Genomic DNA, 113,715 nt, shown 5'->3' on the forward strand with positions numbered 1-113,715 from the left:
TATCCGCACCTTCGTCCGTGTCTACGAGTTGGGCAGCATGTCCGCCGCGGGCCGCGACCTGCGAATCTCACCGGCGGTCACTTCGGCGCGAATCTCGCAGCTCGAGGAGCATCTCAACGTGCGGCTCTTCCAGCGCACCACGCGCAACCTCGCCCCGACTGAGCAGGGTCGGGCCTTCTACGGGGGAGCGCGCGAAGTGCTCGAGGTGCTGGAGATGGCCGAGGCGCAGGTGGCCCAGCTCACCGACAACCCGAAGGGCTCGCTCTACGTCGCGGCGCCTCTCGGCGTCGGCAGGCGGCTGATCGCGCCCCATGTGCCCGGGTTCCTCAAGGAATACCCGGATGTGCAGATCCGCCTTCGCCTGTCGGATCGCAAGGTGGACCTGACAACCGAGGGGCTCGATCTGGCGTTCTTCCTCGGGACGCCCGAGGACAGCGCGCTGCGGATGCGCAAGATCGCCGATGTGCAGCGCGTGCTCGTCGCCGCGCCCTCCTACACCGCGCGGCGGGGCAACCCGACCTCGGGCGAGGCGCTGATCGCCCACCGCCACGAATGCCTCAACCTGCGCTTTCCCGGCGCCACCGAGTTCCAGTGGCGGCTGCGCACGCCCGAGGGGCCGAAACGCTTCGCCGTCTCCGGACGCTACGAATCCGATGACGGCGACGTGCTGACCGACTGGGCGCTGGCGGGCGAAGGGATCGCGCTGAAGCCGGTCTTCGAAGTGGCCGAATACCTGCGCATCGGCCGGTTGGTCCCGGTGGCCGAGGACACGCCGCCCGAGCCGATTCAAATGGCCTGCCTGTTCACCCATCGCAAGGGACAGGACCCCAAGACGCGGCTCTTCATGGATTACATCACCGACCGGGTCGGCGCGGCTATCCGGCAGGCCGAGGACCGCGCGACGGAAAGCGGGCGCTAGGGGCGCGCCGGGCTCCACGCAAGGTGGTTGAGGCAGCTTCAAACGGAAATTGAAAATCATCCGGCATTATCCGGATTACACCTTAGGGATGACCCGGAGGCAACACCGAAGGAGCCCGTCCCAGATGACGCTGCTGAGCCCGCTGACCGCACCCCGCTATCCCCCCGACATGACCGGATATGGCGAGTCCCCGCCCGCCGCGAACTGGCCGAACGGCGCGAAGATCGCGGTGCAGATCGTGGTGAATTACGAAGAAGGCGGCGAGAACAACATCCTGCACGGCGACGCCGCCTCCGAGGCCTTCCTGTCCGAGATCGTCGGCGCGGCGCCATGGCTGGGCCAGCGTCACTGGAACATGGAGTCGATCTACGAATACGGCGCCCGCGCCGGATTCTGGCGGCTGCACCGGCTGCTGAAGGACATCCCCGTCACCGTCTACGGCGTCGCCACCGCGCTTGCCCGTGCGCCAGAGCAGGTCTCTGCCATGCAGCGCGCCGGCTGGGAGATCGCCTCGCATGGGCTCAAGTGGGTCGAGCACAAGGACATGCCCGAGGAAGAGGAACGCGCGCAGATCCGCGAGGCGATCCGCTTGCACAGCCTTGTCACCGGCGCGCCGCCGCGCGGCTGGTACACCGGGCGCTGCTCGATGAACACCGTGCGTCTCGCCGCCGAGGAGGGGGATTTCGACTACATCGCCGACAGTTACGCCGACGACCTGCCCTATTGGGTGAAGGTCGGCAGCAAGGAGCAGCTGATCGTGCCCTATACGCTCGACGCCAATGACATGCGCTTCGCCTCGCCGCAGGGGTTCAACTCGGGCGACCAGTTCGAGACCTACCTGCGCGACAGTTTCGATACGCTTTATGAGGAGGGCCTCGCGGGGGCGCCGAAGATGCTGTCGATCGGCCTGCATTGCCGGCTCGTCGGTCGTCCGGGCCGGGTGGCGGCGCTGAAGCGGGTGCTGGCCCACATGGCCGCGCAGGAGGGCGTCTGGTTCGCCACCCGCGCGCAGATCGCCGAGCATTGGGCGACGGAGCATCCCGCGCCGACCGGCCCGCGCCCGTCGCGGATGGACCGCCGCGCCTTCGTGGAGGCCTTCGGCGGCGTCTTCGAGCACAGCCCTTGGATCGCCGAGGGCGCCCATGCGCTGGAACTCGGGCAGACCCATGACACCGCGCGCGGCGTTCATGCCGCGCTGGCGCGGGTCTTCCGCGCGGCCTCCGACGAACAGCGGCTTGCCGTGCTGACCGCGCACCCCGATCTGGCGGGCAAGCTGGCACAGGCCAAGCGGCTCACCGAGGAGTCGACCGCCGAGCAGGCGGGGGCGGGGCTCGATGCGCTGACCGATGCCGAGCGCGACGCCTTCACCGGGCTCAACGAGGCCTATACCGCGAAATTCGGCTTTCCCTTCATCATTGCCGTGCGTGACAACGACAAGGCCTCGATCATGAAGGCCTTTCACCGCCGCCTCGGCAATGATCGCGCCACCGAGTTCGACGAGGCGTGCAGGCAGGTCGAGCGCATCGCCGAGCTGCGCCTGATGGACAAGCTCGGCGCATGAGCCGGATCCTCGCCGAACCTCTTGCCGCCGCCGCCTTTGCCCCATTTGGCGAGGTGCTGGAGGCGGAGGGACCGCCTGACCGGATCATCAACCAGGGGCTGTGCGGACGTTTCCACGACCGCGCGACGCTCGACATGCTGGATGGCCACGCCGGGATCAGCCTCTTCAGGGCGGAGCCGCGCGCGCTGCCCTTGCGGCTCGAGATGGTCGAGCGCCACCCACAGGGCAGCCAGGCCTTTCTGCCGATGAGCCATGATCCGTTCCTCGTGGTTGTCGCCCCCGATGAGGGCGGCGTGCCGGGAACGCCCCGCGCCTTTCTCACCCGCCCCGGACAGGGGATCAATTTCCACCGCGGCACGTGGCACGGGGTGCTGACCCCGCTGCGCGCGCCGGGGCTCTTCGCCGTGATCGACCGGATCGGCGCGGGGCCAAACCTCGAGGAGCACTGGTTCGAAGAGCCTTACCTCGTTCACGCCACCGCGTGAGGAAGCCGGCAGCAAGACCGGCCCCGCGCCCCAGCAGGGAGCACCCCAAGACATGACCGACCACCGCATCGGAACGCCCGAGCAATTGCGCGATCCGAACTTCACCCCCGCGCTCAGCCGCGCCATCCCGCTCGGCATCCAGCACGTGCTGGCGATGTTCGTCTCGAACGTGACCCCGGCGATCATCGTCGCGGGCGCGGCGGGTTTCGGCTTCGGCTCGAACAGCCCCGACTTCCCGGAACTGCTCTACCTCATCCAGATGTCCATGCTCTTTGCCGGGGTGGCGACGCTGTTCCAGACACTGACGCTGGGGCCGATCGGGGCGGGCCTTCCGATCGTGCAGGGCACAAGCTTTGCCTTCATCCCGATCATGATCCCGCTGGTCGCGGGCAAGGGGGTCGACGGGCTTGCAGCCATGTTCGGCGGCATCCTCGCGGGCGGCCTCTTCCACGCGCTCCTTGGCACGGTGATCGGCCGCATCCGCTTTGCGTTGCCGCCGCTGGTGACCGGGCTGGTCGTCACGATGATCGGCCTCGCGCTGGTCAAGGTCGGCATCGAATACGCGGCGGGCGGCGTTCCGGCCAAGGAGGCCGGGCTCGCCAGCTACGGGTCTTGGGCAAGCTGGTCGGCGGCGCTGGTGGTGCTGGCGGTGACGCTGGGGCTGAAGTTCTTCGCCCGCGGCATGCTCAGCATCTCGGCGGTGCTGGTGGGCATTCTCGTGGGCTATATCTACGCGATCTTCACCGGGCTGCTGTCGTTCGACGCCATCGCCGGCTCGTGGCAGAACGCCGCCGCCTTCTCGCTGCCGCAGCCGTTCCGCTACGGCATCGAGTTCACGGTCGCCGGGGTCATCGGCTTTTGCCTGATGGCCTTCGTCTCGGCGGTCGAGACCGTCGGCGACGTTTCGGGCATCACCAAGGGCGGCGCGGGCCGCGAGGCCACCGACCGCGAGATCGCCGGGGCCACCTATGCCGACGGTGTCGGCTCGGCCATCGCCGGGATCTTCGGCGGCCTGCCCAACACCTCGTTCAGCCAGAACGTCGGGCTCATCGCCATGACCGGCGTGATGAGCCGCCATGTGGTGACCATCGGCGCGATCTTCCTGATTGTCTGCGGGCTGGTGCCGAAGGTCGGCGGCGTGATCCGCACCGTGCCGATCGAGGTTCTCGGCGGCGGCGTCATCGTGATGTTCGGCATGGTCGTCGCCTCGGGTATCTCGATGCTGTCCGACGTCGACTGGACGCGGCGCAACATGGTGATCTTCGCCGTGGCGCTCTCGGTCGGGCTCGGGTTGCAGCTCGAAGTGTTGAACGTCGCGCCGGGCGCGCCCAATGCGCTGCAGCACCTGCCCGACACGCTGCGCATCCTCGGCGCCTCGGGGATCCTGCCCGCAGCGGTGATCGCCATCGCGCTCAACCTCGTGCTGCCGAAGGAGCTGGCCGAGGAATCCACCGAAGAGGTTTCGGGCGGCATGGCCGGCCATCGCGGAGAGGAGCCGCGCGGCGAGAGCGCCTGACCCCATCGATCCTTCGCGGAAGCTGCGGCGCGCCCCTCGGGGCGCGCCGTTTGCATTCGGGAGAGCGCCGGGCGACCTTCGGCCTTTTTCCGGGTGGGCACGGGGGCTGCATTCCACAAAAGAGAAAGGGCGGAGGCTTGCCGCCTCCGCCCCGCCCGTGCACCGCAGTAAGATGGCTCAGAAATCGACCTCGATCGCGATGCCCTTCTCGATGGCCAGATCGACCACAGCCGCGGCCACGGCCAGATCCTGCAGGCCGACGCCGGTGCCGTCGAAGAGGGTGATCTCCTCGGCCGAGCTGCGCCCGATGTGTGCGCCGCCGATCACCGCGCCGAGTTGGATGATGTCGGCGTCGCCGATCAGCCCTGCGGCGACCGCGTGCTGCGCCTCGCCGATCGAGACCGACTGCGCGACTTCGTCGGTGAACACCGTCGCCTTTGCCAGCAGCTCCGGCGCGGCCTCCTGCTTGCCCTTGGTGTCGGTGCCCATGCAGGCGATGTGGCAGCCCGGCGAGACGTGCTCGGCAAGAAGGATCGGCGCGAAGGAGGAGGTGATCGAAATGATCACATCTGCCTCGCGCATGCCCTCGAGTTCGACCGCCTCGAAGGGCAGGCCCGCCTCGGCGGCAACCTTCTCGAGGTTGGGCAGCATCTCGGGATGCAGGTTCCAGCCGATCACCTTGTCGAAGTCGCGCTGCTCGAGCGCGGCCCGCAGCTGGAAGGTCGCCTGGTGTCCCGCGCCGACCATGCCGATCACCCGGGCGTCCTCTCGCGCGAGATGGCGGATCGACACCGAGGAGGCGGCGGCGGTGCGCAGCGCCGTCAGCAGGTTGCCCCCGACCATGGCCTTTGCCCTGCCGGTATCGGGATCGAAGAGGAACACGGTGGACTGGTGGTTGATGAGGCCACGCTCTTCGAGGTTGTTGGGCCAGTAGCCGCCGGCCTTCAGCCCCAGTGTCAGGCCGGAGCGGTCGAACCCGCCCTTGAAGCCGTAGAGCGCGTCTTGGTGGCCGATGGCTTCACGGACCACGGGGAAGTTGTAGGCGTCTCCGGCGGCCATGGCGGCAAACACCTTCTCGACCGCGGCAAAGGCGGCCTCGCGAGTCATCAGGTCGGCGATCTCGCGTTCGGGAACGATGAGCATGGGGCTCTCCTTTCGTGAAAAAGGCCCGCGCGCCGGGACTATGGACGCGCGGGCAAGGCGCGCCCGCGGGGTGAGCGGGCGCGCGGGGCATGAGGGGGGGTGCGGTTCAGTAAGCCTTGCCGCGCGCCGAGACCGGCCAGAGCGTCTCGACCTTGCCGCCGCGCACGCCGACGTACCAGTCGTGGACATTGGCGGTGGGGTCGCAGTGGCCGGGCACCAGCTTCAGCTTGTCGCCGACCTTCAGCACGCCCGAGGGATCGGCGATCACGCCGTGCTCGTCCGAGCACTTGACGTATTCCACGTCGGTGCGCCCGTAGATCACCGGCAGGCCACTGTCGATGGACTGGGCCTTGAGGCCCGCGTCGCAAATCGCCTTGTCGGACTTGGCGTGGCTCATCACCTGGGTGAGGATGAAGAAGGCATTCTCCCATTCGCCGTCGTCGATGCGGTTGCCGTCCTTGTCACGGATCCGGCCGTAATCGGCATCCATGAAGGCGTAGGAGCCGCATTGCAGCTCGTTGTAGACGCCGGAGTTGCTCTCAAAATAGTAGCTGCCGGTGCCGCCGCCAGAGACCAGATCGGGCTTCAGGCCCACGGCCTCAAGCGCGGCGACGGCCTCCTTCACCTGCGCGATGGCAACGTTCAGCTTGTCGCGCCGCGCCTCGTAGCTGTCGAGGTGCTGCATGGCGCCCTGGTAGGCTTGGATGCCGGTGAATTCGAGGCCCTGGGCGGCATCGATGGCAAGCGCGATCTGCACAACCGCCTCGGAGGTGGTCACGCCGCAGCGGCCCGCGCCGCAGTCGATCTCGACGAAGCACTCGATGGTGGTGCCATGGCGCTGCGCGGCCTCTGCCAGCTCGGCCACATTGGCGAGGTCGTCGACGCAGACGATGATCTTCGCGCCGAGCTTCGGCAGCCGCGCCAGCCGGTCGATCTTGCGCGGATCGCGCACCTGGTTCGAAACCAGCACATCCTTGACGCCACCGCGCACGAAGACCTCGGCCTCCGACACCTTCTGGCAGCAGACGCCAATGGCCCCGCCGAGCCGGATCTGCAGCTTGGCCACGTCCACCGATTTGTGCATCTTGCCGTGCACGCGGTGACGCATGTTGTGGGCGCGGGCGTAGTCGCCCATCTTGCGGATGTTGCGCTCGAGCGCATCCAGATCGAGCACGAGACAGGGTGTCTGGATGTCCGCCGCGTCCATGCCCGGCAGGGCGGGCACGTCGAAGCCGACCTCGAGTTGGTCGAAAGTCACGGGTGCATTCATGGCTCAGGCTCCTTTGGTCCAGGGCAGACGGTCGAGATCGACATTGCCGCCGGTGATGATGAGACCGACGCGCTTTCCAGCGAAACGGTCGCGGTTCTTGAGGATTGTGGCAAGCGGCACGGCGCTCGATGGCTCCATCACGATCTTCATGCGCTTCCAGATCAGCTTCATCGCCTCGACGATTTCCTCTTCCGAGGCGGTGAGGATGTCGCTGACGTGGCTGGAGACGAAGTGCCAGGTCAGATCCTTCAGCGGCACCTTCAGCCCGTCTGCCACGGTCTCGGGCGCGTCATCGGCGATGATGTGCCCGGCCTTGAAGCTGCGGTAGGCGTCATCGGCCTGCTCGGGCTCGGCGGCGATGACCTGGACTTCGGGGGCGAGCGTGGAGAGCGTGAGACAGGTGCCCGAGATCATCCCGCCGCCGCCGATGGGCGCCACGACCATGTCGAGCCCGTCGGTCTGTTCCATGAACTCGCGCGAGCAGGTGCCCTGGCCCGCGACGACGCGGGGGTCGTTGTAGGGGTGGACGAAATCGCCCCCCGTCGCCGCCTGCACCTCGGCGAACACCGCCTCGCGCGAGCTGGTCGAGGGCTCGCATTCGGTGATGATCCCGCCGTAGCCGCGTACGGCGTCCTTCTTGGCCTGAGGCGCGCTCCGCGGCATCACCACGTTGCAGGGGATGCCGCGCCGCCCGGCGGCATAGCTCAGCGACAGCGCGTGGTTGCCCGAGCTGTGGGTGCAGACGCCGCGTGCCGCCTCGGCGTCCGTCAGGCTGAAGACCGCGTTGGAGGCGCCGCGCACCTTGAAGGCGCCGGCCTTCTGGAAGTTCTCGCACTTGAAGAAGAGCTGCGCGCCGGTGAGCTCGTTCAGGAAGGACGAGGTCAGGACCGGGGTGCGGTGGATGTGCGGCGTGATGCGGGCGTGGGCCGCCAGCATGTCGTCATAGGTGGGGATGCTCAGCGCGATATCCTTCATCACGCGGCCTCCTTCCGGACGAGCGCGGGGGTGGCGCGGTAGAACTCCTGCGCCGCCGCGACGCCCGAGCCGAGCGTGATGTCGAGCCCAAGGTCCTTCATGCACATCTCGGCGCAAGCGAGACCGGAAAGGGTCATCACATCGGTCAGGCTGCCGAGGTGGCCGATGCGGAACACCTTGCCGGCAACCTCGCCAAGCCCGGTGCCGAAGGCGACGCCATAGGTCTGCGCGGCGTGGCTGACAATGTCGGTGGCGTTGAACCCTTCGGGCGTGCGGATGGCGCTGACCGTGTCCGAGTAGACCTCGGGCGAGGCGGCGCAAAGTTCGAGGCCCCAGGCGCGGACCGCCGAGCGCACGCCTTCCGCGATGCGGTGGTGGCGGGCAAAGACGTTCTCCAGCCCCTCGTCCAGCAACAGGCGGCAGGCCTCGTTCAGCCCGTTCAGCAGGCCGACGGCGGGGGTGTAGGGGTAGGCGTTGTTGGCATAACCCTTCGCCATGTCCTGCACGTCGAAGAAGGTGCGCGGCAGCTTGGCGGTCTTTGTGGCCGCCATGGCCTTGTCGCTGAAGCCCACGATGGCAAGGCCCGGCGGCAGCATGAAACCTTTCTGCGAGCCGGTGACGGCGCAGTCGACGCCCCACTCGTCAAAGCGGAAATCCATCGAGGCGATCGAGCTGACGCCATCGACAAACAGCAGCGCCGGGTGGCCCGCGTCATCGAGCGCGCGGCGCACCGCGGCGATGTCCGAGCGCACGCCGGTGGCGGTCTCGTTGTGGGTGGCGAGAACCGCCTTGATACGATGCTGCTTGTCCGCGGCCAGGACCTCTGCGTAGCGCTCCGCGGGCAGGCCCTCGCCCCAGGGCGTCTCGACGACCTCGGCGTTCAGCCCGTGGCGCTGGCACATGTCGATCCAGCGGTGGCTGAACATGCCATTGCGCGCCGCCAGCACGGTGTCGCCAGGCGAGAGCGTGTTGCTCAGCGCCGTCTCCCAACCCCCGGTGCCGGTCGAGGGGAAGATGAACACCTCGGCGCGCGTGCTCTTCAGCACCTTGCGCACGCCCTCGCGGGCGGGGTGCAGGATCTGCCCGAACAGCGGCGAGCGATGGTCGATCGTCGGCATATCGCAGGCCTTGCGCAGGCGCTCGGGGATGTTGGTCGGGCCCGGAATGAAAACGGGGTTCTGAAAGCTCATGGCCACCTCCTCTGGTCGCTGGAAACGACCCTAACCGGAGGCGGCCCGCGGCGAAATTTTTTTGAAATCGTTTTTCAGAAATGAGCCAAGCAGGAAAAGCATTCGTTGTCAGTTGGTTGATTTTTTCATATCGTGAATTTCGCTTTCAAGATGAATGAAAGAGATTTTATGGATTCTCCTAAAGATGCCGAAATCACCCCCCGCCGTGCCCGCGGCCGGCCGCGTGGATGGGAGGACAACAGCGCGCAGAACACCATCAAGTCGCTCGACCGAGCGATGGAGGTGCTGGACTACCTGAGTGCCCGCCCAGGCCTCACGTTGTCGGAACTGGCGAGCGATCTGCAGCAATCCCCGGCCACGGTTTATCGCATCCTCGTCACCCTCGAAGGCCGGCGGATGGTCGAGTTCGATCCCACCGAGCAGCTCTGGCACGTCGGCCCGCAATCCTTTGTCATCGGCGCACGCTTCCTGCGCCGGACCAGCCTCGTCGAGCGGGCGCGACCTATCCTGCGCACGTTGATGGAAGACACGGGCGAGACGGCCAACCTCGGCATCGTGCGCGAGGCGTCGGTGCTTTTCGTCAGCCAGGTCGAGACACATGAGAGCATCCGCGCGTTCTTTCCGCCGGGCACGCTGTCGCCGCTGCATGCCTCTGGCATTGGCAAGGCGCTGTTGGCCGAGATGGCGGGGGAGCGCCTGGAGAAACTGCTGGCGCGGGACATGGAGCGCTTCACCGAGCACACGTTGGCCGAGCCGGAGGCACTGCGCGCCGATCTCGCGGCGATCCGGACGCGGGGCTATTCTATTGATGCAGAAGAAAAGAATCTGGGAATGCGCTGCATCGCGGCGGCGGTCTTCGATGTCTCGGGCGAGGCAGTGGCGGGCATTTCGGTGTCCGGCCCGACGATCCGTATGCGCGAGGAGAGCACAAACGAAACGAGCCGCGCGGTGATGCGCGCGGCCCGGGAGCTTACGGCGGCGATCGGCGGGGTCAGCCCGCCGGAGCGCTGACCTTGCGGGGCGCGGACATCGGCTGTGCCGCGCCCGACGGACGCAGCGCCATGTGCCGGTTGACGTCCTTGTAGAGCAGGTAGCGGAACCGGCCCGGACCGCCCGCGTAGCAGGCCTGCGGGCAGAAGGCGCGCAGCCACATATAATCCCCGGCCTCGACCTCGACCCAGTCCTGGTTGAGCCGGTACACCGCCTTGCCCTCGAGCACGTAGAGCCCGTGCTCCATCACGTGGGTCTCGGCAAAGGGGATCACCGCGCCGGGTTCGAAGGTCACAACCGTGACGTGCATATCGTGGCGCAGGTCCGACGGATCGACAAAGCGGGTGGTGGCCCATTTGCCGTCGGTGCCGGGCATGGGCGTGGGGGCGATGTCCTGCTCGTTGGCGATGATCACCTCGGGGTGGGGCAGGCCGGGCACTGCCTCGTAGGCCTTGCGGATCCAGTGGAAGCGCAGGATGTCTTCACCCGTGTTGCGCAGGCTCCAAAGCGTCGCGGGCGGCAGGAAGGCGTAGCCGCCCTCGCGCAGAACATGCGCCTCGCCTTCGACGGTCAGCACAGCTTCGCCGCCGACGACAAAGAGCACGCCCTCGGCGCCCGCGTCGGTCTCGGGATGGTCCGAGCCGCCGCCCGGCTGCACCTCCATAATGTACTGCGAGAAGGTCTCGGCAAAACCGCTGAGCGGGCGCGACAGCACCCACAGACGCGTGTCCTCCCAGAACGGGAGGAAGCTGGTGACGATGTCGCGCATCGTGCCCTTGGGGATCACCGCGTAGGCATCGGTGAACACCGCGCGGTCGGTCAGGAGCTGGCTTTGCGGCGGATGGCCGCCGGTGGGGGCGTAGTAGGAAGGGGTCTGGGTCATCTGGGGCTCCGATGGGAGGGGAACTGCCGGAAGTATGGGCCCTCCGGGCGGCGCGGGCGACAGGGCGCGGGGCGAAAAGTCCTTTTTGGAAAAAAGGATAATCGCGGCGCGGCTTTCGGATTTGCCGAAAGCCGCGCCCATGGATGCCTCATCTCGCCAGAGATGGCGGATGTGGCAGGGGCGGGTTCAGGCGGACTGCAGTTCGGGTCGCGGAGCGCGGACCGCTGCGTTTTTCTGCGGCAGGCCCGCGACATAGGTCTCTGCCACGGCGCGGTCGTCGCCAAGCATCTGAAGCACGAAAAGCTCTTCGCTCAGAGTCCCGGCCCGCTGCATGCGCAGGGCCATCGGCTCGGTCGCCGAGGAGTCGAGCACCACGATATCCGCCTCGGTCCCCGGCTCCAGCGTGCCGATCTTGTCCTCCAGCCCCAGCGCCACGGCATTGCCGCGGGTGATCCAGTGGAAAGCACGCAGCGGGTGGAGTTTCTGGCCCTGAAGCTGCAGCACCTTGTAGGCCTCGTTCAGGGTCTGCAGCATCGAGTAGCTGGTGCCCGCGCCGACGTCGGTTGCGATGCCATTGCAAATGCCGCGCGCGCGCAACCCGGCGTCGTCGAAGAGCCCGCTGCCAAGAAAGAGGTTCGAGGTCGGACAGAAGACGGGCTTGGCGCCGGTCTCGGCCAGCAGGTCGATCTCGCGGGGCTCGAGGTGGATCGAATGGCCGAGCAGCGTCTTGGGCCCAAGCAGGCCATACCGCTCGTAGACGCCAAGATAGTCCGGCGCTTCGGGGTAGAGGCTGAGCGTATAGGCGATCTCGTCGCGGTTCTCCGAGAGATGGGTCTGCAGGAAGCACTCGGGGTGCTCGGCGACGAGCGCGCCGGCCATTTCCATCTGCTCGGGGCTTGAGGTGATGGCGAAGCGCGGGGTGATGGCATAGCCGGCGCGGCCGCGGCCGTGCCAGCGGGCGATCAGCCGCTTGCTGGCGTCATAACCCGATTGCGGCGTGTCACGCAGCGCCTCGGGCGCGTTGCGGTCCATCATCACCTTGCCGCCGATCATCCGCATGTCGCGGCGCGCGGCAGCGGCAAAGAAGGCCTCGGCCGAGGTTTCGTGGACGGAAGCATAGGCGACCGCCGTGGTGGTGCCATGGGCGCAGAGCTGCGCCATCAGCCACTCTGCCATGGCCCCGGCATGGGCGGGATCGCCAAAGCGGGTCTCTTCGGGGAAGGTGTAGCTGTTGAGCCAGTCCAGCAGCTGCGCCCCCCAGGAGGCAATGACCTGCACCTGCGGGTAATGGATGTGGGTGTCGATGAAGCCGGGCATCAGCAGGTGCGGGCGGTGGTCCACCACCGGCACGCTCGGGGCCTGCCGGGCAAGCTGGTCGAAGGCGCCGCTGGCGCGGATCATCCCGCCCGCGATCAGGATCCCCCCATCCTCGATGTAGCGGTAGGCGGCATGGTCGTCGGGGCCCTGCGGCTCGGCGTTGAAACTGAGGATGCGTCCGCGCAGGAGCACTTGGTCGGTTTTCATCGGATCACCTTTCGGGGAGTTGGCCGGAGATCTGGCCGGGGATCTGGCGGGGGAGGGCATAGGGGCGCGGGCCGGGATATGGCCCGCGCCGGTGGGGTGAGGATCGCTCTGCCCGGATCACTCCGCGGGCGCGGCAGGCGGCTCCTCGACCACCACGTTCTGGTTCTGCGTCGCGCCTTCGCGGTGGAAGAGCGGGTAGATGTAGAGGAAGGCGGCGGCCATCAGGTAGCCGGCGGACACCGGGCCGAGCGCGGGCCAGTGCAGGCTGGCGCCATGGATGATCCCCACCAGCGACATGAGCGCGGCGGCGAGCGCGAAGCCCCCGGCATTGCGGAACCGCCCGTCGATCACGCTCGCGACGATCGCGCCCCAGATGAGCCCGGTGAGGATCGCACCCTGGCTCAGCGACAGGTGCCCCGCGAAATGCGCGCCCTGCTGCAGCAGCGCGGCGGTCAGCGCCTCGTCACCCAGCTGCGGCAGGCCCTGCACGCCGGTGGCCTGCAGCGCGCCCATCAGCGCCCCCCATTTGATCATCAGGAAGGACGACACATGCGGCATCATCGCGATGGTGACGGCGGCCATATGCGCAGGTTTGACGCAATGGGCGGTGTTGGTGATCAGGCTCAGCGCCACGAAGACCAGCACCGGCGCGGCGGCGGCCTCGGGGATCAGGTTGTTGAGGAAGGCCAGCAACCCGAGGAAGGCGGCCAGCGGAATGACCAGACCCACACCGATGATGTATCCCGCGTGCGCACCCATGCGCTTGTAGGCCGGGTGGCCGATATAGGCGGTGGTGGGGAAGGGCGAGCCGAAGACCGCGCCGATCATCGTGCCGAGCCCGTCGGTGATCTGGCACACGCCCACCGGGTAGTGATCGCCGGCGCTTTCCGCGCTCTCGACGTTGTTCATCGTCTCGATGAAGTTGTAGATCTGCACGGGCACCAGCACGAGGAAGAGCTCGGGGTTGGCGAAGAGATGGTTGATCCCCGCCATCAGGTCTCCGACATAGGGAAGCGGCGGATAGAAGCCGGTGCCCTCGAAGCTGATCCGCGCCTCGCCGATGCTGAACGCCACGGCGGTGCCGACAATGAGTGCCAGCAGGCCCGCGGGGATGTTGAACGGCAGGCGGAACTGCCCGACAAGCCCCCAGAGGATGATGATCATCGAGGCAAAGCCGATGTAGGGCTGCTCGAAGATGGTGGCCAAAGGCACGGTGCCGATGAACACCAGCGCGATGCCGCAGAGCGTGCCGAGCATCCCGGCGCGCGGCGTGACTCGCTTCAGCCAGGGCCCGACGATGGCACCGAGGGCGGCGACGATGCCTCCCATGAAGCCCGCGCCGATGCCGACCTGCCAGGCCAGCATCGGATCGTTGGTGGCCCAGTAGATCGGACCGATGACCCCGAAGAGATAGACGAACATCACCGGCGTCGAGATGCCGTAGGGCAGGGCCGTGACATCGCGCCCATGCCGTGCTGCGGCGCGCTTGGCAAGCACCACATAGGCCGCGACGCCCGACAGGATCGCCACCGCCGCGCCGGGCAGGATGCGGCCGTAGACGATCTCGGCGGGCATCCCGAAGACGAACTGGCAGACGCCCGCCAGCACCATCAGGTTGATCAGATTGTCGGTGAACAGCGCCCAGAAAGCACTGAAATCGCTGCGTGAGAACAGCGTGTAGTGATAACTCCCTTCCCGCATGTGGGATCTCCTCGGGTTGCTTGCGGTTGTCCCGCGCCGCCCGCTCCTCTTCGGGCGGACGCGGGGGTTATTCTGCGGCGAAAGCCATGGGCCGCGCCGCGCCTTGCTGGAGGGTGAGGGCGGTGAGCACCTCGGCCACGACAAAGGCGGCGATCACCTCGGGGCGCTTGTCGCGGCTGCCCTGTGCGCCGATCGGGCAGGTGAGGGCCTCGTCCGAGAGCCCGTCGCATTCATTCCGCGCGAAGCGGCGGAACTTCTCGCGTTTCGTGGCCGAGCCGATCAGCCCGACATAGCGCGCATCCTGCCGCTTTAGCGCCGCGGAGGCGCAGAGAAAGTCGAGCGCGTGGTCATGTGTCAGCACGATGAAGGCGCTGCCCGCCGGGGCCATGGCGATCTCCAGCTCGGGCAGGGCGCTGAGCACCGTGTCGACCTTCGCGGCGCAGAGCGCCAGCTCCTCGGCGCGCTCGTCCACCAGAAGGCAGCGGACGGGCAGGTGCTGCATGAGATCGGCCAGCGCGCGGCCGACATGGCCCGCGCCGTGGATCTGCACCATCGGCAGCGCGGCGGCCTCCTCCGCCGCGCGTGCCAGCGCAAGGCGCCGGTCCTGCGCGCCCATCCGGGTGAACGAGACCTCGACCCTGCCGCCGCAGCACTGCCCGATTTCGGGTCCAAGTGGCAGGTCGAGCGTCTCCGCGAGATCGCCCCGCGCCAGCATCCTCCGCGCGGCGGCGATGGCGCGGTGTTCGAGCTGGCCGCCGCCGATGGTTCCGTGACGCGCCGCCTCGGAGACATACATCTCGCAGCCGAGCTCGCGCGGCGAGGAGCCGCGCACCCGGCTCAGCCGCAGGCGGGCCATGGGGCCGGGCGCGGCGAGGAAGTTTTCCAGCGTGCTCATGACCGTCCCGCCAACCGCTCGACCGCCAGCAGCACGCGCTCGGGGGTCGCGGGGGCATCGAGGCGCGGGCATTCGCGGTAGTCGGCGACGCTCGCCACGGCCATCGACAGCGCTTCGAAGACCGAGATGCCCAGCATGAAGGGCGGCTCGCCCACGGCCTTGCTGCGCTTGATGGTGCGCTCGCGGTTCTGCGACCACTCGGCGAGGTTCACGTTGAAGACGCGCGGACGGTCCGAGGCGAGCGGGATCTTGTAGGTCGAGGGCGCATGGGTGCGCAGCGCGCCCTTGTCGTCCCACCAGAGCTCTTCAGTGGTGAGCCAGCCCATACCCTGCACGAAGGCGCCCTCGACCTGGCCGCGGTCGAGTACCGGGTTCAGCGAACGGCCCACGTCGTGCAGGACGTCGGTGCGCTCGACGCGGTATTCACCGGTCAGCGTGTCGATGGTCACTTCCGAGCAGGACGCGCCATAGGCGTAGTAATAAAACGGGCGCCCCTTGCCTGCCGCGCGGTCCCAGTGGATGTCGGGCGTCTTGTAAAAGCCAGCCGCAGAGAGGTGCACGCGGGCCATGTAGGCGGCCTTGATCACTTGCTCCCACGGCAGAAGCTGCGCGCCCAACTGCACATGTCCCGGCACGAAGCGCACCTCTTCCGGCGTCACGCCCCAGTGCCCCGCGGCGAACTCCACCAGCCGTGACTTGATCTGCTCGGCGGCATCGAGCGCGGCCATGCCATTGAGATCCGAGCCCGAAGAGGCGGCGGTCGCCGACGTATTGGGCACCTTCTCAGTGGTGGTGCGGGTGATCTTGATGCGCTCGAAATCCACCTGGAAGGCATCGGCCACCACCTGCGCCACCTTGGTGTTGAGCCCTTGGCCCATCTCGGTGCCGCCGTGATTGAGATGGATCGAGCCGTCCGAGTAGACGTGGATGAGCGCGCCTGCCTGATTGTAATGGGTGGCGGTGAAGGAGATGCCGAACTTCACCGGCGTCAGCGCGATGCCCTTGCGCAGCACGCCGCCCTGCGCGTTGAAGCCAAGAATATCGCGGCGGCGCTGCTGGTAGTCACAGCTTTCCTCCAACTCCGAGACCACCCGGCCGATGATGTTGTCGGTGACCTCCTGGTGGTAGGGGGTCAGGTTCCGCCCGTCGTGAGCATCGCCGTAGAAGTTTGCCTTGCGCACCTCCAGAGGGTCCTTGCCGAGCGCATAGGCGATCTCCTCGATCATCCGCTCGGCAGCGACCACCCCCTGCGGCCCGCCGAAGCCGCGGAAGGCGGTGTTCGAGACGGTGTTGGTCTTCATCGGGCGGCTCTGCAGCCGGACATGCGGATAGAAATAGGCATTGTCGGCATGGAAGAGCGCGCGGTCGGTGACCGGGCCGGAAAGGTCCGAGGACCAGCCGCAGCGGGCCGCGAAGCTGCCGTCGACCGCGCGAATGCGGCCGGCGCCGTCGAAAGCCACGTCGTAGTCGATGACGAAGTCGTGCCGCTTGCCGGTGGCGGTCATGTCCTGATCGCGGTCGGGGCGAATTTTCACCGGTCGGTTCAGGCGTTTGGCGGCCAGGGCCGAGACCACGGCGAAGAGGTTCATCTGGCTTTCCTTGCCGCCGAAGCCGCCGCCCATGCGCCGAACGTTGACCACCACGGCGTTGCTCGGGATGCCAAGGACATGCGCCACCATGTGCTGCGCCTCGCTCGGATGCTGGGTCGAGCAGTGCACCATCACGTCCTCGTCCTCGCCGGGCAGGGCAAAGGCGATCTGGCCCTCGAGGTACATGTGGTCCTGCCCGCCGACCGAGATCCGCCCCTGCAGCCGGTGCGGCGCTGCAGCCATCGCGCTCTCGACCTCGCCGCGCTCGAGCTTCAACGGCTCGGTGACGAGCGGATAGCCCGCCGCCTGCGCCGCGACCGGGTCCAGAGCGTGGGGCAGCGGGTCTGCGTCGACCTTTGCCAAGGCGGCGGCGCGGCGGGCGGCGTCGCGGGTTTCGGCGATCACTGCAAACAGCGGCTGACCATGGAACTCGATCTGTTCCGTAGGGAACACTGGCTCGTCGCCGCGCCCGGTGGGGCTGATGTCGTTCTGGCCGGGGATGTCGGCGGCGGTGAGCACGTCGACGACGCCCGGCGCGGCGCGCACCTCCGAGAGGTCGAGACCCTTCAGCGTGGCATGGGCGACGGTGGACACTCCGAGATAGGCGTGCAGCGTGCCCACCGGCTCGGCGATGTCGTCGGTGTACTCGGCAAGGCCCCGGACGTGCTTGATCGCGCTGTCGTGCTGGCGGTCCTCGTGGACCGCGCCGCGGATGTTGGGCTGATGTTTCATGGTTTTCCTCCCTCAGGCGCTCAGGCGGACGGGCAAACCGTCCTGTTCGAGAAAGAACCGCCGCAGCAGGTTCTGCGCGACACGCATCCGGTAGTCGGCGCTGGCCCGCCAGTCGCTGAGCGGGGCGAAATCCTCGGACATGGCGCGCGCGGCAGTGGCAAAGGTCGCCTCGCTCCACGGCTGGCCCTGCAACGCGGCCTCCGCGGTTGCGGCGCGTTTCGGCGTCGCGGCCATGCCGCCAAGCGCGATGCGGGCGTCGGTGATCATCCCGCCTTTCACCGTCACGCTGAGTCCCGCGGCGACGGCGGAGATGTCCTCGTCGCGGCGTTTCGAGATCTTGTAGGCGGCGCAGCGGGTGGCGGGGGACGGCAAGGGAATGCGGATGCTCTCGACGAACTCGCCAGGGCGGCGGTCCTGCTTGCCGTAGTCGACGAAGAACGCCTCCAGCGGCAGGCTCCGGCGGTCGGCAGCGTGGCGCAGGGTGACCTCCGCGCCGAGCGCGATCAGCACCGGGGGCGTGTCGCCAATGGGCGAGCCATTGGCGATATTGCCGCCGATCGTGCCCATGTTGCGCACCTGCCAGCCGGCGATGCGGTCCCAGTACGCGGAAAGATGCGGCAGGTGCTCGGCGATCAGTGGCTGCAGTTCGGAATAGCTGACACCGGATCCAAGGGTGATCGCCTCCGGGCTGACCTCGACAGATTTCAGCTCGGGCAGATGGGCGATGAAGATCGCCGGCGATATCGGGCGCAGGAACTTGGTGACCCAGAGGCCGACATCGGTGGACCCGGCGATCACCGTCGCCTGCGGATGCGCGGCATAGGCGGCGGCGAAATCATCAAGATCGGCGGGGAGGATGGCGCGGTTGTCGTCGGGGCCGGTCTCGACGCGGCGCCCGTCCTTCAGCGCTGTCAGCTCGGCGGCAACGCGGTCCCGCTCGAGGGTGAGGTGATCGGCCTCCGGCGTGCCGTACTGGCTTGCCGCCACGGCGGCGCGGATGATCGGCGCGTAGCCTGTGCATCGGCAGAGGTTGCCCTGAAGCGCGGTTTCCACCTGCGCTTCGGTCGGCTGCGGGATCTGCATCCAGAGCGCGTAGAGCGACATGATGATGCCCGGAGTGCAGAAGCCGCATTGCGCGCCGTGATGCTCGACCATCGCCCGCTGCACCGGGTGCAGCGCACCGTCGCGGCCCGAGAGGTGTTCGACTGTCACCACATGGCAGCCGTCGAGAGAGGCGGTGAAGCGGATGCAGGCGTTGACCGCTTCGTAGCGAAGCGCGCCCTCGTGCAGGCGGCCGACCAGCACGGTGCAGGCGCCGCAGTCGCCTTCGGCGCAGCCTTCCTTGGTGCCCGTGAGGCGGCGCTCGATCCGCAGGAAGTCGAGCAGGGTCTGGCTGGCGGGAACCTGGGGCAGGCTCACAGCCCTCCCGTTGAGCAGAAAGCGGATCTCGCTTCGGTGCGTCATGCATCCCTCCGTGGCTGAGCATGTGGCTGGGTGATCGGAGGCGACGCTAGCGCAAGGCACTCTCTCTGAATACGCGTGGTTTCGCCAAGGACTTTATACAGATCGTTGATAATGATCTGTCGCGGCGCGTAGTATGCCGGGGCAGAGGAGCCGAACCATGCAATACATCGAGAGCCTGCGGGTGTTTGTCCGGGTGGTCGAACTGGGCAGCATCACATCGGGTGGGCGCGATCTTCGGCTGACACCGGCGGTGGCGAGCAAGCGGATCAAGGAACTGGAAAGTCGGCTCGGCGTCCGGCTTTTCAACCGCACCACCCGGTCGATCACCCCGACCGAGGTTGGTCGCGTGTTCTACGATCAGGCGCGCACGGTGCTGGCCTCGGTGGACGAGGCCGAAGCGGTGGTGGCGAATTTCTCCGAGACGCCGCGCGGCGCGCTGCGGGTGACGGCGCCGCTGGGGATCGGGCGGCGCATCATCGCGCCGCTGGTGCCCGAGTTCACCGAAAGATATCCCGAAGTGCAGGTGCAGATGCGGCTGTCGGACCGGCTGGTGGACATGATGGGCGAGCGGCTTGACGTGGCCTTCTTCCTCGGGGTGCCGAAGGATTCAAACCTTAAGCTGCGGCACATTCATGATTGCCCGCGCGTGCTCTGCGCCGCGCCTGCCTATCTCGAAAAACGCGGCATCCCCGCCGCGCCCGAGGACCTGCTCGGGGGGCGGCACAATTGCCTTCTTCTGCGGTATCCCCGTTCGCCCGAGTATTTCTGGCAGCTACGGACCGCCACGGGGTTGCGCCGACTGGAGGTGGAGGGCCCCTTCGATGCTGACGACGGCGACGTGCTGACCCGCTGGGCGCTGGACGGCCATGGCATCGTCAACCGGCCGCGGCTCGAGGTCGCGCAGCATCTGCGCAGCGGCGCGCTGATCGAAGTGCTGCCCGACACGCCGCCGATGCCTTCGACTCTCGGCTGCCTCTTCCAGCATCGGAAATTGCAGGACCCGAAGATCAGACTCTTCGTCGATTACATGGCGGCCGCCGTGAAGACGTCGATCGCGGGGGGTGAGAGCGCGGAATAACCTGCCGAGGGCGGAGCGCGCACGATCGTCGCACGGGTCTGCATCGCAGGCGCCGAGTTACGGCATCTTGTGAACCAGAGACAGGGGTGGCTTCAGCCCCCTTGATCGCGGCCCTTTCGTCGCCACGGAAGAGGGGCGGTTTCCCGGGCGTCTCGTTGCGGCCTGCGCCGCCGGATGCCGCCGGTCGGCAGGCAGCCCTGCGTCGTCAGCGCCGCGAACATCTTGCTGATTCACAGCCGCGCCTTCCCGGGTCTTCGGCGGCGACATCGCGCGTGTCGTCATCTGAGCCGGTGGGACCGAGGCATAGCAGGATGAAGTCTGAGAGATCAGGCGGGCGGCCACATGCGGTTGAACACCCCGTCGCGCTTTACCAGCCCGTGCAGCGCGGCGGCGCCTATGTGCACGGCGATGAGCAAGATCAGAACGGTCTTCGCCAGCTCGTGAAAGCCGCTGGCGGATTTTGCCAGCGCCTCGTTCTTGCCAACCATTCCGCCGAGCAGCGGGTCCCAGACCTCCATCGGGAACCCGCCGGCCTGCACCCGGACGATGCCGGAGATCACCATCGCCACCAGCACGATGTAGAGCAGCCAGTGCACCCCCTTCGCCGCCAGCGCCTGCAGCGCCGGCACAGTGGCGGGAAGCGGGGGCGGTGGAGAGATCAGCCGCAGCGCGAGCCGCAAGGCGACAAGCAACAGGATGATCGGGCCGATGTTCTTGTGAAAGAGAAAGAGCGCGTCTTGCTGCGCCCGGGGCAGCCCTTCCTGCACCATGATCAGCCCCGCGGGGATGGTGGTGAAGACGAGCAGTACCGTCAGCCAGTGCAGCACCCGAGCCGCACGTGAATAGCGAGGGGAATGCCCTGTCTGGGACAGGCTTGCCATGCGCCCACCTCCCGGTTCTGAGCTGTCACAGCGTAGTGAGTATCTGCCCCAACGTAAAGGGCGGTGCTTGACAGGCTCTGACATGGCAGCACTTCATTCGAGATGGATCTGCCGCCGCCCCACCTGCAGCGCGCCCCGGCTCTGACCGGTGCAAGGACGCCTTTCGCGTCCCTGATGCTGCTGGCCACTGGCTTTGCGATCGCGCTCTTTGCGCTGTCGTGGTGGCTGGTCGGATCGGCGATGCTGCTGCCAGTGCTGGGCTTTGGGCTGGGGGCGTGCATCGCGGGCCACTTCCTGCTGCGGCACTGGACCGCGCCGCGGCTCGGCTATGCCAATGCGCTCACCCTCGGCAGGCTGGCGCTGGCGGCGCTCATGCTGGTGCCCTTGGCGCGCCCCGGGCTGACCGAGGGCGCGTCGGGCTGGGGTTTCTTCTGCCTCGCCTTGCTCACTTTGGCGCTCGATGGGGTCGACGGCCCGCTGGCCCGGCGCAGCGGACTGGATGGACCATGGGGCGCGCGGTTCGACATGGAGGTCGACAGCGTCTTTGCCCTGTTGCTCGCGGCGGTCGCCTGGCGCAGCGGCGCGGCGGGAGGCTGGGTGCTGCTTCTGGGCAGCCTGCGTTACCTTTTCGTGACCGCGAGCATGCTCTGGCCGTGGCTGACCGCGCCATTGCCACAGCGGGTCCGCCGCAAGCTGGTCTGCGTGGTGCAGATCGCGGTGCTGGCGGCGCTGCTCGCGCCGGTGGCCGTGCCGCCGTGGTCCGAGGTCGCGGCGCTGCTGGCACTGGCGCTGCTGGTGTGGTCCTTCGCGCGCGACGTTCTCTGGCTGGCGAGGCGGCGGTGACCGGGCCCGGCATGGCAGCGACGCTCCGCCTCTGGTTGGCGCTTGTCCTCTCGGCGGTGCTTGTCGATCTTGTCCTGGTCCTGCCGAACCACCCGGATGCGCTGCACTGGCCTGCGCTGGCGATGGTGCCGCTGGAATTGCCGGTGCTGCTGCTGGGCATGCTGGCGCTTGGCGGGCACGCCCGGCCGCTGGCAATCGCAGCCACCGCGGCGCTCACCCTGATCACGGCGCTCAAGCTGGCTGATCTTTCCGCCTATGCCGCCTTCGGTCGGGGCTTCGATCCGCTGGCGGACATGCATCTTGTGCCGGCCGCGGCGCATTTGCTGCGCGGCAGCGCGGGACTGGCGGGCGCTCTGGCAATCGGCGCAGCGCTGGCGCTGCTGCTGGGCGGCGCGATGATCCTTCTCTACCGTGCGCTGCGGTTATGGGCCCGCAGCGGCAGTCGGCTCCCGGGCGGCCTGCGGCTCTTGGCGGGCGGGGTCGCGCTGGTGTTCGCGCTGCTCTGCGCTGCCGAGATCCGCACGGCGCTCAATGGCTGGCAGGGCTGGCGCCCGCCCGGCAGCGCGTTCACCGCGCGGCTGACGGCCGAGCATATCCGAGGCTTCGCCCGCGCGCGTGCCGCATTGGCCGAGTTCGAGCGCGCCGCCGCCGAGGATCCCTGGGCCCGCCGCGGCAATCTTCTGTCGAAACTCGCGGGGCGCCCGGTGGTGATCGTCTATGCCGAAAGCTACGGACGCGCGGCCTTTGACAACCCGCTCTATGCGCCGCGCCATCTCGCCACGCTGCACGCCGGAGAGGCGGCGCTGGCGCAGGCCGGGCTGGCGGCGCGCTCCGGCTGGCTGGCCTCGCCGGTGCAGGGCGGCCAGAGCTGGCTGGCCCATGCGACGCTCGCGGCGGGCGTGCAGGTCAGCGACCAGCGGCGCTATCGCGCCTTTCTGGCGAGCGCGCGGCAGACCCTGTTTACCCTCGCCGCGCGCTCGGGCTACCGGACGATGGCGGTGGCCCCGGCGATCGTGATGGATTGGCCCGAGGGACCGGCCATGGGGTTTCAGGAGATCCGCGCCGCCGCCGACCTCGGCTATCGCGGGCTGCCCTTCAACTGGGTGACCATGCCCGACCAGTACACGCTGGCGGCTTTCGACCGGGCGACCCTCGATCATGAAGAGCCGCTGATGACCGAGATCGCGCTGATCTCCAGCCATGCCCCCTGGACGCCGGTGCCGCAAATGGTGCCTTGGGAAAAAATCGGTGATGGCAGCATCTTCGACGCCGAGGCCACTCTCGGACCCAGCCCCAAGCAGGTCTGGGCTGATCCGGACCGCATCCGCGATCACTATGGCCGCTCGCTCGATTACACGCTGCGCACGGTGCTTTCTTGGGCAACGCTGCCACGCGGCCTACCGCCGCTCCTTATCCTGCTTGGCGACCATCAGCCCGCCGAATTCGTTGCGCAGGCGGGCGGCAAGGATGTGCCCATCCATCTCATCGGCCCGGCGGATACGCTGCGTCTCTTCGATGAATGGGGCTGGGCAGAAGGGTTGAAGCCCGCTGCCGCGCAGGAGGTCTGGCCGATGGCCGCGTTCCGAGACCGGTTCTTGCGCGCGACCAGCGAAGCGGGCGCCGAGAAGCGGGCAGACGGATCATGAGTGCGCTGCGTCTTTGTCTGCCGCTCGCGCTGATCGGGCTCTGTCTCTGGCTTGCCGATGGGGGCGAAGCTCTGCAGAGGCTCTTGGACGTCGCGCCAGGGTGGGGGCTGGCCACGCTGGGGCTGCTCAACGCGGTCACGCTGCTGTCGGCGCTGCGCTGGCAGCGAACCGCCAAGGCCCTGGGGCTTGAGCTGACGCGGAGCGATGCGGTGCGAGAGTATTACATGGCGCAATTTGTCAACCAGACCCTGCCCGGAGGCGTGCTTGGCGACGCGGCGCGGGCCGCGCGCAGCCGCCGGAGCGGCCCGCTGAGTCGCGCCGCGCAGGCGGTGGTGCTGGAACGCGCGGCGGGGCAGGCGGGCATGGCGATGGTCGCTCTCTCGGGCGCTGTTCTATTGCTCGCAGGCTCAGACCGCCCCGCGCAGGTCACGGGGCTCTCCGCCAGCCTTTGGCTGCCCGCCGCGGCATTGGCCATGCTGCCGGGCGCGCTTGCCTTGCTGCTTGCCAGCCGCAGGGGCCGGGCGAATGGCTGGCGCAGGGCCGCGCACACGGCACTCCTGGGCGACTGGCCCGCGCAGGCGGCGCTGTCGCTCACCATCGCCGTGCTGACCGTGGCCGCCTTCGTCACCGCCACGCGGGCCAGCGGCAGCCAGCTGCCCATAGGCAAGGCCGCGCTCATCGTGCCGCTGATCCTGGCCGCGATGCTTTTGCCGGCCTCTGTCGCCGGCTGGGGTTGGCGCGAGGGCGCGGCGGCGGCGCTCTTTCCGATTGCCGGCCTGGACGCCGGGGCGGGGCTGGCGGCCAGTATCACCTTCGGCCTCATCAGCCTGTGTGCGGCGCTGCCCGGGGCCTTTTTCCTGCGCCGCGCGCCGCAGACGGCACCAAGGACCTCTGTCGGCATTGCCTCAACCCCTGACTAAGCTAGTCTCTTTTCCAACCGGGAGGGTCCCATGCATTTTCTGACACCCACACGCCGCCTTTTTCTTGGGGGAGCGCTGTCCGCGGCCGGAGCCACGCTGCTGGCGCCGCGGCGGGCGAGCGCGCAGGACGCCGTCGCCCTGCAACTGTCTTGGCTGCACTCGGTGCAGTTCGGCGGCAGCTACATCGCCCTAAAGAACGGCTACTGGAGCGAGGCGGGACTCGACGTTTCGCTGCTGCCCGGCGGACCAAACGCGCCGGTTGAGCCGCCGGTGGTCGCGGGCACGGCGCTGATCGGCATCTCGGCGGCGGATTACACCGCCGCGGCGGTGAACCAGGGAGCGCCGTTCAAGATCATCGGCGTGGCCATGCAGAAGAACCCTTTCGCCATTGCCTCGCTGCCGGACAACCCGGTCAGCAGCCCTGCCGACCTGGTTGGCAAGAAGATCGGCATGGCGCTGGCCAATACCCCGGTGCTGGAAGCGCTCTGCGAGATCAACGGCGTAAAGATCGACGAGATCGAGGTGGTGCCGACCCAATACGACGCCGCGCCGCTGGTGCAGGGGCAAGTGGACTGCCTGCTGTGCTGGGCCACCGACTTGCCCGTGGCGATGGAGATGCAGGGCGTGGAATGCGTCACCATGCTGCTCGCCGATCACGGCTACGCGGTGCACTCGCAGACCTACATCGCCACCGAGGACAGCCTCGCCAACCGCCGTGACCAGCTTGTCGCGCTGATGAAGGGCGAGGTCATGGGCTGGCAGGACTACCAGGCCGATCCCGAAGCCGCCGCCGCGCTCACGGTTGAGATGTTCCCCGAAGCAGGTCTCGATCTCGCGACGCAGAAGCTGCAGGCCGAGCGGCAGGTGCCGCTGATGTTCTCGGAGCTGACCGAGGCGGAGGGGTTCGGCTGGTTCACGGACGAGACCGTCGCCGCCAACGTCGAGACGCTGGCGCTTTTGGGCAAACCCGTCTCGCCCGATCTTTGGGACCGCTCCATTCTGGAGGAGGTGCATGGATAGGACGCGTCACGCGACCGCGCGGGTCGCTGTGGGCCAATGAGCCAGTCTCCCGAGGGCTTCCCCGATATCCATCTTGTCGGGGTGGCCAAGAGCTTTGCGGGGGCGGGCCGACCGGTCGAGGCGGTGGCGCAGGTCGATCTCGTTCTCGACGGCGGGCAAATGACCGCGCTCGTGGGGCCCTCGGGGTGCGGGAAGTCGACGCTGCTGCGGCTGATCGCGGGGCTCGAGCGGCCATCCGAGGGACGGATCACCATCGGTGCAGAGAGCCCCCACGAGCTGCGCCAACGTGCCGGTCTGGCCGTCGCCTTTCAGGATGCGGCGCTCCTGCCATGGCGCACGGTCGAGAGCAATATTGCGTTGGGGCGGGCCTTGGCGCGCAAACCGCGCGACCCCGAGATGATCGCCGAGCTCATCACGCTGGTCGGGCTGTCTGGCTTCGAGCGCCGCCGCCCGGCGGAACTGTCGGGCGGCATGCGCCAGCGCGCCGCCATCGCCCGCGCCCTGGCCGGAGAACCCGAACTGCTGCTGCTCGACGAGCCTTTCGCGGCGGTGGATGCGCTGACCCGCGACCGGCTCAACGCCGAGTTGCCGCCGCTCTGGGAAGCGCGTGGCGCGACGTCGGTCCTGGTGACCCATTCGGTGGCCGAGGCGGTGCGCCTGTCGGACCGGGTGATCGTGCTGACCCCGCGCCCGGCGCGCGTCGCCGCAGACATCCCGGTGCGCCTGCCGCGGCCGCGCGGTCCAGAAGCACTTGCCTCGGGAGAGTTTCGCGCGCTCTGCACGCAGGTGACGGATGCGTTGCGCGACCACCAATACCCCGAAAGTGTCGCGGCGCAATGAGCGAAGGCCGAGGAGCCCTGCGCGGCGGCCGCACCGCTCTGCGCCGGGCGCGTCCGCTGCCGCCCGGGCTCGGCCTGCTGCTGGTCCTGCTGATCTGGGAGGGCGCCGCCCGCGCAACCGCGGGCAGTTTCATCATCGCGGCACCGAGCCAGATCGTCGCCTATGCGGCCAACAACGCCGGGCTGCTCTGGCGGGCACTGGGCACCACGTTGGCCTCGGCGGCGCTCGGGTTCTTCTGGGGCAATCTCGCCGGGGTGCTGCTGGCGCTGCTGGCGGTGCTGGTGCCGCGCGGCGAAAGGCTTCTTTCGACGTTGGCGCTGCTGGTCTTTTGCCTGCCGCTCGTGGCCACGGGGCCGATCCTGCGCGTGCTCTACGGGCCGGGCAGCGGCCCGCAGGTAACGCTGGCGGCCCTGGCAGTCTATTACACCACCTTTCTGCCTGTCCTGGTGGGGCTGCGCGCCGCGCCGCAGGGCTGGTTCGACCTGCTGCGCAGCTACGGACGCGGACGAATGACCGCGCTGCGCGAAGTCCGGCTGCCCGCGGCGCTGCCCTACCTCGTTGCCGGTCTGCAGATCGCCGCCCCGGCGGCCTTTCTCGGGGCGATGGTCGGCGAGTTCACCGGCGCCGAGCGCGGGCTTGGCGTGCTGACAGTGCGGGCGTTGCGGGCGCTCGACCTACCTGCGACATGGGCCATCGCGGTGATCGCGGCCGGTGTCTCCATGCTGGCCTTCGCGGCGGTCGGCGCGCTTGGCCGACGTCTCGACCTTGCCCCGCCCGAGGTGCTCATGGCACCGCCCGTCGCGCGCGGCCGGCGAGTTTGGGACGCACCCGCGCAGGCGCTGCTGGCGCTTGGCGTGACGCTGCTGATCTGGAAGGGCAGCATGGAGCTTTTCGGCGTGCCGCGCTTCTTTGCAAAACGCCCCGAGGATGTCTGGAGCTACCTGGTCACTGGTGCCAGTGCCGGGGCGCAGCGCGCGCGCCTCTTCGGGGCGCTCGGAGAGACGCTGGCGCTGGCCGGGCCGGGCTATCTGGCGGGACTGGGGCTGGGCGCGGGGCTGGCCCTGCTGCTGACGCTTCTGCCGCGCCTCGCGCGGGTGGTGCTTCCGCTGTCGATCGCGCTGCGCTCAATCCCGATCATCGCCACGGGGCCGCTGATCGTCTGGGCGTTCGGGCGCGGCACGGCGGGCACCATCACCGTGGTCGCGGTGATGATCTTTTTTCCCACGCTGATCGCCTGCCAGCACGGTCTCGCCCGCACGCCCCGCGCGGTGCTCGACCTTTTCGACGTCTATGCCGCCAGCCCGCTGCGCCGGCTGCTTGGCGCGCAGCTTCCCGCCATGCTGCCAGCCTTCTTTGCCTCGGCGCGCATGGCCATCCCCGCCGCCATCCTCGCCGTCACCACCGCCGAGTGGCTGGCCACGGGGCGCGGCATTGGCGCGCTCATGGCGACGGTGGCCTCGACCTCGGATTACGGCATGCTCTGGAGCGCCATCGCCCTCGTCGGGCTGGCAGCGGTGCTGGCCCATGCGCTGGTGGCCGCACTAGAGCGCGCGGTTCTGGCCCGTACCAGCGCGGAGCAGCTTGTTCGATGAGACCCTGCGCCTTTGCAATCCCCGGCGACCACCGCCAGAAGACCGGCGGCTTCATCTACGAGCGCCGCCTGTTGGAAGAACTGCAGGCGGTGGGCCGGCACGTGACACACATCGCGCTGCCCGCAGGGGCGGCGGCGGCGGAACAGAGCGCGGCGCTGCGCCGCGAGGTGTCGGAAGTGCTGGAGGCCCTGCCGCCGGATCAGCCTCTCATCCTCGACGGGTTGGTCTTCGCGGCGATGCGCGCCGAGGCGCTGGCCCGTCTGACCTGCCCCGTGGTGGCCATGCTGCATCATCCCATGGGGATGGAGCAGGGGCTGGCTGCGGATATTGCGCAGCATCTTCTGGCGCAGGAAAGAACGAACCTCTCGCTTGCAGCCGAGATCGTCGTCACCAGCCCGCACACGCGACAGACATACATCGGTCTTGGCGCTGACCCCGCGCGGATCACCGTGGCGCTGCCCGGACATGACGGGCCGCGCGATCTGTTGCGCGTCGAGGCGGGCCCGCGCATTCTCTCCGTCGGCCTGCTGGCGCGGCGCAAGGGGCATGACGTACTGATCCGCGCACTTGCGCGCGTCGCCGATCTGGAGTGGACGGCCTCGATCGTTGGCAAAATACATGATGCGGAGGTTGCCGACGAGCTGGCCCTTCTGATCGCTGAGCACGGGCTTGGAAATCGGGTCGCGCTGACCGGAGAACTGCCCGACGCGGCGCTGGCCGAGGCCTACCGCAAAGCGCGCATCTTCGCCCTCGCGACCCGCTACGAGGGATATGGCATGGCGCTCGCCGAAGCGCTCTGTCACGGGTTGCCGATCGTGAGCTGCGCCACCGGCGCGGTGCCCGGCACCGTCGGGCAGGCGGCGCTGCTGGCCGCCCCGGATGATCCCGCGGCCTTCGCCGGACACCTGCGGACCCTGCTCCTGTCCCAAGCGGCGCGGGACGAACTTGCCCGTCGCTCCCGCGTGCTGGGCCAGAAGCTGCCGCGGTGGAAAGACACCGCGGCGGTTATGGGCCTCGTCTTGGACGGCCTCCACTGCTGAAACCGGGACTGTGCCGTGTGAACCGCTCCGAGTATGCCGAAGGCTGATGTCGTCTTGTTGCGCAGCGATGCCTTCAAGTTCCTGAGCGGCGTGGAAGTCTGCCTCTGCTCACGCTGGCGGGACGTTCCCGCTCAGCTCCAGCAGGTGGCGGTTGTTGAGTCAGTCCACCCATTCAAGCACGGCATATTCGCCGGCCTCGGTGCGCGAACAGAAGTCCGCACCCCTGAGGCCGGCTGCATGACCGCACCCGATCACATGCTCAAAGGTCCCAAGGGTCCATTGCCTCGAAGGGGGCCTCAATTCACGGCTGCCCGGGCGAACGAGGGTATCTCAGCTTCGGCAAATCGAGCACTGGTCAAGCAGGTACCTTCCATGATCAGACGGCGCCAGCCATCGCGCGTTGCAGTTTCTGCGAGGGCGGCGAGAGCGATGCGCTCATCAGAGGTCTGGCTGGAGGTCGCATTTTCTAGAAGCGCTTGCGAAAGTTCGTCCACGGCGCCCGGCCGAACCAGTGTGACCCCGGGGCCAGCGTGGTCGCGCAATCCATCGATGCTCGTGGCGACCAGGGGGCGTCCGGCAACACGCGCTTCGAGTGCGGCGATGCCATAGGCCTCCCAGCGGGACGGCATCGCCACCACATCGACTTCGGCCATCGCCAGAGCCGGAACCGCGACATGGCCAGGGAACTCGATGCGCGCATCCCCGGCCGCGAGCGATTTCAGCATGGCGAGATCGGCGCCGGCGCCATAGAGGCGCAGGGTCTTGTCTTGCCCGGGGATTTTGCGAAAGGCCAAGATCAGCGTGTCGAGACCTTTCTGGCGGTCGAGGCGTCCGAAGGCACCGATCACGCGCGGCCGCGCGCGGGGTGCCGGCAGAGAGGCAAAGTCCGAGAGGTCGACAGCCGGGCGAATGATCTCGAGCCTGTCCCATGGCACGAGGCCACGCGCGCGCAGCCATTCGCCCTGCGCGGCACTCACCGCCACCACTTTGTCGAAAAGAGCGTAGGCGCTTCGCAGGAGCGTGAAGAAACGCGCCCGACTGGGCACATTCAGCGCGGTGAAAGCCGCGGTGTAGCTGTGTTCGACATGGATCATCCGTGCCGAGGCGTGGCGGGCGCGCAGCGCAATGAGGCTGGGCAAGGCCCGCCAGTTCACCGAGAGGTGCGAGACGATGACCTCGGCGTCCAGCGACAGCCGACCGATCTCGCCGCGACTGACCGGGCGCAGGATATGCTCCGCCGCCTCGGCGAGCGCAGCATCGCTTTTCAGGAAATCGAGATACCGCATGACGCCGCCGGGCGTGGTGTCGTCGACGAGGTGGATCACGCGCTTCCGATCAAGGGACGCGCTCGGGGCAGGGGGTCTGAAGAAGGTCATCGGGCTGGCTCCTTGGTGTTTTCGTGGGGATCTCGCGCCAAGGGCATCAGGCCGGGGCAGGCCGCGTGGCCATCCGGTGCAGGGCGCGCCCCAGCGGTCGGTCGACCAAAGTCGCCGCGACGAGGGTGACACACGAGCGGATCGGTTCCTCGATCAACGGCCGGGGGGAACTTGCGAGCGCGCGGCGCAGCAGCCTCCGCGCCTCGGCGCCGCGTCCGTCGCTGACCGCCCGCCGCGCGAGGTAGCGAAGCTGGTAGGCGCGCGCGGCGGGTGCATGGCGGCCAAAAAACTGCGGATCGAGCGGTGTCAGCTTCTCGACCATACGCTCCCAGGCCGCGAACTGGCGGTCGGTCGCCGCGCTCAGACCGCCCGAAGTGATCCGGTAGCGTGTCAGAAGGCCGGGGATACCCTCTATCTCCCAGTCGGTGCTCAGCGCGAGGCGCAGCCAGCATTCGATATCCTCGGACTGCCGGAAGGTCTCGTCAAAGACCCAGTCGCGCTGCTGCTCACCCTCGGGGCGCCAGGCGATATCCTCGAGCGCGGTGCGACGAAACACGGGCACGGAGCCGTTGCCGATTGGATTGCGCTTGAACACATGCGCCGCGCCGATGCCTGTCAGCCGCGGCTTCTGGGCACGCCGCATGAGCGCGCCGGTCTCGTCCATGAGCTGCGAGCCGCTGAACGAAAGGCCGACGAGCGGGTTCGCCTCCAGATGCGCGACATGCGCGGCGAGCTTGCCGGGGGCCCATTGGTCATCGGCATCGCAAAAGCCGATATAGTCTGCGCGGGCTGCGGCGATGCCGCTGTTGCGCGCTCCGGCGAGGCCTCGGTTCGCCTGGCTCACGATCCGCACGCGCGGGTCCTGCCGGCGGACAGCCTGGGCGATCATCGGCGTGTCGTCGGTCGAGCCATCGTCCACCACGATGATCTCGAGCCCTTGGCAGGTCTGCAGCCTGAGGCTTGCGAGCGTCTGCTCCAGCGTCGCCGCGGCGTTGAAGGCGGGCACGACGACAGAGGCAATCGGGGCGAGCGGGGCGTGGCGAACATGGGACATGGAACGGCTCCTCGGAGTATGTCTCAGCGTGAAAACAGGGCGCGGCGCATCGGCGCGGGCAGGGCGGGCGCGATCAAGGCACCGGCGAGCGTGCCGCAGCCGCGGTGCATCGGGGTCAGGAAGCGGGCCGGGGCAAGCGCGAGACCCCGCAGCGCGAGGCCGAGCGCGGTGGTGCCACCAAGACCGACGCGCAGCGCCCGGCGCGCGAGGTAGCGCAGATGCACCGCCTCGGCCTGCGCGTCCGGCTGGAAGCCGAAGCGTGCCGCGCTGTCCAGCGCCATGGCCCGGCCCGCGCGCATGCGCTCGATGTCGGCAGAGAGCCCGCTTCGCGAGACCCGATAGTGTACGAGGACCCTGTCGATGGGGTCGATCCGCGCGCCGATGCCCACGAGACGGATCAGCCAGTCGAGATCCTCGTTGTGGACCATCTCGCGGCGCAGTCCCCCGCTCTGGGCAAACACCCTTGCCCGAAGCGCGATGTTGGACATCGTGCAGACCGGGTTCTCGCCCAGGAGCATCGGGATGCTCAGCGGCGCGGAGGGAACGCTGGAGACCGAGCGCGCATCCTCCGCCCGGCGCTCGAAGAAGGAGACCCTGCCGAAGGCGCCGTCGCAGGCCGGGTCGGCAAAGGCGGCCTCCAGCGCGGCCAGCTTGTCCGCTGCCCAGAGGTCGTCGGCGTCGCAGAAGGCGAGGAGTTCGCCGGATGCTTGCGCGGCCCCATGGTTGCGGGCGTCCGACGGGCCCTTGCCCGGGTTCTCCAACACGCGGATACGCGGGTCCGTCGCGGCGGCGGTACGCAGCAGCGCGTAGGTCGCATCGGTGGATCCATCGTCGACGCAGAGCGCCTCCCAGTCGGTCACCGTCTGCGCGCGCAGGCTGGCGAGCGTGTCGTCAATGGTCTTGGCGGCCTGATAGCAGGGCACGATGATCGAGAAGCGGGGCATGGGTCAGCTCCTTTGGGGGCGCGGGCCGAAGCCGGCAACGAGGGCGGGAAGGGACGCCGCACCCATGGTGAGGCAGGCGGTGGCGAGATAGCCCCAGGCCAGCGCGGTCAGGCCGAAAGGCGACATGACGACCGTGTTCAGAAGCAGCGCGCCGGTGAGCAGCATGGTCGCGCGCAGCTCCTCGCCGGTGCGCCCCTCGGCGCGCAGCCAGCCGGCGGCGCCCGACCAGAGGCTCATCGGGATGGCCGCAAGGCACAGGATGCTCACCACCTCGGCGATGCCTTCCCACCCGGCTCCAAAGAGCAGCGGCACGTAGACGGGGGCCAGTGCGGCCTGCAGCGCCACGGCCGGGGCGATCACCGCAAGGCTCAGCAGGATGCCCTGACGCAGCGCCTCGGCCCGGTCCGTGGCGCGGCAGAGATGCGGGAAGATCACCACCGAAAGCGCCACCGAAAAAGACGAGGCAAGGCCGAGCCCGGCATTGAAGGCGAGGAAGTAGAGGCCGAGCATCTCGGGCCCCATAAGAAGGCCGATGAGCAGCTTGTCGGCCTGCATGCGCAGGGCCTTGACGATCTCGATGCCCAGAACTGCGGCCCCGAAGCGGCTGAACTCGGAGATTGGCGCGCCTATGGTGCTCTGCGCCGCTCTCCAGGGCCGAAGGCGGCGCATGCAGACCAGCCAGATCGGCGCGGCGAGGATGCGCGGCAGCACCAGTGCCAGCGCGCCGGGCCAGAAGAGCGCGAGCAGCGCCGCCATGAGGTTTGCACCCACCACCTGTCCGCCGGCGATGGCGGCGGTCTGCCGCATCTTGCCCTCGCGCATGGCCAGGGCCGCCTGCACGAGCCCGGCGGGCATGAAGAGGTACTCGAGCGCCAGCAGCGCGATCAGGCCACCGACAAAGACGCTGCCGCCAAGCGCAACGACCAGACCGGCGACCAGCAGCTGCAGCCCGAAAAGCCCGGCGCACCAGAGCGTGAAAATCCTCCGCGCGGTCTCGCAGGTGGCTTCAAGCCGGTGTTCGGGGGCGGCGATGATGCGCTGCCCCACGCCGTTCTCGGTCAGCGCCTTGAGGATATCCGCCGCCGCGAGCGCCGCCGCTGCGAGGCCGATGGCCTCAGCCTCCATGGTGCGCGACACGGCGATGACGACCAGCAGGCGCGAGGCCTTCGCCGCAACTTCCGACGCGCCGTAGGACAGCAGGTTCCGCACGAGCGGAACTCCGGTGAGCGCGAGAAGGGCATGGGGCAAGGGCATTGGCGGAACCTTTGGTATCTGGTTCCACGAACTTGCCGCATGGCGGGCCGCGGCGTCGCCTGCGCGGGCGGACAGTTGCATGCTGCCCACGGACAGCCGGCAATCCGATGGGATATGGCGTCAACCCTAGCGGGAACGTGGATCCGCCCGACGAGATTGCCTAACACTGGAATTGGACCTTACCGGCCCCTTAGTTCCGACGGAGAGTTTGCGTGTTCCAGCCAAGTCTAAAGGCAGCCTCGATTCTCGCGCTCATGGCGGCAAGTGGCTGCGCCAGCTACGACAGGCCCGACAATCTTGGATTGGTGGCAGAGGGCCGCGATTACCAGGCGCAGTGGCGCGAGCCCGAGGTCAGTCGCGCCAACGCCCAGTTCCTCCGCTCCCCGGCGATCAATGCCCAGTCGTGCCGCGCCCCGCTCGGCGGAGGCGACGGCAAGGGCAGCGGCCTCGCCGCGGCCTCGCTGCGTGGCGAGCGGCTCACGCGGGGCGATCTTCTCGACATTAGGGTCGAGCAGGACGAGACCTTCAACGGCTCCTACGAGGTGTCGCGCGACGGCACGATCCGGCTGCCCTTCCTCGACGCGATCCCGGCGCAGGGTCGCACCGTCGACGAAATCGAGGACCGTCTCGCCGCCGCTCTCATCGCCGAGGAATTCTACGGCGACAGGCCGCGCATCTCTGTCAGGGTTCTCGATCTCGCCCCGGTCAGCGTCGGCGTCTCCGGCGCGGTGTTCGAGCCGCACCGGATCGAGGTCGGCGCACTCGGGGCGGACCAACGCGACGGCGTGCGGATCAGTGCCATGGGTGCCTCGACCGAGGCGCGCAACCTTTCCGCCGCGCTGCGCGCCGCCGGTGGCGTGCGGCCCGATGCCGATATCTCGGCGATTGAACTGCGGCGCGGCGGGCAGCTCTACAAGCTCGACATGCGCGGTGTCTTCGAGGGCGAGAACGTGGTCGACGTGATGCTCGTCACCGGGGACGAAATCCGCGTGCCGAGCCGCCAGGACGGACCGTTCGATCTCGTCCTGTTGGATTTCAACATGCCGCAGATGGCCGGCCTGTCCGGCCTCGAGCGCCTGCTTGCCCGCCCGGAGCAGCCCCGGGTGGCGCTGATCTCTGGTGAGGCCCGGCGCGAGGTCGCGGAGAAGGCGCTGGCAATGGGAGCCTGCGGCTTCATCCCCAAGACGCTGACCGCGCGACGGCTGGTGAACGCGGTGCGATTCATGGCCATGGGCGAGGTCTACGCGCCCCTCGAGTTCATGAGCGGTCCCGAAACGCGGGAACTCCACCCGCTGGCCGAGAAGCTGTCGCGCCGCGAGCAGCAGGTCGCCAAAGGTCTGACCGAAGGCAAGTCGAACAAGGAGATCGCCCGAGACCTCGACCTGCAGGAGCCGACCATCAAGCTCCACGTGAAGACGCTCTATCGCAAGATCGGCGCGTCGAACCGCACCCAGGCCGCGCTGATCGCGCGGGAGGTCGGTCTCGCCTGAGGGGTCCTGCGTCGCGATCCCTTCGGATAGTGGGGCGATGCCATCAGCCAGCCGGCCTCGCCCTCACGGTGCTCTGCTATCCGGCGGCGCAGGGGACCCCGGAGGGGAGGGCGCGATAGACTGTCGGATGTAGGAGAGCTTCCATGTCCGACATCACCGCCAGCGGGTCCGCCCGCCGACACGCCCCGATCCCCGGCCTGCTGCGCACGCCACCGCGCGAGCTCTCGCTGGGGCGGATCTTCGGCGGCGGACGGCCGAGCGACCTCGTCCGCCTGCCGCGCTACCTGATCCTCGCGTCGCTGGGGGCGGTGGCGATCTGGGGCCCGATCACAACCTACCTCAGGAAGGCGCCGCTCAGCTTCAGCTCCGAGATGTCGCTGATCCTGCCCGGCTCCGGCGCAGCGGCGTCGCTGAACCTCGCCGATATCGGGCAGGCGTCTTCCTACGCCAATTCGGCATTCTCCTCGAACGCGATCAGCCCGACCGAAACCTACAAGCGCCTGCTCAGCGCCGACCGCATCGTCGATGCCGCGGCGACCACGCTGGGAGAAGAGCCGCGAGCCATCGGGCGGCCAAAGGTCGAACTTGTGGACCAAACCGGGCTGATCCGGGTGCAGATGAAGGGTCCCACCCCCGAAGACGCCCGTGACCGCACCGAGGCGCTGCGCCAAGCGTTCTTCACCGAGGTTGACGCGCTGCGCGTTGACGAGCTGTCGGTGCGCGAGGCCGGGGCGCTGTCGGCCATCGAGGACTATCGCGGCTCGGTCGCCGACACACGGCAGACCATCGCTGCGCTCCAGGCTGAAACCGGCTTGGTGTCCTCGGCGCAATACGATCGGCTCGTCGCCGCGGCGGACGATCTGCGTTCAGATCTGGCCGGGCTCGCCTCGAACGTCGCGCAGAAGACGGAAGCTGTTGCCGCGCTCTCACGCAGCCTGGGCATCGCGCCCGAGCAAGCAGCGGTCAGCATCAAGCTCTACGCCGATGCCGACTACACGGCTTTGCTGGACGAAATCGCATTGCACACCGCGGCGCTGGCGCAGGCGGGGGCTCGATATGGCCTGCGCCACCCCGAGGTGACCGCCGCGCGCGCGGCGCTCGACGCGGCGCGGACCATGGCCCGCACGCGCGCCATGGCCCTGACCGGCCTCTCGGCTGACGCGGTGGCGGCGCTCGATCTCGCGCAGCCCGGAGCGCGGGCCGAGCTGCTCGCGGAGCTTGTCCGCGAAGAGGCCGCGCGCGAGGGTCTGCTCTCCGAACGCGATACGGTGGCGCGCCGCCTCGATGCCGAGACCGCGCGTCTGAACAAGCTGGCACCCGTCGCGGCGCGGCTCGAGGACATGCAGCGCGACTTCTCGGTGGCCGAAGCGGTTTTCGCCTCGGCCATCGCGCGCAGCCAATCCAGCAAGGCCGACATCTACGCCTCCTACCCGCTGGTGCAGGTCCTGGAGAACCCCTCGTTGCCAGACCGGCCGACCTCGCCCAATCGCAAGTTGGCGCTCGCGGCCGGGGGGGCGGCGACTATGATGCTGCTCTTGGGGTTGTTCCTCGCCTGGATCCGCCGTCCGCTGATCGGGCGCATCCTCGCCCGTCCCCTCGGTGCGCCGTGACCGGGCGGGGCCGGCCCGACGCCATGTCACCGCCCGAGGCCCTGGCCTGGCGCGTCATGGTGATGACATGGGTGTTCTACGGGATGGGCGCGCTCTACGTGGTCGGTCCGGTGCTGGGCTGGACCTTCGCAGGCATGGCGGTGCTGGCACTCTACTTGGGACCGGCGATCCGCCCTGATCTGCGCGCAACGGGGCCGGTTCCGGCTTTGGTCTGGCTCTGGCTCGCGGGCATGCTGGTCATGCTGGTCGCGCTCTGGGGCGGGCACCTGGGCTGGGGGCTGGGTCTCAAGCAGACCATCAAGTCCTCGATCGGCTGGGCCAAGGGCTGGGCGCTGGTTGCGCTCTTCATCCTGGCGGGCGCCGTGCTGCCGATCCGCCGCGAAGTCTTGATCCGCGGACAATGCGCCATCGGTTTTTGGACGCTGGTGCTCGCGCCGGTGCTGCTCGCCGCGCCTTACATAGGTATGCCCGAACGCATCTTCACCTCACCGCTGAAAGCCATCGGAGGGCCGGGGCCAGAGTATTTTTCGGTCTATTTCTTCACCTATGATCCCGCCTCATGGACACCGCGCTGGCAGTTCTATCTCCCTTGGTCTCCCTTCGCGGCACTGCTTGGCGTGGTCATGGTGCTCTTTGCGCTCGAGGAAAGGCATCGTGGCTGGATGGCGGCGGGGGTCGGGGCCGGCCTGCTCACGATCCTCGCCTCGAAATCGCGGATGGGTCTCGTCGGGCTGGTGGCCTGCACGATCGGGCCCCGCATGCTGCCGCAGGTTCTGCGCAGTGCGGCTTGGCTGGCGCTCTCTGGCGCCACTGCATCTCTTGCGGTGTTGGGCACATGGCTCCTCACGAGCGCCCAGGCGAGCGTCGCGGCCTTTAAGGGCGCTCGTGCCGACAGCACACGGGTGCGCGAGGCTCTGCAACGCATCGCCTTCGAGCGGTGGCGGGAAGAGGCGCCATGGTTTGGGCACGGGACCGTGCAGCCGGGCCCGCATCTCGTCGAATACATGCCCATCGGCAGCCATCACACCTGGTTCGGTTTGCTCTTCGTAAAGGGGCTGGTGGGTTTCGGCGCGCTTTTCGTGCCGCTGGTGGCACATCTCGTGGTCGTCGTCGCTGACGCAACCCGCCATCCGCGCGGTCGCCTCCCGCTGGGTATTCTGATGACGCTGATCCTGCTCTCTTTCGGAGAGAACCTCGAGATCGAGGCCTATATGTTCTGGCCGGCGCTCTTGATGCTTGGCGTGCATCTTCGCGAGATGGCGGATGCGCGCGCGCCTTGATGCGCGTCTGTGGATGCCCCCTCGTTGGCAAGCATAATCTTCGCTGCGTCGGCGGGGTCTTCGATTGGATGAGGGTGTCCCCGAAAACCGGACACCCTGCTAAGCTTGCCGCCAACGATGACGAGGAAGAACAGCGTGGCTGGCAAACGAAAGACTTACGGCGCCGCGTTCAAGGCGAAGGTGGCGCTTGGGGCGATCCTTGCAGGCATCGGCAAGTGGATGACCTTCTACAACACCGAGCGCCCGCATTCGGCACTTGAAGGCAGAACACCGGTTGAGGCCCATCAGGGCCCCGGCCCCAAGGCGGCAGCATGATCACCAGCCAAGCTCAGCAGCGCCGCAAACCTGTCCGGGAAATGGGGTCCACCTCAGTGCATCGTCAAGAATGATGGAAGAATTCAAGCTTCGAGTTGTCTCCTACGTCATCGTCACCCCGCTCGGAACGCCTGATCCGCCGATCAGGTTGGTGCGGGTTACGATACCAATGACGCGCCCGCAGGCTGCGCGCAGAGGCGCCAAAACGCGCTTGCCCGATCACAGCCACCCAAGTGCATTGGCCGCCTGGATAGCTTCGCTTCGTTTCTTCGCTCCGAGCTTCGCGTAAAGCCGGGACAGGTGAAACTTCACGGTCGGCTGCGCGATATTCAACGCTTGCGAGATGCGCTTGTTGGGGTAGCCCCCGGCAATCAGCTGCAAGAGCTGGGCCTCGCGTTCGGTCAGCCCCCCGGCGCGCGCCTTGGCCTTGGGCGTCGAGATGGACGCGGCGTATTTCGACAGGGTTGCGCGTATGTCCGGTGCGGTTTCGAGATGCTGGCGAATGCGCGCCTCGCGCAGCAGCGGCGCAAGGAAGATCCGCTGCTCGGAAAGCACGCCGAAACAGCCCAGCCGGGAGGCCGACAGAAGCGCGGCCTGCAGCTGGCTCCGAGCGCCGGCGGTGTCGCGGCGCTTGTGGGCAAGGTGGGCACGCCAGATCTTCAGCGCGACGGTTTCCCGCAAGGTTGCTTTCGGGTTGCTCTCGAGCGCAGCGAGTTGGCGGTCGATGTCAGGACCGGGCGCGGGGTCCTCGACGAGGCAGCGCAGGCGGGCCATAGCCAGCGCGATGGCGTTGCGGTCGTTGAGCTGCGCCAGCCAAACCGGGGTCATCTCCTCGGTCGGGACACTCTGCGTGGCGCGCAGGCTCTGCAGCGTGGCGGCCGCTTCGCCGATGCGGCCCTCGTTCTGATAGGCGGCGGCGGTGCGGATCTGGACGGCCTGCAGCAGGTCCATCCGCTCGGCAAGGTGCAGCCACAGACCGTCGAGGAACCCGGGCCGGATGCTGGCGGGGTAGTGGTCCATCACCGCCTGCGACGCATAATGGATCGCGAAATGGAACAGGCTCGGCCAGATTTCGGCACGCGCGAAGACGTCGAACTCCTGCTCGACAAAGGTCACGAGTTTCTGGGGCTGGCCCTCCTCGTAGGCCAGCGCCGCCTCCGCAAGATGCAGCATCCGGAATTCCTGTTCGACCGGATGCGTGACGGATTGCAACTTATCTCGCGCGATGCGCGCGGCGGGGCGGGCCAGCCGGACGTCGCCGTTCGTCAGGTGCAGCACGGTCAGGTGCAGATGGATGAAGAACTCGAGCAGCGGATGGCCCCCGATCTTGCGGAAGTAGATCAGCGCGCGGGCGGCGGCGGCCTCGGCCTCGCGGAAGTTCCGGCGCCGGATCTCGAATTCCAGCAGAGCGTTGTAGAACGCCGCCCATTTCTGATCGTCGCCCACCGGGTAGTCGGCCATGAACTCGCCGAGCCGTTGCAGCATCGCGTCGGAGGGCGTCATGTCCTCGCTGATCATCATGTTCAGGCGAAAGCGGCGCGCCGCGAAGGAGAACCGCGTCCCGCGTGACAGCACCTTGAGCGGGTCGAGATAGTCCGAGCCAAGGTGCTTGGCGACCAGCTGCCGGACGCGCTGGAACTCGCCCTGTTTCATCAAGGTGCGGGTGATCGCGAAGAGCACCGTCTCGTTGGTCGCAACGACTTCCGGAGAGAAGCGCAGGACGATCCGGCTGAACTCGTCGAGGTTTGACTCGTAGATCAGTTCGAGCCCGCGGGAATGCGCAAGGATCTGCGCAGCATGGGCCTCGTGCCCGTGGTCGAGCAGCAGCGCCATGGCGGCGAGCGGGCGGTTGGCGGCCTCGAGGGCGGTGGCGACCTCGGCGACCGAGCCGGAGTTGGAGAAGGTTTCGATCCGCGCGGCCACGGCCCTGCGCAGGGCCTCGGTCAGGGCGGATTGGGCGTCGGGAGCGCTGAGAAGGAAGGGCGGCAGCGCGTCGCACCAGTCGTCGTCGGGGCCCGGGGTCGGGTCTTCGAGCCAGATCGACAACCGGGTCGTGGGCGCGGGAGAGAGCTGCGCGAGGAAGGTCTCGCCGACGTAGGCCGCGGCCAGGTCCGGGTCAGGCGTCGCCGCGAGCGGCAGAAACGCCGGCCAGCCGGCGTAGCTTTCCAGAAGCCGCCGCGTCAGGGCCGCGGGCAGGCGGGTGCCAATCTCTGCGGCGCTGAAGCTCAGCGCGCGCGCATCAAGCGTCTGTGTGCCGCCGTGCAGGAGCCGCCGAGCAAGGCCGGTGATCTTCTGGCTGGGACGGTGCGCGATCACCAGGTGCTCGACGCTCTCCGCCACCTGAGCCGGCAAGCGCGCGGTGCGCGCCGAGCTCGGCACATCCCAGAACAGCCAGCCGTTCTGCACATCGCTTTCGCGCGGGGTATGCAGCACGCAGACCGAGGCCCCCATCTGGTCCGCTGCGTCGCGCATCAAGACCGATTTCCCGGCGCCGGCGGGCGCGCGCAGGAAAATCGTGCCGGTCTGATCGCTCAGGACGCGCTCGATCAGCGATTTGCGCAAGATTCTTGCGGGCGGGGAGGGATGGAGAAACATTCATAAACCTATACCAATTTTATTAAAACCCATACCAGACCCAAATTGTCGAACCCTCGACGCTGCAGAATAGTCCGCCGAAAGAGACCAACCGGGAGGTTTCCGGCTGATGCAGCAAAACCCGTTCTTAGCGATCCTGACCCGACTCGGCACTTTCGTGCTGGTGATGGTCGTGCTCTCGATCATGATTTTCGTTCTGGCCCGGGTGGTGCCGGGCGACCCTGCCCGCATGGCACTGGGCCCCACCGCCACGCCGGAACAGGTCAGCGCCCTGCGCACCGAGATGGGGCTCGATGACTCCCTGCCGGTGCAATACGTCTCCTACATGACGCGCGCCCTGCAGGGCGATCTGGGCATGTCGCTGCTGTCGCAGCGGCCGGTGACGGTGGACCTTGGCCAGACGGTTCCGGCGACGGTCGAGCTGGTGCTGGTGGCGGTCATCATCATGTTCGCCGTGGCCATTCCGCTCGGCGTCATGACCGCCCATTTCCGCGATCGCTGGGTCGACCACGTCGGGCGGCTGTTCTCGCTCGTCGGCGTGACCATTCCGAGCTTTCTCTTCGCCATTTCGCTCCAGCTTCTGGCCGCGCGCTACTTCGGGGACTGGCCGATCATCGGGCGGATGGATCACAGCCTCGGCTTTGCCGGCGGGCCGACCGGGCTGATGCTGGTGGATTCGCTGCTCGCCGGGCGGATGGACGTCTTCGTCTCGGCGCTGCAACACCTTGCGCTGCCCGCCGTCGCCCTGTCGATGGCCGGGATCGGTCAGATCACCCGCATCACCCGCTCGGCGATGCTCGAGAACCGCCGCAAGGATCACGTGCTCACGCTGCAGAGTTTCGGCGTGCCGGAACGGGTGATCATCTTCCGCTACCTGCTGAAGCTCTCGTCGATCGCGCCGCTGACCATCATGGGGCTCGAGTTCGCCTCGCTGATCGGCAACGCTTTCGTCATCGAGATGGTCTTCTCCTGGGGCGGCTTCGCCTCCTACGGGCTCAACGCGATCCTCCAGAAGGACCTGAACGCGGTCACAGCAGTCGTGCTGGTGTCAGGCCTGTTCTTCATCGTCGCCAACCTGATCGTCGATGTGCTGATCGCCATCATCGATCCCCGCATGCGCCGAAAGGAGGCCCGCTGATGGCCGAGGTTAAGATGGCTCTGGACGGAGCGAACAAGGACCTGAGCGCAAGCTACATGATGTGGTACCGCTTCAGCCGCAATCCCGCGGCGGTGATCGGCAGCCTGATCGTGCTCTCGGCGGTGATCTTCGCGATCCTCGCGCCCTATATCACTCCAAAGCCAGAGGACGTGGGCGCCGTGGTGAACTTCCGCGCGCGCCACCTGCCGCCGGATGCGACGCATTGGTTCGGTACCGACAAGGTCGGGCGTGACATCTTCTCGCGCGCCGTCTTCGGTCTGCGCATCTCGCTCTTGCTGGTCATCGGCGTGCTCGGGATCTCGGTGCCGATCGGCACGGTGCTCGGCCTCGCCGCGGGCTATTTCGGCGGCTGGACCGAGCGGATCATCACCGGGCTGACCAACGTCATGCTGGCGATGCCGCCGCTGGTGATGGCGCTGGCCGTGTCGAACCTGCTCGAGCCCACGCTGATGAACGCGATGATCGCGATCACCCTGCTGTGGTGGACGTGGCATGCACGGCTGATCTACGCGGTGTCGAAATCGGTGGCGTCCGAGGACTTCATCGAGGCCGCACGCATCGCAGGGGCCGGCCCGATGCACATCCTCTTCCGCGAGATCCTGCCCAACTGCGTGTCGGTGATCTCGGTCAAGACGACGCTGGACGCGGCCTTCGTGATCCTCTTCGGCGCGACGCTGAGCTTTCTCGGTTTCGGCGTGAAACCCCCGACCCCGGACCTCGGCTCGATGGTCGCCGACGGGCGGCAGTTCATGCCCGACTTCTGGTGGGAGGTGCTTTGCCCGGGGGCGGTCATTCTCTACGTCACGCTCGGCTTCAACCTTCTGGGCGACGGTCTGCGCGACATGTTCGATATGGAGGGCTGAGATGAGCGACGCACTTCTGAAAGTCGAGGGACTCGACGTCCTGTTCACCTCCTACGGCCAGACCCGTCAGGTGCTCCGCGACATCTCCCTCACCGTCGGCGCGGGCGAGCGCGTTGCGCTGATCGGCGAGACCGGCTCGGGCAAGTCGGTCACCGCCAAGGCGATCCTCGGCACGCTGCCGCGCAATGCGACGGTGAGCGCCGGCCGCATCGAGGTCGAGGGGCGCAACGTGCTCGAGCTGCCGCGCGGCGAGCGCGATGCCCTGAAAGGGTCGGCCTTCTCGCTGATCATGCAGGACCCGCTGTCGTCGTTCAATCCGGTGTTCAAGATCGGCACCCACCTCGACGACGTGCTGCGCTTCGCCGACAGCCGCGAGGGGGTGAAATCGAGCCGCGCCGACCGGCGGGCCCGCATCGCCGCCGTGCTGCGCCGCGTACAGCTGGCCGATCCGGACCGGGTGATGAACGCCTATCCGTCGGAACTCTCGGGCGGCATGCGCCAGCGTGTGCTGATCGGCCTCGCGCTGCTGCACCAGCCGAAGCTGCTGATCGCCGACGAACCGGGCACCGCTCTTGACGTCACCACGCAGGACGAGATCCTCAACCTGATCAATACTCTGGTGGCTGAGGAAGGCATGGCGCTGCTGATGATCACCCACAACCTCGGGGTGGTCCGCAAGGTGGCCGACCGCGTTGTGGTCATGCGCCATGGCGATATCGTCGAAGCCGGGCCCTGCGCGAAGATCCTCTCGGCGCCCGAACACCCCTACACCATCGGGCTGCTCGACGCCGTGCCGCCACTCTATGGCCCTCGGGTGCAGACCCAGCAGATCAGCGCGCAGGCGCCCATCGTCAGCGCGACCGGGCTCGGCAAGCAGTTCGGCCGCCAGAGCAAGCGCTTCACCGCGGTGAAGGACGTGACGATCACCCTGCGCGAGGGCGAGATCTTCGGCCTCGCGGGGGAATCGGGCTCAGGCAAGACCACCGTGGCGCGGATGATGATGGGGCTGTCGCGCCCCACCTTCGGCAGCGTCTCCGTGGACGGCACGCCGAACCCCGGCCGCCCGCTGGCGCAGATCGTCTACCAGAACCCCGGCACCTCGCTGAACCCCAAGCGGACGGTGAAGCAGAGCCTCGGGCTTCCGCTGAAATACGCCGGGCTGTCAGGCGCGGCGCGCGACGCGCGCATGGCCGAGCTGATGGAGCTGGTGCGCCTGCCGGTGTCCTACCTCGCGAAGTATCCGCATGAGCTGTCGGGCGGGCAGAAACAGCGCGTTGCCATCGCCCGTGCGCTGGCCGCCGAGCCCAAGGTGCTGATCCTCGACGAGCCGACGGCGGCGCTCGACGTGTCGGTGCAGAAGACCGTCATCGAGCTGTTGCTGCAACTGCGCGAAGAGTTGGGTCTGACCTACTTCATGATCTCGCACGACCTGTCGCTGATGCGCAATTTCTGTTCGCGCCTCGCGATCATGCTGCGCGGCGAAATCGTCGAGGAAGGCACGACGCCCGAGGTCTTCGCCGACCCGAAACATCCCTATACCCGCGCGCTGATCGCGGCGATCCCGGTCGTTACCGACGATGAGGAACGCCAAAAGCCCGCGGTGAGCCCGGAAGAGCGCGCAGCCTTTCTGGTCAAAACCACTGATTGATGAAGGAGCCTTTGGTGTATCGCGTAGGAATTGACGTAGGCGGCACGAATACCGATGCCGTCGTGCTGAAGGGCAATGAGGTCCTTGCAGGGATCAAGGCTTCGACCACCGAGGACGTGACCTCGGGCGTGTTCGAGGCGCTGGAGCAGGTGATCGCGGCTTCGGGCATCGACCGCGCCCGTATCGGTGCGGTGATGATCGGCACCACCCATTTCACCAATGCGGTGATCGAGCGCCGGCATCTCGACCCGGTGGCCGCCATCCGCCTCGGCCTGCCTTCGGGCGCGGGTCTGCCGCCGATGGTCGACTGGCCCGAAGACATCCGCGAGATGGTCGGCAATCACGGCTATCAGGTGAAGGGCGGCTACGAGTTCGACGGCCGTGTGCTGTCGCCGCTTGATGAAAACGAAATCCGCAGGATCGCCGGTGAAATCCGCGCGAAGGGCATCCGGGCGGCCTCGGTCACCGGGGTCTTCTCCGGCGTGAACGACACGATGGAGCTGCGCACCCGCGACATCCTGCTCGAAGAATGCCCCGGCCTCAGCGTGGTGCTGTCGCGCGACATCGGCCGTCACGGCCTGCTGGCGCGGGAAAGCGCCGCAATCATGAACGCCTCGCTGCTGCGGCTGGCGGACAAGACGGTGCAGGCCTTTGGCCACGCGCTGGAGCAGGCGGGCGTGAAGGCACCTTTCTTCATCACCCAGAACGACGGCACGCTGATGGCCGCAGACACGGTCCGCGCCTTCCCAGTGCTGACCTTCGCCTCGGGCCCCACCAATTCGATGCGCGGCGCCGCCTTCCTGACCGGCCTCAAGGAGGCGATCGTGGTCGACGTGGGCGGCACCACCTCGGACGTCGGCGCGCTGTCGCACGGCTTCCCCCGGCAGGCCTCGACCTCGGTGGACATCGGCGGGGTCCGCACGAACTTCCGCATGCCCGACGTCTTCTCCATCGGCCTCGGTGGCGGCTCGCTGGTGAAAGGAGCCCCCGAGAGCGTGGTGATCGGCCCGCAGTCCGTCGGCTACCGTGTCCGCCAGGAGGCGCTGGTCTTCGGCGGCCAGACCCTGACCGCGACAGACATCGCCGTGGCCACCGGCAAGGCCGAGATCGGCGATGCCGCGCTGCTGGCGAGCCTCGATCCCGCGCTGGTCGCGGCGGCGGCGGCCCGTATGACCGAGATGTTCGAAACCTGCGTCGAGCGAGCGCGCATCTCGGCCGAGCCGGTGCCGGTGATCGCGGTCGGCGGCGGCTCGGTGCTGATGCCCGACCAGATCGGCGATCTGAAGGTGATCCGTCCCGAGAACTTCGCCGTGGCCAACGCGGTGGGCGCGGCGATCGCGCAGATCTCGGGCGAGACCGACCGGATCTTCAGCCTGACCGATGGCGTCACCCGCGACAGCGCTCTGGCCGAGGCCGAGGCGGAAGCCCGGGCCCAAGCCATCGCCGCCGGGGCCGTCGCCGAGACAATCGAGGTGATCGAGCGCGAGGACATGCCCCTCGCCTACCTGCCCGGCAATGCCACCCGCATCCACGTGAAGGTCGTGGGTGAGATGGGTGCCCTCGCAGAAATGGAAGTCGAAAATGCCTGATACCCGTGAGCTGACCTACGATCCCGCCGACCTGTGGGAGCTGACACTCGACGATCTCGAGGCGCTGGAAGTCGGTGCCGGGATCCTCGGCACCGGTGGCGGCGGCAACCCCTACCAGGGCAAGCTGCTGACCCGCGAGGCGATGAAGGCGGGTTACAAGATGACCATCCTCTCCACGGAAAAGATCGCCGATGACGCGCTGTGCATGTCCATCGGCGGCATCGGCGCACCGGTGGTGGGCACCGAGCGGATCCGCGAAGGCCGCGAGGGGCTGCGCTGCCTGCAGGGCATGGAAGAGCTCACCGGTCGCAAGATGGACGCCATCGTCTGCGAGGAGATCGGCGGCGCCAACTCGATGAACCCGCTGGTCACGGCGGCACTCGGAGGCCTGCCGGTTCTGGATTGTGACGGCATGGGCCGGGCCTTCCCCGAGATGCAGATGACCACCTTCTCGATCTACGGCCACAGCTCGACCCCTTCGGTGATGTGCGACCTGCACGGCAACCGCGTGGTCTTCCAGCACGCGGTCTCCGAGGTGTTCCACGAGCGCATGGCACGGGCCTGCGTGGTGGCGCAGGGCGGGGCGGCCATGCTGGCCACGGCCCCGATGCCGGCGAGCTTCGTGCGCCAGAATGCCATCCCCCAGAGCTACACCAAGGCAATCCGCCTCGGGCGGGCGGTGCTGGACGCGCGCCGCAACGGCGACGATCCGGTCGCGACGGTCTGCGCGCTGGAAGGCGGGCGGCACGTCTTCACCGGCAAGATCACCGATCTGAAGCGCCACCTGCGCGGCGGCTTCGCCGTGGGCGATCTCGAGCTTGGCGGCTTCGACGACTTCCAGGGCCAGACCGCCAGCATCGCGATCCAGAACGAGTTCCTGATCTTCCGCCGCGAGGGAGAGGTCGAAGTGACAGTGCCCGACCTCATCATCGTGCTGGACGTGGACACCGGCTACCCGATCACCACCGAGATGCTGCGCTACGGCCAGCGCATCGCCGTGCTCGCCGTGCCCTGCCACGACCTGCTGCGCTCCGCGCGGGCGCTCGATGTGGTCGGCCCCGCCGCTTTTGGCTACCCCGAGATCCCCTTCGCGCCGCTTGCCCCGCTGGGACAGGCCGCCTGAGACAAAGAAGAAAACCCAACAGGAGTACAACAATGTCCATTCTGGCAAAGAAACGCGGGCTTTCGGCCCTCGCTCTGGCAGCCGTGCTCGGCCTCGGTGCCGCACCCGCCGCCATGGCGCAGGAAAAGGTGTCGACCGTGGTCAACACCATGCAGATCTTCAGCTCGCTCGATCCGGCGAAGGTCACCGACTACACCGGCTACATGGCGGTGGTGAACATGTACGACGGTCTGACCACCGTCGCCCCCTCGGGCGAGATCGTGCCGCATCTGGCGAAATCCTGGGACATCTCCGAGGACGGTCGGACCTACACCTTCCACCTGCGTGACGACGTGACCTTCCAGGACGGCTCGGCGCTGAGCGCCTCCGATGCGGTCTGGTCGATCCAGCGCCTGCTGAAGATCAACAAGGGGCCGTCGAACCTGCTCGTCGACCTGATCGATCCCGCCAACGTCACCGCGCCCGACGCGACGACGGTCGAGATCAAGCTGAACCGCCCGTTCTCGCCCTTCCTTGCCTCCACCCCGATCCTGCTGGTGCTGAACCAGAAGCTGGTCGAGGCAAATGCGACGGCGGATGACGCGCTCGGCGAAGCCTATGTTGGCGACAACTCGGTGGGTTCGGGCCCGTATTCGCTGGTCAGCTACAACCGCTCGGCGGACATGGTGATCGCGCGCAACCCCGACTACTTCCTCGGGTGGGACAAGGGCACACCGATCGACGAAGTGCGCTTCGTTCAGACATCGGACGACGCCACGGTGCGCGCGCTGGCGGAAAAGGGCGAGCTGGGCCTGTCGTCGCACGGGCTGGGCAACGACACGTTTGACTCCATCGGCAACATGCCGGGCTACAAGCTGCTGCAGACCCGCACCGCCGGCGGCTTCCAGATCAAGCTGAACACCAAGGTCTACCCGACCGACGACGTGCACGTGCGCCGCGCCATCGCCTATGCGACCGACTACGAGACCATCCAGGAGATCATCTACCCGGGCGTGCCGATGCACGGCCCGCTCTCGGACACCTTCGAGGCCGCGTTCAACACCGAGATCCCGACCGGCGTCTACGACCTGGAGAAGGCCAAGGAAGAGCTCGCGAAATCCAAATACGCGGGCGAGGACATCACGCTGGTCAACAGCTACGTCGCCTCGCTGGCCTTCGAGCAGGAAGTGGCGCTGCTGATGCAGGCCAACCTCGCGCAGATCGGCATCACGCTCGACATCCGGCCCGAGCCCTGGAACCGCATCGTCGAACTGGCATCGAACCCCGACACCACCCCGGCCTCGACGCAGGTGAACGTGAGCCCGAGCTACCCGTCGCCGGATTCGATGTTCTTCAACCAGTACCACTCCAAGGCCTCGGGCACTTGGTGGTCGATGGCATGGCTGCAAGATCCGGAAATCGACGCGCTGATCGACCAGTCGCGCGCGCAGACCGACCCGGCCGAAATCAACGCCACCTACAAGGAACTGCAGCAGTCGATCTACGACCTGCAGACCTCGGTCTGGGCCGTGGCCCCGATGCGCCGCTACGCGGCCAATGCCTGCCTGCAGGGCTACGAGTTCCGTCCCATGCAGAGCTGGGATCTGAACTTCTGGAATTTCACCTGGGAATGCCCGTCGAACTGATCGGTCGCGATCCCTTTGAAACAGCCCGGTCCCGCAGCGCGCGGGGCCGGCACAAGCAACGCCCAAGGTGGACAGATGCTCCAGGAATTTCCGGAAGAGAATATTGAATCCCTCGCGACCGGCGCGTGGATTCTGGGTACGGGCGGCGGCGGCAACCCCTATCTTTCAACGCTGAACCTCCGCCGCCTCTACGCCGAGGGTGCGCGGGTCCAGGTCCTGCAGCCCAGCGAGCTGGCGGACGACGACATGGTCGCGGTGGTCTCGGGCATGGGCGCTCCGCTGGTCGGCCAGGAACGGCTGAAGGATCCGCGGCACATGGCCCGGGCGGTCGAGCTGATGGAAGACTACCTCGGCCGTCCGTTCCGGGCGATCATGGCGCTGGAGATCGGCGGCGCCAACGCGCTCTCGCCATTCCTTGCCGCCGCGCTGCTGGGCCGTCCGGTGGTCAACGCCGACTGCATGGGCCGCGCCTACCCCGAGGCGCAGATGACCTCCTTCGCGATCGGCGGGCTGTCGATGTTCCCGCTGTCGCTGGTGGACGTGCGCGACAACGAGGTGATCGTCACCCGCGCCGAAAGCTGGAAATGGATGGAGAAGGTCTCGCGCGCGGTCTGCACCGCCGTGGGCTCGACCGCCGCGACCTGCAAGGCACCCCGCACCGGCCGCGAGGTCAAGGACTGGGGCATCCACCACACCATTACCCAGGCGACCGAGCTTGGCCGCGTCGTGCTCGAGGCCCGCGCCCGCCACGACGATCCGGTAGCTGCCGTGTTGGACCATGCCAAGGGCAAGCAGATCTTCCGCGGCAAGATCGTCGACGTGGACCGCACCACCACCGGCGGCTTCCTGCGCGGCAAGACCGTGATCGAGGGCATCGACACGGATCGCGGCGCGACGCTCGAGCTGGCGTTCCAGAACGAATGGGCGGTGGCCTTCCGCAATGGCGCGCCCGTCGCCATGACGCCGGACCTGCTGTGCCTGCTCGACAGCGTGTCGGGAAGCGCCATCGGCACCGAATCCGTGCGTTACGGCCAGCGCGTGAGTGTGGTGGCGCTCCCGGCTCCCGAGATCCTCACGACGCCCGCGGGCGTGGCGGCGGTCGGTCCGCGCGCTTTCGGCTATGACATTGACTTCAAATCGGTATTCAAATGAAGCGTATTGGCATTGACGTCGGCGGCACCAATACGGATGCCGTGCTGATCGATGGCGACAAGATCACCGCCTCGATCAAGGTTCCCACCACGCAGGACGTGATGTCGGGCGTGAAAGCCGCGCTCGCGCATGTCGCTGCGCATATCGGCGACACGCCGCGTCCGCTTGACGCGGTGATGATCGGCACGACCCATTTCACCAATGCCGTGGTGGAGCGCGCGCGGCTCGAGCGCGTAGCGGCGATCCGCATCGCCCTGCCCACCGGCGCGTCGCTGCCGCCGATGTGCGACTGGCCCGAGGATCTGTATCGCGCGGTCGATCCGATGATCTTCATGGTGCACGGCGGGCACGAATATGACGGCAGCCCGCTGGTGCCGCTGCGCGAGGACGAGATCCGCGAGGCCGCGATGAAGATCCGCGACGCCGGGGTGACCTCGGTGGCGATCTCCGCCACCTTCTCGCCGCTGACCACCGAATGCGAGGACCGCGCGGCCGAGATCGTGCGCTTGATCATCCCCGAGGCGCGGATCACCCTGTCGAACAGCCTTGGCCGGATCGGTCTGCTGGAACGCGAGAACGTCGCGCTGCTGAACGCGGCACTGCAGTCGCTCGGCAAGACCACGGTGCAGGCCTTCAAGACGGCGCTCGCCGAGATCGGCCTCGATGCGCCCTTCTTCCTGACCCAGAACGACGGCACCGTGGCTCTGGCCGATGTGGCGGCGGCGAACCCTGTGTTCAGCTTCGCCTCGGGCCCGACCAACTCGATGCGCGGGGCGGCCTTCTTGACCGGGCTCAGCGATGCGATGGTGGTCGACGTCGGCGGCACGACCTCGGACATCGGCTGCCTGATCGGGGGCTTCCCGCGCGAGGCCAACAACATCGTGCATATCGGCGGTGTGCGGACCTTGTTCCGGATGCCAGACTTGCTGCCCATCGCGCTTGGCGGTGGCACGGTCGTCGATCCCGAGACCGGCGCCATCGGCCCGCGCTCGGTGGGCTATCGCATCCTGCAGGAAGCCCGGGTCTTCGGGGGCCAGACGCTGACCACCTCGGACATCGCGGTGGCCGCCGGGATGATCGAGATGGGCGACCCGTCGCTGGTCAGCGACCTCGATCCGACCTTCGTGCAGGACACGCTTGCCCGGATGCGCGCCATGGTGGCCGAGAACTTCGACCAGATGAAGACCTCGGCCGAGGACGTGCCGTTGATCGCGGTCGGTGGCGGTGCCTTCCTGATCCCCGACGAGGTGCCCGGCGCCTCCGAGGTGCTGCGGGTCGAGAATGCCGGCGTCGCCAATGCGCTCGGCGCGGCCATGGCGCAGGTGTCGGGCGAGGTCGACCAGGTGTTTTCGGACATGACCCGCGAGCAGGCGCTGGCGGCAGCCGAGACCGAGGCGCGCGCCGCGGCGGTCGCCGCCGGTGCCGATGCCGCGAGCCTGCAGGTTCTCGAGATCGAGGACATCCCCATCGCCTACCTGCCCGGCGGCGCGCGGCGCGTGCGGGTGCGGGTGATCGGTGATATCTCCTTTGGCTGACGCCTTGGCTAAGGTTTGAGCCGCCCAGGCGATGATGCCCCGGGCGGCTCTGCATGAAGACAGGAAGACGACCATGACGACGATTGCACTGGCCATTCACGGGGGCTGCGGCGTGCTGCCCCTCGACAGCATGAGCACGGAAGACTGGGCCGAGGCCCGGCGGGATCTGGCGCGCGCGCTCGCCGCGGGCTGGGCGGAACTGACGGAAGGCGGCTCTGCGGTCGCTGCGGTGGAAGCCGCCGTCGTCGTCATGGAAGACAGCCCGCATTTCAACGCCGGACACGGCGCGGCGCTGAACGAGGACGGCATCCACGAGCTCGATGCCTCGATCATGGACGGGGCCACGCTGGAGGCAGGCGCCGTCAGCGCGGCACGTGGCATCCGCAACCCGGTGCGCGCGGCGCGCGCGCTGATGCAGGACGGTCGGGCAGTCTTCCTGACCGGTATTGCGGCTGACAATTTTGCCGCCGGCTCGGGCCTCGAGGTCATGCCGCAGGACTATTTCACCACCGACAAGCGCGTCGAGGCGCTGGCGGCGATGAAGGCGCATGCCGCCGCCGGGACCGAGGCGACCGAGAACGAGAAGCACGGCACGGTCGGCGCGGTGGCGCTCGATGGGGCAGGGCACCTCGCGGCGGCCACCTCGACCGGGGGCTACACCAACAAGCCCGCCGGCAGAGTCGGCGACAGCCCGGTGATCGGCGCCGGCACCTACGCCCGCGACGGGGTCTGCGCCGTCTCCGGAACCGGCAAGGGCGAGTTCTTCATCCGGCACGTGGTCGGGCACGAGATCGCGGCGCGCATGGCCTATCTGCGCGAAGACGTCCGCACGGCGGCCGAGCACGTGGTGCACGTGGACCTCTCGGCCTCGTCGCAGACCACCGGGATCGTCGGTGCGGGGCTGGTGGCGCTGGACGCCTCGGGTCAGGTCAGCACGCCGTTCAACACCGCTGGCATGTTCCGCGGTTGGGTCACCCCCGAGGGCCGGGCCTTCGTGGCGACCCACCAGGACGTCCACGAGGTGCAGCTGTGAGCGAGATGATCCCCGTCTTCGACGGCCACAACGACGTGCTTTCGAAACTGCTGCGCGCCCGTGACGGAGCCGAGGCCCGCTTCCTGACCGGCGCGCCGGGCATGCAGATCGACCTGCCCCGGGCGCAGGCCTCGCAGTTCGCGGGCGGGCTCTGCGCGGTCTGGGTGAGCACCGACGATCAGACGCCGGACGAAAACGGCGACCTGCCACGCGTGCCGCAGGCGTCGGCGCTGCAGCAGACCCTCGCTCAGGCCGCGCTGCTTCATCGCATCGTGCGCCAGTCGGACGGCGCCGTCACGCTCTGCCGCAGCGCTGCCGATATTCGTCGTGCCATGGCCGAGGGCAGCTTTGCTGCCGTGTTCCACATCGAGGGCATCGAGGCAGCGACCGAAGATCTCGACCTGCTGCATGTTCTGCATGCTGCTGGCTTGCGCACGCTGGGCCCGGTCTGGAGCCGCCCCAACATCTTTGCCCATGGCGTGCCCTTCGTGATGGGGCACGAGCCCGACATTGGTGGCGGGCTCACCCCTGCGGGGAAGGATCTTGTGCGGCTCTGTAACGAGCTGGGGATCCTCGTCGACCTGTCGCACCTCAACGACGCCGGGTTCTGGGATGTCGCCCGGACTTCCGATGCGCCGCTGGTCGCCTCTCATTCGAACGCCTTCGCGCTCTGCCCGCACAGCCGCAATGCAACGGACAGGCAACTGGATGCGATCCGCGAGACCGGCGGGCTGATCGGGCTGAATTTCGGGGTGCGCTTCCTTCATCCCGAAGGGGTCCGCGATCCCGAGATGGGCTTTGATGTCATGGTGCGGCACATCGACTACCTCGTCGAGCGTGTCGGCATCGACCACGTGGGCCTCGGCTCGGATTTCGACGGCACCTTCATGTCGCGGCGGATCGGCGATGTGGCCGGCGTTCAGCGCCTGCTGGAGGCTCTGCGCGCGGCAGGCTATGGCGAAGAGGAACTTGCGAAGATCGCCCACCGCAACTGGATCGCGACGCTGGAGCGTACCTGGGGGCGGTGATCCCGGATCACGCTCCGAAATCCACCTTGAGCCCGCCGCTGGAGACGCGGCGGGCGGGCCGCGAGCTCTTTTCGTCGCAGCGCAATTGCTGCAAGACATCCGAGCGGGATCGGAACTGGCAGCCAGGCTCTCCTCCACGCCGCCGTGCGCGCGACCTATGAACGCAAAGTACGCAAAAGCTGAAAGACCCTGCGATGAAAGCCGTCTTGTTCGAGAAATTCCAGGAAGCCCCGAAGCTGGTCACCGTCGATGATCCTGCCCCGCACACGCATGGCGTCGTGCTCAAGGTCAGGGCCACCGGGGTGTGCCGCAGCGACTGGCATGGCTGGATGGGCCACGACAGCGACATCGAGCTGCCGCATGTTCCCGGGCACGAACTGGCGGGCGTGGTCGAGGCCGTGGGCAAGGATGTCGTCACCTGGAAGGTGGGCGACAAGGTGACCGTCCCGTTCATCTGTGGCTGCGGCAGCTGTTCGGAGTGCCACGCGGGGCAGCAGCAGGTGTGCCTGCACCAGGAGCAGCCGGGATTCACCCACTGGGGGTCCTTCGCCGAATATGTTGGCATTCACCAAGCGGACCTGAACCTCGTGGCGCTGCCCGAGACCATGGATTTTGCGACCGCGGCGAGCCTCGGCTGTCGCTTCGCGACCTCCTTCCGGGCAGTGATCGACCAGGGCAAGGTCAGCGCCGGGCAATGGGTGGCTGTTCACGGCTGCGGCGGGGTCGGCCTCTCGGCGGTGATGATCGCAGCGGCGGTGGGCGCAAACGTCATCGGCGTCGATCTCGACCCGGCCAAGCTGGCGCTGGCCAAGGATCTTGGTGCCGTGGCCGTCATCGACGGTGCCGAGGCGGATGTGCCTGGGGCAATCCGCGAGATCACGCGCGGCGGCGCGCATGTTTCGCTCGATGCGCTCGGTCACCCGGTGACCATGACCAATTCCATCCTCTGCCTGCGCCCGCGCGGCAAGCACGTGCAGGTCGGGCTGATGCTCGGCGAGCACGCGGCGCCCGCGGTGCCCATGCCCAAGATCGTCGGCCAGGAGATCGAATTGCTCGGCTCTCACGGAATGCAGGCGCATCGCTATGGGGCGATGCTGGACATGGTCGCCAGCGGCAAGCTGGACCCGGCGCGGCTGGTGGGGGAGCAGATCAGCCTTGCCGATGCCCCCGAGGCGCTGATGACCATGGACAAGTTCCGATCCGTCGGGGCGACGGTCATCACGCGGTTCTGACACAGAGCGCGTGCGTTGGGCGAGACACCTCCGCGCTGTGCAAATCGCAAGCCGCGTCGACGACCTTTCCACAGGACAGGCGCGGCAACGAAGTGGCGCTTGTGCGCCTCCTGCGAAGGGCAGGGACTCGCCCGAGCATCAATCCGAGGCGGCGTCCAAGCCATGCATGGTCCAGGAGATCGGAGAGTCAGCTTCGGGAGCTGGTTGTCCGTGGTGGGAGGGCATCGTTGTTGGAAGAGCCCGTGTTCCGTCCAACCTCGTCAGTGGTCCCAGCGTCATTATAGTTGCCGGGATCGAAGTCCTCAGGGTCAAACCCCTCATCCTCCTCGCCGATCCCTGTGACGTAGGAGGTGCCCGTCTCTTCATCAAACACGAGGCCATAGGTCGCGCGGCCCTCCGATTTATATCGCAAGTACTCGTGGACGCCCGCGTAGACGAACGCGAGCACGAAGGGCGTCAGGATCAGGGCGGCCAGCAGATGAGCGTCTATGGTGGTCCTCCATTCAGAATTATTTGCAAGACAGGACACGCCAGTCGGCGCGCCAATGTGAACATAGCATCATTTGGAACCGAATTCGAACTCCGGTCGATGGGGCCTGCCCGAGGGGGCGGCTTGGGCGCGGCGATCTTATCGCTCTCTGTTCGGACGTCTTGAAGGCCCGATGCTTTGCGCGCTTGGCCTAGAGCGTTGGCGATACGACGCGCGTCCGGGATCAGGACCTGCTCGGAAGGGCCTGAAACTTGCGGCGGGAAAGACTTCGTCCTTTCGGTCTGACTTGCAGGCATCTCGCGGCGGCGGTGGCCATCATTTTCGTTTTCCTTGACATTCGGCCGCTTTGGCAGGCGTTCTGGCCCAAGACGAGGGGGACCCATGACCGAGGAACCGCTGGCTGACGTCCTCTTGCGCATGGCGCAGGGGGAGCGGGCCGCGCTGCGCAACCTCTATTCCGAAGCCGGCCCGAAACTTTTCGGGGTCTGTCTTCGTATGCTCAAGGACAGGGCCGAAGCGGAAGACGCGTTGCAGGAGATCATGGTCAAGCTGTGGAGCAAGGCGCATCAGTTCGATCCCATGCGCGGCCAGCCGATGTCTTGGATTGTGACCGTCGCGCGCAACCATTGCCTCGATCGCCTGCGGTCGCGCAAGGCCGCGCTGCGACGCAAAGCCGCCGGCTCGAACGATGCGGCCATGTTTGAGGTTGCCGACGCCGGGCCCGGGCCGGAAACCCTCGTCGAGATGAAAGACGAGGCGCGGCGCATCGCCGATTGCCTCGCAACGCTCGACACGGACCGTGCGAGCGCCATTCGGAGTGCCTATCTTGACGGGCGCAGCTACGACGACATTGCGAGCACCTTCGGGATCCCGCTGAACACCCTGCGCAGCTGGCTGCATCGCGGCCTGCGCAAGCTCAAGGAGTGCATGGACGCATGACCGAAGACGAGACCCCCGATCTCGCGGCGGACTACGTGCTGGGGCTTGCCTCGGCCGAGGATCGCGCGCGGGCCGAGGACCGGATCATCCGCGATCCGGCCTTCGCGCGGGAGGTCGAGATGTGGCAGGCGCGCTTCTCGGAGTTGAACGTCGAGTTCGCGGCGATTGAGCCACCTTCCGCCGTGCTGGACCGAGCCGAACACAGGCTTTTCGGGGCGCCCCCGCCGCAGCGCGGCGGCGTGTTTGGCTGGCTGCGTCGGGCAGCCATTGGCCGGGACGGGTCCGGGGTCGGCGAGCAGAGACGTGGAATTTCGGTTCTTCTCGGGCTGGCCGTGGCCGCGGTTGTGGCGCTCGTAGCGATCTGGGGCGTGCCCCTGTACCGACCCGGCACCCATCTGGCAGAGCTCACCGCGCCGGACCTGCAGATCGCTGTCCGCGGCGACAGCCAAAGGCTGGTCTTTCGCCGCCTGTCCGATGCACCCGACCCCGAGGGGCGGTCCTATCAGCTGTGGCTGATCCGCGATGGACAGGTCGCCTCCCTCGGACTGCTCGCCCCGCGCACGACCGAGGTGAGCGCAGAGGTGCGCGCCGGCGATGTGCTGGCAGTCAGCCTCGAGCCGGCCGGGGGATCACCTGTGGCGGGCCCGAGCGGACCGGTGCTGGCAACAGCGCAGATTTCGAGCCTCTAGCGCGGCGGAAGTTTTTCCACCTCTTGGTGCAACGCGGCCAATCGCGCCTTCGTATCCTCTGCAGCCCCGGACGGAACCGGCGCATTCTGGAGGAAACACCATGACCAACATCAACCGCACCGCCGCACTCGCCCTCGGCCTCGTCGCGACCCTTGGCTTTACGGCCCCGACCTTTGCCGCAAACCCAATGGTCGGCGGCGCGCCGATGTACGAGTCCAAGACCATCGTCGAGAACGCGGTAAACTCCGCCGATCACACGACCTTGGTCGCCGCGGTTCAGGCCGCCGGCCTGGTCGAGACTCTTCAGGGCCCCGGCCCGTTCACGGTGTTCGCGCCGACAAACGCCGCCTTCGAGATGCTTCCGGCCGGAACGGTGGAGACACTGCTCAAGCCCGAAAACAAGGCGATGCTGACCAAGGTTCTAACGGCGCATGTGCTCGCCGGCGACTGGACCGCCGCGAAGATCGTGCAGAAGGCACGGGCGAGCTCGGACGGGCTGGCGAACTTCACCACCGTTTCGGGCGACGCGTTGTCCGCACGCATGAAGGACGGAATGCTCTATATCTACGATGAAAGTGGCACGGTTGCCCGGGTGACGATCGCCGATGTCGATCAGTCGAATGGTGTGATCCACGTGGTCGACCACGTGCTGGTGCCCAAGTAAGCGCGCCTAGGGCAATGGCGCCCGCGGCCTTATGCGTGTCGCGGGCGCATGCCCTCCTGCTTTTTGGCCAAACGGACAGGCCCGCGGCGCTCTTTCCTCGTCGCCGGAGGGCGAACGACGCCAGACCAACCGTGGCAAACGCTGTTGGACCCCGCCCGCTCCCTACGCGGCTTTCAACAATGCTCTTGCAGCCGGACATGCAACAGAGGCTTCAGGGCTCCGCGCAGCCGTGCGCCGGCAACTGGCCGAAGAAAGTCTCCGAAAAAAATCGGCACAGATGCATCCAAACGGGCCTGGGCCCGAGTCCTAGGGCTATCGAGCCTGCGGAATGGCCGCGCTCGCGACCTGAGGAGACTAAACGATGCACAAGACATTTTCCGCCCTGACCCTGCTGCTGACCACCTCTGCCGCCACCGGTGCGATGGCCGATGATCATGGCGCGATGACCGCGATCGGGCTCAGCGGAGACAAGATGCTGCACGTGATCGACACGAGCTCTGCCAAGGTGACGGAGTCCATGGAAGTCACCGGCGTCGACCGGCTTCTGGGCATCGACCTGCGCCCCTCGAACGGGCAGCTGATCGGCGTCACCGACAGTTTCGACATCGTCGAGATCGACCCCGAGACCGGGGCCGCCACCGTGATTTCGACCATGGACAAGGAGCTGCCGATCGAAGGCGATGCGCCGGTGATCGTCGACTTCAACCCGATGGCCGACAAGCTCCGCTTCATGTCGGGCACCACCAACCACCGCGTCGACATTGAAAGCGGTGCCGTGACCGTGGACGGCTCGCTGGCCTTCGAGGAGGTCGACATGCACGCGGGCGAGACCCCGGCCATCGTCGCTGCGGCCTATATCAACAGTTTCGGCAAGCCCGAGAGCACCGCGATGTATGACATCGACAGCACCATCGTCGCGCTGATCCAGCAGACCTCGCCCAATGATGGCACCCTAGCCGCGGTCGGCAAGTTGGGTATCGAGGGCGCGGATCACTATGCCTTCGATATCGCCACCGATGCCGAGGGCACCAACACCGCCTGGCTCGTGGCAGCGGGTCAGTTGCACACCGTCTCGCTCGAGGATGGCTCCGTGCAGGAAAGCTGGGATATCGAGGGCGCTGACGGCGCGATGCTGCGCGACATCACCTTCATGACCGCGGAGATGTGAGGCGTCTCGAGACGTTTATGTCGGGCGCAGGCTGCATGCCTGCGCCCGGCTCGAAGGGGTCACGCAAATCGGCAACGTCTCATCGCGCATCCCGCCCTGCCATCTTGTGCAAATTGACAGGCCCGCAAACGGTCTCTAGCCGTAGGTCCATCGCCGCAACGCAAGAGGGCGGCACAGGGAGAGCAGGTAGTCACGTGACGGATCATGCAGCCTTGATCAGGGCCTGCGCCGGGGGCGACAAATCCGCCCTGCGCGGGATCATGACGGCGGAGGGCGGCCGCATGCTCGGTGTCGCGCGTCGCATGCTGGGCCGGATCGACCTTGCCGAGGATGCGGTGCAGGAGGCTCTCGTGCTGGTCTGGCGGCGGGCGCATCAGTTCGACGAGAGCCGGGGCAGCGCCAAGGGCTGGCTCTACACCATCCTGCGCAACCGCTGCCTGACCATGCTGCGCAGCGAGGACCGTGAAGTGCCGACCGAACCGCAGGCGATCGACCGGGCCTCCGAGGGCGCGCTGGTGGATGCGGCCTTCGACCGCCTGCCCACGACGGCCGATCTGCGCGGCTGTCTGGAGGGGCTTGATGAGGCGACACGGCGTGCGATCCTGTCCTCCTACGTGCTTGGGCACAGCCACGGCGAGATCGCCGGGCGGCTGGCAACGCCGCTGGGCACGGTGAAGGCACGTATCCGCCGCGGCCTGCTCAAGCTGAGGGAGTGTCTGTCATGACGGAGCGTTCTCTTGACCTGCTGATCGACGAGGTCGTGCTCGGGCTCGCCTCGGAGGCGGATGCCGCGCGGCTGGAGGAACTTGCCGCGCGCGATCCCGAGGTGGCGGCGCGGCTTGCAAGGGCGCGTGATCGCTTCGCCCCGCTCGACGAGACCGCCGAGGAGCATCCGCTGCCGCACGGTTTCTGGGAGCGTCTCGCGCCCCGGCTGGATGTACCGGACAAGACGCCGCCGCCTGCGGAGCTTGGCACCGAGCGCGCCGAGGTGATCGACCTTGCCCCGCTGCGCGCGCGCCTGAATCGCTGGCGCAGCGCCGCCGTGACCGGGATCGCCGCCAGCCTGCTGCTGGCCGGACTGCTCGGCTGGTCGCTGCTTTCGCCCTCTGACCCCTTGGTCGTGGCCGTGCTGCTGGACGACCGCGGCGAAGCCATCGCGCTTGTCGAAAGCGGCCCGGACAACACCACCCGCGTGACCCTGCTCGAGCGGCCCGACGTGCCCACCGGCCAGGTGATGCAGGTCTGGACCAAGCCCGAAGAAGATGGCCCGCCCGTTTCGCTGGGTCTGCTCTCCACCGGCCTGTCACGCGTGTTGAGCATAGAAGGCCTGCCCGAGCCGCATCCGGCGCAGCTCTACGAGATCACCTTCGAGCCCGCCGGCGGCTCGCCGACCAACCTTCCGACCGGACCCATCCTCGGCAAGGGGCTGGCCAAGGCGCCGGTGACCTAAGAAGGCGGGATCGGTGCCTGCGTGGCCGTTCGGCTTGGGAAGCACCGCAAGGAGATTTTCGGGGGACGTCGTGGTCCTTGCGCCCGGGCAGGTGTCCTCATTGGCCTCGGGATCGAAGCGGAATGCGGTCGCCGGGAAAGCTCCCCTGACCTGTGACGAACTCACAGGAGGTCAACCTGAGCTCCGGGCACCAGCTCTCCGCACCTATGCGTGCCCGCGCCGCCTCACTCCGAAACCGGCGGTCCGCGCGACTCAATCCCGCGGGTGCCCCGCTGCGAGTTCGACAATTTCCTCGGTGATCTCTTCCTGCCGCAGCCGCCTTGCGGTGCCGACGAGGGCATCCAGCGTCTCCGAGACATTGTCCTGCGCCGAGATCATCGCCCGCATGCGGGCGACATTCTCGGCGACGAAGGCCAGCATCACCGCCTCGAGAAGTTCGGCGACGATATATTCCTCCACCAGCCGGGCGAGCAGTCGGTCCGCGGGCAAGGTGATCCTCGGCGAGACCTGCACGGCGGGTGGCGGGAACCGGGCGTAGTCGAAGGGCAGCAGGCGCCGGGTCACGATCTCGATGCTTCCGGTGCCGACCGGAATGGCGTGGACGACCGTGACATGGGTGATCTCGGCCGAGGCCAGCATGCCAAGAAGCGCGTCGGCGAGGCGCGAGACCAATGGCCCCGCTTGCGCCGGGTGGGCGATCATCGCATCGCTCCAATGCGGCGGGTGATGCCGCTCGCCGGCGATCAGCACGCCTCGGTCGCCGACGAGAAAAAGGATGTGCGGCGCGTTCAGCAGGGATGCGGCCGCGTCGAAGACCTGCTCGTTGTAAGTGCCTGCGAACCCCTGCTCGGCGGCCATGAGGATGACCGCGTGGCGCTGGCTCGCCTGCACATGCGCCCCCGCGCTCGCGGCAGAGGGCAGGAGGACCAGCGCCTCGGCGATGGCGTCTCCGATGGTCTCGGCATAGGCGCGGATCGCGGCGACGTGTTGCGTGGCGTCCTGCACCCGCGCACTGGCGATGCCGCGCATCGCGCCGATGACCGCGCCCAGCTTGCGGACCGAGCCGATCCGCCCTTTGACTTCGGCGAGCCGGCCGGTCACTGCACCTCTCCGCCGCGGGCCATGTCCTTGACGAGTGCCGCCACGGCCGCGACAAGCGCGGCCCTCTCCGCCGCGTCCAACCGGCCCGAGGCGCGCACGGATGACACCTCATCCCCGGCGGTGCCCTCGAGCCAGCCTGGCAGGCGGCGGCGCAGGTCGGGGATCCGCGCTGGCGAGACACCGTCCAGCACGCCGCCCGCCAGCGCGGCGAGGATCGCCACTTGCCCGACCATCGATAGCCCCGAGAACCGCGGCTGGGTCAGCAGCGCGCGGATGCGCTTGCCGCGCTCGATCCGGCCCTGCACGCGGGCGTTGGGGACGCCGCCGAAACGGGTGAACATCTCGAGTTCCTGAAATTGCGCGTAGTCGAGCCGTACCCGCCCCGAGACCTGCCGTAGCGCGGGCCATTGCGCCTTCCCGCCGACGCGGCTGACCGAGAGGCCGACGTCGACCGCCGGGCGGTGGCTGGCAGCGAAGAGGGTGGTGTCGAGAACGATCTGACCATCGGTGATCGAGATCAGGTTGGTCGGGATATAGGCCGAGAGATTGCCGGCGTCGGTCTCGGCGATTGGCAGCGCGGTCAGTGAGCCGCCGCCGAGCTCGGGCGAGAGCTTGGCGGCGCGTTCGAGCAGCCGCGCGTGCAGATAGAAGATGTCTCCCGGATAGGCCTCGCGGCCCGGCGGCTCACGGGTCAGCAGCGCCAGTTCGCGGTGTGTCGCGGCGTGGCGCGTGAGATCGTCGAGAACGATCAGCGCGTGTTGGCCGCGGTCGCGGAAATACTCAGCGATGGTCATGCCGGCGAAGGGGGCGATCCATTGCAGGCCCGGGCTGGTTGCGGCGCCGCCCACGACGTAGACGCAGCGCTCGGGCGCGCCGTGGCGGTGCACCGCTTCGATCACCCGCTGCACCGCCGCGGCGGGCTGGCCGATGGCGACGTAGACGCAGATCACGTCGCTTTCGCGCTGGTTGATGATCGCATCGACGGCGAGCGAGGTCTTCCCCGTCGCCCGGTCGCCGACAATGAGCTCGCGCTGGCCGCGGCCGATCGCGAACAGGCTGTCGACGACCAGCACGCCGGTTTCGAGCGGCTCGGTCACCTCGCTGCGGTCGATGATCGCCGGGGCCGGACGTTCGACCGGCAGCGTCGGCCAGCTTGGCAGGGGTGCCCCGTCGTCGAGCGGGCGGCCCAGCGGGTCGATCACCCGGCCCAGCAGGGCCTCGCCCACCGGAACCTCGAGCACGCCGCCCGTGTCGATCACCCGCTGCCCGGCCTCGATCGCGCTGGCGTCGTCGCAGATCACCACGTCGATCTCGCTGATCCCGAGGCTGTGGGCAAATCCGAGCTGTCCGCCCTCGAACCGGACCAGCGCGCCGAGCGCGATGTCGGGCAGGCCCGACACTTGCGCGATGCCGTCCGCCACGCGCTCAACCCGGCCGACGGCAAGCGACTCGGGGGCCAGTGGCGTGGCAGCGACGGCGGCGCGGCTCCGCGCCAGCCAGTCGGCGGCGGCATCGCGGTCAGCCATCTCGCGCGACCTCCTGCGCGATCCGTTCAAGGTCGGCACGGATCGAGTTGCGGACGATGGCGTGCGGCGTGTCGAGTTCCAGCCCGGCAATCAGGGTCGCGTCGGTCTCGAAGCGCAGCGCGACCGGGCGACCGAGAACGGCGGCGAGACGCTCCGACACCAACGCCTGCTCGTCACTGCCGAGCGGCCCTGCGGCGCACAGCACAGCGGGGCCGTCGCGGCCGATCCTGTCGCGCGTCATCTGTGGCAGCTTTGCCACCGCCGCCGCCAGTCCCTCGACAAAATCCCCCGTCCGCGCTCCGCCCGGCAGCCGCCCGAGCAACCGCTCGGTCATGTCGACGGCCAGCGCGGCGGCCTCGGCCTGCCAGTGCTGCGCCTCGGTCTCGCGCAGGCGCGACAGCTCGGCCTCGGTCTCGGCGCGCGCCTTTTCAGCGCTCTTCCGGGCCTCTGCCAGCATCGCGCGCTCCTGCTTCGCCGCCTCCTCCTGGGCGGCGGCAATCATATCCGCGCGCGCTGCGGCGACGGCGTCGCGCTCCTTCTGCGCTTGAGCCAGCGCCGCCTCGGCCTCTTTGCGCGCCGCCTCCGCCTGGTCGAGCGCGGCATGGGCCGTCGCCTGCCGCTCGGTGATGATCCGGCTCACCGGACGGAACAGGAAGCGGGCCAGCAGCCACACGAGCACCAGCGCGTTGACGGTCTGCAACAGAAAGGTCCACCAGTCGAAGGTCACGGGCGATCCTGTCAGACGAAGGGATTGGCGAAGAGGACCAGCAGCGCGATCACCAGCGTGTAGATCGCCATGGTCTCGATCATCGCGAGACCGACGAAGAGCGTCCGGCTGAGCGTGCCGGCGGCCTCGGGCTGGCGCGCGATCGCATCCATCGCCGCGGCCACCGCGCGGCCCTCGGCCAGCGCCGGGCCGATCGCTCCGAAGCTAACGGCCAGCGCTGCCGCGAGGATCGAGACGATTTCGATCAGGTTCCCTGTCATTGCGGAATTTCCTCTTTTTTTGAAGGTGCTGCGGGGCGGTCCTCGCCAACAGCGGCCCCGATGAAGACGGTGGCGAGCACCGCGAAGATGTAGGCCTGCACGGCGCCGGTGAGCAAATCGAGCGCCATGAGCGGGATGGGCACGAAGAGCCCGGCGAGCGAGAGCACGATGCCCACGACGAAGACCCCGCTCATCACGTTGCCGAAGAGCCGGACGACGAGCGAGAAGCTGCGGGTGATCTGCTCGACCACATTGAGCGGGATCATCACCCATGAGGGCTCGGCGAAGGTGGCGAGGTAGCCCTTCGCGCCGCGGATGCGGATGCCGAAATAGACAGTGGCGACCAGCACGATGGCGGCCAGCGCGGCATCGGTCTCGAGATGCGCGGTGGGCGGCTCGAGCCCCGGGATCAGCGCACTCCAGTTCGCGACCAGCACGAAGAGGAAGATCGTCCCGATCAGCGGGCGGAAGGCGACGGGATCGCGCTGCATCGTATCGCGCAGCTGGTCATCGATCACCCCGACGAAAAGCTCGAGCACCGTCTGGGTCTTGCCCGGAAGCAGGCTCAGCCTGCGGGTTGCGAGGATGGCGAAAAGCGCGAGCCCCGCCATGATCGCCCAGGTCACCACCACAGGCTTGCTGATCCCGACAGGGCCGATCTGGAACAGCGTGTCGAGTTGCAGCGGGTTTTCCATCACCCGGCCTCCCGGCTGCGCCGCAGCACCACCGCGCGGCCGATCAGAAGCCCCAACGCCCCCGCGAGCAGCGGCGTCGCCCCGGCCCGGGCCAGCAGCACGAAGAGCCCGATCAGAAACGCGAAGCGCGCCAGCTGCAGCGTCAGCGCGCGCCAGACCGGCCCGCCCGAGAGATAGAGCGCCGACACCCGCCGCAGGCTGGAAAAGTGGAAGAGCCCCAATGCCAAGCCCGCCAGCAACGCGGCAAGGGCGATCGGGAGCGGATGTGCCTCGATCAGGCTGGTCATTGGCGGTGCATCCATTTCCAGGCGGCGTGCAGGCCGATGGCCGCGCCGATGAAGATTGCCGGGGCGGAAAAGAAGATCCCGGTGCCGAAGTGCCGGTCGGCCAGTCGGCCCAGCACAATCCCCAGCAGGATCGGCGTGACGATGGCCCAACCAAGGATGCCGATCTGCCCCATGCGGCTGCCGAAGGAGGGTTCGGGGGTCTCGCGGGCCAGCTTCTCACGGTGAGCAGAGCGGCGCGCGGCATCGGCAGTGTGATCGGTCTCTTCGTCCCTGTCCGCCGCCATCACGAGACCTCCCCGTCGCGGCCCGACAGGTGCGGGGGATGGTCGAAGGCGCCCGGCCGGTCGGGGCGCAGGTAGCGAATGATCTGGCGCACGGCGCGGGAATGCAGCCGGGTCTGCTCGATTCGCGCGCTGCGCTCGGACTCGCTGTCGCGCTCCCGCAGCTCGGCCACCCGCGCGACCAGCCCCGCGAGATCGTCGCCGAGCACCCCCTCGCGGCAAGAAATGGCAATCTCGGTTCCGCCCGAGACCGTCAGGACCCCCGCCCTGAGCGCGCAGAACCGCAGCCTGTCCTGCGCGTCGCGCCAGCGCACCACCGAGGCGGGAAGGACGGTGAGATAGTCGACATGTCCCGGCAGAATGCCGAAGCCGCCGCTCTCGTCCTCGGCTCGGAGTCCGCGGACGTCCGGCGTGTCGACCAGCGCCTCGAGCGGTGTGGTGATCCTCAGATGCAGCCCCCGGGTCATGCCGCCTGCCCCTTGCGCGCGGCCTCTTCCTTCGCCCGAGCCTCCTCGAAGGTGCCGACCATGTAGAGCGAGCCCTCGTCCCAGTCGTCGGCCTCGCCCGCGAGGATCGCCCTGCAGCCCGCCAGCGTGTCTGCGATCGCCACCGAGCGCCCCTCGATGCCGGTGAAGGCCTCGGTCACGGCGAAGGGCTGGGTGAGGAAGCGCTCCAAGCGCCGCGCGCGCTCGACCGCTTGGCGCTGCTCGCGGCCCAGTTCCTCGACCCCGAGCAGCGAGATCACGTCCTGCAGCTCACGGTAGTGCTCGATGGTCCGGCGCACCTGGTTGGCGATGCCGACATGCTCCTCGCCGAGCGCCAGCGGATCGAGCAGGATCGAGGTCGAGGCGATCGGGTCGACCGCCGGGTACATGCCATCGGCCGCCATGGCTCGGCTCAGCACCACAGTGCTGTCGACATGCGAGGCGATGGTGGTCACCGCCGGATCGGTGAAATCGTCGGCGGGCACGTAAACCGCCTCGATCGCGGTGATCGCGGCGCTGCCGCGCCCGGCGATGCGCTCCTGCAGCTCGGCGACCTCCGTGGCAAGCGTCGGCTGATAGCCCACGCGGCTGGCCATGCGGCCAAGCAGCCCCGAGACCTCGGAGCCCGCCTGCACGAAGCGAAAGACATTGTCCATGAGAAGCAGGACGTTGCGGTGCTGCTCGTCGCGGAAATGCTCGGCGATGGCAAGCGCGGACATAGGGACGCGCCAGCGCGCCCCAGGCGGCTCGTTCATCTGGCCGTAGACCAGCACGGTGCGCCCCAGCACCCCGGCGGCGGTCATGTCCGAGAGCATCTCGTGCCCCTCGCGCGAGCGCTCGCCGACCCCGCAGAAAACCGAGATGCCCTCGTAGCGCGCCACCATGGCGTGAATGAGTTCCATCACCAACACCGTCTTGCCGACCCCCGCCCCGCCGAACATCGCCGCCTTGCCGCCCTGCGAGAGCGGCGCCAGCAGGTCGACGACCTTGATCCCAGTGCGGAAGATATCGTGGTTGCCCGATTGCGCGACCAAGGGTGGCGGCGCGTTGTGGATCGGCCGCCGCGGCGTGTCCGCGGGCAGCGGGCCGCCGCGGTTGCCGATGCTGCCGGTGATGTCGAGCAAGCGGCCGAGCACCGCGTCGCCCACCGGCACCGAAACCGCCCCTCCCAGAGCCCGCACCAGAGCCCCGCGGCGCAGCCCGGTGGTCGGACGCAGCGCGATGGCCCGGGCCGTGCAGCTGTCGAGATGCGCCTGTACCTCGGCGACGAAGGGCGGCCCGTCACCCGCCGCGATCTCGACCGCGTCGGTGATCGCCGGCAGCGTGCCAGCCGGAAACAGTATGTCGAGCACCGCCCCGCGGATCGCGACGACTCGAGCACCGTCTTTCGCTGTCGGTTCCACTCACCCGCTCTCCCTCTGCGAGCCCCTGACGCCACGAGACTACTCGCTTCCGCGCGGCGCCACAGGATCCAGATCAAATTGCGGTTGTTCCCCCGACAACGCGCGCGCGGGGGCCTGTGCGGGCAAGCGGCACCTGGTCGTCTTGCAGGTCGAGTAGTCGCTCGGCGCGAGCCCGAGACAGGCCATCAGCTTCACAGGTGTCTCGAACCGCTGCACATCGCCGATCTTGGCCATGAAGGTGACGGCGCGGATCAGAGCGACGCCCCGCAGCGCCTCAAGCGCTTTCACTGCCGGCGCGAGAGTCCAGTCCGGCACCAGGGGCCTCGATGTGCCCGGAAAGACATGCGGTCTTACGTAGTTTCACGCGTCACAGGGGGACATGTTGAAGCCCTGAGCGCGGCGAAGGATCTCATACTTCAGGTGATGGTCATCGCCGCCAGCCTCTGCGGCGCAGAGACAGGCGAGGAACCCCGCTTTGATGCTATCTCTGCATGCCGCGGCGGTGTCCTTTTTTGAATAGATTGGCCGTTCTGCCGACAGAATAGAGTTGTGCCTTGCCTAAATGTGACTGGCATGACCCGCGGTCTCAGGACGAAAATAAGGCGATGCGGCTTTTTTGGGTGTCCGCCGACCAAAGCACTCCGGGTCTCGGTTCGGGCCTGCGTGGAGTACGCCGGACAGCCGGTCTGCTCGGGTCAAGCAGCGCTGCCCAAGTAGTTGATCACGGTCAGAAGGACTGCGGCGCCAGCAAAGAGTTCGAAAGCCTGTGCACGGAACCAACGACGGCTCTTCTGCTGTGCGGCGCGCTCGATTTCGATCTTGCTCATGGTGTTTCCCCTCCGCCCTGACTCGTTGGGCTTGCGATACTGGTTACAATCGAGCCTCACGCTGTTGTCGTCCGGCTCTGGAACCTGAATACCCTGCCGAGATCGCGGCGGGCAGTCCCGCGGCGGGCTAGCCACAGACGAAAAGGGACGCCCGGGATAGCGAGTTGGGCTCGAAACGCGCCCGGAGGGAGTTCGATCCTATCCCAAAGGAGGGGGTGGCAGTTCGCCCGGCCTCGACGGATGGCAGAACCTGGAGGGATCATGTATGTGTGAGCGGCGGGCTTCATGCATGCCGACCTGCCTTGCAGGGCGGAGTCATCTGTCCCTGTGGGGTCAAGGATCAGGAACCAAGACGTGTCTTTATTTTCCGTGTGTGGGGTCGCCGTGACTCCTGTGCCACTCCGTAAGCTTTGCGTGGCAGGCAGCCTCGTTCTGACGCTCGCCAGCTGTGGCGGGGGCGGCTCGGGCGGCGGGAGCGGAAGCGCTCCCGCGGGCAACGCGCCGGAAACCGGGACAGAGATCGACACCCCGGCTTTCGAGACCTATTCGACCGATCACAACGGCTACAGCCGCGTGCGTCTGCAAGCCGGAGACAGGCCCGGGGACGCCGCGATCCTTGCCAAGTTCGACGACGCGGACCCGGCTGACCCAAGCGGCTATCGCAATCTGATCGCCCAGACAGAGGCCCGTTACCTGGACACCATGACGATCGAGGTGATCGCGGAGGTTTCGGGCACGGGCGCAGAGGAACGGGTCAAACGCATCCTGCGTCTGACCGCGGATCAGGCGCCCTTCAACAACGTCGACGGCGACGGCAACCTGATCGCGTCAGGGCAATATTACTTCCGCGGCGGTGCGGAGGTCTACGCCAGCGTCGACGGCGGCGGCATGCAGCGCGGTATCGGTGACCTCGAGAATATGGTGGTCGACTTTGACAGCGAGACGGTGACGATCGACCTGCGCACCCCTTATGATCCCGGCGCCGGGTCGGAGATCGAGACCGCCATCCAGGCTTCGGACCTCTCGCTGAACGTGCTGACCGGTGCCTTTGGCGGGACCGTCGCGATGACCACGCGTTCGGCCGACACCGGCGAGATCCTCTCGTCGACGGGGCAGCTCCGGGGCAATCTCAACGGCGATGAAGAAGGGCTTTCCCGGCTCGTTGAGAATATGACGACCTCGGGCCTGTTCACCGTGGGGGGCGACAGCGATCGCTTCCAGGCGGACGGCGTCTTCTGGGGCAGCCAGCTCAACTATGAGGATTAAGCGCCGGTTCGCGGCGCTACTTCTGGGCGTTCTCGCTCTTGCACCGCAGACGGCTGGGGCACAAGCGACGAACCCCTCGCTCCGCGATCTGACGCAGTTGGTGACCTCCGAGAGGCTGCGGACCTATGCCTTGGCGCGTGGGCTCGCAGCGGGTGGACCCGACCTCGGGACCGCGCTCGACCTCAAACAGCTGCTGCGACGGCAAGGCTTCTACATGGATGAGACCGGCTGGCAACGGCTCGCCGCCGACCAGGCGCTTTATCCGCAGCTCAGCTACGTGCCGAACATGAATGGCGGCTCACCTCAGGAGAGTCTGGAATTCCGCGGGCTGACCTTTGATTTGCGCGACGATCTGGTGGCGCGGGGCGGGCTGGCGGTCGGCGCCACCTACGACGGGCTCCTGCGCTATGGCTGGGACAGCGGGCGGTACCTGCAGCTACAGGCGCAACTCGGCGGTCTCTATGCGCCGGGCCCCGACCTGGGCAGGACCCGCGCGAGACTCGCTCTTTGCTCGCGCAACCATCTGACCGACTGGCATTTCGTCGATCTGTGCCTGAACCATTACGAGGATCACCGCGACCTGCAGGACATCACGCGGGATGAGGCAACCGTCAGCGTCAGCACACTTTTCGAGCGCAGCGCGAGCCGCCATGAGGTCGGGCTGTCGCTGTCCCGGCGGAGCGACGAAGATCGGCTGCGCAGCCTCGCGGAGGTCGGGCTCGAGTCGGTCTGGGCCGGCTCGGCGACGCGGCTCTCGTTCGAATATGGCGCACCGACCGGGAACGAGACCGGCGCGCTGTTGACCGCGGCAGGCGAGATACGCTGGCCGGCGGCGGGTCAGGTGGTCGGGCTTGGCCTGTCGCTCTCGCGCTCGCCGAAGACGCTATTCCTGGGCGAGGATCGACGCGATGACAGCCTCGGCGTGACGGGGTTGCTCGCCATCGATGGCAGGCTGGTCCTGACGGCGGCCTATAGTCGGACCTGGTCGACAGTGAACTTCTTCGAGGATGAGGTGATCAGCTTCGGTGTGTCCTATAGCTTTCCCTGACGGGGCGGGACCCGGCCATGTCTTGGAGCGGGCAACAGGACAGGGCGCCGCTCCTGCGAGGGATCGAGACCTAGGCGGCGACGTAGTTGACGACACACAGCAGGATCACGGCGCCGATGATCAGCTCGAATGCCTGGGCGCGGAGCCAGCGGCGGGTTTTCTTCTGGGACTCGTGCTCGATTTCGAATTTGCTCATGTCACGCGTCCCTCTCAACCAATTCTCAACTCACGCTGCAAATTTGCAGTCTTTAATCTTGGGTTAACTAGATAGCCGCGGTTGCGGAGGAACGGCAGTCCCACGGCAGGTTAGGTCTTGGCGCGTTGGGGGGCAGGGGTAGTCCGAACGGCGTGTCCCGGCCTATCCGATCGGATAGGTCCGCCAAGCTGAGGGTAAGTCTCGGCCTGTGGATCAGCGCAGCGCGTCGGAGAGCGCACGGCGCGAGGCGGGCGTGGCCATCTGGTCGTGGAGCCTTTGGAATTCGATCCGGGCCTGCGCTTTCTGCCCGGAGTTCAGGTAGGCATAGCCCCGCAGGAGCGCGAGATCGCGGCGCACCACGCCCGTGACGCGTTCGAGCTCGTCAAAATAGGCGATGGCACGCCTAAAGTCCCGGCGGTTGTAGGCGGCGACCCCGCGCTTATCGAGGATCTGGCTTTCGATCTCGAGCCGTTGCTCGGCGGTGAAATGCGTGCCGGCGGCGACGGCCGCGGCCTCATCCACCATGTTGAGCCGCAGCATGACGAGCGCCTGACCATAGCTGGCATCGCGACGGGTCTGGGGGCTCCGCGCGCTGCTGGCGGCAGCCTTGAAATCCGCGAGCGCCTGCATGGGACGGTCCGCATTGAGGGCGCACCATCCGCGCTGCGCGACGGTCTCCGCGTCACGCGCGCTGGCGGACTCGGCGAGGCAGCTTGCCCAGTCGCCGCGTTGCGCGGCGCTTCGAGCGCCCGAGAGCGACGCGGGAGCCGTGGTGGTCTGGGCGCTGCTTGCCGGTCTTTGCAGGCTGGCCGCACGCTGAGGCCGGCCGACGGGGCGCAGGCTGACTGCAGGTGAGGAGCCTGTCGCAGGGCCGATTTCCACGGTGCTCAGGGGATCAAGGGGAGACGTCGCGGGCGCGATCTGTCCCTGCGCCAGCATTCCGGCACGAAGCCGGTCTTCGACCGAGGTCAGCCGGTCCGCCGTGGCCGGGGACTGGCTGCGCGCAAGATCGGCAAGTCGTGCAAGCTGGTCGAGTGTGGCGACATCCGCCGATTTCTCGAGTGTGGCCACCAGGGCGTCGGGATCGGTGCAACTGCGCGCGATCCCGGTGTACACCCCGAGCGCGGCGGTCACGTCGCCAATCGACTGGTATTGCTCGGCCAGCAGCCAGGCGTTGTTGACCCGCTCGCAGCGCAAGAGGGCGGGATTGGCGCGGGCAACGCGGATCGCGACGTCGGCATTGTTCCCCGACACGGCTTCGTCAAAGCTGGCCTGTGCCTCGGAAAGCGCGAGGGTCTCTAGCAGGTCCGCGGAGGGCGCCCAATTGGGATATTCGCGGCTGATCTCGGCGATCGTGCCGCGGGCGCCTTCGAACTGCCCGGCGTCGACCTGGCGATAGATGCGGTCGATCATCTCGCCGGGCACGCTGCGTTCGATCTGGCCAAGATCGTCCGGCACGACCCAATCGGGGTATTGCAACTGCAGCCGCCGGATCTCTGAATTGACCGCCTGCTGGTTGCTCTCGGACATGTAGAAACGCAGCGCCTGGAGGTCCGCGTCGCTCGGCGTTTGCGCCAGGGCGGCTCCGCCGACCAGGCAACACGCAACCGCGAGCGGGAGTCCCATGTGTCTAAGCAGGGTCATATCGGGATACACATCGGCGAAGCTTCGATCTGGGCGATCATCGTAAAGAGCTGCAGCGTGCCCGGATAGTAGGGCGAACTGCTCGAGAAGGGCGGGATCTGCGAGCCCACGCTCTGGCGCACCGTGCAAGCGGCGAGCGCGGAGATCGCCCTGTAGCCGGGGTCGTTGCTGGTGGAAAGCGCGCGGCCGGTCTCTCGGTCGATGACCGTGGCGACAACGCCCGCGGCGAGCCGCTCCTGTGCCTCGGCGTAGCGCAGCACCGCCGGGTGGTCTTTCAGCCCGGACCAGATCAGGTAGAGCGGCAGACGCATGGCTTCGTAGCCGGCATCGAACGAATAGCCCTCGGCGGCGCGGACCCCGCTTGGGGTCACCTCTACCCAGTCTGGAACGACACCGTCCTGTGCGAGCGTCCTTGCCAATTCGACGGACCCGCGGGCGGCCTGCGCGAGGATCGGGGCATCGAACTCGGTGGCCAGTTCGGTCATCGCGAGCGGCATCGCGTAGCAGGGATTGTAGATGAACCCCGCGTCGGTCCTGAAGCCTTCGGCGCCGGGGATGAGCAGCGGATCATGGTCGTCACCGCCGGGGTGCCGCGCGATGCAGGAGGCGACGATGTCCGAGACGATGAGCTTGGCGCTTTGGCGGTAGTCGGGGATGTTGAAGCGCCGCGCCGCGCGCAGCAGAGCCCAGGCCCGGAAGAGATCCCCATCGCTGGCGTTGTTGAGATCCGGCACCTTGACCGGCTCGTCCGGGAACCAGCGCCAGGCCATCAGGTTGTCGGAACGGATGGCAAGGTTCAGACGCGTCCAGGTCTCCATGCGTTCGAAGGCGCGCTGGTCGCCCAATGTCGCGGCAAGCAGCAGGCCGTAGCCCTGTCCTTCGGAATGGCTGGAATTGCGCTGGAATTGGTCGATGACCCGTCCGGTTGCATCGAGATTTGCAGTGCGCCAGGCGAGCCAGACGTCCTGCAGGTTGGCTTCCAGCCCGAGCGTCTGGGCCGAGGTTGCCGCGCCGGTGCCAATCAGGCCAGCCAGAGCCGCCATTCCCGAAAGCAAACTGCGCCGGTTCATTTCTTTCTCCGTCGGCTCGCGACCAGGAGCCCCATCGCAGACAGTGCGCATCCTATGGCGAGCAGGAAAAGGGGGGCAATGTACCTTCCCGGCGAAAGTGTTACATAGTTGCCGACAACTGCGCGTGCGTTCGAGATGGTGAGAGGTTCCTGCAGGCTGAGCGGGCGGCTGGCCGATCTCCAGACCTGCCAGGTGCCGTCGAATCCGAACAGCGAGACCTGTCCCTTGGGGCCTTCGGACTTTTGGTGCATGTCGACCAGCGAGGCAACGAGGCGCTCGTAATCGGTGTTGGGACGGACAATCAACCAGAGATCCTCGGGTGTCTCCATGCTGGGCTGAACGAGCATGGCCTCGGCGGAGCGGCCGAGCAGCCAGCTGTCGAGATCGGACTCCGGGCCGCGCCAGAGCGATATGATCTTGCCCCGCAATTCCCGCAGGCTGTCGGTGGCCTTGTGCCGGTCGAGAAAGAGCGTCCACCAGCCGCGCGAGTCAACCTTCGCCCAGGGATCGACGACCTGTCCCGTGGTGGTGGGCGGCGAGAGCAGGACCTCTTCGAGCTCGGCCACGTTCTTGCTGACGATGTCGCCGGGGATCATCGAAAGATCGGCAGGGATGCCGATCTTGATCGAACCGGTGCGTGGAGGTTGACCCTGCTCGACAGCGGCGGCCGTCTCATCCGAGACGTAGATCGACGAAATCTGGGCGAGCATCCCGAGCGGCAGCGTCCGCTGCGCCGCTTCGCTCATCGAGATGCGGGAGACATCGAGCGAGGCCAGGCTCCGGTCGATGCGCGGCAGCACCATGCGCGGGCTCTCCGGGACCGTCAGGCTGGTCGTGTCGAAGATCTGGAAGACAGGGGCGGGCTGCGGCGCGCAGGCGGCATCCGCCGGCTCACCCGGGACGAGCGCCTCGAAGGACACCTCGTTCACGCCCGGCTGCAGCTGGTTTGCCGCGAAGGGGATAAGCAGCGGATCGAGGCGGCGCCCGGCCTGATTCACATCGTCCAGTGGCAGCAGTCGGATGGTCTCGTCGTTGATCTTCACCAGCAGCAGCGCGCCTTTCGGCAAATCCCTGACGAACGCGTAGTCAAGGCGCAGTTGCGCGCGCTGCGACGCCAGAACCAGCCAGTCCCACGGCAGGCGGAACGGGACCGCCTGGCGGATGTAGTGCCCGCGACCCTCGAGCGTGCTCACCCCGAGTTCGGACAGCGGCTGTCTTTTTCCGGGGACGACCTCCGGCACCGATGTGCCCGCTGGCATCGGGCCGAGCGCGCGTGCCAGCAGCGCCTCGGATGCTTGCGCCTGCCCATTGTTGGTGAGCAGGACGATGGCGCCGTCTCCGCCGCGCTGAAACCGCGGCAGGTCGGGAACGGAGTATTGCTCGGGAAGCGCGGTGACACGGGCGAGTTGAGGGCTTTGCTCCGTGACCCTGTAGTAATCGTCGACCGTGATCTCGGGCGGCAGGCCTTCGTACAGGCTTTCGATGCGCGCGACGTGGGGTGAAGCGTTCAACACCTGTGCGTAGCTGTCACTCGCGAGCGAGAAGGTCTTTCCCTGCGCGAGTTGTGCGGAAGTGGCGGCGATGAAGCTCAGCGGGTCGAGACCAAGCTCCGTGCGCGGCACCGTGATCCCGCTCTGATACGCGATGATGTCGGTCCAGAGCCCAAATGAAGCGTCCGGGCCGCAGAACACGCGGTGAACCTGCTCGAGGCGGACCTCCACCAGGTTGCGGCCCGCGGTCAACAGCCCATCCGGCACCGGAAGCAACATGGTGCCGGCTGCGGAGAAATTCTCGAGCACGACGCTGCCGATCTTGGTGCCGTTGACGAGGACCGTGGCATGCGAGCGATCCGGAAGAAGGTTGATCGAGCTCAGCGTGGTAATCGCGAGAGAGGCCCCGTCGATCGCGCGGGGCAGAAAGAGCCAGAAATCTTCTTCGGGATATTCGCCCTGCAGGCGGTGGCCGGCGGTCTCTCCCCCCTGCGGGCTGCGCGGGCGCAGCGGCAAGAGCACGTCGCTCTCCTGCGCCCCCTCTGACGAGGGCTGTACGTCGGGCACGGACCATTGCCGCTCCGAGGGCAGGACCCGCGTTTCGGGCTTGGGCTCGGCAGGCGCGACGCGCGGTTCCGAGGCCGGCGGAAAATCCTCGATTTCGATTTGTTGTGCGGCGCTCCACGAGGTCTGCAGCGCGAGCGCGGGGAGGAGCGCCAGGATCAGGGGTTTGATCGTGTGCATGGGCTCAATCCTCGATCCTGAGGTAGCCGTCGGCCTGCGGGATACTGGCCTGGGGGACATTTGTCTCGGCAACCAGGACAGGATTTGGCTGGGTCCCCTTCGTGGCGCCGGTGAAGGCATCCTCGAACAGGGTGTCATCCGCCTCTGGCCGGCCGCTGCGCAGGGTCAGCTCGCGGGCAAAGTCGAAGATGGACTGCGGAATCGAGATCGCGCTCTTGGCCAGAACGTAGAGCAGCCCCGCAACCAGCGTGCTGCTCTGCGAATGGAACTTGCGGAAGAACTGCCACCTGCGGCTATCACCGTAAACGACATGCGCGGTCAGCTGCGCGGCCTGAACCATGTGCTCGGGCGCGACGCTGAGCTCGATCACGGTGCCCTCCACTCCCGAGCGCACCTCGGAGATGGTCATCGGCAGAGCGGTTTCGAGGTCGGGTGCCTTGGGCAGGGTGGGGACAAGCGCGACTGTCGCTCCGGGATGTTCGGCGGTCCAGGCTTCTTGCGTGCCGTCCTTGAGCTGCAACTGGAACCTCTCGGGGCTGGCGGACAGGATCGTGACGTCCTGCGCCTCGCGGTCGGCCTCGGAGGTCGGCGCGAGCAGGGTGATCTGCCCGGGGGTCGACACCGCGGTGCGCGGGCGGATCAGGCGGCGGGGGCGCTCGAAGACGGCGCGCAGGGCATAGGCCGCCAGCACGAAATTGTAGAGCGCCCAAGCGCCGACGATCTGCACGACCGACCGGTCCCCGGGGAAGGCGTACCAGCGGTAGGCCCCGGCGGCGAGGCCCGCGAGCAGCAGTGCGACGAGCAGCGTGAGCGGCCGGTAGATGGGCGACAGGAAGGCGTGTTCGAGACTGCCGTCCTTTGCGGTCACCTTGAACGAGGCGCCACGCGGGCGCAGCACGGTTTCGACCAGCGCCTTGAGGATATAGGGGGTCTGCGCGATCTCGTAGACTTCCGAGATCTGCGGCCAGCGTACCTCGGAGAAAAGCGCGTTCTGCACCATGAAGCCGATCAGCAGGTAGGGCAGGATGTAAACGAAGACCTCCTCGGGATCGACGACGAAGATCTCGAGACCAAAGAAGAGATAGAGCAGGGGGCTGAGCAGGAAGATCGTGCGGATCAGCGGAAACAGCCAGAAGCTCATCGAGTTGAGATAGCAAAGCCGCTGCGCCATGGTGAGGCCGCTGCGGAAAATGGGGTTCTTGAGGATCAGCATCTGAAGCATGCCAGTCGCCCAACGGCCGCGCTGCTGAATGAAAGAGGCAAAGGTCTCGGGCTGCAGCCCGGCGATCATGGCGTGGTCGAGGTACAGGCTCTCCCAGCCGCGCGCATGGATGTCGAGCGCGGTTTCCGCGTCTTCGGTGATGGTCTCGCCCGAGATGCCGCCGACCTCGTCGAGCGCCTTGCGGCGCAGCAGCGCCGCCGATCCGCAGAAGAACGCCCCGCCCAGCCGGTCGAGCCCGCGGTGGATCTCGGAATAGAACATCTCGTTTTCGGACGGGCAGTTCTCGGGCAGCGCGAGGTTGCGCTCGATCGGGTCGCGGTTGGTGAAGAAGTGGGGGGTCTGCACAAGGAAAAGCCGTGGCCGTTCGGCGAAATATCCCACGGTCCGGGCCAGGAAGTCCGGCGTGGGCACGTGGTCGGCATCGAGGATGAGAACCAGCTCCCCGCTGACCTTCTGCAAGGCCGCGTTGAGATTGCCGGCCTTTGCGTGCTCGTTCCGGGCGCGCGTGGTGTAGACCACGCCAAGCTCATCGCAGAGCGCCTGAAGCCTCGCCCGGCGCGCCAGCGCCCGCTCGGAAATGGCAGGGTCGGAATGGGTGCAGCGCTGGTCGGTGCCGCCATCGTCGCAGAGCACGACGGTCTTTCGGTCTTCGGGGTAGTTCACCCGCTTGGCCGCCGCCAGCGTGACCGCCAGAAGCTCGGGGCTCTCGTCGTAGCTCGGCACGAGGATGTCGACGGTCGGAACATCGCTCAGCCTGATCGGCTCCGGCCGCGGATGGGTGACCGGGTCGGCAGTGATCAGCGCGGTGAGAAAGAACAGGCCGACGGTGAAGGTTTCGGCCCCGAAGAGCACCAGCGCGGCGATCAGCGAGACCGGGTCATCCAGCGATGGCAGCGTCTCGAAGGCACGCCACAGCCAGTAGCGCAGCACAAAGACCCCGGCGATCGACATCACGACGAAGCGGACCGAAATCCGCGTTCCCACGAACGGCTTGAGACCATAGATGAGCACACAGGCCACCAATGCCAAAAGGCCCTGCGTGCTGACGGAGATCGGCACCGACGCGAGGAAGAGGAGAGGGACGGCGAGGACCGTCCAGACCCCGAACAGCAAGAGCGAGGTGGCGGATTGTGCGCTTGATGACGATTTCATGGGAGGGGACCCGCCAGAGGTGAGAGCATTTGAGGCGCGGCGGCGGGCTCGGTGGTGATCGCGGCAAAGCCGACGGCCTCCGGCCCGATCGGTGCCAGTGCCGCCTCTTCGCTGCCGTGGATGCAATTGCGCAGCATCATGTCCATTGCCGCGGTGCCCGACAACAGGGTGCGCGCGGTCGCATCAAGGCGGCGGAAGGCGAGGACGCAGTTGAGCCCCGCATGGTTGCTCCAACTCGCCCAACTCAGGATGCCAAGAGCATCGGTGGTGGTTCTGAACGCGAGGTCCTCGAACCGTTCGAACGGGTAGGGCGTGCCTTCGGCAGAGGCCAGCAATTCGGTCGGACGGAACCTTCCTCCGACGGAAAGCGGCGACGCTTCCGAGTGAAGAAGGATGAAATTCTCGCCCCGCAGGGCCGTGCGGTTGGGCAGCAGGATGCGCTGCTCGGTCACGAAACGAAATCTGCGTTCCAGAACGAGTTGGGCCTCGGGGACCCGGATCCATGCGCTCGACAGCGGCTGCTGTACGTAAGGCGCCCCGTCAAGTCGCGCCTGGAACTCCGTGTAGGTCAGAGGGAAGCTCCCGCAGGCGGCAAGCATGATCGCCAGTAGGCCCGGCACCAAAACGCGCGCAAGCCGAATGGGCAAACGTGCCTCCTTCCTGCTCCAATGCTGGGTCACTGTAACACCGCACCTTGCCTCAAACTGAGGCCATACCTGACCGAAGTGGAGCCAAAAAGTCATAGGCGAAGACTTGCCGAGGTCTTGAGTGTTGATTTTGACCCATCACGGCACCGGGGGGGCCGCCGGGGAGGGACGACCTTACATTGTGCCGCGCGGCGCATGTTTGGGTCAGGATATGCGTCCCCCCTCGTTTTCGCGCTGCTGCGGCCGCGTTGCCCCCGAAATGGAGACAGCCGTTTCGTGTTTCGAGCATATGGCTGCGAAGCGTCAGCCGGTCGAGGAGCGCGTTGGCCCTCTTGGCGTCACCGAACGCGCTGGCCCGCACACTGAGGCTGAGGTTCGCTGTGAACTCACGCCGAAGCGCAAAGTCTGATTTCCTGTTTTGCGTCAATCGGTTCCGGATATCCACGAGCTGAGACTCGAAGACTTCGGCAGGCGTTCTGCAGCCTACCGCTGAGTGACCTGTGGAAGTTCGTTGTTATCGCATTTTTTGGGACGGCTGGGATAACGCTGATCACCCAGGCCTTCCGAATGACGCCCGCGGTTGTCGTTGCGCCTCTCGACTATACGGCTCTGATCTGGGCAACATTGGCTGGATGGCTCGTTTGGAACGAAATCCCGGAAATGCCCGTACAGGCGCGCCGGACCCTCGACAGCCATTCGCTCCATCCTACCGAACGCGCCGTTCCTCAATCGGCGGTAGGAACCAAACGGCAAGTCCCGCCAGCGGCAGGAAGGCACAAAGCCTATAGACCGCCTCGACCCCGTAGCTGTCCGCCAGGATGCCGAGCAGCGCTGCCGCGATCCCTCCGAGGCCGAAGTTCAGGCCGTAGAAGAGTCCTCCGATCAGCCCGATGCGGTTCGGCAGCAGGTCCATCGCGTAGATCAGGATCGAGGCAAAGGCGCTGGCCATGATCAGGTTGATCGCGATCGTCAGCACTCCGGTCCAAAACAGGTCGGCGTAAGGCAGGATCAGGGTCAGAGGCAGCGGCCCCAGCACCGAGATCCAGATGATCTGTCGCCGTCCGATTGCATCGCCGACGATGCCGCCGATCAGCACGCCCACGGCGGCGGCCATGAGGAAGAGGAACAGCATCATCTGCGAGGCGGGAATCGACAGGCCGAACTTCTCGATGAGGTAGAAGGTGTAGAAGGACCGGAAGCTCTCGCCATAAGTGTTCTTGGTGAACATCAGGAAGGTGAGGACGATCAATCCCAAAGCGACCGTCGCGGCACTCCGCTTCGATGCGGGGGCTTCGGCCAGCCTGCGGGCAGAACGGTGGGTGAACTCTGCCCGGATCCGGTGCTGCTGGCTGCCGATCCAGGTCAGGATCAGCATCGCGAGCAGCGCGAGCACCGCAAACCAAGCGAGGCTCGGCTGCCCCCAAGGCACGATGATCAGCGCGGCAAGGACCGGCCCGAGCGCGCCGCCCGCCTGACCTCCAACCTGAAAGATCCCCTGCGCCAGCCCCTGCCGGTCGCCCGCGGCATAGCGTGCCGTCCGGGTCGCCTCCGGGTGAAAGATCGAGGAGCCGATGCCGATCAGCGCGACCGCTACAAGGATGCCGCCATAGCTTCCCGCGAAAGCGAGGCAGATCAGCCCCGACAGGGTGAAGGCCATGCCGACGACCGGCGAATAGGGCGCGGGATACCGGTCCGTCACCATCCCCATGACCGGCTGAAGCAATGATCCGGCGATCTGGAAGGTCATCGTGATCAGCCCGATCTGCACGAAGTCGAGGCCGTAAGCCTCTTTCAGGATCGGATAGGCCGCCGGGATCAGCGACTGCATCAGGTCGTTCAGAAGATGCGTCGCGCCGAGCGCGGTCAGGACGACAAGGTAAGTGCGGGCGGGCGTGGTGGTGGTCAAGGCATCCGCCCTTCCTGTGGGTCCTAGTAGGCCCCATGAACTACGCCTCGGTGAGGATGGCAACAGGTGAAGGCTCGCCGTACGCGAATTCACGGTTTGCCAGCTCGGTGCCCACTCCCAAGGTGAAGACTCGCGTCCGCGTGATCCTAGAACGCTCCGAGCCGTCGAAGCTATTCCCAGTCCAGGAGGACACGCGCGCTGACATCTGTTGAAACCATGCTGTCAGTTCATATGATCTTTACTATAGGTTCATATGGACTATATTCGAACCAAAGGAGATCGAGATGCACGTCATCGCCAAGACCCGGGAACCTGCACAGATCAACGCCGTCGCCCTCAAGGCCTACGCGCGCATCGCCGATGCCTGGGCGCTGAGCGTGAAGGAGGCGGCGGGCCTTGCGGACATGTCGGAAAGCACCTGGAAGCGCGCCCGGAAACCCGATTTCGCAGGCGAGCTGACCAAGGACCAGCTGCTGCGGCTCAGCGCGGTGATCGGCATCTACAAGTCCCTCGAACTCTATTTCTCGGATCCGCTCGCGCGGAGCTGGTTCACCCGGCCGAACGCCGGCCCGCTCTTCGGCGGCAGCCGGCCGATCGATGCCGCAGTCGAGGGCGGCTTGCCGCAGATCCTCGCGATCCGCACCTACCTCGACGCGCTGCGGGGTGGCGCGTGAAACAGACCGAGATCTCGGATCGCGGCCTCGTGCGCCTCCTGCCCGCCACCTACCACAAGCCGCCCGCGCTGCGCGGCCTCGTGGACAGCGACGACGAACTCGAGATCCTCGCCGAGATTGAGGGGCTGACCAGCGGCCGCCTTCAGGCCGAGCGGGGCAGGAACCCGCATATCGACCCGCGCGAGCTTGCCTGGCGCCGCCGCAGCCACGACCTGCGCATCTATGGAGAGACCCATGTCAACGCGGCCTTCACCTATACGCGGGCGGGTGGCAATCGCTTCAACTCCGAGGAGCGCGGGGCCTGGTACTGCGCTTGGGACGTCATGGTCTCGGTCAGCGAGGTCGCGTGGCACCGGACACGGGAACTCGGCTACATCGGCTGTTTCGAGGACAGCGCCCGCTACGTCGAGATGCTGGCGGATTTCATCGGCACCTTCGATGACATCACCGACGATCCGGGCCATCCTGCGCTGCGCCCCGAACCGGAGATCGGATACCCCGAGGGCCAGAGCCTCGCCCAGCACCTGCGGCGCGAAGGCTCGCGGGGGCTGATCTACCCCTCGGTTCGCGCGCCCGTGCCGGGGGGCAATTGCCTCGTGTGCTTCGAGCCCCGCGCCATACAGAACGTCCGCCCGGGGGCGTCCTGGGACCTCGTCTGGGAGGGCTCGCCCGACTATTCGGTCGTCGCGGTGACCTGACCCCCCATCGGGGCTGATCCCGTTACTTGCCCGATCCAGAGTTCCAAATTCGGGTGTGAGAAAGTGGATTTTCCTTATGCGCCGCGCAATCTGCTGGAGAATGCCGTGAAATACGGGGGCAGCGCGGAGGTCGATTTCCGCAAGACGCGAGACATGGTCCACGTCATCATCCGCGCCCCCGGCCCCGGCATCCCGGACCATCTGCTCGATGAGGTATTCCGACCTTTCTACCGCATCGATGCGGCACGCGGTGCTGCGCAGGGCAGCGTTGGTCCGGGACTGTCCATCGTCCGCGCCGACGCCCATGAACGCAGCCAAGGCCAGACGCGGTCAGCCTTGGTTTGCCATGTTGTTCAGCCGTCTTGATCGATCCGCTTACGGTAGTGTGCCAACGGGTATCTTTCGAGGAGGCTTTGCGCCGCTTCAAACCCGCCTTGGACGTTGCTGCGATTAAGTGTGCGGCAGACGGAGAATGCAGGGCACTTTTGTCACGTCGATCGGCGCATTGGCGAGGTCACCCATCCGCGCCACCAATGCCGCGATGAGGCTCGGAACATCCTGCTCGACCATGCCGACATTCTGCGGCAGCAAAGCGCCGAAAGGATCGTAGTCGAAGCTGCCGTAGCGCATTCCGGCGGCCTCGGCCGGCGGCAGCGACTGCATCCATTGCACCACGCCTTCGAGGGTGATGGTCGAATTCACGAAGATACCCCGGGCGCGCGCTGGCATCCTTTCCAAGACCGCGCGCGCCTTCTCGGGGGCGTAGCCCGGCATCAGGACGTTGCCTTCGGGTACCTCGATCCCGCGCGCTGCGTGGGCGTCGAGGAAGCCGCGCCGCCGTTCCTTGGTGTTGTGATCATCGAGGCGGCCACCGATGAAGACCAGCGGCGCCCTGGACCCCAGGTCTCGCTCGCAAGCGTCGAGGATGACGTTCGTGAGATCCAGGGCACCAGAGTAGCTGTCGGAAATGATCGACGGCGCGCGGCCGCCCGGCAGATCGAGGTTGATCGTCGCGACCCCATTGGCAGCGCAAAGCTCGGCGATATGGTCAGGATTTGTTGCGCCACAGGCCACCAGGCAATCGACCTGGTAGGATAGCAGACCGCGCGCCGCCTCGACCTCAAGATCGGGGTCGCGCTGCGTGCAGGTGATGACGGGAAAGAGACCTTCGGCGCGTGCGGCCTCCTCGAAGCGCTCCGCGATCGCGCCGAAGAAGCGGTTGTCGTATTTCGGGATGATCATGCCGACGATGTTGGATTTCTCGCGGCGCAAGACACTGGCCTGGATGTTGAGCGCGTAGCCATTTTCCTCGGCAGCGCTCAGCACGCGATCGGCGAGCTTCTGGCTGATTCTGCGCTTCTTCCATGATCCGTTGAGCACGGAGGAGACGGCGGTAGGAGAGGTGCCGACGATCCTGGCCAAATCGTAGATCGTTGTCCGCTTTGAGGAAATTCCGTCACCGGCCGTCATGAGAGTGCCTCTCGCAAAGAGTGTTCATTCAGCGATCTTGACAGGATCGAAGGTCGAGAGCAATTATGCTCTATCGGTTGAGCATCGCAATAATATCATGCTCGTCCGATAGAGCGTCCAAAGATGGCGCGCTGGGAGGAGGAACTTGTTCTGGGTGCTGCCGGGCCGCTTGTCCGGAGGACTCCCTTCTTGTGCGCTGCCCGCAGGGCCGGTCTGACATGACAGGAGGAGTAACATGACCCAGACCCGTTTTCTCGCCGCATCCGCGCTGGCGATCGCATCCGCGACCATGGCGCATGCAGAGGCGACCGTCGCCTTTCTGATGCCCGATCAGGCATCCACCCGTTACGAACAGCACGACTATCCCGGCTTCAAGGCCGCCATGGACAAGCTCTGCCCCGACTGCACGGTGATCTACCAGAATGCCAACGCCGACGTGGCCCTGCAGCAGCAGCAGTTCAACTCGGTGATCGCCCAGGGCGCGAAAGTCGTCGTGCTCGATCCGGTCGACAGTTCCGCCGCAGCGGCACTGGTGCAGATCGCGCACTCCCAAGACGTCAAGGTCGTGGCCTATGACCGGCCGATCCCCGATGTGCCGGCGGATTTCTACGTGTCCTTCGACAACGAGGGCATCGGTCGGGCCATTGCGCAATCCCTGGTCGACCACCTCAAGGCGTCGGGCGTCGCCGAGGGCGAAGGCGTGCTGCAGATCAACGGCTCGCCCACCGACGCCGCTGCCGGGCTGATCCGCGATGGCATCGACTCCGCGCTCGACAATTCCGCCTACAAGACGCTTTCCGAATTCGACACCCCGGACTGGGCCCCGCCGAAGGCGCAGGAGTGGGCGGCCGGCCAGATCACCCGCTTCGGCCCTGAAATCAAGGGCATCGTGGCCGCCAACGATGGCACTGCTGGCGGCGCGATCGCGGCGATGAAAGCGGCCGGCGTCGATCCGCTGCCGCCTGTGACCGGCAATGACGCCACCATCGCAGCGCTGCAGCTCATCATCGCGGGCGACCAGTACAACACGATCTCCAAGCCCTCGGAGATCGTCGCTGAGGCAGCGGCAGAAGTGGCGATGAAGCTTGTCAACGGCGAAGAGCCGGAGGCCACCACAACGCTCTACGACACGCCCTCGCAGCTGTTCGTCCCGGCGGTCGTAACGCAGGAGAACATCAAGTCCGAGATTTTCGACAAGGGAATCCAGACCGCTTCCGAGGTCTGCACCGGCGAATACGCCGACCCCTGCGCCGAGCTGGGCATCGAGTAATCTCCGGTCAGGAGATCGCCGGGGGCAGCACGTTGCCCCCGGTAAAACAGGGAGGAGAAAACATGGAACAGGGTGAACTGATCCTGAAACTGCGCGGCGTGTCGAAGCAGTTCGGCGCGGTGACCGCGCTCAAGGACATCGAGCTGGATGTGCATGCAGGCGAGGTCGTCGCCCTGGTCGGCGACAACGGCGCAGGCAAGTCGACGCTGGTCAAGACGCTCGCGGGCGTGCACCAGCCGACCTCCGGAACCATCGAGTGGTGCGGCACGCCCGTCAGTCTCGACAGCCCCGGCACCGCGCTCGCGCTTGGCATCGCCACCGTTTTCCAGGATCTGGCGCTGTGCGAAAACCTCGATGTGGTTGCCAACCTCTTCCTGGGTCACGAGCTGAACCGTTGGGCGTTGGATGAAGTCGAAATGGAGGTTCGCGCCTGGACACTTTTGCAGGAGCTTGCCGCCCGCATTCCTTCGGTCCGTGAGCCGATCGCCTCGCTCTCGGGCGGCCAGCGCCAGACCGTGGCCATTGCCCGTTCGCTGCTGCTCGATCCCAAGATCATCATGCTGGACGAGCCGACCGCCGCGCTTGGCGTCGCGCAGACCGCCGAGGTTCTGAACCTCATCGAGCGCGTCCGGGAGCGCGGGCATGGCGTTATCCTCATTTCGCACAACATGGAGGATGTGCGCGCCGTTGCCGACCGGATCGTCGTCCTGCGCCTCGGCCAGAACAACGGCGTGTTCACCGCCGAAACCTCTCATCAGGAACTGGTCGCCGCGATCACCGGCGCCTCTGAAAACTCGGTCTCTCGCCGCCTGGCCCGCAAGCAAGGAGAAGTCGCATGAGCGGCGCCCAACTCGACCGCGCCGATACGCGCGTCCGCCATGACGAAGGTCTCTCCGGTGCGCTGCGTGCCTTCTTCGACCGCGTCCGATCCGGCGACCTCGGAATGCTGCCAGTCTTCATCGGCCTGCTGCTGATCACACTGGTGTTCTCGTCCCTGAACCCGGTGTTTCTTGCGCCGAACAACCTCGTGAACCTGCTGTTCGACGCCGCCGCTATCGGCCTGATCTCGCTTGGTGTCGTCTGCGTGCTGCTGCTGGGCGAAATCGACCTCTCGATCGGCTCGATGTCCGGCCTGTCCTCGGCGTTGGTCGGTGTTCTCTGGGTGAACTCGGGCCTGCCGATGATGCTCGCCATCCTCGGGGCGGTCCTTGCAGGTGCGGCCGTGGGCTTCGTCTATGGCTTTCTGCGCAATAAGTTCGAGATGCCGTCCTTTGTCGCCACGCTCTCAGGGCTGCTGGCATTGCTTGGCCTGCAACTCTACCTGCTGGGGGCCACGGGCTCGATCAACCTGCCCTATACTTCGCCGCTGGTGAAATTCGGCCAGATCCTCATCATGCCCGCGTGGCTGTCCTATCTCGCGGCGATCCTGCCGGGCGTATTGATGGTCTTTTCGGGGCTGAAGACGATGAATCGCCGGCGTGACGCCAACCTCTCCAGCCCGGGACTGTCGGTGCTGCTGGTGAAGGCCGGCGTGCTCTCCGTGGCTCTCATCGGCTGCGTCGCCTATCTCGAGCAGGGTCGCGGCGTGCCCTACATGTTCGGTGTCTTCACCCTCTTCGTCGTCGCGCTCGACTATGCGCTGCGCCGCACGCAGTGGGGGCGCTCCATGTTCGCCGTGGGTGGCAATGCGGAGGCCGCGCGCCGCTCTGGCATCCCGGTGAAGAAGATCCGCCTTTCGGCCTTCATGCTCTGTTCGTCGCTGGCGGCTCTTGGGGGCGTCTTCGCGGCCTCCCGCCTCGCCTCCGCCTCGCAACAGGCCGGCACGGGCGACGTGAACCTGAACGCGATCGCCGCGGCGGTCATCGGGGGCACCTCGCTCTTCGGCGGCCGTGGCTCCGCCTGGTCGGCGCTGCTCGGGATCATCGTGATCCAGGCCATTTCCAACGGTCTCACACTGCTGAACCTTTCCTCGAGCCTTCGCTACATGATCACCGGCGGCGTCCTCGCGATTGCCGTGATCGTCGACAGCCTCGCCCGTCGCTCCCGTGCCTCGCATGGCCGCGCATAAGGACAAGACCATGAAACTGAAAGGCAAAGCGGCCGCGATCACCGGCGCGGCCAGCGGCATCGGCCTCGCCTGCGCCAAGGCGCTTCTGGCGGAAGGCGCCAGGGTCGTGCTCATCGATCGCGACTCCGAGAAACTTTCCCGGCTCTGCAGCAAGCTGGGCGAGAACGCCCATCCCCTCGTGCTCGATCTTTTCGACGGGCCCGCGGTTTCGGCCATGGTTCCGCGGATCGAGGACCTCGTCGGCCCGCTCGACATCTTCCACGCCAACGCCGGTGCCTACGTTGGCGGCCCCGCAGCCGAGGGCGACCCGGATGCCTGGGACCGGATGCTGAACCTGAACATCAATGCGGCCTTCCGCTGCGTGAATGCCGTCCTCCCTGGCATGATCGCGCGAAAGTCGGGCGACGTCCTGTTCACCTCATCGGTGGCAGGCGTCGTCCCGGTCGTCTGGGAACCGATCTACACGGCCTCGAAATTCGCCGTGCAGGCCTTTCTGCACACGACGCGACGCCAGGTGTCCCAGCATGGCATCCGGATGGGCGCGGTCCTGCCCGGCCCGGTGGTCACGGCGCTGCTCGACGACTGGCCGAAGGAAAAGATGGAAGAGGCGCTTGCGAACGGCTCGCTGATGCAGCCGGAAGAAGTGGCCGCGGCGGTCGTCTTCATGCTCACCCGCCCCAAGGGCGTGGTGATCCGTGACATGGTCATTCTGCCCAACAGCGTGGACCTCTGACATGCATCTGATCGGCATTGACGTGGGCACGGGCTCGGCAAGGGCGGGTGTCTTCGACGCGCAGGGGGTGTTGAAGGGCACCGCCTCGCAGCAGGTCGCGCTCTGGAAGGGCCCGGGCAACCGCGTGGAGCAATCCTCCGACGACATCTGGTCTGCAGTCTGCACCGCCGTGAGCGAGGCGGTCGCGGCCGCCCGGGTCGATCCGGCAAGCATCGGCGGCATCGGAGTTGATGCCACCTGCTCGCTGGTGATCCTCGGGGAGGGAGGCGTGCCGCTGCCCGTTGAAGCGGACAGGAACATCATCGTCTGGATGGATCATCGCGCCACCGAACAGGCGGCACGGATCAACGCCCTCGGCCATCCCGTGCTCGACTACGTCGGAGGCGTCATTTCGCCCGAGATGGAGACCCCCAAACTGCTCTGGCTCAAGGAACATGCGCCAGAGGTCTATGCCGCCGCATGGCAGTTCATGGACCTCACGGATTTCCTGACGTGGAAGGCGTCGGGGGATCTGTCTCGCTCGATCTGCACGGTCACCTGCAAGTGGACCTACCTGGGTCACGAAGGGGGCTGGGACGCGAGCTACTTTGAAAAAGTCGGCCTCGGCGACCTCGGCAAGGACGGCTTCACCCGTATTGGCAGCCGCGTCGTCGCTGCGGGAACCGCGCTCGGCACAGGCCTCACGGCGGAGGCGGCGGCGCAAATGGGTCTGCCGGAGGGAACACCCGTTGGCGCGGGGTTGATCGACGCACATGCGGGAGGCCTCGGCACCGTCGGCACGAGCGGCGATCCGACGGGCGATCTCGCCTATGTCTTCGGCACCTCGTCCTGCACGATGACCACCACGGAGACGCCGGCTTTCGTGCGTGGTGTCTGGGGGCCGTACCACTCGGCGATGATCCCCGGCATGTGGCTCAACGAAGGCGGGCAATCCGCGGCGGGCGCGGCCGTCGACCAGCTGATCGACCATCACCCCTACGCGACCGAGGGGCATGAGCTCGCAGCGGCGGCCGGTCAGAGCCTGCCGTCCTGGCTCGCGGATCATGTCGATGACCGGGAGGTTCTCGAGCGCGTCCAAGGTGTCCACGTGGTGCCGGAGGTGCTCGGCAACCGCGCGCCTCACGCCGATCCGCACCGCCGCGCCACGATCATGGGGATCGGCATGGAGCGCGACCTCGACAGCTTGCTGGCACTCTACCTCGCGACGATCTGCGGCCTCGGCTACGGGCTGCGCCAGATCATCGAGGCCCAAAGCGCCGCCGGCGCAGAGATCGCCCGCATCGCGATCAGTGGCGGCGCGGGCCGGCATCCGGTGATCCGCCAAATCCTTGCAGATACCACCGGCAAGCCCGTGGTTGCTCCGGAGTCCGCGGAACCTGTCCTGCTTGGCGCCGCCATGCTCGGCGCCTTGGCGGGCGCGCGCTACGAAGATGCCGCCGGCGCCATGACGGCAATGTCGCGCAGCGGCGGCATCAATCTTCCAAGCCCGGACGCGGTTGCGAAGCATCTGGAGCGCTATGCCGTGTTCAAGGAGCTTCAAGCCATTGCAGCCGCGGCAGTTCCCTGACGCGCAGCGTGGGGTCGACAACCGCCGCCGCGTCGCTGCCCATCCGGCAGGTGCCGGCCGGGTGGAAGATGGGTGTTGCTATGTTTCCCGCCGCCTCCAGCAGATCTTGATCGCTCTCGGCGGCCGGGCCCGGCAGGATCTCCTGCGGCGCACAGGGGGCCATAGCGCGGGCCTTCATGATCTGCCGCGCCTGCCGGATGGAAGCCAGCGCGATGCGCCGGTCCGCTTCGGCACTGAGATAGTTGAGGCGGATGACAGGCCGCCGGTCCGCCCCGGCGCTGATGGTATGGCTCGAGCCGATGCTCTCCGGCCGCAGGTTGCGGACCGAGACGGTGATGGCCGGGAAGTCGTGCAGTGGATCCCCCGGCTTGTCGGTGGCGAGCGGTTGGACGTGATACTCGAGGTCGGGCATGTCGAGCGAGGGGTCGGAGCGGGTGAACATGCCGAACTGGCTTGGCGCCATGGACATCGGCCCGCTGCGCCTGAGCGCGTATTCGGTCGCGATGCGCAGCTTAGCGCGCAGCGAATTCGCCACCTCGTTCAGCCTCACCGTGTTGCCGACGCGGAAGACGGTGCGGATCTGCAAATGGTCCTGCAGGTTCGCGCCGACCCCTGGCTGCGCATGGCGCACCTCCAACCCGTGATCTCCCGGGAGACCCGGATCGCCTATGCCCGAAAGTCCAACAGCTTGGGTGAATTGATCGCCCCCGCGGCGAAGAGGGCTTCGGGTTTCGCGCCCGCTTCATGCACGCGCCCCTTGTGGCGGAAACGGACGCCGGTCACCTGCCGCCCTCGATCACCACCTGCTGCGTTTCCGCATAGGTCATTACGCGAAGGTTCGGAAGCCTCAGGAATCCCTTAGCGGTGTTCCTGCGCATGCCATTGCGCTGGTTCACCTCGAAGAAGCCCAAGCCTTCATTGCTGCCATTTTGGAAATCGGCGCGGGGCTCGATGCCGAATTCCGTCGCGCCTTCCTGCACGGGGCGCAGGATTTCCCACTCCAGCTTCTGCCGCGACACCTTCCATTCGCCGCCGCCCCGTGCAGGGGGCTCGCCCCGGCGTGGTGGTCCTGGGACTTGATGAAATAGGGCAGCCCGTCGTCCGATGCCCAGCCCGGATTGCCGAGCTGCCGCCAGAGATCGTAGTCGGCGGCATGGCCGCGCATGCAGATCAGACCGTTGACCGAACTGCATCCCCCCAGAAGCGTGCCGCGCGGGTAGGCGAGGCGGCGGCCGTTGAGACCGGGCTCGGCGGCGGTGGTCATCATCCAGTCGGTGCGCGGATTGCCGACGCAATAGAGGTACCCGACGGCAATGTGCACCCAGTGATAATTGTCCGACCCGGCCGCTTCGAGCAGGAGCACGCGGCACTTCGGATCGGCGCTCAGCCGGTCGGCAAGAACGCAGCCTGCGGTTCCCGCCCCGAAGATGCTATGGCCTTGTCATGATGTCTGCCTCTGGTCCCTCACTCACGTGCCCAGAACGGACGCATGGCGTCGCGCAGGTCGAGATAGCGGAGGTAACGGGCATCGTAATGCGCCGCCAAGTCTGGGTTCGGCTCATAACTCGCACTGACCCGGGTCATGGCCGCGATGCCGCTTTCGTAGTTCTCGAAAAGCCCCGCGCCGACGCCCGCCCCGATGGCGGCACCAAGCGCACCGGTCTCCTGGGCCTCCGCGACGCGCACCGGAACCTGGATGCCGTCCGCGAACATCTGCGGCCAGACCGGGCTGCGCGCGCCGCCACCGGAAAGCGCCGCGTGATCGAAACACACGCCTGCGCGCTTTAGGGTCTCGATATGCCGCCGATGCTCGAACATGACGCCTTCCATCAGCGCGCGCAGCAGATGCCCTTCCGTGTGCCATCCGGCGATACCGTAGAAGCCGGCACGGAATTCCGCGCCCTCGCCCGATCCGTAGAGGAAGGGGTGAAACAGCGGGTCATCCTCGGCTGGCACCACCTCGGCGACCCGGGCATTGCAGTGGCCGAACGGATCGGGGTGATGCCCGCCCCGCTCGACGAATTCCCTCACGTACCATTCGAGATTGGCGGCGGAGGTGGCGCTGGATTCGATGTTAACGAAACGCTCGGGGCCGAAGCCAGCGACCATGAAGACGCTGTCGTTCACCACCGGGGCCGACGAGAACACCTGGTTGATGCTCCATGTCCCGACAATGATCGAAGCCTCGCCGGGGGCGACCACGCCCGAGCCCATGGCGCTTGAGACCACGTCGAAGAACCCGCCGATGACCGGCGTTCCCTCGGCGAGCCCCGTCCGCGCGGCGGCCACGGCGCTCACCCGGCCGGCGATCTCGCTGGGGTCGACGAGGCGGGGCAGCAGTCGCCGCGCGTCCGAGAGTCCGTAGAGGTCCAGAAGCGTGTCGTCATGGGCGCAGTCTGGCATCCGGAGCAGCCCGCATCCCGACATGTCCGAAGTGTCGCTGGTCAACTCGCCGGTGAGCCGGAAGTTGATGAAGTCCTTGCACAAGAGCAGCGTTCCGGCCTCGGCGTAGAGCTCGGGCAGGTTCTGCTTGACCCAGGCCAGGAGGGTGGGGGTCTGCGCGGACCATGGTTTCTGCAAGCAGATCGCGTGCAGGGCACCGCCCGACGCGTCGCCAAGCTGCGCCGCCACGCGCTGCCCACGGGTGTCCAGCGACTGGATCCCGATGAGCGGCGCGCCCGAGCCATCCAGAAGATAGAGCCCGTTGCCATGGCCTGCGCAGCCGATTGCCGCGATCTGCGACGGATCTATGCCGGCGCGCTCGATGCAAGTGCGGATCGCCACGCAGGCATTTTCCCAAAGTTCGTCGAGGTCGCGCTCGACATGGCCCGGCGCCGGTGTCGCGGACCGTCCGTCCAGCGCGTGCATGGCGATCTGCCTGCCCTCCAGGTCGAAGAGCACGGCCTTGATCACGGTGTTGCCGGCGTCGAGCCCCAGCAGATATGTCCTGTTGTCAGCCACGGTTGTAGATGTCCCATGCTTCTTCGCCGCCCGCACCCTGATGGATCATTGCCATCAGCGCCGCGACCACGGCCTTCGGGTTGGCATGCTGGTAGATGTTGCGGCCGTAGACCATGCCCTTGGCGCCTTGCGCCATGAGGGCGGCTGATTTCTCCAGCACATGGCGCAGGTCCTCCTTGCCGCCGCCGCGCACGAGCACCGGCACCCGCGCGGCCTCGACCACCCGGTGGAAATCCTCGGGATTGGCGGTCGGGTCGGCCTTGATGATGTCGGCTCCCATTTCCGAGGCAAGCCGGACAAGCGTCACGATCTTTTCCGCGTCGCCATCCACCTGGTATCCGCCGCGCACATCGTTGGGCAGCATCACCAGCGGCTCGATCATCAGCGGCATGCCGTACTTGTGGCAGGCGGCGCGCACGCGCGAGATATTCTCGATGCATTGACGGAACAGCTCGGGTTCATCGGGCAGCATGAACAGATTGACCACCACGGCGGCGGCATCCATCTCGAGCGCGCCGATGATCGGCTCGTCGGCATTCTGCAGCATCGACCACATCACGCGATGCCGCTGGTCGTTGTAGGGATTGCCCATGTCGATCCGCATGACCAGCGCGGGCTTGTCCTTCTCCGGGCGGCTCTGCAGCAGATCCGCCTGGCCATAGGCGCATTGGATCGCGTCTGGCCGCGCGCCGATCAGCGTGTCCATCACTGCGGCCATGTCCTCGAGGCCGGTCATGAAGCTCGGCTCGTTGCACACGCCGTGATCTATCGCCACGTCGAGGCACCCGCCATTCGTGAACAATCGGTTCATGCGGGCCTTGTTGCTAACACGCATTCGGTTCTCCTTTGCGTCGATCTCTGGTCCAGCACCTGCGGGGAGACCCCGTGGTAGCGGTGAAGCTCTTCCCCGAGCGCCGCGACTTCGGCGGCGCGCTGCTGCGCCGACCAGTCGAGCGCCCGGCCCATCGCGTCGGCGATGCGGTCGATCAGCTCGGCGCTGATCTGTCCGGTGATCGCCAGATCGCTGCGCCGTAGCACGACGTCCGACAGGTGCAGGGCGCGTTCATGCGCGGTCATCCAGGCAATCTCGGCGGCGGTCAGGGTGCAGCCGCCTGCCAGCGGCCGGTCGTCGGCACGGCCGGCGCAGAACACCAGAACATCCTGCGCGCGGGTTCCGTAGGTTTCGGCCATGCGCGCGGCGCGCTTTTCCGAAACACCGAAGTGTCGGATCAGCGTCTGCCGGAGCGCGGCGCTGCCGGGAAAGTCGCGCCCGCCGCCGATCGGCAAGGTCCCGGTGTGCGCCACGCGGACGCGCCCAAGCTCGGCCAGCACGACGTCGGTCGTCTGCTCGGCAAAGGCGCGGAAGGTCGTCCACTTGCCCCCGACCATGCAGATCTGCGGCACCGTGCCGTCGATCCGGTGGGTAAAATGCCCGCGCGAGATGCGGCCGGTGAAGGCGTGGTTGCTTTGGGGCAGGGGCCGTATCCCGCTGTAGCTGAAGACGATGTCCTGCTCCGCGATCGGGAGGTCGGGAAAGACCCGCCCGACGGCCTCAAGGATATACCGGCGCTCCGGCTCGGTGCAGGCGGTCCGCGTCGGCGTCTCGACGCGGATGTCGGTGGAGCCGGCAAGCACCTTGCCAAGGTAGGGAAAGATGATGCAGACCCGCCCGTCGGAGTTCTCGAAGAAGATCATGTGACCGCCGAGCGCCGCGTGCAGCGCGGGATTGTCGAGGATGAGATGCGATCCCTTCGTGCCCGACACCATCGGGGCGTCGTTCCCCACGCTGTCCCCGAGGTCCCGCCGCACCTCGTCGAGCCAGGCACCGGCGGCATTGACCACCAGCCGCGCCGCGACGGGCAGGGTTTCTCCGGCTTCGCGATCGGTGAGCATGAATTGATCCCCGTCGCGGGTGATTTCGGCATAGGTCAGGGCAATCGACTCCGGCGCCATCCGCGCGGTGTCGTCCACGAGCTCGAGCCCAAGGCGTTCGGGATAGGAAATCCAAGCATCGTGATAGGAGGCCGAGCACCGCACCTCCGGAGAGAGAGCCGGCCATTTGTCACGCGTCGCCCGGCCGTTCCGGAACTGGTGCGGGGGCAGGGCGCGACGCCTGCGGGTGACCAGGTCGTAGAGCGTCAGTCCGATCTTCACCGGAAGCGCACCGCGCCGCGCGGGCTTTCCGGAATGGCCAAGGAACCCCGCCGCCGCATTGAACATGCCCGAAAAGACCGAGCTGATGGGGATCGTGGTGGGCAGCGGCCCGACGAGATGCGGCGCGTTGCGCAGCAGGGCGTCGCGCTCGGCGAGCGACTCCTTCACCAGCCCGAATTCGCCGTTCTCGAGATAGCGCAGGCCGCCGTGGATCATCCTCGAGGGGGCTGCGCTGCACCCCGAGCAGAAGTCGTTCCGCTCCACCAGCAACACCCGCAGGCCCTGCAGCGCAAGCTCGCGATAGACGCCAAGCCCGTTGATGCCGCCGCCGATGACGAGCACGTCGAATATGGCGTTCTCGCGGATCTTGTCGAAACTGTCGTGTCGTTCCAAAGGCATTCCTCCTCCGTTCGCCGGAGAAATTCTCCGGCGCTGGATGGGTCGGCGGGGGTTGGGCGGTCAGCCGTCGAGGTCGATGAGGTGGCGCGCCCCGGCGGTCGAGATAGCGGTGAGGTCCTCCGGCGTCAGGCGCATGCGGCCCGCGGCCGCATTCTCGCGGGCCTGTTCCGCGGTACGCGCACCGCACAGCGAGAAGGTGATGCCGGGCTGTTGCACGGTCCAGGCGATCACCGTCTGCGCCAGGGTCGCATCATGCGCCTCGGCGATCGGCGCGATCTCCTCCATGAAGGCCGCGATCTTGCGTCGGTTGCCCTGCGAGAAGCGCGGATTGTCCCGGCGCTGGTCGTCTCCGGAAAAGACTCTGTCCGGCCCGACCTTGCCGCTGAGCAGCCCAAGCGCGAGCGACGAGTAGCTCAGCACCGAAACCCCGTGCTCGTGACAGAGCGGAAGGAGCGATTGCTCGAGATCGCGCTTGAGCATGCTGTACTCTTCCTGCACCGCGTCGAGCTGTCCCGCGGCGAGATACGCCGTGATATCCGCCGGCGTGGTGTTGCTTGCACCGATGGAGCGGATCTTGCCCTGCGCCTTCAGGGACTCAAGCGCCTCCATCGTCTCTTCGATCGGGGTGGTCGGGTCCTGCCAATGGGTGATGTAATGGTCGATGTGGTCGGTCCTGAGCCGCTTCAGGCTCTGTTCGACCTCGTGGATGATCGCGTCCTTGCCAAGGTAGCGATGCACCGGCTGGCCGTCGTAGTCGAAGAAACGGTTGCCCTTCGTCGTGTGCCACACCAGCCCGCATTTCGTCGCCAGCACGACCTTGTCGCGCCGCCCCACGAGGGCCTTGCCGACGATCTCCTCGGCCAGCCCCTGCCCGTAGGCGGGCGCCGTGTCGATCAGGCTCACACCCTCGTCGACAGAGGTCTGGATGGCAGCGATCGAGGCGGTCTCCTCGGTGCCACCCCACATCCAGCCGCCAATCGCCCAGGTTCCGAGTCCGATCACCGAAGCCTCGATCCCCGATCTTCCGATTTGGCGCGTCAGCATCTCATGCGGCATGTTCAGACCCTTTCATCTGCGCGAGGACCGCAGCGGCAGTCTCCTCGTCAACTACAAGTGAATTCAGAAGTTTTCCGTTCAGCACCGCCTGGATCGGGCGCGCCTTCTGCACGCCGGAAGCGACGCCGATCACGGTGCGGCAGGTCGCCGTGTCATGCGGATGCAGGGCCACGAGGCGCTGGTTGCGTTCGTAGTCCGCCACCTGCCCGTTGATGCCAATCAAATGCGCCATGAACTCGGCGGCGATCCCCATGCCCACGAGCATCTTGCGATCGGCCTCGGGCACCGGATTGAGGTCGTAGTAGCTCGATCCGCGCGGCTCGACCGAGCCGATGCCGGTGAGCGCGACATTAGCGGTGCGCGCAAGGTCGAAGACCTGCTTGATCGGCGCCATGCCGGTCAGCATGTCCCGCTGCGCCCGGTTCTCGGCAAAGAGCGGCGCGTGGATCAGGATCGGCTTGCCGCCGAGCCGTTCGGCCATGCGCGTCACGAGATGGTTCACATCGGTGTAGAATTTGCCCTGCACCCCGCCGGTGAGTGGCACGACGGTGACGTCGAGCGGCTGCTCGGGTGACAGGTTCTCGACGACCGCGCTGACCGCCTTGCCGCCCGTGATCGCGATGACATCGCCGTCGCGCAGGGTCTCGAGCAGGAGGTTGGCTGCGGCGCGGCCGACTTGGTGAAGCGTGGTGTCGGCGTTGCCCGAGACCGTGGGCGTCACCCGTGCCGCGTCGAGCGCGGTCGACGCCACCAGGTTCTGTTCGATGTCCGAGAGGCGCTGGAACGGGCTCTTGATGTCGATCTGCACCATGCCGAGCCTGCGGCCCTGCGCGATCAGCCGGTTCACCTTCGAGGTTGACAGGTTGAGCTTCGCGGCGATCTCGGACTGCTTCACCCCCTCCACGAAGTGCAGCACGAGCACGGTGTGAATCTGGCGGATGAGATCGAAGTCGGGAGACGGTTCGGTCATGCCTTGCCTCCCGCGTCGCGCTTCTTGTTCAGGTAGTGATCGATGGAGACCGCGGTGAGCAGGATCGACCCGCGGATGATGTCCTGCCAGTAGACCGACACGTCGAGCAGCGAGAGCGAGCTCGATACGACCGACAGCAGCGCCGCCCCCAGGATCGCGCCGAAGATCGTGCCGGAGCCCCCGTTGAGGCTCGCCCCGCCGATCACCGCCGCGGCGATCACGTTGAGTTCCATGCCCAGACCGAAGGTTGGCTGGGCCGAGCCGAAGCGGGCCATGTAGATGATCCCGGCGATGCCGCAAAGCGTCGAACAGAGCGTCGTGGTGAGGAAGATCACTCGCTTGGTCCGGATCCCCGAATAGGCGGCGGCCTTCTCGTTGCTGCCGGTATAAAACACCTTGCGGAAGGCAGTGCTGCGCCGGAGCATGAAGTCAAAGCACAGGACCACCACCAGGAAGACGATGATCACCAGCGGCACCGGCCCGATCGAGCCCTGGCCGATGAACTTGAATTCCGGCGGCAGCGTGAACAACCCGAGCGGACGACCGCCGGTGAAGAGAAGACAGGCCCCGCGCGCGATCACCATTACCGCTAGGGAGACGATGAAGTGGTGCAGCCCGATCCGGGTCACGAAAAAGCCCATGAAGGCCCCGATCCCGGTGCAGGCGGCGATCGCCACCAGCGAGGCGAGCCAAGGGTCGACACCTGCGAGGAAGAGCGATCCGGCGATGACCATCGCCAGCGCGGTGACAGAGCCGACCGAGAGGTCGATGCCGCCCGAGATCAGCAGGATCGTCATGCCCACCACCACGATGCCTTCGACGGCAAAGGCCATGACCATCGCGCGCATGTTCACCCAAGTCAGGAAGTAGGGCGATGCGAAGGACATGGCGACGAAGAGCGCCAGGATGATCAGGATCAGCCCGGTCTCGCGCATCCTGAGAAACTTCTTCACCGGGTTGGCTCCCTGCTTGGCGGCTGCGGTCAGTTCGATTGAGTTTTCCACGATCGGTCTTCCTCAGGCATTCAGTGTCGGTTGCGGGGCGGTCTCGAGGCCCGAGGCCAGGCGCATGATGTTTTCTTCGGTCATCGCGTCCCCGGCTACTTCGCCAGCGATGCGGCCCTCGCGCACCACCAGCACGCGGTCGCATAGCCCAATCAGCTCGGGCAGCTCGGAGGAAATCACCACGGTTCCGACGCCTTCGCAGGCCAGTTCCCTCAGGATCCGGTGAATCTCGGACTTGGCACCGACATCCACGCCGCGGGTCGGCTCATCGAGGAAGATCAGCCGGGGATTGACCGAGAGCATCTTCGCAATTGCCACTTTCTGCTGGTTGCCCCCTGACAGGGAAGACACCGGGTCCGAAAGCCGCCCGAACTTGAGGTTGAGTTTCGCTCCCAGACTTCGGGCCAATTCCATTTCCCTTTCCGTCTCGATCAGTCCCGTCGCGGTGGAGACACGACCAAGATCCAGTGCCGAGACATTCTCCGCAATGGAGCGTTCCAGGAACAGGCCATCGCCCTTTCGGTCTTCGGAAAGATAGACGAGGCCAGCCGCGATGCTGTCGCCGTAGTGGCGCAGATCCAGCGTTTTTCCATCGAGCAGCACCTCGCCCGAAGCGTCGCCCTCTAGTCGGCAGATGCCCTTGACGATTTCGCTTCGCCCCGAGCCGATCAGACCCGCGATGCCGAGGATTTCTCCGCTGCGCAGCGCGAAGGACACGTTCCTGAACCGAGTTTTCTCGGTCAAATCCCTGACTTCGAAAATCACCTTGTCCGTCCGCGTTTCCGCTGCCTGCTTGGGTGGATAGAGCGTACCGATCTCCCTGCCGACCATCGCGTTGACCACGCCCGAGGGCGTGATCCCGGAAATCGGCGCGGTGGTGATGTACTGACCGTCCCGAAAGACGGAGACGCGGTCGCAATTGTCAAAGATCTCGACCATCCGATGCGAGATGTAGATGATCGAGATGCCCTGCGCCGACAGTCTGTGCATGATCTCGAAAAGGGTCTGCGCCTCGCGGTCTGTCAGCGCGGCGGTCGGCTCGTCGAGGATCAGGACCTTGCAATCGAGCGTCAGCGCCTTGGCGATCTCGACCAGCTGCTGATGCGATATCGGCAGGTCCCGAACGATCGCGCCCGGATCGATATCGCACAGCTTCCCCAGCACGGCGCGGGCTTTCTGCTTGAGCGCACCCACATCCATGAGAAGGCGGCGGCTCCGGTTTGTGACCGCCATGAACATGTTCTCGGCCACCGAAATATCGGGGCAGAGGGCGATCTCCTGATGCACCAGCCCGATCCCCAGCTGCTGCGCGGCGCTTGGGGATGCGATGCGGACCGGCTCACCTTCCCAGAGGATCTCGCCGCCGTCGGGCTGGAGGATGCCGTCGATGATGTTCATCAGCGTGGACTTTCCCGCGCCGTTCTCGCCGGCGAGCGCGTGGATCTCGCCGCGGCGCAGCTCGAAATTGACGCCCCTCAGCGCGCGCACCGGGCCGAAGGACTTGCTGACATTGGAGATTTTCAGGATCACGTCGTCGTGCATGAGAGGGCCTCGGAAAAGGGCGGTGAGGCGGGCCCGAACAGCCCGCCGCCTGGGTCACGCCGGGTCGCGGCCCTGCATGTAGGTGTTCAGATCGAAGCTGTCGGCATTGTCCTTCGTGATCACGGCAAATCCGTTGTCGATAAAGGGGATCTGCACCGGGTTGTAACCCGAGGTCCGGTAGTCGTTGAACGGATCGAAGACTTCGGAATGCGCCGCCATGAAGGTCGCCATGAACCCCATGAACCCCTGCATGCCCTGGTTCGGGTTCAGCGCCATGTGGATGTTGCCGGCCTTGATGTGCTCGAGCGTGGCCGGGGTGATATCCGCATGCATGACCAGCACGTCCGACTTGGCTTCGAGGATCGCCGCGACCGCGCCCTCCGCTGAGCCCGCCTCGGGGATCCAAATCGCGCCCAGCTCGGGATTGGCCTGTAGGATCGAAGCGGTCGCACGATAGGCGGCGGTGCTGTCCTGATTGGTGGCCTGGCGACCGACCAGTTCCATGTCGGGATAATGTTGCTGCATGTAGTCGATCAGGGCGGTCACCCGGAGGTCATGGTTGGACTGACCCGGATTCTCCAGAACCGCGTATTCGCCCGTCTCGCCGATCTGCTTGACGATTTCCTCGGCAGCAAATTTCGCCTCGGCCAGGTTGTCGGAGGTGATATAGGCGCTGCGGTCGGATTTCGGAGAATCCGCCGCAAAGGTCACCACCTACGTGCCATCTGAGATGGCGCGGTTGATCGGCTCGATGAACGGATCCGATTGCATCGGATGCACCAGGATACCCGCGGGCTGCTTCACCATGTCCTGCTCGAAAGAGGCGATCTGCTTGGTGATGTCGTAGTCGGGTGTGCCAGAGAATACCGTTTCGCAGCCGAAGGCATCGGCAGCCTGCTTGAAGCCCTGGTAGACCGGCACCCAATAGGGGTGGCCGGACACCATGACGTTCATGATATAGGTCTCGCCCGGAGCGCAGTGCAGACCCTCCTGGGCCATCGCCGGGCTCGCGGTTGCAAGCGATAGGGCAGTGAGTGCCGGGGCCAGAGCCACGGCAATAGCGGATTGTCTCATGTTGTCCTCCCAAATGACCCTGGCAGACGCCAGGGGTTTCGGTGCGTGAGCACTTGCCTCCCCGCAAGTAATTTCACGACCCGCAATTTCTTGCGTAAGGGGACGATAGAGATGGCTTCCGGCCTTGGTCAACGCCGCGTGAAATTTTTCTTGTTTGGTGCAATTTATTTCAAGGGGCAAGCGAGGGGCGGGACGTCTCCAGCGCAAAAGACAGCTTTCGGCGCATGACACGGTGTCTCTGCCAGATGCCGTCCCTTCGAAACGATCCCCGGCGCAGAGGCCCTCGGCCCGCCGGCAGGCACTTTCATCGCTACTCTTTTTCAAAATTTGTCCCTACCCGCTTCGCGCCCCATCAGTTCTTCGCAAGGGTGTTAGAGCCCGAACAACGCAAAGCGTCGCGGGGGTCAACGCTGCTGCACAGGCCATTGGTGGGCTTCGGCGCTGCGGTTGCCGCCCCGCGCTTGCGTCAGCCCATCTCCATTGGGTGCATGACGCTCGATCGTGGGTCGGTATCGTGGCCGAAGGGAGCAAGCACCCTCCCATCGGTGTTCGGCGGCACTCGACCAGAACGAGACGCGCCAGAGAGCGAAGGGAGCCGTCAAGTCGCGGTACAGGCGAAGTTTCCGCCTTTGCAGGGTCGCCCGAACCGCCCGCGGATATCTGGGATATTCACAGACCGGGGTGCTGCGCGGTCCACTGGGACCATGGGGAAATCACCCATGCCATTGCGCTGCTTGTGGTGCCTTGCGTCTCGGTGGTTGTCCTGCGCACCCCGGCACCGGGCCGGGCCTGAAGCAGTGTCGGTCCGGGCTGGGGCGGGGGTCCGCCCAGGAGGCATCGGGTGAGCGGGGCAACGGCGTGCGGCCGGGGGAGGGGCCGCGGCCGGACCGCAGCGGGACCGTGGCCCTGCGCGCTCAGCCGATCAGCGACCACAACCCCAGCGTGAGCGCGGGAATGGCGCACACCAGTCCCAGCACGACGATGATCGCCGCGACGAAGGGCGTCAGCTCGCGGAACACCGCCGCGGCCGGGGTCCTGCTGATCTGCGCGGTGATGAACACGAGGATGCCCACGGGCGGCGTCACGCCACCAAGCTGAAGGTTGATGATCATGATGATCCCGACCTGCACCGGATCGAAGCCCGCGGCGGTCAGCAGCGGCAGGAACAGCGGTGCGGCGATCAGGCTGGCCGGGGTCAGATCGAGGAACGTGCCCGCCACGAAGAGCGTCAGCACGACGACGAGAATCAGCGCCGCCGGCCCGAGCGCATAGTCCTGGGTCAATCCGACGAGCTGTTGCGGCATGCCGTCGGCGATCAGGATCCAGGCAAAGGGCACCGAGGCCGCGATCAGGAAGCCGATCAGCGCGCTGTCGACGCAGCATTCGGCAAGCGACCGGCCGAGATGGCGCCAGCTGTATTCGCGGAACACGAACTTGCCCAGCACGAAAGCCCAGACCAGCGCGATCACGCCCGCCTCTGTCGCCGCGGCAATGCCGAAGCGGATGCAGGACAGCACGAAGGCCGAGGCCGCGATGACCGAGCATTTCGAAACCGCGATCTCGGTGCTGATCCGCGCAGGGGTGACGTGACGCGGAGCCAGATTTTGGTGACACAGGGCAATCGCAGTATGGGGGCGCCTAGATCGGAGTGCCTTCGGTCGGCAAGGTTCCGTCGGCGCGATTTCACTTTGTTCAACTTTGTATCGGGCAGGCGCACTGAGGCGCATGCGGCAAATAGCAGAGACGCGCCACTTGGTCGGTAAACCATAATTATTTTTACATATTTTGGCCTTATCCGCGCGATGAACCGCACGTGCGTATCGCCGCGCCGGCACATTTTCCTGGGGGAACGTGTGTTGCGGAGGTTGTTCAGGACTCCAAAGCTGGGTCAGCGCTTCACTCCCTAGACGAGAGATTTCTCTGAGGTGTCGGCAGCGAGAGCGGTGGTGGCGGGGCTGACTGTTCGAACCCGAGACGAAACCGCCTAGCGCGATGATGAGGTAGGTTCTCAGGAACTGATCCAGGGTGCGTTCGCCCGACAAGACAAAATGCATAAGTATGCAAAAATTGCTTGCGCCGCACCCTCGCTCCCGATACCGGTATTGCAAACGTGTGCAACGGACATGGGGCTGTCACAAGGGCTCGGGTCCCTGTTTCGATGGAGTATTGATGCAAGCCAGCGTCTCGACCCGTCCTGGTGCAAGCCTTCCCCGGACCCCATCCTTCCGTCTTGAGGGTCGGCAAGCCCTCGTGACCGGGGCCTCTTCGGGAATCGGGCTGGGCTGTGCGGTCGCCCTGGCGGAGGCAGGCGCCGAGGTTACCTGCGTCGCCCGCCGAGCGGCGCCGCTGGCGGCGGCGCTGTCCGCCCTGCATGCCGAGGGTTGGTACGCCCGCGCGCTATCCTGCGACATCGCGGATCTCGAGGCGCAGGAGACGCTCTTCGACCGTGATTATGACGTGGTGGTGAATGCGGCTGGACTAGCGCGCCACGGTCCCGCGATCGACACTACCCCCGCTGACTTCGATGCTGTGCTAGGGGTCAACCTGCGCGCGGCCTACTTTCTCAGCCAGCGTGCTGCGCGGGGCATGAGCGCGCGGGGCAGGGGGGGCAGCATCGTGCATGTCTCTTCGCAGATGGGTCATGTCGGCGGGCCCGACCGCGCGGTCTATTGCGCCTCCAAGCATGCGCTCGAAGGCATGGTGAAGGCTATGGCGCTGGAGTTCGGCCCGGCGCAGATCAGGATCAACACCCTGTGCCCGACCTTCGTGCGCACGCCGCTGACCGAGGCAACCTTCGCCGATCCCGACCGGCGCCGCTGGTTGATGGAGAAGATCGCCCTCGGCCGGGTTGGAGAGGTGGAGGACGTGATGGGCGCGGTGCTCTACCTTGCCTGCGACGCATCGCGGCTGGTGACGGGAACCGCATTGATGGTCGACGGCGGATGGACCGCGCCATGAGCCTGCCGCTTGTCCTCCTGCCTGGCATGATGTGCGACGCGCGTGTGTTCGCGCCGCAGATCGCCGCGCTCTCGGCGGGCCGGAGCATCCTGTGCGCGGACCTTTATAATGGGGACAGCATGGGCGCGCTGGCGGCGGGTGTCCTGGCCGAGGCGCCGCCGCACTTTGCCCTTGCCGGCCTGTCGATGGGGGGCATCCTTGCGATGGAGATTCTGCGACAGGCCCCAGATCGGGTGTCCCGTCTTGCCCTTCTCGACACCAATCCACTGGCCGAGGCGCCGGAGGTTCGGGACGGGCGCGCCACGCAGATCGCGCGCGCCGAGCGCGGCGAGCTTTCGGCGATGATGGCAGACACCTTCATTCCGCGTTACCTGGCGGCTCCTGACCCGGACATCGAGGCCATTTGCCTGGCCATGGCGGCGGATCTTGGGCCGGATGTGTTTGTCCACCAGAGCTGCGCCCTGCGCGACCGCCCCGACCAATGCGAGACCTTGCGTGGCTATACTGGTCGCGCACTCATCCTCTGCGGCGCCGAAGACCAGCTCTGCCCGGTCACGCGCCACACACTGCTTCACTCCCTGATGCCTCATGCCGCGTACCGTGTGGTCGACGGCGCGGGGCACCTGCCCACACTCGAAAGTCCCATGACCGTCACGGAGGCGCTGTGCCAATGGCTGAGCTGACCCACGTCATCGCGCTGCTGCGCAGCGTCGACACGCCCACTGTCTGCAATGCCATCGAGGTGATCGACGGCAAGCGCGGCTTCGATGCCTTCACCCGAGGCACGCTCTGCGCCAGCGATCCCACCGGGGTGATCGTCGGGCGGGCGCGCACCGCAAGGATCCGTGCTCTGGCGCCGTCCACCGAGGCGCCTGAAACCGTGCGGGCCCGCCGCATGGACTACTATCGCCACATGGCGGACGGTGCGGGACCGCGTCTGGCCGTGGTCGAGGATCTCGACGGCGAGGCGGCCATTGGCGCCTTCTGGGGGGAGCTCAACACCGCCGTGCATCAAGGCTTCGGCCTTGCCGGCGCGCTGACCAATGGCGTGATGCGCGACCTCGGAGATCTTGCGCCCGGCTTTCCTGTGCTCGCCGGGTCGATCGGCCCATCGCATGGTTTTGTGCATGTGACCGATCTCGCCTGTCCAGTGACGGTCTTCGGCATGACCGTGCGCCCGGACGACTGGATCCACGCCGACCGGCACGGCGCGCTGGTTATCCCCGAGACCCATCTTGCCGAGCTGCCGGCGGCCATCGGCAAAATGCAGGCGACCGAAGCGATCGTGCTCGATGCCGCCCGCGCGCCGGGGTTCGATTTCACCAAGTTCGAGGCCGCCTGGGCGGCCTTCGAGAACGCACGCACCTGAAGAGGACACCATGACCCGTCTGCCCATTCCCGAGAGCATCCGTTTCATCAAGACGCCGGCGCGCGACGCCGTGGCCGACAACCGCCCCGTCGAGGAGCTCGTCGCCGAGATCCTCGGCCGCGTGAAGGCCGAGGGCGATGCTGCGGTCCGCGACTACTCGGCACGCTTCGACAAGGTCGAGTTGGAAAGCTTTGAGGTCACCTCCGCGCAACGTGAGGCAGCCTTGGCCAACCTCGATCCGCAGACCCGCGCCGACACCGAGTTCGCCATCGCCAATGTGCAGGCCTTCGCCGAGGCACAACTCGCGTCGCTGTCCGAGGTCGAGGTCGAGGTGCGCCCTGGGGTCCATCTCGGGCATCGCAACATCCCGCTCGAACGTGTGGGCTGCTACGTTCCCGGGGGGCGCTACCCGCTGCTCTCGGCGCCGATCATGACCATCGTGCCCGCCAAGGTCGCCGGCTGCGAAGAGGTCATCGCCTGCCTGCCGCCCAACGCGCACGAGGCGATGATCGCCGGCTGCCACCTGTCGGGCGCGGACCGCATCTTCCGCATCGGCGGCGCGCAGGCCATCGCGGCCATGGCGCTCGGCACCGAGACGGTCCCGGCTGTCGACAAGATCGTCGGACCGGGCAATGCGTTCGTCAACGAGGCGAAGCGCCAGGTCTTTGGCCCCGTGGGCATCGACCAGCTGGCTGGCCCGTCGGAGATCTTCATCCTCGCGGATCATACCGGTGACGCCGAAATGCTCGCGACCGATCTGCTGGCGCAGGCCGAGCATGATACCCGCACCCGAGTCGGGCTGATCACCACCGATGCGGCGCTGGCCGAGGCGGTGCTGAAAGAGGTGGACGCCCAGCTCGCCACGCTGTCGACGGCCGAGACCGCGGGGCAGGCTTGGCGCGACTACGGCGAGATCGCGCTTTGCCCGGACGAGGCGACGATGATCGCCTATTCCGACATCGTGGCTGCCGAGCACCTTCAGGTGCACACCGAGGACGCGCACGGCCTTTCGAAACGGCTGCGTCACTACGGCTCGCTGTTCATCGGTACCAATTCCTCGGTGGTCTACAGCGACAAGTGCTCGGGCACCAACCACACCCTGCCGACGATGGGTGCAGGCCGCTACACCGGCGGGCTCTGGGTCGGCACCTATATCAAGACCGTGACGCACCAGTGGCTGACCGAGGAGGGCGTGAGGCAGGTGGCGCCGCCCGCCGCACGCCAAGCGGCTTCGGAAACGCTGGAGGGCCATCGCCGCGCGGCGCAGCTGCGACTCGACCGGATGAAAGTCGAGGCCTGATCGGCCCAACCAGCCAGTAAAACACCTTTGATCGGGGCCCTTGCGGGCCCCGATGCGGTTTCAGACGGCTGCTCCCGGGCACGTGATCGGCGGACACAGCATGTTCGGACCCGCCTGCTCGTAGGCATGACCGATCCGGCACAGCGTCGCCTCGTCGCCATGGCGCCCGATCAGCTGAAGTCCGAGTGGCAGACCGGCGTCGGACAGTGCGCAGGGCACCGAAAGTGCCGGGTGACCGGACATGTTGAACGGCAACGTGCGCATCGCCGTCCAGACCGGCCCGTCCTCGAAATCGGCGAACCTCGGGGCAGACCCCAGCGTCGTCGGCGCCAGCAGCGCCGCATAGGTGCCAAGCAGCTCGGTCACCTGCGCACCGAACCGAGCCGCTGCCCGCCGGGCCGCCGCGACATGCGCCTCAGACAAAATCGCTCCCGTGACGAGGTTGCGCCGCGCGTCGACTCCATAACGCGGCCAATGGTCCGCGAGGGCGGCGCGGTGCACCTCCCAGGCCTCGGCCTGCAGGATCACGCTGCCGGCCTCTTCAAGGGGTTGGTAGTCGGGCAGGTCGATGAGCTCGATCCTCGCACCGAGCATCGACAGCGTTGCGGCGGCATCATCCATGGCCCGCAGGAGCGCTGGATCGCAGGCCGGGTCGGCGACAAACCAGTCCCGCGCATAGCCGATCCTCAGCCCTTCGATGTCCTGGCCGAGGGCGCGCGCCGCCTTGCTGTCCGGCACCAGCGCCTCCATCACCAGAGCCGCGTCCTCGACGCAGGCGGCCAAGGGGCCGATCACGTCCAGCGCGGGCGAAAGCGGGAAACACCCAGCATCCGGCACGCTGCTGAGCGTTGGTTTCAGCCCGACGATGCCGCAATAGGCTGCCGGGGCCCGGATGCTGCCGCCAGTGTCGGTGCCGAGCGCGACACGCAGCAAGCCGCCCGCGACCGCCGCGGCCGATCCGGAGGACGAGCCGCCGGTGATATGGGCCGTGTTCCAGGGGTTGCGCGCGGGCGGGTTCGGCTGGTCCCAGGCGGGGCCCGTGAGGGCGTATTCATAGGTGGCGAGCTTAGCGAGCGGCGTCATACCCGCGCGGCGCAGGCGGGCAACGGCGGCGGCGTCTCTTTGGGCCAGCTTGTCTTGCGCATACGATCCGCAGCGGGTGGGAGCCTGCGCCACGTCTAGGATGTCCTTCACCCCGAGCGCCAGTCCCGCCAGGGTTGGGCGGTCTTCAAGCGGAGTATCATCCCAGCGTTGCGCCTCATCCATTGCCCGGGCATCGAGGTGGACCACGGCGTGAAGCTTGGGGTCGCGTCTGGAGATCCTGTCGAGCACCGTCTGCATAAGCTCCTTCGCGGAGGTCTCGCGCCTGGTCAAGGCCGCCGCCTGTGCGCGCAGGGGCAGGTCGATCAGCTCAGACATCGGTCTGCTCCAGCAGTCGATTCGCCGCCCTTAGCAGGCGGACCGCGGAGGGAAGCGCCGCAGCGAGATCGGATTCGGGCAGGTCGATCCCCTGTTTGCGCAGGGTCTCGCGGAAAGTCTCAGGGGTTGGTTCGGCCGGCGTCATCCCGCATCTCCATGTCTGGTTTCTCCCTGTTTGCATAAGTATTCAATCTTGTCGGGGCAAGAGCGCCCGCGTGCCCGGGGGCCAGCAAGGGCGCGCGGTCCTAGAATTTTGCATAAGTATTCACTTTGCCATTGAACGCGGCGTCAAACTGGGCCACTTTCTGTTGAATACCTATGCAAGCGCGGCTCTGACGCCGCACCACAGACTTCAGGATTGGATCGATGGCAACTCAGGATGACACCGCAACCATGCCCAAGACGGCGAAACCCGCGGCAAAACGCGACGACGCGCCCCATGATGGCAAGGTGATGAACATCGAGCGCGCCGATTTTACCGATCTGGTGCCCGAGGGGCGCGCGCCAGTACAGGGCATGGACGGGTTCGACCCATGCTACTCGGACATCGTCGATTACATCGTGCGCTGCACCCACAAGATTTGGGACGAGCGCGACGTCGGGCTGATCTACACCCATTACACCCACAACATCGTGCTCTACCTGCCCACCGGCACCATCTACAACCGCGAGGACGTGGTGCGCGACACCATCCAGCGGCTGGTGAGCCTGCCCGAGCGGCGCGGCATGGCGACTCATGTGGTCTGGAACGGCAACGACAAGGATGGCTTCTATACCTCGCATCTGGTGACCGGCTCGGGGCGCTATTCGCAGAACGGACACTACGGGCCGGCCAACGGTCGCCCCTTCGTGAGCCGCACGGTGGCCGACTGCATGATCCACCGGAACAAGATCTATCGCGAATGGGTCGTTTCCGACCAGATGGCCATCGTGAAACAGCTCGGCCTCGACGAGCAGGCCTATGCCGAGAAGCTTGCCGCCGCGAAGTTCGCACAGGGACTGAAGCAACTCGACATCGGCGAGACCGGCTTGCTCATGGGCCAGTACCCCCCCTGCCGAGCATGCTGATCTTTCCATCGCGAACAACGATCTGGAGCGCCACACGCTGAGCTGGCTGCACGAGGTGTTCAACAAGAAGATGTTCGGCAAGATCCGCGAGGTCTACGCACCGACGGTCATGTATCATGGCCCGTTGATGAAGGAACTCTACGGCACCACCTCGGTCAGCCACCAAGCCATCGGTCTGGTCGGGGCGTTCCCCGACGCCGCCTTCGCGCCGCAGCACATCTGCTCCACGCCCTGCAACGAGGGCGGCACCAAGGTCGCGGTGCGCTGGGTGATGGAAGGGCACCACCTCGGCTTCGGCGGTCTCGACAGCCTCGGCGATCCGACCGGCAAGCGGGTTCAGGTGATGGGCATGAGCCACTACCACTACAAGGACGGCAAGATCGTCGACGAATGGACCGTTTTCGACGAGCTGTCGCTGCTGGTGCAGATCAAACTTGCGCAGATGGCCGACGCTCCCTCGGCTTCGGATGCGCTGGACAAGTGATGCAGGGGCGGGGATCACCCGCCCATGGCCAGCCCGACCGGCGGAGCACACGCCGGCGGGCCCCAACATGGAGGAATTCCTATGAAACGACTGACCACCACGGCGTTGGCCTTCTTGATGGGAGCGGGCGTGGCGCACGCCGGCTGCGGCATCGAGAGTGGAACCGTCCGCATTCTGGCCAATGATTTCGACTCGCTCGGGATCGTCCTGGACGAGGCGAAGACCTGTGCGGGCGAGGGCGTAAAGGTCGAGGTGAACATGACCACCGAGCACAAGGCGCTCCAGGTGCCGGCGCTTACAGTGAGCCCGGCGCAATACAGCGTCGCGCTGGTCTCGAACAATTCGATCGTCCCGCTTCTCAACAAGAACCTGATCCGTCCTCTCGACGAGCTTGTTGCAAAATACGGCGAAAGCCTGCAGCCGAACCAGCTGATCAAAATCGACGGAAAAACCATGGCGGTCGCCTTCATGGGCAACGGCCAGCATCTGTTCATCCGCGACGACGTGCTGGAAGAGGCCGGTCTCGAACAGCCGACCAGCTGGGAAGGCATCCTCGAGGCGGCAAAGGTGATCCGCGAGAAGGGGATCATGCAGTACCCTCTCGCAGCTTCAGACCAGGCCGGCTGGTACCTCGCGGCGGAGTTCGTGAACATGTATCTCGGCATGGGCGGCGAGTTCTTCGAGCCCGGCAGCGCCGAGCCGGCGATCAGCGGCGAGGCTGGCATTAAGACGCTGGAGATGATGAAGGCGCTGACAGAATACATGCAGCCCGAGTACATGACCGTCACCTCGGACGAGATGAAGGCGATGTATCTGTCGGGCGAAGTCGCGATCATGAACCAGTGGGGATCGATGGTGAACGGGCACATCGACCCCGACGGCCCGGCGCCCGAGATCGGTGCAGCGACCATCCTTGCGCCCGCCCCGACGGTGGGCGGTGGCTCGATCCCGGCGGCGGCGCTGTGGTGGGACGGCTTCACGATCGCCAAGAACATCAGTGACGCCGACGCAGAGGCATCCTTCATAGCGATGATCCACGGCATTCGGCCGGAGATCGCGCAGGAGAACCCGTCGGCGGCCACTTGGCTGATGAAAGATTTTGATGCCCCCGAAACCGCAAGGGGTGTGCTGGGGAATGCCGCCGCCGGCGCCAAGGGCTATCCGACATCGCCTTACATGGGGCTGCTGCACACGGCCCTTGGGGCCGAGCTGGTGGATTTCATGCAGGGCAAGGAAGGCGCCGAGCAGGCTCTGGCTGATGTCGAGGCTGCCTATCGCACCGCCGCTAAGGAAGCCGGCTTCCTCAACTGACACTAGACCAGACTCCCGGCCAAGGGGCCGGGGGTCATCCAAGAAGGAGACGGCCATGCGCCACCGCGATTTTGCCGCCTTCATTCTCCCCTCGGCCCTGGCCATGATCCTGTTCATCGCGCTCCCGATCGTTTCGGTCGCGGTTCAGTCGCTCTTTGTCGAGCACGAGCAGGTGCTGATCTCGGTTGAGAACTGCGGCCCCTTTGGCTGCCTGACGGAGACGAAGGTCGATGCCGATGCCACCGCCGCGCTCAAGGCGGCGGAACCGCTTGGACGTTTCAACGGGTTCGGCACCTATCTCAACCGTGCGCACCTCGCGGTGACCGAGTTGAGCGAGATCCTATCCGACAATGATGGGCTCGGGGATGTGGTGAGCCGGATCTACAATCTGCCTTTCTACAAAGCGCTGAGCTTCACGCTGGTCTACACCTTCCTGGTGACGCCGCTGTCGATGATCTTGGGATTCGCGGTGGCACTGGGGGTCAACACCATCCCGCGCTTCTTCAGGGGGCCGGTGATCTTCCTGTCGCTGTTGCCCTATATCGTCACGCCGCTGCTCGGCTCGCTGATCCTCTTTTGGATGATCAATTCCGATGGGGTCATCGGCGCCTCGCTGCAATGGCTGTTCGACGATCCCGAGCTGAGCCTCAAGGCGAGCCCGGCGCTGACCTGGGTGACCCTGATCGTCTACGGGACCTGGCACATGATCCCCTTTGCCTTCGTGGTTTTCTACGCTGGGCTGCAGACGCTGCCGAAGGACACCCTGGAAAGCGCTATGATCGATGGCGCCAATCGCTGGGAGCGCATCCGTTACGTGGTCATGCCGCACCTGACGCCGCTGGCGACCTTCGTCGGGCTGGTGCTGCTGATGGACAACTTCCGTGTGTTCGAGCCGATCATCGGCTTCTCCTCGGAGGCAAACGCGACGTCGCTCTCGTGGTCGATCTACAATGATCTGAGCGGGCAGAGCGACCAACTCTTCGGCTCTGCCGCGGCGACCTCGATCCTGACCATGGTTGGCGTAATCGTTCTTCTGATGCCGGTGCTCATCCGCACCTGGCGCGACTTCAACCGGAAGGCCCGCTGATGACCACAAAGATCGGCTATTCCCGCCCGCTCGCGATCACCACGACGCTGATCCTCCTCGCCTGGCTCGTCCTTGCCGCCTTTCCGTTCTTCTGGACGGTCTGGGGCTCGTTCAAGGTGCAGGCTGACTTCTTTTCGCGCGAGTCCTTCTGGAACGCCATCTCCGGCCCGGCGACGCAGAGACAGACCGGCGGTGCCTACACCTTGGGCGGTTATGAGGGCGCATGGATTGAGCGCGAGTTCTATCATTCGGTCTGGAACACGGTGATCGTCACGATCTGCGTGACCTCGATCTCGCTGCTCTTCGGCACGCTCGGCGGATACGCACTATCGCGCTCGACGCGCAACTACACCTTCTGGATCCTGATTGCGGCGCTGATATTCCGCGCCATGCCGCATATCACGCTGGTCTCGGGCTACCTGCTGCCCTTCTTCGAGCTCAACATCTGGGGCTATCTTCCGACGGCGATCATCGTACTGGTGGCGATCAACCAGCCTTTTACCATCTGGATGCTGCACAGCTTCTTCAAGTCGATCCCCAAGGACCTCGATGAGAGCGCCATGGTCGATGGATGCACCCGCTTCCAGGCGTTCCGCCTGGCGATCATGCCGGTCATGTGGCCGGGTGTGATCACCACCGGCCTGTTCAGCTTCCTGCTGGCCTACAACGACTTCGCGGTGACCGGCATGCTGCTCAACCAGGACAACCAGACAATGATCCCCAAGATCAACTCCTTCCTCGGGACGGTGCAGACCGAGGGCACGATCATGTACGCGGTTGCCGCAACTGTTTCGGCCACCGTTCCTCTCTTCATCCTCGTGATGTTCTTCCAACGCCAGATCGTCAGCGGTCTCACCGCCGGCGCCGTCAAGGGGTAACTCATGGCCGACATCCTTCTGAAAAACGTCACCAAGCGGTGGGGCAGCGTGGTCGGGGTCGACAAGTTCGACCTGCACATCGCCGACCAGGAGTTCCTCGTCCTGCTCGGGCCATCGGGCTGCGGCAAATCCACGACCATGCGGATGATCGCCGGGCTCGAGGACATCAGCGGTGGCGAGATTGTCATCGGTGGCCGTGTGGTCAACGATCTCGAGCCGAAGGACCGTGACATCTCGATGGTGTTCCAGTCTTACGGGCTCTATCCGAACCTCACGGTCTACGAGAACATCCGCTTCCCGCTGAAGGTCCGCAAGGTGCCGAAGGCCGAGCATCACGAGCGCGTCATGAAGGCTGCCGAAATGGTCGACCTGACCGAGCTGCTGGACCGGCGTCCCGCCGAACTGTCGGGCGGGCAGCGGCAGCGCGTGGCGCTGGGGCGCGCCATCGTGCGCGAACCCACGGTGTTCCTGATGGACGAGCCGCTCTCGAACCTTGATGCCAAGCTGCGGGTCAGCACCCGCGCCGAAATCAAGAACCTGCAGCACAGGTTGAAGACAACCACCATCTACGTCACCCATGACCAGATCGAGGCGATGACCCTCGCCGACAGGGTGGTGGTTATGAACCGTGGCGTCGTGCAGCAGGTCGCCACCCCGACCGAAATCTACGACAACCCGGCCAATACGTTCGTCGCCAGCTTCATCGGCTCGCCCGCGATGAACCTCGTGGAGGGCACGATCTCGAACGGTGTCTTCGAGGCCGAGAACATCCGGCTCGCGGGGCTGCCGACCGGGCCGTCGGGCCGGGTGATCCTTGGGTTCCGCGCCGAGGATGTGACCCTCGTCCCGCAGAACGGCGACATCACCGCGCCGCTCTACGCGCTTGAGCTTCTGGGCGAGGCGTCGATGGCCGCGGTGCGGGTCGGCAAGGACCTGGTGAACCTCAAGGCGGCCAAGGATTTCCGGGCCTCGATCGGCGAGGTCGTCGCCGCGAAGATTCCGGCGGAAACCTGTCATCTGTTCGATATCGAGACCGGGCAGAGCCTTACGCGGCGGCTCTGAGGTTGCAGGGGTGACAGCGCCCCGGGCCGCGGGTAGACGGATCAATGCGCAGCGAGAGGAACGGCATGTGACTGGAAAGAATGTGACTTCGGTGGATGTCGCCCGCAGGGCCGGTGTCAGCCAGTCCGCCGTGTCCCGGTTCTACACCCCCGGAGCGTCGGTCTCGAAGAAGATGGCCGAGAAGATCCGGGTCGCCGCCGAAGAGCTGGGCTATCGGCCCAACGTGCTGGCGCGGGCGATGATCACCGGCAAGAGCCGGATCATTGGTCTGGTGGTCTATCACTTCGAGAGCCAGTTCTACCCCGAGGCCGTCGAGAAGCTGTCGATCGCGCTGCAAGAGAACGGCTACCACGTGCTGCTGTTCATGGCGTCGAAGACCGTCGGTGATGTCGGACCGGTCGTTCAGACGATCATGGACTACCGCGTCGACGGGGTGATCATGGTTTCGGTCTCGCTGTCCTCGACTCTTGCCGAGCGACTGCGCGAGCGTGACATCCCGGTCATGCTGTTCAACCGCGACCAGCCGGGCGATCAGCTCCGCGCGGTCACCTCGGACAATATCGCTGGTGGCCGGGTCGCGGCCGAGATGCTGCTCCGTGGCAATCCCAGGCGCATCGCGCATCTCGCCGGTTTCGAAGGCTCGTCGACCCAGCAGCAGCGCGAGGAAGGGTTTCTTGCGGCGCTGTCCGAGGCAGGGCACAGTCTGCATTCCCGCGCGGTAGGCAACTACCACTATGCGGATGCTGCGGATGCGACGCGCGAGCTCTTCGACGTTCCCGAGCCGCCCGACGCGCTTTTTGTCGCCGATGATCACATGGCGTTCGCCGCGCTCGACGTGATCCGTATCGAGCTCGGCCTGCGCGTGCCCGAAGACGTCGCGGTCGTCGGCTTCGACGACTCGCAGCAGGCCGCCTGGCCCTCGTTCAACCTGTCGACCGTACGCCAGCGGCTGAACTCGATGGTCTCGACGGCCGTCGACGAGTTGATCGCCGCAATCGAAGGCGACGATGCTCCGATCCGAAAGCTGCGGATTGAGCCGCTCCCGGTCTACCGAGGCACCACGCGAACCTGATCCTGCGGCGGGGCCCTGCGTGCATCGAGCGAGCAGTCGGGAAAAAAATTTCGCACCGTCATGCACACGATTGCAAAATGGACTTGTG

Annotated in this window: 104 protein-coding genes and 3 pseudogenes; 57 read left to right on the plus strand and 50 right to left on the minus strand. The window is 66.7% G+C overall.

Going from position 1 to position 113,715, the window contains the following annotated elements:
- Window position 1 precedes the first annotated feature (1 nt).
- From G0D83_RS09160 to G0D83_RS09175, 4 genes are all read left to right on the plus strand, one after another.
- On the plus strand, window positions 2–919 hold the full coding sequence (locus tag G0D83_RS09160) for a LysR family transcriptional regulator (protein WP_370457206.1): 918 nt from the start codon (window positions 2–4) through the stop codon (window positions 917–919).
- Window positions 920–1,043: 124 nt separating this feature from the next.
- Window positions 1,044–2,480, plus strand: coding sequence for an allantoinase PuuE (puuE, locus tag G0D83_RS09165; protein WP_235958017.1), 1,437 nt, complete (start codon window positions 1,044–1,046; stop codon window positions 2,478–2,480).
- Entirely contained in the window at window positions 2,477–2,965 is a 489-nt protein-coding gene (locus G0D83_RS09170) for an ureidoglycolate lyase (RefSeq protein WP_164192386.1), read from the plus strand. Before puuE ends, G0D83_RS09170 begins: the two co-directional genes overlap by 4 nt.
- Before the next feature lie 52 nt (window positions 2,966–3,017).
- Window positions 3,018–4,481, plus strand: coding sequence for a uracil-xanthine permease family protein (locus G0D83_RS09175; RefSeq protein WP_164192390.1), 1,464 nt, complete (start codon window positions 3,018–3,020; stop codon window positions 4,479–4,481).
- A 177-nt stretch (window positions 4,482–4,658) separates the two neighbouring features.
- On the opposite strand, the gene bhcD is transcribed toward G0D83_RS09175, so the two are convergent.
- The 4 genes from bhcD to bhcA form a co-directional block, all read right to left on the minus strand.
- The gene (gene bhcD / locus G0D83_RS09180) at window positions 4,659–5,624 is read right to left on the minus strand and encodes an iminosuccinate reductase BhcD (RefSeq protein WP_164192393.1); all 966 of its coding nucleotides are present in this window, start codon (window positions 5,622–5,624) and stop codon (window positions 4,659–4,661) included.
- A gap of 106 nt (window positions 5,625–5,730) precedes the next feature.
- Complete coding sequence (gene bhcC / locus G0D83_RS09185) at window positions 5,731–6,894, minus strand: 3-hydroxy-D-aspartate aldolase BhcC (protein WP_164192397.1); 1,164 nt, start codon at window positions 6,892–6,894, stop codon at window positions 5,731–5,733.
- Between the two features lie 3 nt (window positions 6,895–6,897).
- On the minus strand, window positions 6,898–7,869 hold the full coding sequence (gene bhcB / locus G0D83_RS09190) for a beta-hydroxyaspartate dehydratase BhcB (RefSeq protein WP_164192400.1): 972 nt from the start codon (window positions 7,867–7,869) through the stop codon (window positions 6,898–6,900).
- The gene (bhcA, locus tag G0D83_RS09195; RefSeq protein ID WP_164192403.1) at window positions 7,869–9,059 is read right to left on the minus strand and encodes an L-aspartate--glyoxylate aminotransferase BhcA; all 1,191 of its coding nucleotides are present in this window, start codon (window positions 9,057–9,059) and stop codon (window positions 7,869–7,871) included. Before bhcA ends, bhcB begins: the two co-directional genes overlap by 1 nt.
- 168 nt (window positions 9,060–9,227) lie before the next feature.
- Between bhcA and bhcR the strand changes: the two genes are divergently transcribed.
- Entirely contained in the window at window positions 9,228–10,070 is an 843-nt protein-coding gene (gene bhcR, locus G0D83_RS09200; protein ID WP_164192406.1) for an HTH-type transcriptional regulator BhcR, read from the plus strand.
- Here the strand turns inward: bhcR and G0D83_RS09205 are convergent.
- From G0D83_RS09205 to xdhA, 6 genes are all read right to left on the minus strand, one after another.
- Window positions 10,051–10,932 (minus strand): bifunctional allantoicase/(S)-ureidoglycine aminohydrolase, encoded by an 882-nt coding sequence (locus G0D83_RS09205; RefSeq protein WP_164192409.1) that lies wholly within the window; start codon window positions 10,930–10,932, stop codon window positions 10,051–10,053. The genes bhcR and G0D83_RS09205 overlap by 20 nt on opposite strands.
- A 186-nt stretch (window positions 10,933–11,118) precedes the next feature.
- Window positions 11,119–12,456: a guanine deaminase gene (guaD, locus tag G0D83_RS09210; RefSeq protein WP_164192412.1), complete on the minus strand. Its 1,338-nt coding sequence runs from the start codon at window positions 12,454–12,456 to the stop codon at window positions 11,119–11,121.
- A 117-nt stretch (window positions 12,457–12,573) separates the two neighbouring features.
- Window positions 12,574–14,157, minus strand: a complete 1,584-nt coding sequence (locus G0D83_RS09215; RefSeq protein WP_164192417.1) for a xanthine/uracil/vitamin C permease — start codon at window positions 14,155–14,157, stop codon at window positions 12,574–12,576.
- Between the two features lie 67 nt (window positions 14,158–14,224).
- Window positions 14,225–15,052 carry a xanthine dehydrogenase accessory protein XdhC gene (xdhC, locus tag G0D83_RS09220; RefSeq protein WP_235939903.1) on the minus strand — a complete coding sequence of 276 codons (828 nt, stop codon included), beginning with the start codon at window positions 15,050–15,052 and terminating at the stop codon, window positions 14,225–14,227.
- On the minus strand, window positions 15,049–17,373 hold the full coding sequence (xdhB, locus tag G0D83_RS09225) for a xanthine dehydrogenase molybdopterin binding subunit (protein WP_164192420.1): 2,325 nt from the start codon (window positions 17,371–17,373) through the stop codon (window positions 15,049–15,051). Before xdhB ends, xdhC begins: the two co-directional genes overlap by 4 nt.
- A gap of 12 nt (window positions 17,374–17,385) precedes the next feature.
- Window positions 17,386–18,837: a xanthine dehydrogenase small subunit gene (xdhA, locus tag G0D83_RS09230; RefSeq protein ID WP_164192424.1), complete on the minus strand. Its 1,452-nt coding sequence runs from the start codon at window positions 18,835–18,837 to the stop codon at window positions 17,386–17,388.
- A gap of 157 nt (window positions 18,838–18,994) precedes the next feature.
- On the opposite strand from xdhA, the gene G0D83_RS09235 reads away from it, so the two are divergent.
- Complete coding sequence (locus G0D83_RS09235) at window positions 18,995–19,915, plus strand: LysR family transcriptional regulator (RefSeq protein ID WP_108970133.1); 921 nt, start codon at window positions 18,995–18,997, stop codon at window positions 19,913–19,915.
- 326 nt (window positions 19,916–20,241) lie between these two features.
- On the opposite strand, the gene G0D83_RS09240 is transcribed toward G0D83_RS09235, so the two are convergent.
- A complete protein-coding gene (locus G0D83_RS09240) occupies window positions 20,242–20,796 on the minus strand; it encodes a cytochrome b (RefSeq protein ID WP_164192427.1) in 555 nt (184 codons plus the stop codon).
- Window positions 20,797–20,898: 102 nt separating this feature from the next.
- On the opposite strand from G0D83_RS09240, the gene G0D83_RS09245 reads away from it, so the two are divergent.
- From G0D83_RS09245 to G0D83_RS09275, 7 genes are read left to right on the plus strand one after another with little or no spacing between them, the layout of a single operon-like run.
- The gene (locus G0D83_RS09245; RefSeq protein WP_235939909.1) at window positions 20,899–21,639 is read left to right on the plus strand and encodes a CDP-alcohol phosphatidyltransferase family protein; all 741 of its coding nucleotides are present in this window, start codon (window positions 20,899–20,901) and stop codon (window positions 21,637–21,639) included.
- Between the two features lie 11 nt (window positions 21,640–21,650).
- Window positions 21,651–23,285: a sulfatase gene (locus G0D83_RS09250; protein WP_164192430.1), complete on the plus strand. Its 1,635-nt coding sequence runs from the start codon at window positions 21,651–21,653 to the stop codon at window positions 23,283–23,285.
- Window positions 23,282–24,205, plus strand: coding sequence for a lysylphosphatidylglycerol synthase transmembrane domain-containing protein (locus G0D83_RS09255; RefSeq protein WP_164192434.1), 924 nt, complete (start codon window positions 23,282–23,284; stop codon window positions 24,203–24,205). The genes G0D83_RS09250 and G0D83_RS09255 overlap by 4 nt, the downstream gene beginning before the upstream one ends.
- A gap of 30 nt (window positions 24,206–24,235) precedes the next feature.
- Complete coding sequence (locus G0D83_RS09260; RefSeq protein WP_164192437.1) at window positions 24,236–25,225, plus strand: ABC transporter substrate-binding protein; 990 nt, start codon at window positions 24,236–24,238, stop codon at window positions 25,223–25,225.
- A 36-nt stretch (window positions 25,226–25,261) separates the two neighbouring features.
- Entirely contained in the window at window positions 25,262–26,065 is an 804-nt protein-coding gene (locus G0D83_RS09265; RefSeq protein WP_164192440.1) for an ABC transporter ATP-binding protein, read from the plus strand.
- Window positions 26,062–27,657 carry an ABC transporter permease gene (locus tag G0D83_RS09270; protein WP_235939911.1) on the plus strand — a complete coding sequence of 532 codons (1,596 nt, stop codon included), beginning with the start codon at window positions 26,062–26,064 and terminating at the stop codon, window positions 27,655–27,657. Before G0D83_RS09265 ends, G0D83_RS09270 begins: the two co-directional genes overlap by 4 nt.
- A complete protein-coding gene (locus G0D83_RS09275) occupies window positions 27,654–28,697 on the plus strand; it encodes a glycosyltransferase family 4 protein (RefSeq protein WP_164192443.1) in 1,044 nt (347 codons plus the stop codon). The genes G0D83_RS09270 and G0D83_RS09275 overlap by 4 nt, the downstream gene beginning before the upstream one ends.
- Before the next feature lie 296 nt (window positions 28,698–28,993).
- On the opposite strand, the gene G0D83_RS09280 is transcribed toward G0D83_RS09275, so the two are convergent.
- From G0D83_RS09280 to G0D83_RS09295, 4 genes are read right to left on the minus strand one after another with little or no spacing between them, the layout of a single operon-like run.
- Window positions 28,994–30,073: a glycosyltransferase family 4 protein gene (locus G0D83_RS09280; RefSeq protein WP_164192446.1), complete on the minus strand. Its 1,080-nt coding sequence runs from the start codon at window positions 30,071–30,073 to the stop codon at window positions 28,994–28,996.
- 46 nt (window positions 30,074–30,119) lie between these two features.
- On the minus strand, window positions 30,120–31,127 hold the full coding sequence (locus G0D83_RS09285; RefSeq protein ID WP_164192450.1) for a glycosyltransferase family 2 protein: 1,008 nt from the start codon (window positions 31,125–31,127) through the stop codon (window positions 30,120–30,122).
- A gap of 23 nt (window positions 31,128–31,150) precedes the next feature.
- Window positions 31,151–32,071 carry a glycosyltransferase family 2 protein gene (locus G0D83_RS09290; RefSeq protein ID WP_164192454.1) on the minus strand — a complete coding sequence of 307 codons (921 nt, stop codon included), beginning with the start codon at window positions 32,069–32,071 and terminating at the stop codon, window positions 31,151–31,153.
- A 3-nt stretch (window positions 32,072–32,074) separates the two neighbouring features.
- Window positions 32,075–33,325, minus strand: coding sequence for an oligosaccharide flippase family protein (locus G0D83_RS09295; protein ID WP_164192458.1), 1,251 nt, complete (start codon window positions 33,323–33,325; stop codon window positions 32,075–32,077).
- Between the two features lie 254 nt (window positions 33,326–33,579).
- On the opposite strand from G0D83_RS09295, the pseudogene G0D83_RS32115 reads away from it, so the two are divergent.
- The 5 genes and pseudogenes from G0D83_RS32115 to G0D83_RS32480 all read left to right on the plus strand — a co-directional run.
- Window positions 33,580–34,002, plus strand: a pseudogene (locus G0D83_RS32115) (polysaccharide biosynthesis/export family protein); the annotation flags it as partial.
- A 246-nt stretch (window positions 34,003–34,248) separates the two neighbouring features.
- Window positions 34,249–34,815, plus strand: a complete 567-nt coding sequence (locus tag G0D83_RS32120) for a response regulator transcription factor (RefSeq protein WP_370457213.1) — start codon at window positions 34,249–34,251, stop codon at window positions 34,813–34,815.
- A gap of 143 nt (window positions 34,816–34,958) precedes the next feature.
- Window positions 34,959–36,425, plus strand: coding sequence for a hypothetical protein (locus G0D83_RS09305; protein ID WP_235939912.1), 1,467 nt, complete (start codon window positions 34,959–34,961; stop codon window positions 36,423–36,425).
- 23 nt (window positions 36,426–36,448) lie between these two features.
- On the plus strand, window positions 36,449–37,705 hold the full coding sequence (locus G0D83_RS09310) for an O-antigen ligase family protein (RefSeq protein ID WP_164192461.1): 1,257 nt from the start codon (window positions 36,449–36,451) through the stop codon (window positions 37,703–37,705).
- Window positions 37,706–37,840: 135 nt separating this feature from the next.
- Window positions 37,841–38,020: an integrase core domain-containing protein gene (locus tag G0D83_RS32480; RefSeq protein WP_164192464.1), complete on the plus strand. Its 180-nt coding sequence runs from the start codon at window positions 37,841–37,843 to the stop codon at window positions 38,018–38,020.
- Window positions 38,021–38,239: 219 nt separating this feature from the next.
- Here G0D83_RS32480 and G0D83_RS09320 read toward each other — a convergent pair whose 3' ends face one another.
- Window positions 38,240–40,582, minus strand: a complete 2,343-nt coding sequence (locus G0D83_RS09320) for a response regulator transcription factor (RefSeq protein ID WP_203594955.1) — start codon at window positions 40,580–40,582, stop codon at window positions 38,240–38,242.
- 142 nt (window positions 40,583–40,724) lie between these two features.
- Between G0D83_RS09320 and G0D83_RS09325 the strand changes: the two genes are divergently transcribed.
- From G0D83_RS09325 to G0D83_RS09375, 11 genes are all read left to right on the plus strand, one after another.
- Complete coding sequence (locus G0D83_RS09325) at window positions 40,725–41,753, plus strand: ABC transporter permease (protein ID WP_164192470.1); 1,029 nt, start codon at window positions 40,725–40,727, stop codon at window positions 41,751–41,753.
- Window positions 41,753–42,637, plus strand: coding sequence for an ABC transporter permease (locus tag G0D83_RS09330; RefSeq protein WP_164192474.1), 885 nt, complete (start codon window positions 41,753–41,755; stop codon window positions 42,635–42,637). Before G0D83_RS09325 ends, G0D83_RS09330 begins: the two co-directional genes overlap by 1 nt.
- 1 nt (window position 42,638) lies before the next feature.
- Window positions 42,639–44,285: an ABC transporter ATP-binding protein gene (locus G0D83_RS09335; RefSeq protein WP_164192477.1), complete on the plus strand. Its 1,647-nt coding sequence runs from the start codon at window positions 42,639–42,641 to the stop codon at window positions 44,283–44,285.
- A gap of 14 nt (window positions 44,286–44,299) precedes the next feature.
- Window positions 44,300–45,874, plus strand: a complete 1,575-nt coding sequence (locus G0D83_RS09340; RefSeq protein WP_164192480.1) for a hydantoinase/oxoprolinase family protein — start codon at window positions 44,300–44,302, stop codon at window positions 45,872–45,874.
- Complete coding sequence (locus G0D83_RS09345; RefSeq protein WP_164192483.1) at window positions 45,867–46,997, plus strand: DUF917 domain-containing protein; 1,131 nt, start codon at window positions 45,867–45,869, stop codon at window positions 46,995–46,997. Before G0D83_RS09340 ends, G0D83_RS09345 begins: the two co-directional genes overlap by 8 nt.
- A 32-nt stretch (window positions 46,998–47,029) precedes the next feature.
- The gene (locus G0D83_RS09350; protein WP_164192486.1) at window positions 47,030–48,622 is read left to right on the plus strand and encodes an ABC transporter substrate-binding protein; all 1,593 of its coding nucleotides are present in this window, start codon (window positions 47,030–47,032) and stop codon (window positions 48,620–48,622) included.
- A 75-nt stretch (window positions 48,623–48,697) separates the two neighbouring features.
- Window positions 48,698–49,774: a DUF917 domain-containing protein gene (locus G0D83_RS09355; RefSeq protein ID WP_164192488.1), complete on the plus strand. Its 1,077-nt coding sequence runs from the start codon at window positions 48,698–48,700 to the stop codon at window positions 49,772–49,774.
- Window positions 49,771–51,309 carry a hydantoinase/oxoprolinase N-terminal domain-containing protein gene (locus G0D83_RS09360; protein ID WP_164192490.1) on the plus strand — a complete coding sequence of 513 codons (1,539 nt, stop codon included), beginning with the start codon at window positions 49,771–49,773 and terminating at the stop codon, window positions 51,307–51,309. The genes G0D83_RS09355 and G0D83_RS09360 overlap by 4 nt, the downstream gene beginning before the upstream one ends.
- A gap of 73 nt (window positions 51,310–51,382) precedes the next feature.
- The gene (locus G0D83_RS09365; protein ID WP_164192493.1) at window positions 51,383–52,342 is read left to right on the plus strand and encodes an isoaspartyl peptidase/L-asparaginase family protein; all 960 of its coding nucleotides are present in this window, start codon (window positions 51,383–51,385) and stop codon (window positions 52,340–52,342) included.
- Between the two features lie 5 nt (window positions 52,343–52,347).
- Window positions 52,348–53,370 (plus strand): dipeptidase, encoded by a 1,023-nt coding sequence (locus G0D83_RS09370; RefSeq protein ID WP_164192700.1) that lies wholly within the window; start codon window positions 52,348–52,350, stop codon window positions 53,368–53,370.
- 194 nt (window positions 53,371–53,564) lie between these two features.
- A complete protein-coding gene (locus tag G0D83_RS09375) occupies window positions 53,565–54,602 on the plus strand; it encodes a zinc-dependent alcohol dehydrogenase family protein (RefSeq protein WP_164192495.1) in 1,038 nt (345 codons plus the stop codon).
- 187 nt (window positions 54,603–54,789) lie between these two features.
- Here the strand turns inward: G0D83_RS09375 and G0D83_RS09380 are convergent, their stop codons facing one another.
- Window positions 54,790–55,131 (minus strand): hypothetical protein, encoded by a 342-nt coding sequence (locus G0D83_RS09380; RefSeq protein WP_370457208.1) that lies wholly within the window; start codon window positions 55,129–55,131, stop codon window positions 54,790–54,792.
- Between the two features lie 342 nt (window positions 55,132–55,473).
- On the opposite strand from G0D83_RS09380, the gene G0D83_RS09385 reads away from it, so the two are divergent.
- The 6 genes from G0D83_RS09385 (at window position 55,474) to G0D83_RS09410 (ending at window position 60,002) form a co-directional block, all read left to right on the plus strand.
- Window positions 55,474–56,031 carry a sigma-70 family RNA polymerase sigma factor gene (locus tag G0D83_RS09385; RefSeq protein ID WP_164192497.1) on the plus strand — a complete coding sequence of 186 codons (558 nt, stop codon included), beginning with the start codon at window positions 55,474–55,476 and terminating at the stop codon, window positions 56,029–56,031.
- Complete coding sequence (locus G0D83_RS09390) at window positions 56,028–56,720, plus strand: anti-sigma factor domain-containing protein (protein ID WP_164192500.1); 693 nt, start codon at window positions 56,028–56,030, stop codon at window positions 56,718–56,720. Before G0D83_RS09385 ends, G0D83_RS09390 begins: the two co-directional genes overlap by 4 nt.
- 100 nt (window positions 56,721–56,820) lie before the next feature.
- Window positions 56,821–57,384 (plus strand): fasciclin domain-containing protein, encoded by a 564-nt coding sequence (locus G0D83_RS09395; protein ID WP_164192504.1) that lies wholly within the window; start codon window positions 56,821–56,823, stop codon window positions 57,382–57,384.
- Window positions 57,385–57,745: 361 nt separating this feature from the next.
- Window positions 57,746–58,552, plus strand: a complete 807-nt coding sequence (locus G0D83_RS09400; RefSeq protein ID WP_164192509.1) for a DUF4394 domain-containing protein — start codon at window positions 57,746–57,748, stop codon at window positions 58,550–58,552.
- 260 nt (window positions 58,553–58,812) lie between these two features.
- Window positions 58,813–59,277, plus strand: coding sequence for a sigma-70 family RNA polymerase sigma factor (locus tag G0D83_RS09405; protein ID WP_203594960.1), 465 nt, complete (start codon window positions 58,813–58,815; stop codon window positions 59,275–59,277).
- On the plus strand, window positions 59,274–60,002 hold the full coding sequence (locus G0D83_RS09410; RefSeq protein ID WP_164192514.1) for an anti-sigma factor domain-containing protein: 729 nt from the start codon (window positions 59,274–59,276) through the stop codon (window positions 60,000–60,002). Before G0D83_RS09405 ends, G0D83_RS09410 begins: the two co-directional genes overlap by 4 nt.
- 252 nt (window positions 60,003–60,254) lie before the next feature.
- On the opposite strand, the gene G0D83_RS09415 is transcribed toward G0D83_RS09410, so the two are convergent.
- The 11 genes from G0D83_RS09415 to G0D83_RS32485 form a co-directional block, all read right to left on the minus strand.
- Window positions 60,255–61,103: a FoF1 ATP synthase subunit gamma gene (locus tag G0D83_RS09415; RefSeq protein ID WP_164192517.1), complete on the minus strand. Its 849-nt coding sequence runs from the start codon at window positions 61,101–61,103 to the stop codon at window positions 60,255–60,257.
- A complete protein-coding gene (locus G0D83_RS09420; RefSeq protein WP_164192521.1) occupies window positions 61,100–62,629 on the minus strand; it encodes a F0F1 ATP synthase subunit alpha in 1,530 nt (509 codons plus the stop codon). Before G0D83_RS09420 ends, G0D83_RS09415 begins: the two co-directional genes overlap by 4 nt.
- Window positions 62,622–63,356 carry a F0F1 ATP synthase subunit delta gene (locus G0D83_RS09425; RefSeq protein ID WP_164192524.1) on the minus strand — a complete coding sequence of 245 codons (735 nt, stop codon included), beginning with the start codon at window positions 63,354–63,356 and terminating at the stop codon, window positions 62,622–62,624. Before G0D83_RS09425 ends, G0D83_RS09420 begins: the two co-directional genes overlap by 8 nt.
- Before the next feature lie 11 nt (window positions 63,357–63,367).
- A complete protein-coding gene (locus G0D83_RS09430; RefSeq protein WP_108970100.1) occupies window positions 63,368–63,616 on the minus strand; it encodes a F0F1 ATP synthase subunit C in 249 nt (82 codons plus the stop codon).
- Complete coding sequence (locus tag G0D83_RS09435; protein WP_164192528.1) at window positions 63,613–64,314, minus strand: F0F1 ATP synthase subunit A; 702 nt, start codon at window positions 64,312–64,314, stop codon at window positions 63,613–63,615. The genes G0D83_RS09430 and G0D83_RS09435 overlap by 4 nt, the downstream gene beginning before the upstream one ends.
- Window positions 64,311–64,598 carry an ATP synthase subunit I gene (locus tag G0D83_RS09440; protein ID WP_164192532.1) on the minus strand — a complete coding sequence of 96 codons (288 nt, stop codon included), beginning with the start codon at window positions 64,596–64,598 and terminating at the stop codon, window positions 64,311–64,313. The genes G0D83_RS09435 and G0D83_RS09440 overlap by 4 nt, the downstream gene beginning before the upstream one ends.
- On the minus strand, window positions 64,595–64,882 hold the full coding sequence (locus G0D83_RS09445; protein WP_108970097.1) for an AtpZ/AtpI family protein: 288 nt from the start codon (window positions 64,880–64,882) through the stop codon (window positions 64,595–64,597). Before G0D83_RS09445 ends, G0D83_RS09440 begins: the two co-directional genes overlap by 4 nt.
- Window positions 64,882–65,346 (minus strand): F0F1 ATP synthase subunit epsilon, encoded by a 465-nt coding sequence (locus tag G0D83_RS09450; RefSeq protein WP_164192536.1) that lies wholly within the window; start codon window positions 65,344–65,346, stop codon window positions 64,882–64,884. Before G0D83_RS09450 ends, G0D83_RS09445 begins: the two co-directional genes overlap by 1 nt.
- On the minus strand, window positions 65,343–66,767 hold the full coding sequence (atpD, locus tag G0D83_RS09455) for a F0F1 ATP synthase subunit beta (RefSeq protein WP_164192539.1): 1,425 nt from the start codon (window positions 66,765–66,767) through the stop codon (window positions 65,343–65,345). Before atpD ends, G0D83_RS09450 begins: the two co-directional genes overlap by 4 nt.
- A gap of 39 nt (window positions 66,768–66,806) precedes the next feature.
- A complete protein-coding gene (locus G0D83_RS32130; protein ID WP_370457209.1) occupies window positions 66,807–67,082 on the minus strand; it encodes a transposase in 276 nt (91 codons plus the stop codon).
- 380 nt (window positions 67,083–67,462) lie between these two features.
- The gene (locus tag G0D83_RS32485) at window positions 67,463–67,594 is read right to left on the minus strand and encodes a hypothetical protein (protein ID WP_255455613.1); all 132 of its coding nucleotides are present in this window, start codon (window positions 67,592–67,594) and stop codon (window positions 67,463–67,465) included.
- Between the two features lie 414 nt (window positions 67,595–68,008).
- On the opposite strand from G0D83_RS32485, the gene G0D83_RS09465 reads away from it, so the two are divergent.
- Window positions 68,009–68,860: a viral aspartic protease gene (locus tag G0D83_RS09465; RefSeq protein WP_370457210.1), complete on the plus strand. Its 852-nt coding sequence runs from the start codon at window positions 68,009–68,011 to the stop codon at window positions 68,858–68,860.
- Window positions 68,850–69,908 carry a hypothetical protein gene (locus G0D83_RS09470; protein WP_164192546.1) on the plus strand — a complete coding sequence of 353 codons (1,059 nt, stop codon included), beginning with the start codon at window positions 68,850–68,852 and terminating at the stop codon, window positions 69,906–69,908. The genes G0D83_RS09465 and G0D83_RS09470 overlap by 11 nt, the downstream gene beginning before the upstream one ends.
- Before the next feature lie 70 nt (window positions 69,909–69,978).
- Here G0D83_RS09470 and G0D83_RS32490 read toward each other — a convergent pair whose 3' ends face one another.
- The 7 genes from G0D83_RS32490 to G0D83_RS09500 all read right to left on the minus strand — a co-directional run bounded on the left by G0D83_RS32490 (window position 69,979) and on the right by G0D83_RS09500 (window position 79,901).
- Window positions 69,979–70,104, minus strand: coding sequence for a hypothetical protein (locus G0D83_RS32490; protein ID WP_255455614.1), 126 nt, complete (start codon window positions 70,102–70,104; stop codon window positions 69,979–69,981).
- 213 nt (window positions 70,105–70,317) lie between these two features.
- A complete protein-coding gene (locus G0D83_RS09475) occupies window positions 70,318–71,748 on the minus strand; it encodes a hypothetical protein (protein WP_164192550.1) in 1,431 nt (476 codons plus the stop codon).
- Window positions 71,745–72,818 (minus strand): glycosyl hydrolase family 8, encoded by a 1,074-nt coding sequence (locus tag G0D83_RS09480; protein WP_164192553.1) that lies wholly within the window; start codon window positions 72,816–72,818, stop codon window positions 71,745–71,747. The genes G0D83_RS09475 and G0D83_RS09480 overlap by 4 nt, the downstream gene beginning before the upstream one ends.
- Window positions 72,815–75,052, minus strand: coding sequence for a cellulose biosynthesis cyclic di-GMP-binding regulatory protein BcsB (locus tag G0D83_RS09485; RefSeq protein ID WP_164192556.1), 2,238 nt, complete (start codon window positions 75,050–75,052; stop codon window positions 72,815–72,817). Before G0D83_RS09485 ends, G0D83_RS09480 begins: the two co-directional genes overlap by 4 nt.
- A gap of 4 nt (window positions 75,053–75,056) precedes the next feature.
- Window positions 75,057–77,426: a UDP-forming cellulose synthase catalytic subunit gene (bcsA, locus tag G0D83_RS09490; protein WP_164192559.1), complete on the minus strand. Its 2,370-nt coding sequence runs from the start codon at window positions 77,424–77,426 to the stop codon at window positions 75,057–75,059.
- Window positions 77,423–78,073, minus strand: a complete 651-nt coding sequence (locus G0D83_RS09495; protein ID WP_164192562.1) for a hypothetical protein — start codon at window positions 78,071–78,073, stop codon at window positions 77,423–77,425. The genes bcsA and G0D83_RS09495 overlap by 4 nt, the downstream gene beginning before the upstream one ends.
- Window positions 78,074–78,779: 706 nt before the next feature.
- A complete protein-coding gene (locus G0D83_RS09500; protein WP_370457214.1) occupies window positions 78,780–79,901 on the minus strand; it encodes an MFS transporter in 1,122 nt (373 codons plus the stop codon).
- A gap of 362 nt (window positions 79,902–80,263) precedes the next feature.
- Here G0D83_RS09500 and G0D83_RS09505 point away from each other — a divergent pair, with 362 nt between their 5' ends.
- The 3 genes from G0D83_RS09505 to G0D83_RS09515 all read left to right on the plus strand — a co-directional run bounded on the left by G0D83_RS09505 (window position 80,264) and on the right by G0D83_RS09515 (window position 81,717).
- Window positions 80,264–80,653, plus strand: coding sequence for an MbcA/ParS/Xre antitoxin family protein (locus G0D83_RS09505; RefSeq protein ID WP_164192566.1), 390 nt, complete (start codon window positions 80,264–80,266; stop codon window positions 80,651–80,653).
- A complete protein-coding gene (locus tag G0D83_RS09510; protein WP_164192570.1) occupies window positions 80,650–81,351 on the plus strand; it encodes an RES family NAD+ phosphorylase in 702 nt (233 codons plus the stop codon). The genes G0D83_RS09505 and G0D83_RS09510 overlap by 4 nt, the downstream gene beginning before the upstream one ends.
- Before the next feature lie 63 nt (window positions 81,352–81,414).
- The gene (locus G0D83_RS09515) at window positions 81,415–81,717 is read left to right on the plus strand and encodes an ATP-binding protein (protein ID WP_164192573.1); all 303 of its coding nucleotides are present in this window, start codon (window positions 81,415–81,417) and stop codon (window positions 81,715–81,717) included.
- A gap of 84 nt (window positions 81,718–81,801) precedes the next feature.
- On the opposite strand, the gene G0D83_RS09520 is transcribed toward G0D83_RS09515, so the two are convergent.
- Window positions 81,802–82,821, minus strand: coding sequence for a LacI family DNA-binding transcriptional regulator (locus G0D83_RS09520; protein ID WP_164192576.1), 1,020 nt, complete (start codon window positions 82,819–82,821; stop codon window positions 81,802–81,804).
- 235 nt (window positions 82,822–83,056) lie between these two features.
- Here G0D83_RS09520 and G0D83_RS09525 point away from each other — a divergent pair, with 235 nt between their 5' ends.
- From G0D83_RS09525 to G0D83_RS09545, 5 genes are all read left to right on the plus strand, one after another.
- Window positions 83,057–84,091, plus strand: coding sequence for a sugar ABC transporter substrate-binding protein (locus tag G0D83_RS09525; RefSeq protein WP_164192579.1), 1,035 nt, complete (start codon window positions 83,057–83,059; stop codon window positions 84,089–84,091).
- Between the two features lie 62 nt (window positions 84,092–84,153).
- Window positions 84,154–84,930, plus strand: coding sequence for an ATP-binding cassette domain-containing protein (locus tag G0D83_RS09530; protein ID WP_164192582.1), 777 nt, complete (start codon window positions 84,154–84,156; stop codon window positions 84,928–84,930).
- Window positions 84,927–86,159, plus strand: coding sequence for a sugar ABC transporter permease (locus G0D83_RS09535; RefSeq protein ID WP_164192586.1), 1,233 nt, complete (start codon window positions 84,927–84,929; stop codon window positions 86,157–86,159). Before G0D83_RS09530 ends, G0D83_RS09535 begins: the two co-directional genes overlap by 4 nt.
- Before the next feature lie 10 nt (window positions 86,160–86,169).
- Complete coding sequence (locus G0D83_RS09540; protein ID WP_164192589.1) at window positions 86,170–86,892, plus strand: SDR family oxidoreductase; 723 nt, start codon at window positions 86,170–86,172, stop codon at window positions 86,890–86,892.
- A gap of 1 nt (window position 86,893) precedes the next feature.
- The gene (locus G0D83_RS09545) at window positions 86,894–88,459 is read left to right on the plus strand and encodes an FGGY-family carbohydrate kinase (protein WP_164192592.1); all 1,566 of its coding nucleotides are present in this window, start codon (window positions 86,894–86,896) and stop codon (window positions 88,457–88,459) included.
- Here the strand turns inward: G0D83_RS09545 and G0D83_RS32140 are convergent.
- From G0D83_RS32140 to G0D83_RS09595, 12 genes and pseudogenes are all read right to left on the minus strand, one after another.
- Window positions 88,419–89,090 (minus strand): GMC family oxidoreductase, encoded by a 672-nt coding sequence (locus G0D83_RS32140; RefSeq protein WP_370457215.1) that lies wholly within the window; start codon window positions 89,088–89,090, stop codon window positions 88,419–88,421. The genes G0D83_RS09545 and G0D83_RS32140 overlap by 41 nt on opposite strands.
- A gap of 148 nt (window positions 89,091–89,238) precedes the next feature.
- A complete protein-coding gene (locus G0D83_RS32495; RefSeq protein ID WP_370457211.1) occupies window positions 89,239–89,478 on the minus strand; it encodes a hypothetical protein in 240 nt (79 codons plus the stop codon).
- 62 nt (window positions 89,479–89,540) lie between these two features.
- Window positions 89,541–89,888 (minus strand): annotated as a pseudogene (locus G0D83_RS32725) (GMC family oxidoreductase N-terminal domain-containing protein); the annotation flags it as partial.
- A 35-nt stretch (window positions 89,889–89,923) separates the two neighbouring features.
- Window positions 89,924–91,420 (minus strand): FGGY-family carbohydrate kinase, encoded by a 1,497-nt coding sequence (locus G0D83_RS09555; protein WP_370457212.1) that lies wholly within the window; start codon window positions 91,418–91,420, stop codon window positions 89,924–89,926.
- Window positions 91,413–92,255 (minus strand): class I fructose-bisphosphate aldolase, encoded by an 843-nt coding sequence (locus tag G0D83_RS09560; protein ID WP_164192595.1) that lies wholly within the window; start codon window positions 92,253–92,255, stop codon window positions 91,413–91,415. Before G0D83_RS09560 ends, G0D83_RS09555 begins: the two co-directional genes overlap by 8 nt.
- Window positions 92,228–93,973, minus strand: a complete 1,746-nt coding sequence (locus tag G0D83_RS09565; RefSeq protein ID WP_164192598.1) for a glycerol-3-phosphate dehydrogenase/oxidase — start codon at window positions 93,971–93,973, stop codon at window positions 92,228–92,230. The genes G0D83_RS09560 and G0D83_RS09565 overlap by 28 nt, the downstream gene beginning before the upstream one ends.
- A gap of 60 nt (window positions 93,974–94,033) precedes the next feature.
- Window positions 94,034–95,029: an aldo/keto reductase gene (locus G0D83_RS09570; RefSeq protein WP_164192601.1), complete on the minus strand. Its 996-nt coding sequence runs from the start codon at window positions 95,027–95,029 to the stop codon at window positions 94,034–94,036.
- Window positions 95,019–95,999 carry a sugar-binding transcriptional regulator gene (locus G0D83_RS09575; RefSeq protein WP_164192604.1) on the minus strand — a complete coding sequence of 327 codons (981 nt, stop codon included), beginning with the start codon at window positions 95,997–95,999 and terminating at the stop codon, window positions 95,019–95,021. Before G0D83_RS09575 ends, G0D83_RS09570 begins: the two co-directional genes overlap by 11 nt.
- On the minus strand, window positions 95,996–97,003 hold the full coding sequence (locus G0D83_RS09580; protein WP_164192607.1) for an ABC transporter permease: 1,008 nt from the start codon (window positions 97,001–97,003) through the stop codon (window positions 95,996–95,998). The genes G0D83_RS09575 and G0D83_RS09580 overlap by 4 nt, the downstream gene beginning before the upstream one ends.
- 12 nt (window positions 97,004–97,015) lie before the next feature.
- Window positions 97,016–98,545 carry a sugar ABC transporter ATP-binding protein gene (locus G0D83_RS09585; RefSeq protein ID WP_164192639.1) on the minus strand — a complete coding sequence of 510 codons (1,530 nt, stop codon included), beginning with the start codon at window positions 98,543–98,545 and terminating at the stop codon, window positions 97,016–97,018.
- 54 nt (window positions 98,546–98,599) lie between these two features.
- Window positions 98,600–99,619, minus strand: a pseudogene (locus tag G0D83_RS09590) (substrate-binding domain-containing protein).
- Window positions 99,620–100,533: 914 nt separating this feature from the next.
- On the minus strand, window positions 100,534–101,124 hold the full coding sequence (locus tag G0D83_RS09595; protein WP_370457216.1) for a TRAP transporter large permease subunit: 591 nt from the start codon (window positions 101,122–101,124) through the stop codon (window positions 100,534–100,536).
- Between G0D83_RS09595 and G0D83_RS32730 the strand changes: the two genes are divergently transcribed.
- From G0D83_RS32730 to hisD, 5 genes are all read left to right on the plus strand, one after another.
- Window positions 101,054–101,209: a hypothetical protein gene (locus G0D83_RS32730; protein ID WP_370457217.1), complete on the plus strand. Its 156-nt coding sequence runs from the start codon at window positions 101,054–101,056 to the stop codon at window positions 101,207–101,209. The two genes, G0D83_RS09595 and G0D83_RS32730, sit on opposite strands and share 71 nt — an antisense overlap.
- Window positions 101,210–101,788: 579 nt before the next feature.
- Window positions 101,789–102,577, plus strand: a complete 789-nt coding sequence (locus tag G0D83_RS09600) for an SDR family NAD(P)-dependent oxidoreductase (protein ID WP_164192646.1) — start codon at window positions 101,789–101,791, stop codon at window positions 102,575–102,577.
- Window positions 102,574–103,260: an alpha/beta fold hydrolase gene (locus G0D83_RS09605; protein ID WP_164192649.1), complete on the plus strand. Its 687-nt coding sequence runs from the start codon at window positions 102,574–102,576 to the stop codon at window positions 103,258–103,260. The genes G0D83_RS09600 and G0D83_RS09605 overlap by 4 nt, the downstream gene beginning before the upstream one ends.
- A complete protein-coding gene (locus tag G0D83_RS09610) occupies window positions 103,248–103,946 on the plus strand; it encodes an RraA family protein (RefSeq protein ID WP_164192653.1) in 699 nt (232 codons plus the stop codon). Before G0D83_RS09605 ends, G0D83_RS09610 begins: the two co-directional genes overlap by 13 nt.
- 10 nt (window positions 103,947–103,956) lie before the next feature.
- Entirely contained in the window at window positions 103,957–105,246 is a 1,290-nt protein-coding gene (gene hisD, locus G0D83_RS09615; RefSeq protein ID WP_164192657.1) for a histidinol dehydrogenase, read from the plus strand.
- 60 nt (window positions 105,247–105,306) lie between these two features.
- Here the strand turns inward: hisD and G0D83_RS09620 are convergent, their stop codons facing one another.
- Complete coding sequence (locus tag G0D83_RS09620; RefSeq protein WP_164192660.1) at window positions 105,307–106,665, minus strand: amidase; 1,359 nt, start codon at window positions 106,663–106,665, stop codon at window positions 105,307–105,309.
- Window positions 106,658–106,810: a hypothetical protein gene (locus G0D83_RS09625; protein ID WP_164192663.1), complete on the minus strand. Its 153-nt coding sequence runs from the start codon at window positions 106,808–106,810 to the stop codon at window positions 106,658–106,660. Before G0D83_RS09625 ends, G0D83_RS09620 begins: the two co-directional genes overlap by 8 nt.
- Window positions 106,811–107,031: 221 nt before the next feature.
- On the opposite strand from G0D83_RS09625, the gene G0D83_RS31865 reads away from it, so the two are divergent.
- The 7 genes from G0D83_RS31865 to G0D83_RS09655 all read left to right on the plus strand — a co-directional run bounded on the left by G0D83_RS31865 (window position 107,032) and on the right by G0D83_RS09655 (window position 113,627).
- On the plus strand, window positions 107,032–107,733 hold the full coding sequence (locus G0D83_RS31865; RefSeq protein WP_203595574.1) for a hypothetical protein: 702 nt from the start codon (window positions 107,032–107,034) through the stop codon (window positions 107,731–107,733).
- Window positions 107,734–107,788: 55 nt separating this feature from the next.
- Window positions 107,789–108,217, plus strand: a complete 429-nt coding sequence (locus G0D83_RS31870) for an ester cyclase (RefSeq protein WP_203595575.1) — start codon at window positions 107,789–107,791, stop codon at window positions 108,215–108,217.
- Window positions 108,218–108,298: 81 nt separating this feature from the next.
- Window positions 108,299–109,528: an ABC transporter substrate-binding protein gene (locus G0D83_RS09635; RefSeq protein WP_164192667.1), complete on the plus strand. Its 1,230-nt coding sequence runs from the start codon at window positions 108,299–108,301 to the stop codon at window positions 109,526–109,528.
- Window positions 109,529–109,583: 55 nt separating this feature from the next.
- The gene (locus G0D83_RS09640; protein WP_164192670.1) at window positions 109,584–110,615 is read left to right on the plus strand and encodes a carbohydrate ABC transporter permease; all 1,032 of its coding nucleotides are present in this window, start codon (window positions 109,584–109,586) and stop codon (window positions 110,613–110,615) included.
- A complete protein-coding gene (locus tag G0D83_RS09645; RefSeq protein WP_164192673.1) occupies window positions 110,615–111,493 on the plus strand; it encodes a carbohydrate ABC transporter permease in 879 nt (292 codons plus the stop codon). Before G0D83_RS09640 ends, G0D83_RS09645 begins: the two co-directional genes overlap by 1 nt.
- A 3-nt stretch (window positions 111,494–111,496) precedes the next feature.
- The gene (locus G0D83_RS09650) at window positions 111,497–112,555 is read left to right on the plus strand and encodes an ABC transporter ATP-binding protein (RefSeq protein WP_164192676.1); all 1,059 of its coding nucleotides are present in this window, start codon (window positions 111,497–111,499) and stop codon (window positions 112,553–112,555) included.
- A 67-nt stretch (window positions 112,556–112,622) separates the two neighbouring features.
- Window positions 112,623–113,627: a LacI family DNA-binding transcriptional regulator gene (locus G0D83_RS09655; RefSeq protein ID WP_164192679.1), complete on the plus strand. Its 1,005-nt coding sequence runs from the start codon at window positions 112,623–112,625 to the stop codon at window positions 113,625–113,627.
- The last annotated feature ends 88 nt before the right edge of the window (window positions 113,628–113,715 follow it).

The organism is Salipiger sp. PrR003 (assembly GCF_010500785.1).
Lineage (GTDB): Bacteria > Pseudomonadota > Alphaproteobacteria > Rhodobacterales > Rhodobacteraceae > Salipiger > Salipiger pacificus_A.

Excerpts from the sequence above, each read along its gene's own strand:
- puuE (WP_235958017.1), top strand. The coding sequence starts at position 1,044 with ATGACGCTGCTGAGCCCGCTGACCGCACCCCGCTATCCCCCCGACATG.
- G0D83_RS09170 (WP_164192386.1), top strand. The coding sequence starts at position 2,477 with ATGAGCCGGATCCTCGCCGAACCTCTTGCCGCCGCCGCCTTTGCCCCA.
- G0D83_RS09175 (WP_164192390.1), top strand. The coding sequence starts at position 3,018 with ATGACCGACCACCGCATCGGAACGCCCGAGCAATTGCGCGATCCGAAC.
- bhcD (WP_164192393.1), bottom strand. The coding sequence starts at position 5,624 with ATGCTCATCGTTCCCGAACGCGAGATCGCCGACCTGATGACTCGCGAG.
- bhcC (WP_164192397.1), bottom strand. The coding sequence starts at position 6,894 with ATGAATGCACCCGTGACTTTCGACCAACTCGAGGTCGGCTTCGACGTG.
- bhcB (WP_164192400.1), bottom strand. The coding sequence starts at position 7,869 with ATGAAGGATATCGCGCTGAGCATCCCCACCTATGACGACATGCTGGCG.
- bhcA (WP_164192403.1), bottom strand. The coding sequence starts at position 9,059 with ATGAGCTTTCAGAACCCCGTTTTCATTCCGGGCCCGACCAACATCCCC.
- bhcR (WP_164192406.1), top strand. The coding sequence starts at position 9,228 with ATGGATTCTCCTAAAGATGCCGAAATCACCCCCCGCCGTGCCCGCGGC.
- G0D83_RS09205 (WP_164192409.1), bottom strand. The coding sequence starts at position 10,932 with ATGACCCAGACCCCTTCCTACTACGCCCCCACCGGCGGCCATCCGCCG.
- guaD (WP_164192412.1), bottom strand. The coding sequence starts at position 12,456 with ATGAAAACCGACCAAGTGCTCCTGCGCGGACGCATCCTCAGTTTCAAC.
- G0D83_RS09215 (WP_164192417.1), bottom strand. The coding sequence starts at position 14,157 with ATGCGGGAAGGGAGTTATCACTACACGCTGTTCTCACGCAGCGATTTC.
- xdhC (WP_235939903.1), bottom strand. The coding sequence starts at position 15,052 with ATGAGCACGCTGGAAAACTTCCTCGCCGCGCCCGGCCCCATGGCCCGC.
- xdhB (WP_164192420.1), bottom strand. The coding sequence starts at position 17,373 with ATGAAACATCAGCCCAACATCCGCGGCGCGGTCCACGAGGACCGCCAG.
- xdhA (WP_164192424.1), bottom strand. The coding sequence starts at position 18,837 with ATGACGCACCGAAGCGAGATCCGCTTTCTGCTCAACGGGAGGGCTGTG.
- G0D83_RS09235 (WP_108970133.1), top strand. The coding sequence starts at position 18,995 with ATGCAATACATCGAGAGCCTGCGGGTGTTTGTCCGGGTGGTCGAACTG.
- G0D83_RS09240 (WP_164192427.1), bottom strand. The coding sequence starts at position 20,796 with ATGGCAAGCCTGTCCCAGACAGGGCATTCCCCTCGCTATTCACGTGCG.
- G0D83_RS09245 (WP_235939909.1), top strand. The coding sequence starts at position 20,899 with ATGGATCTGCCGCCGCCCCACCTGCAGCGCGCCCCGGCTCTGACCGGT.
- G0D83_RS09250 (WP_164192430.1), top strand. The coding sequence starts at position 21,651 with ATGGCAGCGACGCTCCGCCTCTGGTTGGCGCTTGTCCTCTCGGCGGTG.
- G0D83_RS09255 (WP_164192434.1), top strand. The coding sequence starts at position 23,282 with ATGAGTGCGCTGCGTCTTTGTCTGCCGCTCGCGCTGATCGGGCTCTGT.
- G0D83_RS09260 (WP_164192437.1), top strand. The coding sequence starts at position 24,236 with ATGCATTTTCTGACACCCACACGCCGCCTTTTTCTTGGGGGAGCGCTG.
- G0D83_RS09265 (WP_164192440.1), top strand. The coding sequence starts at position 25,262 with ATGAGCCAGTCTCCCGAGGGCTTCCCCGATATCCATCTTGTCGGGGTG.
- G0D83_RS09270 (WP_235939911.1), top strand. The coding sequence starts at position 26,062 with ATGAGCGAAGGCCGAGGAGCCCTGCGCGGCGGCCGCACCGCTCTGCGC.
- G0D83_RS09275 (WP_164192443.1), top strand. The coding sequence starts at position 27,654 with ATGAGACCCTGCGCCTTTGCAATCCCCGGCGACCACCGCCAGAAGACC.
- G0D83_RS09280 (WP_164192446.1), bottom strand. The coding sequence starts at position 30,073 with ATGACCTTCTTCAGACCCCCTGCCCCGAGCGCGTCCCTTGATCGGAAG.
- G0D83_RS09285 (WP_164192450.1), bottom strand. The coding sequence starts at position 31,127 with ATGTCCCATGTTCGCCACGCCCCGCTCGCCCCGATTGCCTCTGTCGTC.
- G0D83_RS09290 (WP_164192454.1), bottom strand. The coding sequence starts at position 32,071 with ATGCCCCGCTTCTCGATCATCGTGCCCTGCTATCAGGCCGCCAAGACC.
- G0D83_RS09295 (WP_164192458.1), bottom strand. The coding sequence starts at position 33,325 with ATGCCCTTGCCCCATGCCCTTCTCGCGCTCACCGGAGTTCCGCTCGTG.
- G0D83_RS32120 (WP_370457213.1), top strand. The coding sequence starts at position 34,249 with ATGCGCGGTGTCTTCGAGGGCGAGAACGTGGTCGACGTGATGCTCGTC.
- G0D83_RS09305 (WP_235939912.1), top strand. The coding sequence starts at position 34,959 with ATGTCCGACATCACCGCCAGCGGGTCCGCCCGCCGACACGCCCCGATC.
- G0D83_RS09310 (WP_164192461.1), top strand. The coding sequence starts at position 36,449 with ATGTCACCGCCCGAGGCCCTGGCCTGGCGCGTCATGGTGATGACATGG.
- G0D83_RS09325 (WP_164192470.1), top strand. The coding sequence starts at position 40,725 with ATGCAGCAAAACCCGTTCTTAGCGATCCTGACCCGACTCGGCACTTTC.
- G0D83_RS09330 (WP_164192474.1), top strand. The coding sequence starts at position 41,753 with ATGGCCGAGGTTAAGATGGCTCTGGACGGAGCGAACAAGGACCTGAGC.
- G0D83_RS09335 (WP_164192477.1), top strand. The coding sequence starts at position 42,639 with ATGAGCGACGCACTTCTGAAAGTCGAGGGACTCGACGTCCTGTTCACC.
- G0D83_RS09345 (WP_164192483.1), top strand. The coding sequence starts at position 45,867 with ATGCCTGATACCCGTGAGCTGACCTACGATCCCGCCGACCTGTGGGAG.
- G0D83_RS09350 (WP_164192486.1), top strand. The coding sequence starts at position 47,030 with ATGTCCATTCTGGCAAAGAAACGCGGGCTTTCGGCCCTCGCTCTGGCA.
- G0D83_RS09355 (WP_164192488.1), top strand. The coding sequence starts at position 48,698 with ATGCTCCAGGAATTTCCGGAAGAGAATATTGAATCCCTCGCGACCGGC.
- G0D83_RS09360 (WP_164192490.1), top strand. The coding sequence starts at position 49,771 with ATGAAGCGTATTGGCATTGACGTCGGCGGCACCAATACGGATGCCGTG.
- G0D83_RS09365 (WP_164192493.1), top strand. The coding sequence starts at position 51,383 with ATGACGACGATTGCACTGGCCATTCACGGGGGCTGCGGCGTGCTGCCC.
- G0D83_RS09370 (WP_164192700.1), top strand. The coding sequence starts at position 52,348 with ATGATCCCCGTCTTCGACGGCCACAACGACGTGCTTTCGAAACTGCTG.
- G0D83_RS09375 (WP_164192495.1), top strand. The coding sequence starts at position 53,565 with ATGAAAGCCGTCTTGTTCGAGAAATTCCAGGAAGCCCCGAAGCTGGTC.
- G0D83_RS09385 (WP_164192497.1), top strand. The coding sequence starts at position 55,474 with ATGACCGAGGAACCGCTGGCTGACGTCCTCTTGCGCATGGCGCAGGGG.
- G0D83_RS09390 (WP_164192500.1), top strand. The coding sequence starts at position 56,028 with ATGACCGAAGACGAGACCCCCGATCTCGCGGCGGACTACGTGCTGGGG.
- G0D83_RS09395 (WP_164192504.1), top strand. The coding sequence starts at position 56,821 with ATGACCAACATCAACCGCACCGCCGCACTCGCCCTCGGCCTCGTCGCG.
- G0D83_RS09400 (WP_164192509.1), top strand. The coding sequence starts at position 57,746 with ATGCACAAGACATTTTCCGCCCTGACCCTGCTGCTGACCACCTCTGCC.
- G0D83_RS09405 (WP_203594960.1), top strand. The coding sequence starts at position 58,813 with ATGACGGCGGAGGGCGGCCGCATGCTCGGTGTCGCGCGTCGCATGCTG.
- G0D83_RS09410 (WP_164192514.1), top strand. The coding sequence starts at position 59,274 with ATGACGGAGCGTTCTCTTGACCTGCTGATCGACGAGGTCGTGCTCGGG.
- G0D83_RS09420 (WP_164192521.1), bottom strand. The coding sequence starts at position 62,629 with ATGGCTGACCGCGATGCCGCCGCCGACTGGCTGGCGCGGAGCCGCGCC.
- G0D83_RS09430 (WP_108970100.1), bottom strand. The coding sequence starts at position 63,616 with ATGACAGGGAACCTGATCGAAATCGTCTCGATCCTCGCGGCAGCGCTG.
- G0D83_RS09440 (WP_164192532.1), bottom strand. The coding sequence starts at position 64,598 with ATGACCAGCCTGATCGAGGCACATCCGCTCCCGATCGCCCTTGCCGCG.
- G0D83_RS09445 (WP_108970097.1), bottom strand. The coding sequence starts at position 64,882 with ATGGCGGCGGACAGGGACGAAGAGACCGATCACACTGCCGATGCCGCG.
- G0D83_RS09450 (WP_164192536.1), bottom strand. The coding sequence starts at position 65,346 with ATGACCCGGGGGCTGCATCTGAGGATCACCACACCGCTCGAGGCGCTG.
- G0D83_RS32485 (WP_255455613.1), bottom strand. The coding sequence starts at position 67,594 with ATGAGCAAGATCGAAATCGAGCGCGCCGCACAGCAGAAGAGCCGTCGT.
- G0D83_RS09470 (WP_164192546.1), top strand. The coding sequence starts at position 68,850 with ATGAGGATTAAGCGCCGGTTCGCGGCGCTACTTCTGGGCGTTCTCGCT.
- G0D83_RS32490 (WP_255455614.1), bottom strand. The coding sequence starts at position 70,104 with ATGAGCAAATTCGAAATCGAGCACGAGTCCCAGAAGAAAACCCGCCGC.
- G0D83_RS09475 (WP_164192550.1), bottom strand. The coding sequence starts at position 71,748 with ATGACCCTGCTTAGACACATGGGACTCCCGCTCGCGGTTGCGTGTTGC.
- G0D83_RS09480 (WP_164192553.1), bottom strand. The coding sequence starts at position 72,818 with ATGAACCGGCGCAGTTTGCTTTCGGGAATGGCGGCTCTGGCTGGCCTG.
- G0D83_RS09485 (WP_164192556.1), bottom strand. The coding sequence starts at position 75,052 with ATGCACACGATCAAACCCCTGATCCTGGCGCTCCTCCCCGCGCTCGCG.
- bcsA (WP_164192559.1), bottom strand. The coding sequence starts at position 77,426 with ATGAAATCGTCATCAAGCGCACAATCCGCCACCTCGCTCTTGCTGTTC.
- G0D83_RS09500 (WP_370457214.1), bottom strand. The coding sequence starts at position 79,901 with ATGCAGTCGCTGATCCCGGCGGCCTATCCGATCCTGAAAGAGGCTTAC.
- G0D83_RS09505 (WP_164192566.1), top strand. The coding sequence starts at position 80,264 with ATGCACGTCATCGCCAAGACCCGGGAACCTGCACAGATCAACGCCGTC.
- G0D83_RS09520 (WP_164192576.1), bottom strand. The coding sequence starts at position 82,821 with ATGACGGCCGGTGACGGAATTTCCTCAAAGCGGACAACGATCTACGAT.
- G0D83_RS09525 (WP_164192579.1), top strand. The coding sequence starts at position 83,057 with ATGACCCAGACCCGTTTTCTCGCCGCATCCGCGCTGGCGATCGCATCC.
- G0D83_RS09530 (WP_164192582.1), top strand. The coding sequence starts at position 84,154 with ATGGAACAGGGTGAACTGATCCTGAAACTGCGCGGCGTGTCGAAGCAG.
- G0D83_RS09535 (WP_164192586.1), top strand. The coding sequence starts at position 84,927 with ATGAGCGGCGCCCAACTCGACCGCGCCGATACGCGCGTCCGCCATGAC.
- G0D83_RS09540 (WP_164192589.1), top strand. The coding sequence starts at position 86,170 with ATGAAACTGAAAGGCAAAGCGGCCGCGATCACCGGCGCGGCCAGCGGC.
- G0D83_RS09545 (WP_164192592.1), top strand. The coding sequence starts at position 86,894 with ATGCATCTGATCGGCATTGACGTGGGCACGGGCTCGGCAAGGGCGGGT.
- G0D83_RS09560 (WP_164192595.1), bottom strand. The coding sequence starts at position 92,255 with ATGCGTGTTAGCAACAAGGCCCGCATGAACCGATTGTTCACGAATGGC.
- G0D83_RS09565 (WP_164192598.1), bottom strand. The coding sequence starts at position 93,973 with ATGCCTTTGGAACGACACGACAGTTTCGACAAGATCCGCGAGAACGCC.
- G0D83_RS09570 (WP_164192601.1), bottom strand. The coding sequence starts at position 95,029 with ATGCCGCATGAGATGCTGACGCGCCAAATCGGAAGATCGGGGATCGAG.
- G0D83_RS09575 (WP_164192604.1), bottom strand. The coding sequence starts at position 95,999 with ATGACCGAACCGTCTCCCGACTTCGATCTCATCCGCCAGATTCACACC.
- G0D83_RS09585 (WP_164192639.1), bottom strand. The coding sequence starts at position 98,545 with ATGCACGACGACGTGATCCTGAAAATCTCCAATGTCAGCAAGTCCTTC.
- G0D83_RS09600 (WP_164192646.1), top strand. The coding sequence starts at position 101,789 with ATGCAAGCCAGCGTCTCGACCCGTCCTGGTGCAAGCCTTCCCCGGACC.
- G0D83_RS09605 (WP_164192649.1), top strand. The coding sequence starts at position 102,574 with ATGAGCCTGCCGCTTGTCCTCCTGCCTGGCATGATGTGCGACGCGCGT.
- G0D83_RS09610 (WP_164192653.1), top strand. The coding sequence starts at position 103,248 with ATGGCTGAGCTGACCCACGTCATCGCGCTGCTGCGCAGCGTCGACACG.
- hisD (WP_164192657.1), top strand. The coding sequence starts at position 103,957 with ATGACCCGTCTGCCCATTCCCGAGAGCATCCGTTTCATCAAGACGCCG.
- G0D83_RS09620 (WP_164192660.1), bottom strand. The coding sequence starts at position 106,665 with ATGTCTGAGCTGATCGACCTGCCCCTGCGCGCACAGGCGGCGGCCTTG.
- G0D83_RS09625 (WP_164192663.1), bottom strand. The coding sequence starts at position 106,810 with ATGACGCCGGCCGAACCAACCCCTGAGACTTTCCGCGAGACCCTGCGC.
- G0D83_RS31865 (WP_203595574.1), top strand. The coding sequence starts at position 107,032 with ATGGCAACTCAGGATGACACCGCAACCATGCCCAAGACGGCGAAACCC.
- G0D83_RS09635 (WP_164192667.1), top strand. The coding sequence starts at position 108,299 with ATGAAACGACTGACCACCACGGCGTTGGCCTTCTTGATGGGAGCGGGC.
- G0D83_RS09640 (WP_164192670.1), top strand. The coding sequence starts at position 109,584 with ATGCGCCACCGCGATTTTGCCGCCTTCATTCTCCCCTCGGCCCTGGCC.
- G0D83_RS09645 (WP_164192673.1), top strand. The coding sequence starts at position 110,615 with ATGACCACAAAGATCGGCTATTCCCGCCCGCTCGCGATCACCACGACG.
- G0D83_RS09650 (WP_164192676.1), top strand. The coding sequence starts at position 111,497 with ATGGCCGACATCCTTCTGAAAAACGTCACCAAGCGGTGGGGCAGCGTG.